The following is a 115,343-nucleotide window of genomic DNA, read 5'->3' as shown; positions in this document are numbered from 1 at the left end:
TCCGATCACCAAAGTCCAGCCCCAGCCCTTCGGTCTCGAATACCAGCTTGCCGGAACGATTCACATCGTCCATCTGCAGCTTGGCCTTGCCCTGCAGCTCGCGACGCTGGGAACGCTCCATCCGCATCGCCTCGAGGGCACGAACGCGCCCTTCGTTGCGGGTGCGGCGGGCCTTGATCCCTTGGCGAACCCACACCTCCTCCTGCGCCAGCTTGCGATCGAACTCGGCGTTTTTCAGCTCCTCGACCCGCAGCCACTCCTCTTTGCCCAGCAGGTATTGATCGTAGTTGCCAGGCCAGGAGGTGATCTCGCCGCGATCCAGATCGATGATCCGGGTCGCCAGCTTGTGGATGAACTCCCGGTCGTGAGAGATGAAGACGATGGCGCCACGGAAATCTTTCAGGAACTCTTCCAGCCAGTTGATGGCTTCGATATCCAGGTGGTTGGTCGGCTCATCCAGCAACAACAGATCGGGATCGCATGCCAGTGCCCGGGCCAGGGCGACTTTGCGCAGCCAGCCACCGGAGAGGCTATCCAGGGTCGCGTCGGGATCGAGGTTCAGCAGGGTCAGCACCTGGCTGATACGGGTCTCGAACTGCCAGCCATTCTGATAATCGAGCTGTTCTTGCAGCTCGCTCATGATGCGAATGTTGGCATCGCTCGGATCGTGGGCCAGCTCCATGGAGATATGGTGATACTGCTTGAGCAGCTCGCCGACGCCGGCCAGCCCCTCGGCCGTGTAGTCAAACACGGTCAGATCGCTGGAGGCGGGCGGATCCTGCTCGAGGCGAGTCACCTTCAGATCCTGCTGTTGCACCATGCGACCGTCATCGAGCGGCAGTTCGCCGGCGATGACCTTCATCAGGGTGGACTTGCCCGCCCCGTTGCGCCCGACCAGACAGAGACGCTCACCGCGCTCTATGCTGAGCTCGGCATTGTCGAGCAGCGGGAAATCACTGAACGACAAGCAAGCGCCGTGCAATGTTAAAAGAGCCATTTTTGTTCCTTATTTCATATGAAAAAACGGGCGACAGACTGGGTCTGCTCCCGTTTCATCGTCAAATCAGCATTCATCCTGACGTGCAACCCAGGCCTTCAACTCAACCAGCGTGAAGGGCCAGCCCAGTTCGCGGTCCGCCTCATCCCGCAGCACCGGAATGCGTACCCGGTAGGCGGCAAGCCACCCGGCATCGTCCATGATGTCGCATTGGCGAGTCTGGCCAGCCAGCCCGGCCTCCTCCACCAGCCCCCATGCCTGTTCGCACAGATGGCAGCCGTCGGTGTGAAACAGGGTCAGCATCACGCCTGCGCTGGCGCCTCGGCGTGGGTGATGATCCAGCAGTTGTGGATATGCTGGTTACGCTCGAAGTCCTTCGGTCGGGTCTGCTGGGTGATGTTGCGAGCCTTGAGACCCGCGGCCTCGAGCCCGGCCAGATCCATCTTGAAGTGGCGCTTGTTGTTGGAGAACACCAGGGTGCCGTCGGCCGCCAGCAGTCGCTTCAGGTGCTGCATCAGCAACAGGTGATCGCGCTGCACGTCGAAACTCTCGTCCATCCGCTTGGAGTTGGAGAAGGTGGGCGGATCGATGAAGATGAGGTCGTACTGATCGTCCGCTTCCGACAGCCACTTCAGGCAGTCGGCCTGCACAAACTTGTGCTGACGACCCACCAGCGAGTTGAGTCGCATGTTGTCCTGCGCCCAGTTCAGGTAGGTATGGGACATGTCGACCGTGGTGGTCTCGCTGGCGCCGCCAAGACCCGCGTGCACGGTGGCACTGCCGGTATAGGCGAACAGGTTCAGGAAGCGCTTGCCCCTGGCCATCTGACCCAGCATGCGGCGAGTCTGACGGTGGTCGAGGAACAGGCCGGTATCCAGGTAGTCGTAGAGGTTGACCCACAGACGGGCACCGTACTCCTGCACCTCCATCCGGTGCTGCTCTTCGGAAAGCTTCTGATACTGCTGTTTGCCCTCCTGGCGCTCGCGCACCTTCAGGATCACCTTCTCACCGTCCATGCCGGTCACCTTGATGGCGGCCTGAACCATGTCGAGCAGACGCTGACGGGTCTTCTGGGCGGGGATGTCCTTGGGCGCCGCGTACTCCTGCACCACCAGATAATCCTGATAGCGGTCGATGGCGGCGTTGTATTCCGGCAAGTCGGCATCGTAGAGGCGATAGCAGTCGATGCCCTCTTTGTTGGCCCACTTCTCCAGCGTCTTCAGATTCTTGCGCAGACGGTTTGCAAAGTCCTGTGCCACCTCTTTTTGGGAGGCCACCGAGTCGAGCGCTATCTGGTAGTTGCGCAGCTGGCACTCGAGGGCGCCGTTGAACAGGCGATATTGCTTGTCGGCGCGCAGGCGCAGACAGCTGAGCAGTTCAGGCGAGGCAGAGAGAATGGAGACTCTCCAGCCCTGGAAGCTGCGACGCAGGGCATCACCGAGAGCCTGATGCACCTCAAGCAGCGCCGGGAATTCGCCAAGACGCTCGCCATAGGGCGGGTTGGAGATAAGCATGCCGACTTGGCGGGCCTCCCCTTGACCTTCTTCCCCTTCAACAGGGGCCGGCATCGGCAACGGGTTTTCCAACGCGGTGACATCGGCCTGCTTGAAGGTGATGAGGTGGGCCACACCGGCCGCCTTGGCGTTGTCGCGGGCCTTCAGCAGCACACGGGGGTCGGCATCGCAGCCAAACAGCTTAACCTCGCAGCGCTGCATGCCACGCTTGGCGCGCACCTGGGCTTCCATCATCAGGCTCTGCCACAGCTCGCCATCGTGCTGCAGCCAGCGATCGAAGCCGAAGCGTTCGCGGCGCAGGGCCGGCGCCATGTCGGCGGCGATGAAGGCCGCTTCAATCAGCAAGGTACCGGAGCCACACATGGGGTCCATCATGGGCTCACAGGCCCAGCCGCTACGGGCAATCATGGCGCAGGCCAGATTCTCCTTGAGCGGCGCCTCGCCTGTGCCCTGACGATAGAAACGCTGGTGCAGCGCCGGGCCTGACAAGTCCAGCGTGATATTGGCCTTGCCTTTGCCCAGGTGCGCCATGATGCGAATATCCGGCGATTTCTTGTCCACATCCGGGCGCACGTGACCGCGCTTGGTGAAGCGATCGACGATGGCATCCTTGATCTTCAACGCGCCGTACTGGGTATTGCGAATGGCGGGGTTGGTACCGGTAAAGTCCACCGCTATGGTGGAGGTACCGGAGAAATGCTCTTCCCAGGGGATGGTGTGGGCACCGAGATAGAGATCCAGATCGTCGTTCATCTGGAATTCGGACAGCACCAGCACGATGCGGGAGGCAAAACGGCTCCACAGGCAGGCCTTGTAGCCAATGGCCAATTCGCCTTTGAAATGGACACCAGCGACCGTCTCACGGACCTGCTCTGCGCCCAGGGTGGTCAGCTCGTCGGCCAACAGGTTTTCCAGCCCCTTGGGGCAGGTTGCAAAAAATTCTTTCATCACGCTCACGGGGATGCCATAAAAATAGTGCCGCATTATACCTTAAGAGCCGATCCTGAGCAGCAAAAGCTTGGTGATGACGCCAGAAACAGGGCGTTTCTCTATATGTTGGCCGGCTCACCTCCCCGCCCATTCTGCCATTCCCCTTGATACCAGGATGGGCGAGCCAGGCATTCGATGATGCCTGGCGCCAACTCACCTGATGGGGTGACAGGGTATCACCGTAAAATAGCGACAATCTGAACCGGGTTATATCTCCCTCGTCAGCAGGCTGAACATATTCCACATCCGTGGCGCAGCGGATATCAACACATCATGATTGCCATATCTGACAGGCGTCAAACAAGGCTCATTGAGTTATTATCCTTCCGACAGAGCATGTCCTTTCGTTACCCCGTGTTTTTGCCCTCCCGTTATCGTCCGAAAACAGGAGGGCTATTTTTTTACTTGCCGTGCCCCGCTATTCCATCAACTGTCAGACTGTCATATCTATCAGGTTTCAGGCGCAACCATACGTCTTAAAATAGCCGGGTGGCTGGAACAACAGCTTATTCCTCCTGTAGTGTGTGTTTGCCGCCCTCTCATCCTCTTGATGCGAGGGCATTTTTTTGAGCGTTAAAAGAGGATGAGAATGGAGCAATAGACATGAGTGAAATGAAGAGACAGAAAATATCGGACGAGCCAGAGCAGGCTAAATATTGTACCAAAAAACTTGAGAATATCACCCCACCTGACGGTATTGTGTCTGGGTCGACACCCTGGCGCTCATGCGATTGTTCATTACCTTGATCACCCCGAAACGGGGCAGGATCTTGCTGGCGGTCAAAATAAGATCATCCGTCAGATTCAGACAGACGCTGGCCTGTTCACCCGCCTCGATCACCATGAACGCCCCCTTGCCATGAGGGGTATTCATGCACACCAGAGCGCCGGTCTCAGGAATAATGAAGGGATGAACTTCACCAAAGAACCAGCTTTGCGGCATCAGGGGTTTATAAAAGCGACTGACGGCGATGGCATTGAGTACCAACTGAACCTGATGGGGAGTGCTCCAGTCGAGTTCGGCAGCCTTGTCCATCAATTGATAATAAAGGGCGGCATCGTCCACGCAAAAAGGCTGGGTGGTGAAGGAACAGGGGACAAGCTGTCGCCCTTTATATTCGGTCGCGAATATCATGCGATCGGATAAATCCAGCATCAGACGATCATCATGAGCATCATAATGCCACTGCCAATTGTCATTGGGTTGGATACACATGGGGGTGCCCTTACTGGAAGTCGTTACTCGACTTTATTCCATGTCGAGAATTTCAGCAACTTTAAATAAAGGGCACCCATTTATTTCTTAAATATGGGTCACAATCTCTTTGACCAGGCTCGGGCCTTTATAAATAAAGCCGCTGTAAATCTGGACCAGACTGGCACCCGCTGCCAGCTTCTCCCGCGCCGCCATGGCGCTGTCTATGCCCCCTACCCCTATGATGGGCAGGGCGCCGTCCAGTGCCTTGGCCAGCTGGCGGATCACCTCTGTGCTCTTGTGCTGCAAGGGACGCCCACTGAGGCCACCCGCTTCACCTGCGTGGGGCATGTCATAGATCATGTCACGCGCCAGGGTGGTATTGGTGGCAATCACGCCATCGATCCCGTTTTTGATCAAGGACGCAGCTACCTGATTAATTTCATCCAGACTCAAGTCCGGTGCAATTTTAACGGCGAGCGGCACGTACTTCTTATATTGGGCAGCCAGCTCCTGCTGACGAACCTTGAGCGCGGCTAGCAACTCATCGAGTGCGTCACCGTATTGCAGCTGCCGCAGACCCGGGGTATTGGGGGAAGAAATATTGACGGCAATATAACCGGCATGATCATAAACCTTGTCCATGCAGATCAGATAATCATCCTTGCCCTGCTCTATGGGGGTGTCCTTGTTCTTGCCGATATTGATGCCGATGACGCCCTGGTATTTGGCTTTCTTGACCTGGGCAACCAGATGGTCAACACCCTTGTTGTTGAATCCCATCCGGTTGATGATCCCCTCTGCCGGAATAACCCGGAACAGACGAGGCTTGTCATTGCCGCTCTGGGGCTTGGGGGTCACTGTACCTACTTCAATAAAGCCAAACCCCATGGCACCAAATGCATCGATGCACTCCCCGTCCTTATCCAGACCCGCTGCCAGTCCAACCGGATTGGCAAAATAAAGCCCCATGACAGTGACGGGGCGTTTGGGCAGTGAGTGGCGGAAGAAACAATCAAGTGGCGTACCGAGAAGGCGGGGCAAATATTTGATGGAGAGATCGTGTGCCTGTTCAGGATTGAGCTTGAACAAGAAATGCCTGGCGAGGGGGTACAACATTTTTGCTCCTTAAAAAAGCCCCGGCAACTGGCCGGGGCTTTAGGGGTTATGCCGAGGTTCGGCAATTCAACTGGAGCAGGTTCAACTCTCGCAAGGCCACCGAGAACTTGGCGAACTCGTGGGTGCTCGTGGTCTTGAAGTCGGCCAACATATGGGTCCAACGGGACAAGAGTTGCTCATGCTCCGAAATCCAGTCGGCCAGTATGGTAGCGCATTCTCCCTGCTCTTTGCACCCTTCCAGTACCACAGATGTGAGGCTGCGCTGCTGCCAGTCCAGATCTTCACGGAAGGAGGCCCGTGCCATCGCCTGCCAGTGGTTGCCCACCGGTTGATGGTTGATCTGATCGAGGAACCAGTGCAGATCCAGCTTGGCGCCGAGGCGATAGTAGACATTGGCGGCGCGCACTATGTCGGTCTTGTGCTCCGCGGCAATCTGCGCCAGATCCAGACTGGAGAAGAGGCTGCTCATGTGGGCCACCTGGCGGGCGATGGCATCCGGCACCTGCTTGGCCACCAGCGCGGCTACTGCCTGCTGGTGCTCGGCCACCTCGCTCTCGTCCATCACCTCGTAGAGGTGGGTCCCCAGGGTCTCGAACGCCGGGCGGAAGAAGGCGATGTTCTCAGCGATGCTCCAGCTGCGATTGCGGGCACGCAGGAACCAGCGGGTGGCACGGCGTACTATGCGGCGGCTGTAGAACATCAGCTCGAGTTGGGTCTCTGCACCCACCAGGTTGTCGCATCCTTCGATGTCACGCCACAGGGCCCCTAAGCCAAACACCTCGCGGGCCATGGCGAAGCAGCAGGCCACTTCGGCCACGGAGGCACCTGTCTCGTCCTTCATCCGGCTGGCGAAGTTGAGCCCCATGTCGTTGACCAGCATGTTGGCCACCCGGGTCGCGATGATCTCGCCACGCAGCGGATGCTGGGCAAGCTGGGCACCGAACTGCTGCTGCAGCTTGGCCGGGAAGCTGGTGACCAGCATGTTGGCCAGGAAGGGCTCCTCGGTGATCTCCGGGCAGTTGAGCTGCTCCTTGAGCACCATCTTGCCGTAAGCCACCAGCACCGCCAGCTCGGGACGGGTCAAGCCCTGCCCTGCCGCCATCCGCTCGGACAGCTCCTCATCGGAGGGCAGGAACTCCAGCCCCCGATCCAGCTTGCCTTCGCGCTCCAGCCCCTGAATGAAGCGTTGCTGCTCCTTGAGCTGCTCGGTACCACGGAAACTGGTGACCGAGATGGACTGGGACTGACGGTAGGCGTTGGTGATGACGATCTGCGCCACGTCGTCCGTCATCTCGTACAGCATCTGGTTGCGCTGCTTGAGGGTCAGATCGCCGGCAGCCACCAGCTGGTTCAACAGGATCTTGATGTTGACCTCGTTGTCGGAGCAATCCACCCCGCCCACGTTGTCGGTGAAGTCGGTGTTGATGCGACCACCTTGACTGGCGTACTCCACCCGGCCGAGCTGGGTAAAGCCCAGGTTGCCACCCTCACCGACGATATGGGCACGCAGATCACGACCATTGACCCGCAGCACGTCGTTGCTGCGATCCCCCACTTCGGCATCGCTCTCGCGGGAGCTCTTCACATAGGTGCCGATACCGCCGTTCCACAGCAGGTCCACATTCAGGCAGAGCAGCGCCTTGATCAGTTCGTTCGGCGCCATGCTGGCCTTGTCGGTACCGAGCAGGGTCTGGATCTGCGGGCTCAGCTTGATGGACTTGGCCGAGCGCAGGAAGATGCCGCCCCCTGCCGAGATGAGGTCGCGGTTGTAGTCATCCCAGCTGGAACCCGGCAACTCGAACAGCCGCTTGCGCTCGACGAAACTCTTGGCCGCATGGGGCGTCGGGTCGATGAAGATGTGCATGTGGTTGAAGGCGCCCACCAGCTGGGTGTGCTCGGAGAGCAGCATGCCGTTGCCGAACACGTCGCCCGCCATGTCACCTATGCCCACGCAGGTGAAATCTGTGGTCTGGCAGTTGATGCCGATCTCGCGGAAGTGGCGCTTGACCGACTCCCAGGCGCCGCGCGCCGTGATGCCCATCTTCTTGTGGTCATAACCGACCGAGCCACCGGAGGCGAACGCATCGCCGAGCCAATGGCCATATTCCTGGCTTATCTCGTTGGCGATGTCGGAGAAGGTCGCGGTGCCCTTGTCGGCCGCCACCACCAGGTAGTAGTCATCCTCGTCATGGCGTACCACGGATTTGGGCGGGATCACCTCTCCCTGGATGATGTTGTCTGTCACATCGAGCAGACCGCGGATGAACAGGCGATAGCAGGCCTTGCCCTCCTCCTGGATGACGGCGCGGGCCGCCCCCACCGGCATCTGTTTGCAATAGAAGCCGCCCTTGGCCCCCACCGGCACTATCACTGTGTTCTTCACCTGCTGCGCCTTGACCAGACCCAGCACCTCGGTGCGGAAATCTTCCTTGCGATCGGACCAGCGCAGACCGCCACGGGCCACCTTGCCCCAGCGCAGATGCACCCCTTCCACCCGCGGCGAGTAGACGAAGATCTCGAATTTCGGCAGCGGCAGCGGCATGTCGGTGATGCTGGAGGGCGCCAGCTTGAAGGAGACGTAAGGCTTGACCTGACCCTCCTTGTCCAGCTGGTAGTAGTTGGTGCGCAGGGTGGCGTCGATCATCTCCACGTAGCGACGGATGATGCGATCGTCATCCAGGTTCGCTACCTGATCCAGCTTGGCGGCCAGTTGCTCGTGCAGCTTGGCCTGTACCTTGGCATCCTGTTTGCCCGCCGGGTCGAGGCGCTGCTCGAACAGGGTGAACAGCAGCTGGGCGATGTCGGGATAACGGGTAAGTGTCTCTTCGATGTAAGACTGACTGAAGGAGACGCCGGTCTGGCGCATGTACTTGGCGTAGGCACGCAGCACCGAGACCTGACGGCCGGTGAGGCTGGCACCCAGTACCAGACGGTTGAAGCCGTCATCCTCCAACTCCCGGTTCCAGACGGCCGCAAACGCCTGCTGGAAGCGCTGCTGGCTCTGTTCCAGATCAAACGGCTGATCGCCACGCAGCAGCATGGAGAAGTCGAGGATCCAGAACACATCCCCCGAGGGGGTACGGACCTGATACGGGGTCTCGCCTATCACCCGCAGCCCCATGTTTTCCAGCATGGGCAACACATCTGAGAGGTGAATGGGTTCGGTACGGTGGAACAGCTTGAGGCGGACCCGGCGATCGTTCTCCTCCTCCTGGGCACGGTAGAACAGCATGCCAAGGGGATGGGTTTCGCTCAGATTGTCCAGCTCCATGATGTCGGCCACGGCGGAGCCCGGCAGCACATCTTCCTTGTAGGCACGGGGGAAGGCGGTGCTGAAACGACGGCGCAGGGCATTGCCACGGGCTTCGCCATAGTGCGTCAGCAGCACTGAGTCGAGCCGGTCGTCCCAGCTGCGGGCCGCTTCAATCAGGTTGTTCTGTACTTCGTTCACGTCCACATCCACGTTGTTATTGTTGACCCGCACTATGTAGTGGGTCCGCGCCAGCACGCCTTCGGAGAAGTAGACGTTGAACTCCACCTCTTCGCTGCTGCCGAAATATTTCTGCAGTATCTGCTGGGTCTTGACCCGCAGCGCCGTGTTGTAGCGCTCCTTGGTGACATAAACCATGCAGGAGAAGAAACGGCCGTAAACGTCGCGGCGCACGAACAGGCGCAGCATGTCCCGCTCCTGCATCTCCAGCACGCCGAGACCCGTGGCCAGCAACTCCTCTTCGCGAGCCTGGATCAGCTCGTCGCGGGGATAGGTTTCCAGCACGTTGAGCAGGGCCTTATAGGCGTGGGAGCCCTTCTCATGACCGGACGAGGCCATGATGCGCTCGAGGCGATGGCTGATGAGCGGGATCTGGGTCGCACTGGTGTTGTAGATGGAAGAAGCGTAGAGACCGATGAAGCGATCCTCCCCCACTACCTTGCCGTGCTCGTCGAAACGCTTGATGCCGATGTAATCCACATAGGCCGGGCGGTGGACCCGGGACTTGCTGTTGGACTTGGTGAGGATCAGCAGGTCGGAGCTCAGGGCCGCATGACGGGCACTGGCCGGCATGTTGCCAAGGCGCTGCCCCTCATCCTTGATGGAGTTCTTCATCAACCCCAGGCTGGAGTCCGGCAGTGGCAGGATCTCGTGATCCCCCTCCACCGCCTTGACGTCGTAGCGGCGATAGCCCATCAGGGTGAAGTTGTGGGCGGCCACCCACTTGAGGAAGGCGACACAGGAGGCGACCTCCTCCTTGCTGACCGGGTTCTTGCGCTTGGGCAGCTCGTCGATGATCTCGTTCAGACGGCCCAGCATGGGCTGCCAGTCACCCACCGCCAGCGCCACTTCACCGGCGACCGAGTGGAGCTCGGCGGCCAGCGCCTCCATCTGATCGTCACCGGTCAGGTGATCGATCTCGATGAGGAAGGCGGTTTCGACCGAGGTCTGCCCGGCCGTGTTGTCGAGATCCAGAATGGCGCTGATCTTGCCTTCGTTGCCGCGAATGAGGTGCAGCGGCTGATGCAGCATCATGTGAGCCGTGATGTTGAGACGCTTGAGCGTCATGCGGATGGAGTCCACCAGGAAGGGAGAATCCTGCAGTATGATCTCGACTATGGTATGGGGAGACTGCCAGCCGTGCCGGGTCAGCTCGGGATTGTAGACCCGGATGTAGGGTTCCGTGCTGGTACGCTGGTTGAGCGCATTCCACAGGCTGAGTGCGGCGCCGTAGAGATCGCTGTCATTGCGATCATGCAGATCTGTGCTGGCCATGTTGCCGTAGAACTTGGCAACGAAGCACTCGACCAGGGAGGCACTCTTCTTGGGCAACTTCTGATGGATCAGGCTGAGAACGTTTTCGAGCAGAACTGAGGTAGGGGCGTCTTTCAATGCCATTGCTATATTCCTTATCGGACGACATTAACCACCGACGGAAAGACATCCACCCTGGATGCCCACCGGTACAGAGTTGCTGCGAAGTGTAATGTCTTGGATCAAGGAAGGCGAGCAAAGGTGCTAACGAGATGTTAAAAACAAGGGGCAGATCACGGCTTGAGCTGTGAAAAATTTTGCCAATTTGGCAAAAAACAGAAAATCCCACTGGATGATTGCGGATTTACCGGATAGATAGTGACTGAAAGCAGATAATTACTCGGGATCCTGTTCAGATTTTGTTAATTTATGCGTTCCAGGCTGATAAAGCGATAATCGTCCTGGGTTTTCAGCCGGAAATAGCCGTATACACCATTGATAGCGACAAATGGCCGGATTTTTTCCAAGGCCAGCTCTATGGTCAGGCCCTGCTCGGTACGCACCACCAGCCGTCTGGCATGGCCCTGATACATCAGCATGATCTCGTCGCTGTTGAGCGACAGCCGGAAAGTAAACTGCTTCACTGTGACTCCTGATAAAAGGCAGCTTGTGGTAAAGGTAACGCCGGTGCCTTGACCTCGTGCTCGATAAAACAGGGCAGGAGAGCCGGCTCCCCTGCCCTGCACCACTCTTAATTACTGCTGCAACGCCTTGCTTATCTTCTCGAACAGATCCCGCGCCAGCCCGTCCAGGTTGAACAGCCGGAGCAGCTCTGCGCGGATCAGCGCCTTGCGCGCCTCATCCAGTCGCTTGAACTGGATCAGCGGTGTGATGAGGCGAGAAGCCACCTGAGGATTGACCTCGTTGAGCTCGATCAGCAGATCGGTCAGGAAGCGGTAACCACTGCCATCGACGGCGTGGAACTGCACCTGGTTGTTCATGGCAAAACTAGCTACCAGAGCGCGCAGCCGGTTCGGGTTGCGAATGCTGAAGGTGGGGTGGGCCATCGCCTGGCGCACCTCAACCAGTACATCGCTCGCCGGCTTGGCACCGACCAGCCGTAGCCAGTTGTCCAGCACCAGTCCATCCCTGGCCCACTTGCCTTCGAAGTCCGCCAGCAGGGCGGCACGGCATGGCAGCAGATAGCCGTTGGCTACCTGCAGCGCCGCCAGGGTGTCGGTCATATTGTCGGCTCCCTGATACTGTTCCCGCACCAGGGCATCGGCATGCTCGGCATTCAGTGCCGCCAGATAACCCAGCACCACCCCTTTGAGGGCCCGCTTGGCCATGTCGGCATGAACCACCTGATAACCTTGCAAGCGCAGGCTCTCGTAAGTGGCCGTCAGCCGGGCACCGAACGCCTGCGCCAGCGAGGCATGAATGATATCCCGCACCTGATGGATGGCATCGATATCGGCCACCTCGAACAGCTCGGCCAGGGTAGCCTCCCCCGGCAGCGCCAGGATCTCCGCCTTGAGGGCAGGATCGAGTGCTGCATCGTCCAGAATGGCGACAAAGGCCGCCAGCAGGGTCTGGGAGAGCTCAACCCCCTGACCATGCTGCACCCGTGCCACCCCGTCGATGACCGCCTTGTTGATCAGCATCTGCGCCGCATCCCACCGGGCAAACTCGTTGCGCGCAAAGCGCATCAGGAAGGCCAGCGCCTCCTCGCTGTAGTCATAGTGCAGCTTGACCGGCGCGGAGAAGTCCCGCAGCAGGGAAGGAACCGGCTTGACCGGCACCCGATCGAACACGAAGGTCTGCTGCGCTTCCAGCACGTCGAGCACGTTGCCGATCGGCTTGCCCTGATATTGAAGCGCGACGGCGGCGCCGTTCTCGTCATACAACTCGATGTCGAGGGGAATATGCAGCGGCAGCTTCTGGGGCTGATCCTGGGTCGGCGGCGTGTGCTGGCTCACGTGCAGGCGATAGACGCCGCTTTCGGCATCGTACTCGTCGGTCACAGTGAGCTCGGGGGTGCCGGACTGGCTGTACCAGCGGCGGAAACGACCGAGATCCACCCCGGAGGCATCTTCCATCGCCTGCACGAAGTCGTCACAGGTGACGGCCTGACCGTCAAAGCGCTCGAAATAGAGGCGCATGCCGGCCTGGAAGGCGGTCTCACCCAACAGGGTATGCAGCATGCGGATCACTTCCGAGCCCTTCTCGTAGACGGTCAGGGTGTAGAAGTTGTTCATCTCTATCACCACATCCGGGCGGATGGGGTGTGCCATGGGGCCGGCGTCTTCGGCAAACTGCGGGCCACGCACGGTGCGCACGTTGTTGATGCGATTGACGCCGCGCGAACCCAGATCGGAGGAGAACTCCTGATCCCGGAACACGGTCAGCCCCTCTTTGAGGCTAAGCTGGAACCAGTCGCGGCAGGTGACGCGGTTGCCGGTCCAGTTGTGGAAGTATTCGTGGCCGATCACCCGCTCGATGCCGTGGTAGTCGCCATCGGTGGCGGTAGCCGGGTTGGCCAGCACAAACTTGGAGTTGAAGATATTGAGCCCCTTGTTCTCCATGGCGCCCATGTTGAAGAAGTCCACCGCCACGATCATATAGATGTCGAGGTCATACTCGAGGCCGAAGCGCTGCTCGTCCCAGCGCATGGAGTTGACGAGGCTCTCCATGGCAAAGCCGGCGCGGTCCAGATTGCCCTTGTCGACGAAGATCTCGAGAGCCACCTTGCGGCCGCTCTTGGTGACGTAATGGCTGCGTTCCACGTCGAAGTTCCCGGCCACCAGTGCAAACAGGTAGCTGGGTTTGGGGAAGGGATCCTGCCACTGCACGAAGTGACGGCCGCCATCCAGCTCGCCGCTGTCGACCTTGTTGCCGTTGGAGAGCAGGAAAGGGAACTGGGATTTATCGGCTGTGATGCGGGTGCTGTAGCGGGCCAGGATGTCGGGCCTGTCCAGGTAATAGGTGATGCGGCGAAAACCCTCGGCTTCACACTGGGTGCAATAGGCATCGCCGGACTTGTAGAGCCCCTCCAGCGCCGTGTTGGCGGCAGGATCCAGCAGGGTGACAACGGTCAGCACGCACTCGGCCGGCAGGTTGAACAGGGTCAGGCTGCTCTCCCCCTGCTCGTACTGGGCAAAGGGCACGCCATCCACGCTGACGCTGTGCAGGGAGAGGCCTTCTCCATCCAGCACCAAGGGTTCATTGTGTTCGCCATTGCGCCGCAGACGGGAGATGGCGGTGACCTGGGTCAGCGGCTCCTGCAATTGAAAATCGAGATCGATGCTGTCGATCCAGTAGAGCGGAGCCTGATAATCCTGGCGATATTTGGCCGTCATGGCCTGGGAGTGATCGGTCATTATTGTTTGCTTCCACGCTTGTAATTGACGTGTCAGAGGCTGTCACAACCGGTTGGCAGGGTCAAATAGTTTGCATTCAGCCAAAAGAAAGGGCGACCTGAGTCGCCCTTGTATGCATGTTTGTTCACCAACCAGGGTCAGCCTTGTTTGCTGAGTCTGGCCAGATCCGCCGTGATGTTGGCAGCCTCGACCAGATACTCATCGGGGGCTTCAAAATCGGCCGGCAACTCGTCCAGGCTCTTCACCGCCGGCTTGCCAAGGCGAGCCAGACGCTCGTTGGTACGCGCCAGCGCCTTCTCGTCCTGTTTGGCCTGATCAGCCAGACGCTCCGCCTCGTTGAGGGAGACCGACTTCTTGTCCTTCTCCTCCTTGTAGTCGGCGATGTCCTGCATCACATAGGCAAACTCCGGATCCTTGTTGATCCGTGCCTCGTGGGCCGATTGCAGCTTGGGCAACAGGCTGGCGAAATTGCCGAGCTTGTCGTACTTGGCCGAGGCTATCTTGTCCCAGGGCAGCGCGTTGAACTCACGGCTCTCACCCGTCTCTTCCGGGGCGACCGCAGTGGGGAAGCCGATGTCGGGTGCAACCCCCTTGTTCTGGGTGCTGCCACCGTTGATCCGGTAGAACTTGGCGATGGTGTACTGCACGTGACCCAGCGGCTGCTCGTAGAAGTCATAGACCTTGGCGAGGCTGCGATGCTGTTGCACAGTGCCCTTGCCGAACGAGTTCTCACCCAGGATCAGGGCGCGACCATAGTCCTGCATGGCGGCGGCAAAGATCTCGGAGGCCGAGGCGCTGTAGCGGTCGATCATCACCGACATGGGGCCGCCGTAGTAGACGTTGCCATCGTCATCGCCATTGACCGTGATACGGCCCATGTGATCACGAATTTGCACCACGGGACCGCTGGCGAAGAAGAGGCCGCTCAGGGCAGAGGCTTCGGTCAGCGCACCGCCGCCGTTGCCGCGCAGATCGACGATCAGGCCTTCGATCTTCTGCTTGTTGAGGCTGGAGAGCTCCTTGATCACGTCGTCGTGCAGATTGACGTAGAAACTCGGGATCTCGAGCACCCCTATCTTCTTGCCTTCGGCGTTGATCACCTTGGACTTGGCGGCTCTGTCTTCCAGACGCACCTTGTCGCGGGTCAGCTCGATCTGCTCGGTCTTGGCGGTGGCGCCCTTGCCGCGCTGGATCTCCAGCTTCACCTTGCTGCCTTTTGGCCCCTTGATGAGTTCGACCACGTCATCGAGACGCCAGCCGATCACATCGACAATCTTGCCGTCGTCCTGCCCTACCCCGGTGATCTTGTCATCGGGCTTGAGGTGATTGGACTTGGCGGCCGGGCCACCCGGCACCAGGGAACGAATAACGGTGAAGTCATCTTCCGCCTGCAGCACGGCACCTATGCCTTCCAGCGAGAGGTTCATCTCGGTGTTGAAGCGATCGGCGCTGCGCGGGGAGAGATAACTGGTGTGCGGTTCGATGGCGCGGGCGAAGGAGTTCATGAAGAGCTGGAACACGTCCTCGCTCTCGGTCTGGGACATCCGCTTGATGGCGTTGTTGTAACGCTTGCCAAGCAGCTCCTTGATCTCGGGCCACTCCTTGCCGCTGAGCTTGAGGCTCAGGGCATCGAACTTGACCCGCTGACGCCACAACTCGTTGAGTTCTGCTTCGTCTTTGGGCCAAGCCGCCCCTTCCCGATCAAAGATGTAATTGTCGGGCTGGGTAAAATCGAAAGGAGTATCGAGCAGTTTGAGGGCGTATTCGAACCGCTCATAACGCCGCTGCTGACTCAGATTGAACATCTCGTAGGCAGGTGCCAGCCGTCCTCTTTCGAGGTCGGTGTCAAAGCCGTTACGGTACTTTTCAAAGCGGCTGATATCAGAGGCCAAAAACAGGTTTCTGCTGTAGTCCAGATTCTCCAGATACTTGTCGTAAATCACGGAGGAAAAGGCATCGTCCAGCTTGAACTGCTTGTAATGCGAGCGGGTAAACAGATTGGCAATTCGCTTGCTAGCCGTAGCATGTTGGCTCTCTTGAGCCAACACAGGCAAATCACTTTCCTTGAGCACCGGCTCGATGGCCTGTGCAAGCCCGGCAAGCGCCAGGCTACAGGCAACGAGGGAAAAACGAATTACGCCATGCTTCAACATTTGTCTCCTTAGAGAACCAGATGCTCAAATTTGACCCGCAGCATCATGCCGGTCTGCAGTTGGACCTGAACGTCATCCTTGGTCACTTCCTTGATGGTCGCCGGTACAGGAGACTTGCCCAGCACGACCCGAACGCCTTGATCCACTTTCAGATTGGCAGCATCGACCTTCACCAAGGGCGCATCAGCAACGGGTGCCTTGGGTGCGGCTTTGGGCTTGTCAGATTTGGCGGCAGCGTCAGCCTTGCGCGGGGCAGGACGACGGGGCTGCTTGGCCTTCTCTTCTTTAGTATTGGTACGACGGCTGGCAAAGACGCGCTCTTTGCTCTCTTTCAGGGCTTGCTTGGCGTGCTCGATGTGCTCTTCGGTGAGCAGCTCGCCCGGGTTACCGTCCAGATCGACACGGGCCTGACCGGCTTTGAGGCCATGCAGGTAACGCCAGCTGGAGGTGTATTGACGCAGTGCAGAGCGCAGCATGGTCTTGGAGACTCTGGCGTCGTCAGCAAGACGCTCGGCCAAATCCTGGAAGATGCCAATCTTGAGCGGCTTGGCCTCTCCTTCAGCGATGAAGCAGGCCGGGAATTTCTCGACCAGGTAGGCAACGATCTCTTTACTGTTCTTCAGCTTCTCAGTGTTTTCCATGTATAACCTTGGCTTTCATATAAACGCGCGGGCACGCCCGAGCACAACAAAGGCCCCATTATAGAGAGCTTGGGGCCTTTTGCGAACCATCAAGCAATGACTTAGAGCATGCTTTCCAAAATTTGCACCGTTTCTTCCAGCCCAATCCGGTCTTCTGCGTCAAAACGGTTAAAGATTGGACTATCGATATCCAGTACGCCAATGATCTCGCCACCACGGCGCACCGGGATCACGATTTCCGAATTGCTGGCGCCATCGCAGGCGATGTGACCTTCGAATTGGTGGACATCGTCAATGAGCTGGGTCTTGCCCTGTGCCACTGCCGTGCCACAGACCCCGCGGCCGACCGGAATGCGCACGCAGGCCGGCTTGCCCTGAAACGGACCGAGCACCAGGGTATCCCCCTGCAACAGGTAGAAACCCACCCAGTTGATGTCGGCAAGCTCCAGCGCCAACAAGGCGGAGAGGTTGGCCAGGTTGGCGATGAGATCCGGTTCCCCTTCCAGCAGGGCCTGTGCCTGCTGGTTGAGACCGCGATAAAATGCTTGTTTTTCAATCATGATTAAATGAACTTCACTCCCTGATAATCTGTGCAAGGTAACGCCCTGCCTGAAAATTTCAAATCTATTTTCACCTTACCCCCCATCCTTTTGTTCATAAAGGCAGGGATTCAACGGCTGACGGAGAGCGCCAATTGCTGGCGCTGGCCATTGCTCCACTCGATATTGAGCAGCCAGACCATCACAGCCGAGGTGCAGGAACCCACCAGAGTCGAGCCCTGCCAGCCGCGCTCTGCCGGCTCGAAACTGACCGGTATGGTGCCCATGAACATGTCCCGCCCCTCCAGCCAGGCTTTCACCGGTTTGAACGCGGGATCCCCCCCCTGAAGCAGTATCACTAAGTCATGTTCGGCCCGCACCGGCAAGGAGGCGACGCTGACGGTCATCGACTTGTCCCCCAGCAGCAGGCTGCAGGAGGTGCGGGACAGATCACAAATCTGATCTTTTTCTGCGCCCGCCACCGCCGCCTGGCCCCCGTCAAACCAGGTTCGATAGGCAACCAATCCGAGCAAAATGGCCAGGACGATCGCCAAGTGGACAATTTTGCGTGAAGTGAGTCTCTCTTTCATGAAAAAACAACCTTGTAAGATGCCTTGAAAATGACATTTTCGTGATCTCGCGCAAGGTAAATAATTGAGCAGGCGAGACCCAACGGAGCCAAATATATCACTGTTTATACTGTTATTTTACCTGTCAGTTCAGTATCATTCCCATTGAATTTTCATTTAGCTACTTTTTGCTTTTCCTTTTATTAACAGTTGTTAACAAGGGGTAAGGCAGTAGCCAATGATGTCGGTCCATGTCACTGGACAAAAAATCAAACAACAGCAGCATCGGAAGCGGAATACAACGATGAGCCATACAACTAACCATCCTGAGTACAACTACACCGTTGTTCGCCAGTTCACAGTCATGACGATTGTCTGGGGAATTGTCGGCATGTCGGTTGGCGTACTGATCGCAGCCCAGTTGATCTGGCCTGCCCTCAACTTTGATACTCCCTGGCTGACTTACAGTCGCCTTCGCCCTCTGCACACCAATGCGGTCATCTTCGCGTTTGGCTGTAGCGCCCTGATGGCGACCTCCTTCTATGTGGTGCAACGCACCTGTCAAACCCGACTGTTCGGTGGCAAGCTTGCCTCCTTCGTGTTCTGGGGCTGGCAGGCGATCATCCTGTCTGCCGCCATTTCGCTGCCGCTGGGATACACCACCTCCAAGGAGTACGCAGAGCTGGAATGGCCGATCGATATCGCCATCACCATCGTCTGGGTCGCCTACGCCGTCGTCTTCTTCGGCACCCTGGTCAAACGCACCACCTCCCACATCTATGTGGCGAACTGGTTCTTCGGTGCCTTCATCATCACGGTGGCCGTGCTGCACATCGTCAACAACATGGAAGTGCCGCTCTCCGGCATGAAGTCCTACTCCATGTATTCCGGTGCCATGGATGCCATGGTGCAGTGGTGGTATGGCCACAACGCGGTAGGCTTCCTGCTGACCGCCGGCTTCCTCGGCATGATGTATTACTTCGTGCCCAAGCAGGCGGGTCGTCCGGTTTACTCCTACCGCCTCTCCATCGTGCACTTCTGGGCGCTGATCTCCCTCTATATCTGGGCCGGTCCGCACCACCTGCACTATACCGCGCTGCCTGACTGGGCCCAGTCGCTGGGCATGGTGATGTCCCTGATCCTGTTCGTCCCCTCCTGGGGTGGCATGATCAACGGCATCATGACCCTCTCCGGCGCCTGGCACAAACTGCGTTATGACCCCATCTTGCGCTTCCTGATCGTGTCCCTGTCGTTCTACGGCATGTCCACCTTCGAAGGCCCCATGATGGCGATCAAGACGGTCAACGCCCTCTCCCACTACACCGACTGGACCATAGGTCATGTCCACTCAGGCGCACTGGGCTGGGTTGCCATGGTATCCATCGGCGCCGTGTATCACCTGATCCCGAACCTGTTCGACCAGGGCCGCATGTACAGCATCCGCCTGATCAACGTGCACTTCTGGCTGGCTACCGTGGGCACTGTGCTCTACATAGTCGCCATGTGGATTTCCGGCGTGATGCAGGGTCTGATGTGGCGTGCGGTCAACGATGACGGCACCCTGACCTACAGCTTCGTGGAAGCGCTGCAGGCCTCTTATCCCTTCTACTTCGTGCGCTTCCTGGGTGGCTGCTTCTTCGTCACCGGCATGTTGCTGATGGCCTACAACGCCTATCGCACCATCACTGCGCCCAAGGGTTCCCTGGAACCTGTCGCACAGCCAGCATGATTGAAGAGGTCAAAGCATGAGCAACAATAACCGTCACGAGATCTTTGAAAAGAGCGTACCCATGCTGGTGGTCGGCATCATATTTGCCATCAGCCTGGGGGGCCTGGTCGAAATCACCCCGCTGTTCTTCCAAAAGCAAACTACTGAGCCGGTCGAGGGCCTCAAGCCCTATACCGCCCTGCAGATGGAAGGCCGCGACATCTTCATCCGCGAAGGCTGCACCGTTTGTCACAGCCAGATGATCCGTCCGTTCCGCGCCGAAACCGAGCGCTATGGCCACTACTCGGTCGCCGGTGAGAGCGTGTGGGAGCACCCCTTCCTGTGGGGCTCCAAGCGTACCGGTCCGGATCTGGCCCGTGTGGGCGGTCGCTATTCAGACGACTGGCACCGCGCTCACCTGATCAATCCGCGCGATGTGGTGCCAGAGTCCAACATGCCGGCCTTCCCCTGGCTCGACACCAATGTCCTGACCGGTGAACTGACCGGCAAGAAACTGGCGCTGTTCCGGGATCACTTCGGCGTGCCTTACAGCGACGCTGACATCCAGGGTGCAGGTGAAGCCGTCAAGGGCAAAACCGAACTGGATGCGCTGGTAGCCTATCTGCAATCACTGGGTCATGCCCTGAAATAAAGGAGTCAGGATATGGATTACGGCACATTTCGCGGCCTTTATACCCTGCTGTTGATGGCCATCATGATCGGCATCATCGTCTGGGCATACAGCAAGCGCCGCAAGGCCTCTTTCGACGAGGCTGCCAACCTGGTTTTTGCCGACGACGAGCAACCCGGTGCTGATAACAAGAACGCAGGAGCGAAACAATAATGAGCACTTTGTTTAGCATTTTTGTGACCGTCATCAGCCTGGGAACCATACTCGGCTGCTTCTTGCTGCTGGTGTGGTGCCTGCGCGACAAGATGGGCGTGGAAGAGGGCAAGTCCATGGGGCACGCCTTCGACGGTATCGAAGAGATCAACAACCCGCTGCCGAAGTGGTGGACCTACATGTTCCTCTTCTTCATCGTCACCGGTCTGGTCTACCTGCTGGCCTTCCCGGGCCTGGGCAACTGGAAGGGTCTGCTGGGCTGGCAGAGCTCCAACCAGGACGTCCGCTCGCTGGCCGAGTCCAAGGCGGCGGTGGCCTCCGCCAAGGCCGAAGGCCGGGCGGTGGAGTACGACCGCGAACTGGTCAAGGCTGACGAGATCTACGGCGCCAAGTTCCGCGAGCTGGCCTATCAGGCCGATGGCAAGACCTATCGCGCCATCGAAGAGATCGCCGCCGATCCGGAAGCACGCAAGGTGGGTCAGCGTCTGTTCCTGCAGAACTGTTCCCAATGTCACGGTTCCGATGCCCGCGGCGGTCGCGGTTTCCCGAACCTGACCGACAGCGAATGGCAATGGGGCGGTCAGCCTGATCAGATCAAGACCACCATCATGGGCGGTCGTCAGGGCGTGATGGCGGCCTGGGGCGAGATCCTGGGTCAGGATGGGGTGAAAGAAGTCGCCTCCTACGTGCTGAGCCTGTCCGGTCGCAAGGTCGATCTGGTCGAGGCCAAGAAGGGCGAAGCGCGCTTCACCATCTGCGCCGCCTGTCATGGCCCGGATGCCAAGGGCGGTATCGCCTTCGGAGCACCTGACCTGACCAACAACACCTGGCTGTATGGCGGTTCCCGTCAGGTGGTCGAGCAGACCATCACCCACGGTCGTCACGGCGTCATGCCGGCCTGGAAGGATATTCTGGGTGAAGACAAGGTTCATCTGCTCGCCTCCTACGTTTATAGTTTGTCCCACAACAACAAGTAAAATAAGCAGTAACATGTGATAAGCACGTGATTACTCAGCAAAAAGCCTCGACTCTTCGAGGCTTTTTGTTATCTTGTGTTGGCTGAAAAGCCTCCATTCTGTTAATCATACGTTTCGGTAGCACTCATTATGTCCCAACCCTGGTATCGCCAATTTTGGCCCTGGTTCATCATCGCCCTCCCGGCCGCCGCCGTGATCGCCAGCATCGGCACGGCCATCATCGCCAGCAAGGATGGCGTCAATCTGGTCGCCGAGGACTATTACAAACAAGGCAAAGAGATCAATCAGGACTTGAGCAAGTTCGATCGATCCGAAGCCCTCAACATTCGCATAGCGCTGGAAGTGAATGGCCAGGAGCTGACCCTCAAGCCTCTGTCGGGAGATATCCCCCCCGGTCAGGCCCTCTACCTCTCCCTGTTCCACCCGACCCTGGCCGGCATGGACAGCGAACACATGGTGACGGCCGACGCCAGCGGCGTCTATCGTCTGCTGCTCGACAAACCATTGAACGGGAAATGGCATATCCGGGTCGATGCCTTCAATCACGAATGGCGTCTGCAAGAGACAGTCCAGCTCCCGACCAAGGCGCCCGTCGAACTCGATCCCAAAGGACGTTAAGCCATGACAGGCGGTTTTCACCCTGGCGAGCCGGTTCCCGCCAGCACGCCCCATGCCCCGCTCGTTTACTTTACCTCCCGGGGCAAGACGCCATGAAGGCTTGTTTCCATTGTGGTGAGCAGGTTCCCGCCGGCAGTCGTTATGCGCTCGAGATCAAGGGCATAGTGCAACCCATGTGCTGCCCCGGCTGTCAGGCCGTGGCAGAAACCATCATGGAGTGCGGCCTCTCCAGTTATTACGAGCACCGCACAGCGCCCGGCATCAAGGGGGAACTGGTCCCGGAAGAGCTGGCCGCCCTCACCCACTACGATCTGGCCGAGGTGCAGCAGGATTTTGTCACCGACAGCGGCACGGGCAGCCACAGGCAGCGCGAGATCCTGCTCAGCGTGGAAGGGCTGACCTGCGCCGCCTGCGCCTGGCTCATCGAGCGTCATCTGACCGGCCTTGCCGGCCTGCACTACATCAACGTCAATACCACCACTCACCGCGCCCGCATCAAGTGGGATCCGGACCGGCTTGCCTTGAGCGACATCCTCAAGGGGTTCGCCAAGATAGGCTATCGTGCCTACCCGTTCCAGACCCACAACCAGGAAGCTATCTACGCCAAAGAAGTGCGCAGCTACATGTTCCGGCTGGCACTGGCGGGCCTGGGGTCAATGCAGGTGATGATGTGCGCCGTGGCGCTCTACATGGATCTCTTCATCAGCGTCGAGGATGAGTTCATGGTCTACTTCAAGTGGATCAGCCTCTTGCTCTCGACCCCCATCATGATCTACTCGGCCCAGCCGTTTTACGTGGGCGCCTGGCGCAGCCTGAAACAGGGCCACCTCTCCATGGACGTGTCGGTATCGCTGGCACTGATCGGCGCCTTCGTCGCCTCCATGTGGGCCACCGTCTTCAATACCGGTGAGGTCTATTACGACTCCATCACCATGTTCGTCTTCTTCCTGCTGCTGGGGCGTTTTCTGGAGTTGCGGGCCAGACGCAAGGCCTCCGAGTCCAGCTCCAACCTGGCGCGGCTGGTGCCCATCATGGCCACGCGCATCGATGACGATGGCGAGCACGAAGTGGCAGCCAAGATGCTGCAGGTGGGAGACAGAATACGGGTATTGGCCGGTGCCACCCTGCCGGCCGATGGCCTCATCGTCGAGGGGCAGGCCAGCCTCAACGAATCCATGCTGACCGGCGAGCAGTTGCCGCTGCTCAAGCAGCTGGGTGACAGCGTCTATGCCGGTACCATCAACACGGACGCACCGCTCCAGATCCGGGTCAGCCACCGCATCGAGGAGTCGCGCATCGCCCAGATCATGCGGCTGCAGGATCATGCGCTTGACGACAAGCCGGCCATCGCCCAGATGGCGGACGTGCTCTCCCGCCACTTCATCCTGGTGCTGCTGATCATTGCCGCGGCTGTGTGGACCTTCTGGCACTTCCATCAGCCGGAGCAGGCCTTCTGGGTCACCCTGGCCGTGCTGGTTGCCACCTGTCCCTGCGCCCTGTCGCTGGCCACGCCGACCGCGCTCACCTCGGCCACCGCCCGCCTGACCCGATCCGGCATTCTGCTGCGCCGTGGCCATGTGCTGGACGTGCTGACCAAGGCCAACCGGATCGTGATGGACAAGACAGGCACCCTGACCACGGGCAACATCAGCCTGATCAGCACCACGGCGCTGGCCGAGCTGAGCGAGGCCCAGTGCCTCGCCATCGCCCGCGCGCTGGAAGCCTACTCGGAGCATCCCATCGCCCGCGCCTTTCGCAGCAAGGCAACAGACGATGCCCTGTTGCTGGCGGCAAGCGAGGTGACACCCGTCATAGGTCACGGCATTCAGGGCACGATCGCAGGCCGGCATTACCGCATCGGCAGCGCCCGCTGGCTGGCACTGCCCACCGGGCAGACGGCCAGCCAGGGCCTTGCCGTCTATCTGGCCGATGAGTCCAGGCTGCTGGCCCGCTTCATCCTGGCAGATACCTTGCGCCCGGATGCCGGGGCGCTGATCCAGGCCTTCAAGGCCGCCGGTCTCAAGACCACCATACTCACGGGTGACAGCTCGGCCCAGGCCGACGAGGTGGCTCGCGAGCTAGGAGTGGACGAACTGGTGAAAGGGGTCACGCCGGATGGCAAGCTGTCCTATCTCAAGGAACATGAGGCCCGCGGCGATATCAGCATCATGGTAGGGGATGGCATCAACGATGCCCCCGTGCTGGCCGGTGCCCACGCCTCCTTCGCCATGGCGGGCGGCACGGATCTGGCCAAGAACAGTGCCGATGCCATATTGCTGGCCGACGATCTCTCCCGTCTGCTGGAGGCGCGCACCCTGGCCATTCGTACCCGCAAGATCATCCAGGAGAACTTCGCCTGGTCCATCGGCTACAACCTGCTGGTGCTGCCGCTGGCGGCCAGCGGCTGGTTGCCACCCTATGTGGCGGCAGCGGGCATGTCTCTGAGTTCCCTCATAGTCGTCACCAACTCCATGCGGCTGAACCGCTGAGCCATGGCCGCATATACGCGCACGATAAAGGGAGCCCGCGTTTGCCGCGCTCCCCGCCCCACAGAATCGCCGGGCCCCTGGTCACCAACGGGTGTACCATGACCACTCTCATTGCAAGGCTTGCACCATGAACATCATCTTCGTCCTGATCCCCATCGCCATCCTGTTTGTCATCATCGCCGGCGCCGTCTTCTTCTGGGCCATTCGCTCCGAGCAGTTTGAAGATCTCGACCGCCAGGGCTCCAATATCCTGTTCGATGAGGACAAACCCGCCCAGAAACCCAGCGAGCATACCTCCGATGACCGCCAGCCTTGATCTGGTCGGGGCCCTGCTGGTGGGGCTCGCCGGCTCAGGCCACTGCATCGGCATGTGTGGCGGCGTCTCGGCCGCCCTCTCCATGGCCATTCCCCCCGAGAGGCAGCACTTCTGGGGCCGGCTCGGTTATCTGCTCAACTACAACCTGGGCCGGATCCTCAGCTACGTGGTAGCCGGTGCTCTGGTCGGGGGCCTGCTGGCCACCACCAGCGAGCTGGGCGCCGGCAAGCACGCCATCGCCGGCTTGCGGTTGATGGCGGCGCTCTTGATGATAGCGCTCGGTCTCTATCTCGCCGGCTGGTGGCAGGGCATATTGCTGCTCGAGCGCATCGGCGCCCGACTCTGGCCCCGCATCAAGCCGCTGGCGGGCAAGTTTCTCCCCTTCACCTCGGCCTGGCAGGCCCTTCCCTTTGGCATGGTGTGGGGCTGGCTGCCCTGCGGTCTGGTTTACTCCATGCTGACCTGGAGTGCGGCGGCCGGTTCCGCCGGAGGCGGTGCGCTCATCATGCTCAGTTTCGGCATAGGGACCCTGCCGACACTGTTTGCACTGGGAGGGCTGGCAGACCGCCTGCGTTACTGGCTGACCCTGCGCAGTTTGCGCCAGGGCGGGGCTGTCTTGCTCATCGCGTATGGGCTTCATACTCTCTGGATCGGGATAGCGTCCTTTTGAAACCCTATCCAAAACGGATGAGTTGATGGTAAACTTGTTTGATATAAATCAATTATTCGTATGAGCCTATGATCCCGGAAAAGAAACCTGGCAGACGTATTCAGAGCGGTGGCTGTGCAATTCATTGCCAGGATTGCAGCATCAGCCAGCTCTGCATTCCCTTCACCCTGAATGACAGCGAACTCGATCAGCTCGACAGCATCATCGAGCGAAAGAAGCCGATCCAGAAGGGTGAGGAGCTGTTCAAAGCCGGCGATGAGCTGAAATCGCTCTACGCGATCCGTTCCGGGACCATCAAGTCATACACCATCACGGAACAAGGGGATGAGCAGATCACCGCCTTCCACCTCGCCGGTGATCTGGTTGGTTTCGATGCCATTCACAAGCAGGCTCACCCCTCCTTCGCCCAGGCGCTGGAAACGGCCATGGTGTGCGAGATCCCGTTTGACGTGCTCGACGATCTCTCCGGCAAGATGCCCAAGCTGCGCCAGCAGATCATGCGACTGATGAGCAACGAAATCATGGGCGATCAGGAGATGATACTGCTGCTCTCCAAGAAGAATGCCGAAGAGCGCCTCGCCGCCTTCCTGCACAATCTGTCGGTGCGTTTCTCCGAACGCGGCTTCTCCGCCAAGGAGTTCCGCCTCTCCATGACCCGCGGTGACATCGGCAACTACCTCGGCCTCACCGTCGAGACCATCAGCCGCCTGCTTGGCCGCTTCCAGAAGTCCGAGCTCATCAGCGTCAAGGGCAAATACATCACAGTGCTGGATCACGTGGCCCTCGGCGTCATGGCTGGCGCGACCCGTCCTCCCTGCGGTTAATCCTCCTCTGTTGCCGGATCGGTTTACGCTGAAATTTGATCCGGCACACGTCTCCCCACCTCCTCCTGAGCTAAGCTGTAATGGCTAAAGGTCTGCCATCATTGGTATTTTTGCCAAGGAGGAGGAGAACATGGTCAAGTACCGAAAGATCCTGGTCGTTATCAACCCGGAAGAAGAGCGGCAAATTGCCCTCGAACGTGCGGTCAAGGTGGCTGAGCTGGATGAAGGCGCTCAACTGACCCTGTTGCTCACCATTTACGACTTCTCGTACGAGATGACCGCCATGCTGTCGGTGGACGAACGGGAAGAGATGCGCCACGGCGTGATCGCCCAGCGCCGTGAATGGCTCGACGATATTCTGAAACCCTACCGTGCCAAGGGACTGGACTGCGAGATCAAGGTGGTCTGGCACAATCGGCCCTTCGAATGCGTCATTCAGGAAGTGCTGGAAAACCGCCACGATCTGGTGGTCAAGGCAACTCACCATCACTCGTTTCTGCAAACCTTCATCTTCACCCCGACCGACTGGCACCTGCTGCGCAAGTGTCCCTGCCCCGTCCTGCTGGTCAAGGAGGGTCATTGGCAACGGGGCGGCAACATCATAGCCGCCATCAATTGTTCCAGCGACGACCAGGATCAGAAGCTGCTGAACGAGCGGATCACGGAAGAAGGGATTGCCATCGCCGAGCTGCTCGGTTCCAACCTCTACCTGGTCAACACCTATCCCGGCACCCCGGTCAACGTGGCCATCGAGCTGCCGGAGTTTGATCCCAACGCCTACAACGATGCCATTCGCAAACACCATGAGGGCCTGCTGCTGAGCCATGCCGACAAATTTGGCATCAGTCATCTGTGGACCCGGGTGGCGGAAGGCCTGCCGGAAGAGGTGCTGCCCGATCTGGCCGAAGACCTGCAAGCCACCCTGATGATCATGGGCTGCGTCGGTCGCACCGGCCTCTCCGCCGCCCTGCTCGGCAATACCGCCGAACACGTGGTGGACAGACTCGCCTGCGACATGCTGATCCTCAAACCCGCCGATTACAGCTGCCCGGTAGACAGCCGGCGCAGTCAATCATAAGACGGCTTTCATCCTGGCATCTTGCCCTCCCCCGGGACATGGCTATAATAACGCGCTTATTTGTGTCCCGGGTTTTACGAGCATGCTAGAAGAGCTGAACGCCAAAGATAAATACAGTTTCAACAAACTGCAGAAGCGCCTGCGGCGCAACGTAGGTCAGGCCATCGCCGACTTCAACATGATTGAAGAGGGCGACAAGATCATGGTGTGCCTGTCCGGTGGCAAGGACAGCTTCGCCATGCTCGACATCCTGATGAGCCTGAAGGCAAGCGCCCCCATCCATTTCGATCTGGTGGCCGTCAACCTGGATCAGAAGCAACCCGGTTTCCCCGAGCACGTGCTGCCGGAATACCTGGCCACCCTGGGAGTCGACTTCAAGATCGTCGAGGAAGACACCTACTCCATCGTCAAGGACAAGGTACCGGAAGGCAAGACCACCTGCGCCCTCTGCTCCCGTCTGCGCCGTGGCATTCTCTATCGCACCGCCCAGGAGCTGGGCTGCACCAAGATTGCCCTCGGTCATCACAGGGACGACATACTCGAGACCCTGTTCCTCAACATGTTCTACGGTGGCAAGCTCAAATCCATGCCGCCCAAGCTGGTGAGCGACGATGGCAAGAACGTGGTGATCCGCCCGCTGGCCTACTGCAAGGAGAAAGACCTGGTGCGCTATGCCGAGGTCAAGGCCTTCCCCATCATCCCGTGCAACCTGTGCGGTTCGCAGGAGAACCTGCAGCGTCAGGCCATCAAGCAGATGATGCAGGATTGGGATCGCCGCTTCCCGGGTCGTATCGAGACCATGTTCACCGCCATTCAGGACGTGATCCCGAGCCACCTGCTCGATCACAAGTTGTTTGACTTCAAGAGCATCAACCGCGACTCCGGCATCATAGATGGCGGTGACAAGGCATTTGATCCGCCTGAACTGCCCAAGGCGCCGCTGCTGGACATCGACGAGATGGACATGCTGGATGTGATTGAAGTGCGCTAAGCACGATAGACACAAGTCCACAGCAACAAAAAAGGAGCGCCAGGCGCTCCTTTTTTTATCTCACTGGCAAGCGGCTGGCTCACTCCTTGTGCAGCCAGGGGGTCAGTCGCAGTATCTCCCCCTGCAGTTGCAACTTGCCCACGGCGAAATCCGCCAGCTGGGCGTTGCTCAGCAGCAGTTGCCCTCCCTGCCAGGAGAGAGGTTGCTGGCGGGCACCATCGACCAGATAGGCGGTGCCCGTCGGTTGTACCAGGGTCACCCGCACGCCCGCCATCTCGGGCAGGAAATACTTGCCGACCATGCCGGCCAGCTTGCTCAGCAGGGCCTGCATATCCTGCTGACGCCCGGCCACATCGGCCACCTTGAGATCCCACTGGCTGCCTGACACCGGCTGCACATCGGCCATCACCTGCACCGACAGATCGCAGGCCGTGTGCGCTTCGGTCAAGCCCACCACCACGGTCGCCTTGTCCAGATTGAGATCATCGTCGTAGGGCAGCCGCAGTTCGCTGTCTACCGTCACCTCGGCGGCCACGTCCCGATCCAGGGTTGAGACCCGGGCTGAGGTGAGCAGGCAGCGCTGGCCATTTTGCGGATCGGTCAGGTAAAACCCCAGCCTGGCGTGACCAAACTCCCCCTTGGCGAAGGTCTTCATCTGGCTGTAGAAGGTACTGTACTGCAGATCCAGTGAAGGCTGCGCCAAGCCCAGGGTAGGCAACAGCAGCAAGCCTGCCGCCACGCCATGTCGAGTCCTCTTCATATGCCGTCCTTTTGCATCGCGCACTCGTCATGCGCTGAAATATGCCTGCGCCATCGTCTGGCCTCAGACTCGCTATGCGGTGAAATGTGCCTGTGCCATCACCTGGCATCACGCTAGCTATGCGCTGAAATGCGCCTGCGCCAGGCGTCTGGCTGCAAGCTTGTTATGCGTTGAAATGATTTGGGCCTTCGCTCACTTCCGTCACTTCGACCGCGACCCCGCACAGATCCCGATAGAGGATCCCCTTGCAGTTGAAGTAGAGGGGGGCCACCCAGACAAGGCCCAATCCCATGGGGATCAGCGCCAGGAAAAACAGCGCAAGCATGACGCCGTGCAGCAGCACTATGCTGGGCCAGCCACGGGCAAACAGCTTGAGCGACACCAGAATGGCTTGCACCGGCGACAGACCGCGCTCCAGCACCAGCGGCACCGAGAACACCAGTCCCATGCCAATCAATGCAGACGGGATGAAGGCCAGCACTACCGGCAGACCCACCAGTTCAAACAGGGGGCCGAACAGGCTGGTGAGCATGCTGCCCAGCAGACTCAGGCTGCCCAGACGCAGGAAGTGGCGAAAGAAATCGAATACCTGGCTCGGGCGGGCACGCACACCGACCGACTGCTGCAATCCCAGCATGTCGAGGGACGAGGTCATGGGTGACATCATGATGGTGATAAGCAGGCTCAGCACCAGGGCTATGTCCATTCCCCCCTCCTGATTGAGGTAGGGGGCCAGCAGGGTATTGCTCAGCAATATCCAGATGGCCGTGACACCGACGATGGCCAGCAACAGGCCGAAACCGGTGCGCCGCGTCTGTTGCCAACTCTCCTGCAATACCCCCTTGAGGTCGAGACGATATCCCTGACTCAGGGATTGTTCGAGGGAACCACCGATCCGCATTTTATTACTCAATTGACTATCCAACATCAGAAAAACCACTATTCAGGGAGCACATTATAGCGATTTGACCCGGCATGCGTAGCCGTTTTTCCTGTTATCTTCCGTTCAGAAACTCATTGATTTCACAGGGAGCCGTGGCGTTTTTCCGGACAAAGCCGGGTTCCCCGGCCCACTCGCCCACCTGACTCGCAATACCCGCTTGGTTCCCCTGACGCATGGGGTTAGGATGCCCAAGGTGCCGCCAGCTAGCTCATTGGGCGGCGGGTTTCATGCACCCTCGTTGGATAAAGGATATCGACCATGTCAGAACTGACCCTCTACCTCACCCCCGGCACCTGTGCCATGGCGGTTCGTATCGCCCTAGTGGAGGCTGGCGCGCCGCACCAAATAAGGCGCGTGGACTTCGCCAGCGGTGAGCAGCGCTCCCCCGCCTACCTCGCCATCAATCCCAAAGGCCGGGTGCCGGCTCTCGTCACCGAGCGCGGCGTGCTGACCGAAACCCCGGCCTTGCTGCTCTATGTGGCGCAGCGCTTCCCGGATGCCGAGCTCGCCCCCCTCAATGATCCTTTCCTGCTGGCCCGCATGCAGGAGGTGAACAGCTTCCTCGCCTCCACGGTGCATGTCTCCCATGCCCATAGCCGGCGTGCGGCCCGCTGGGCCGACGATGAGCAGGCCATCGCCGCCATGCAGGCCAAAGTGGCGCACAACATGCGCGATGGCTTCTCCCAAATAGAAAACCACTATCTCGCCGGTCCCTGGGTGCTGGGAGAGTGTTTCAGCCTGGCCGACATCTACCTATTCGTGGTGGCCAGCTGGCTCAAGAGTGACGGGATCGCCATCGACGAGTTCCCCAAGGTGGCCACCCACACAGCGCGGGTGCTGGCCCGTCCCGCCGTGCAACAGGCGCTGATCGTCTGATCCCCTGCGGGCCAGCGCTCTGCTGGCCCCATTTGTACTTCATGTTTGCCCCGCATTGAGATCGTTTTCACATTTCTGCCATCTCACTGTGGATCGCGCGGGCCTTAGGGCCTATCTTTCTCGCATGACGCAACCGGTTGCGTAACCGGTTGCCTAGATGAACATCAGATATGCGGACGCGAGTCTGCCGAGGTGCTGTATGAAACGAGGCAAGCTGCTCAATGCTCCCCTGAGTGCCCTGGTGGCACGGATGGGTCACACCGACGAGATCACCGTCTGCGATGCCGGGCTGCCCATTGCGGCGGGGCCGGAGCGCATCGATCTGGCGCTGATGCCGGGCACCCCCAGCCTTGCAACCGTGCTGACCGCCCTGCTCACCGATCTGGTGGTGGAGAAGGTGATCATGGCGAGCGAGATAAAACTGATCAGCCCCGCCGCCCATCAGGCGCTGGTCGATCAGCTGGAGGCGCACGCCGCTGCCCAAGGCAAGCCCATCACTATCGAATACTGCCTGCACGAGGCGTTCAAGACCCGCTCCCGCCAGAGCAAGGCGATCGTGCGCAGCGGCGAGGTCACCCCCTACGCCAACATTATTCTCTGCGCCGGTGTGGCGTTTTAAGCCTCTTCAAGGAAGCTGCAAATGAGCACAACCTCCTCCTTCTCGCCCATTCTGGAGCTCACCGGGATCGTCAAGACCTTCCCCGGTGTACGCGCCCTCGATGAGGCTGGCCTCAAGGTCTACCCGGGCCAGGTGATGGCCCTGCTCGGCGAAAATGGCGCCGGCAAGTCCACCCTGATGAAGGTGCTGACCGGCATCTATCAGGCCGATGCGGGCAGCGTCAGTTATCGCGGCCAGTCGGTCTATTTCAAGGGCCCCCGCGACTCCCAGGATCAGGGGATCAGCATCATCCACCAGGAGCTGAACCTGCTGCCTGAGTTGTCGATTGCCGCCAATATCTTCCTCGGCCGCGAACCGCGTACCCGTTTTGGCAGTATCGACCACAAACAGCTGCGCGAGCGCGCCAGCGGCCTCTTGGCCCGCCTCGGCGTCAAGCACGGGCCGGATACAAGGCTTGGGGATCTCTCCATTGGCGAACAGCAGATGGTGGAGATCGCCAAGGCACTGTCGTTCGATGCCAGCGTCATCATCATGGATGAACCCACGGATGCGCTGACCGACACCGAGACCGAGCAGCTGTTTGTGGTGATCCGTGAGCTGCGCCAGCAGGGCTGCGGCATCGTCTACATCTCCCACCGTCTCAAGGAGATCTTCCAGATCTGCGACCGGGTTACCGTACTGCGCGATGGCAAGTGGATCGGCGAGAAGGCGGTGAGCGAGCTCGATGAAGACAGGATCATCGAGATGATGGTGGGTCGGCGGCTGGAAGAGCAGTATCCCCGTCTGCAACGAGAGCTCGGCCCCGTCAGCCTGCAAGTGAAAGATCTGGCCGGCCCCGGCGTGCGCGGGGTGAGCTTCTCCCTGCGTCAGGGGGAAATTCTGGGCTTCAGCGGCCTGATGGGTTCCGGCCGTACCGAGCTGATGAAGCTTATCTACGGCGCCAGCCCCATCAGCGCAGGTGCGGTCGAAGTCGATGGCAAGGTCATGGTGCCGCGCAGCCCCGCCGATGGGCTGGCCGCCGGCATCGCCTACATCTCAGAGGATCGCAAGGGCGATGGCCTGGTGCTGGAGCTGTCGGTGCGCGAAAACATGAGTCTGTGCGCCCTCGGCGAGTTCATCCGCCACGGCAAGATTGACGGCAAGGCCGAACGTCAGGCGGTGAGCGACTATGTGCGGCTGTTCAACATCAAGACCCCGAGTCAGGATCAACTGATAAAACTGCTCTCCGGCGGCAACCAGCAGAAGGTCGCCATCGCCAAGGGACTGCTGACCCGGCCCAGGGTGTTGATCCTGGATGAGCCGACCCGCGGCGTCGACGTGGGGGCCAAGAAGGAGATCTACCAGCTCATCAACCAGTTCAAGAAGGAGGGGATGAGCATCATCCTGGTCTCCTCCGAGATGCCGGAAGTGCTCGGCATGAGCGATCGCATCATGGTGATGCACGAAGGGCGCATCAGCGCAGAATTCATGTCCGCGGACGCCAATCAGGAGAAACTGATGGCGGCGGCAGTCGGTAAACAGTGGCAATCAGAGCAAGAGGCCTCCCAATGACAACCCAAACCCTTTCCCGCCGCGGCATCATGAGCAAGGCCTGGTGGATCGAGAACAAATCCCTGGTCGCCCTCCTGGTGCTGATCGGCGTGGTCTCGGCCTTAAGCCCCAACTTCTTCACCGCCGACAACCTGCTCAACATACTGCGCCAGACCTCGGTCAACGCCATCATGGCGGTCGGCATGACGCTGGTCATCCTCACCGCCGGCATCGATCTGTCGGTCGGCTCCGTGCTGGCCCTGTGCGGCGCCCTGGCGGCGACCATGGTGGCCATGGAGCTGCCCATCTGGCTGGTGGTGCCCCTCACCCTGGGGGCCGGTGCCCTGCTCGGCGGCATCAGCGGTCTCATCATCGCCAAGGGCAAGGTACAGGCCTTCATCGCCACCCTGGTGACCATGACGGCCCTGCGCGGCGTGACCATGGTCTATACCGAGGGGCGTCCCATCTCCACCGGTTTCAGTGACGGCGCCGATCACTTCGCCTGGCTGGGTACCGGCTACCTGCTCGGCCTGCCTGTGCCCATCTGGCTGATGGCCATCGTCTTCCTGCTGGCCTGGTTCATGCTCAACCACACTCGCCTCGGCCGTTACATCTACGCCCTCGGCGGCAACGAGTCGGCCACCCGTCTCTCCGGCATCAATGTGGCCAGGGTGAAGCTGGCGGTGTATGGTCTGTGCGGCATGCTGTCGGCACTGGCCGGGCTCATCGTCACCTCCCGCCTCTCCTCGGCCCAGCCGACCGCCGGCATGGGGTACGAGCTGGATGCCATAGCCGCCGTGGTGCTGGGGGGTACCAGTCTGATGGGGGGCAAGGGCCGCATCATGGGCACCCTGATCGGGGCGCTCATCATCGGCTTCCTCAACAACGCCCTCAACCTGCTCGACGTCTCGTCCTATTACCAGATGATCGCCAAGGCCAGCGTGATCTTGCTCGCCGTGATGATCGATAACAAAAGCAAGTAAGCACACACAAGGAATGAAATGATGAAAAAGCTCAATACCCTGCTCGCTGCCGCCATCATGTCCGTGCTGGGCACCGCCCAGGCCGCCGATCACACTCTGGCCATGGTGGTCTCCACCCTCAACAACCCCTTCTTCGTCACCATGAAAGAGGGGGCCGAAGCCAAGGCCAAGGAGCTTGGCTACGAGCTGGTGGTGCTGGACTCCCAGAATGACCCGGCCAAGGAGCTCTCCAACATGGAAGATCTCACCGTGCGCAAGGTCAATGCCATCCTGATCAACCCGACCGACTCCGAGGCCGTGGGCAACGCCATCCGCCTGGCCAACAAGGCCAACATCCCAGTGCTGACCCTGGACCGCGGCGCGGCCCAGGGTGACGTCAAGGCCCACATCGCCTCCGACAACGTGGCCGGCGGCAAGCTGGCCGGTGACTTCATCACCCAGAAACTGGGGGCCGGTGCCAAGGTCATTCAGCTGGAAGGGATCGCCGGTACCTCGGCCGCCCGCGACCGTGGCGAAGGTTTCGCCCTGGCCGTGGCCGCCAACAAGCTGGAAGTGCTGGCCTCCCAGCCCGCCGACTTTGACCGCACCAAGGGTCTGAACGTCATGGAGAACCTGCTGGCCGCCCACCCGACCGTGCAGGCCGTGTTCGCCCAGAACGACGAGATGGCGCTGGGTGCCATCCGCGCCGTGCAAGCCGCCGGCAAAGAGGTGATGATCGTCGGTTTCGACGGCACTGACGATGGCAAGGCCGCCGTGGCCAAGGGTAAACTGGCCGCCACCGTGGCCCAGCAGCCGGCGCTGATCGGTGCCATCGGCGTGGAAACCGCCGACAAGGTGCTCAAGGGCCAGCCGGTGGAAAAATCCATTCCGGTCCCGCTGCAAGTGGTCAGCAAGTAAGCCGATGGGGGGAGGCGTGCCTCCCCCTTTGCCTCCCCTGTTTTCGATTAACCGTGCAGCTTGGCTTGGGCCCACTCAAGCCAAGATGTTCCAAATCAAGGGTGATAAGAATGAATCGTCTCGTTGTTCTGGGCAGTGTCAATGCAGACCATGTACTGCGCGTTCCCCACTTTCCTCGCCCCGGTGAAACCCTGACCGGTCACAGCTATCAAGTCGTCCCCGGTGGCAAAGGTGCCAATCAGGCGGTCGCCGCCGCGCGCCTCGGCGCTCCCGTCGCCTTTATCGCCCGCATCGGCAATGACGCCATCGGCCAGCAGATGCGTCAGGGCTTTGCCCAGGACGGCATAGACGTCAGCGCGGTGGAGCTCGACGACACTCTGCCTACCGGCATCGCCATCATCTATGTGAGCGACGAGGGGGAGAACAGCATAGGCATCTCCGCCGAAGCCAATGGCGCCCTCTCCCCTGCCATGGTCAAGCGCCATGAAACCCTGATTGCCGACGCCCACACCCTGCTGTTGCAGCTGGAAGTGCCGCTGGGGAGCGTGTTTGAAGCCGCCAGACTGGCTCGTGCCCACGGTACCCGGGTGGTGCTCAATCCGGCGCCCGCCCAACCGCTCTCTAGCGAGCTGCTGGCGCTGGTGGATCTCATCACCCCCAACCAGACCGAAGCCGAGCTGCTGACCGGCGTCAAGGTGACCGACGAGGCCAGCGCGGCTCAGGCGGCGGCCCGCTTCCACCAGATGGGGATCAGCGATGTGATGATCACCCTGGGCTCCCAAGGGGTCTATTGCAGCAACGCCCGGCAGCAACAACTGATCCCGGGTTTTCGGGTCGAGGCGGTGGACACCACGGCCGCAGGCGACACCTTCAACGGCGCCCTGCTGGCCGCCGAGCTGGCCGGCGCCGATTTCAAGGCCGCGGTGCGCTTTGCCCACGGTGCGGCTGCGCTCTCTGTCACCAAGTTCGGCGCTCAGAGCTCGATCCCGAGCAAGCAGGAGGTCGAGGCCTTCCTGCTCGCCCAGACTGCGCAGGGGCACTGATGGCCAATATCAAGGAGGTGGCGGCGCGGGCCCAGGTCTCTACCACCACAGTTTCCCACGTCATCAACGAGACCCGCTTCGTGGCCGAGGAGACCCGGGAGCGGGTCTTCGCCGCCATGCGCGATCTCAACTATGCCCCCAGCCTAGTGGCCCGCAGCCTCAAGGTGAAGGAGACCAACAGCATCGGCATGCTGGTCACCACCTCCAGCAACCCCTTCTTCGCCGAGGTGGTGCGCGGGGTGGAGCGCTACTGCTTCGAGCAGGGCTACAACCTGATGCTCGGCAACACGGAGGGGCAGGCCGAAACCGCTCTCTCCTACCTCAAGATGATGCTGCGCAAGCGGGTCGACGGCCTGCTGATCATGTGCAGCGAGGGGCAGCAGGAGGTGTTCAACCAGCTCGACTGGCTCAAGAGCCTGCCGGTGGTGGTGATGGACTGGGGCATGGAGAGCAAGGACGTGGATCTCATCGCCGACAACTCCCATCGCGGCGGCTACCTGGCCACCCGCCACCTGCTGGAGCTGGGTCACACCGACATAGGCTGCATCACGGGCCCCCACAGCCGCGCCCCCGCCAATCAGCGCCAGTCCGGCTTCGAGCAGGCGATGCAAGAAGCGGGGCTGACCATCAATCCGGCCTGGATCCAGGAGGGCGACTTTGACTGCGCCAGTGGTTTCAGTGCCATGCAGCGGCTGCTGGCCCAACCCAAACGTCCGAGCGCCCTCTTCATCTTCAACGACATGATGGCCATGGGGGCCATCAGCGCCGCCCATCAGGCGGGCTTGAACATACCGCAGGATCTCTCCATCGTCGGCTATGACAATGTGGCGCTGGCGCAATACCTGTCACCGCCGCTCACCACCATCAATCAGCCCAAGGAGGAGCTGGGTCGCCTCGCCGTCACCCGGCTGCTGGCGCGGATCAACGGGGTGGCGGTGGATAATCACCTGATCACGGTCGATCCTGACTTGGTGATCAGACAATCCTGCGCCCCCTTCCCCGCCCCCTGATTTTCTAAACGCCTCATGCAAAAAGGCGACCCCTGGGTCGCCCTTTTTATCGCAGCCAGTCAGGCCTGCTGCCGCTCAGCCTGCGCAACCTGGGCCAGGCGTATCACGCCCAGTCGCTGCGCCAGCGGCGCCAGCAGACCGGCGTGAGCCGACGCCACCGGCAGCCAATAACGCAGTGGCCAGCCCGCCGCCAGCAAGTCCGGCGTACTGCTGCCAATCTCGCGGAGCGCCAGGGTACAGGCGCACTGGTTCAGCTTGGCCAGCAGGGCGGCATCCTGCTGCAGGCTTGGCAGCAGCAGTATGGGTTCGACATGGGCCAGCGCGGGCAGATAGGCCAGCACATGGGCCAGCTGAGCCTGATGCGTGAGCGCGATCAGCAGCGGCTGCGGATCACCGCCGGCAGGCTGATCATGCTCTTGCAGCAGCCGTGCGATCACGGGCCCCAGTATGCCGCCCTCCTGCAACCAGCCCATCTCGCAGGGCGTCAGCGTCTCCTGCCAGCGCAGTGACAAACCTGTCACCGCGGCGCCGCTCTCGCTGCCGAACCGCTGGGTATCGATCACCAGAGGGGAAGGCGCCACGTTTGCCAGCCAGTCCCGCAACTGGTGCAGCTGGCGCTGGGTCAGTTGCAACTGCAGCTGCATCCCGGGCTCGAACCAGGCGAGATCCCCATCGGCATCGCGCTTGGCCTGATTGAGAGCCAAAATGGCCTGATCCAGCAGCCGCTTGGGATCTGGTTCCTCCTGCACCTGGGCAACCCCCAGCCGGCACGCCAGCTCGAAACTGCTCTCCCGGGTCACGAACTCGAAATGGAGCAGGCTCATCAACGCCTGGATCTGCGCCGCCATGCTCTGCCGCCCGGCGGTCAGGATCACCGCAAACTCATCCCCACCCAACCGGTAGGCATGACCGCCATGGGCGTGCTGCAGTTTGTCGGCTACCGTTTGCAGCAATCTGTCTCCCACCTGATAGCCGAGCAGATCGTTGACCTGTTTGAAGCGTTTCAGATCGAGCACCACCAGCGCCAGGGCATGGGAAGAGTCCAGCGAGCGTGCCAACTGTTCCTGCAAGGCGCGGCGATTGCCGAGCCGGGTCAGGGGATCGAGCAGGGAGAGGCGCCGGTTCTGCAAGTTGGCACGAATGAGGGCAAACACCAGCACACCACCGGTCACCAGCAGGATCAGTTGCCAGATCTGCAGCCAGAACAGGCTGCTGCGGATCTGGTTGACCGAAGCCTCCCGCTCCTGGCCGGAGAGGATCTGATCGCCAATCTGCTCAATTTGGCGAGTCTGTTCGGCAATCTGGCTCTGCAGTTGTTCGAGCTCGGCCCCTTCTCGCAGTTGCCCGGCCTGTATCTGGGGTTCGAGCCGCTTTATCTGTTCGAACAGCCCGGCCAACGCCTTGCCCAGCCCGTGACGCTCGCGCGCCTCGGCGGTTTCACTGCTGATGAGGAAGATATCCAGCCGGTTCCACAACAGATCGTAATTGAGGCTCAGGGTCTCCATCTCCAGTTGCCCGGTCCGATAGAGACGCAACTCATAGAGGAAACGCTGGGACTCCAGCATCACCTGGCTGATGTTCCAGTGGATGTTGCGATAGAAGGTATCGACCAGTTGCTCCTGGCGGTGTTGCAGATAGAGCCCGCAACCCGAGGAGAACAGAAACAGCAAGGTGATCGAGACCAGCAGCAGGTTATGGCGCTGACGACCCATCAGTCGATGATCTCGATGCGGGTCACCTGCCAGACCATGCAGTTATGAATGGGGGGAATGTCCAGCTTGGGGTGGCTGGAAAACGGGATCAGCAGCCAGAGCGGCCCCTTGTTGCGCCGGGTCAGCGGCTTGTTATCCTCGTGGCGCACCAGAGTCAGGGGCACACCGTCAAACAGGGCAAGATCCACCACCTGCTGATAGCCGTTGAGGGCCGAGACGGCAATCTTGCTGGCACTCAGAATTCCCTGCGCCGCGAGTACGGCCGCCAGGGTCGGACCACGATAATGGTGCGAGCCCTGAGTCCAGGGCGTGGTGGTGGTGAACTCGGTTTGTGGCAGAGCGGCCAGCGCCGCGTCATTGAGCATGAGCTGCTTGCCGTTGGGCAGCACCAGCGTCATCAGGGGGGGAGATGCCAATGTGCTGGCGCTGGCCAGCATCAGGAGGAAAAAAGCGATCCATTGCTTCACTGTGGTCATGATGATTTGCGCCAACTGCGTCCCATATTTGGGTTGCCAGTGTGGCGATTTCACCAGGTCATTGCAACTGTGACATGGCACGGTTGCTCAGGATCCGCGCATCTCCATCCAGTTGTGACCGTCTATCTGTTTCGGTTGATGCACACCGCAGCGTTGCAGCAACTCGTCAACGAAGGCGGGCACCAGCAGGGAGGCAGGCCCGTACCGTTTTTCATCAAACTGGCTGCCCACCTCGCTCGGTTCCAGATTGAGCTCTATGGTATGGGCACCGTTCAACCCGGCCTCATGCACGAAACCGGCGGCGGGATAGACGGCACCCGAGGTACCGATGGAGATGAAGAGGTCGCACTGGGCCAGTGCGCCGTAGATGCGATCCAGCCCCAGCGGCATCTCGCCAAACCAGACCACGTGCGGGCGCAATGGCTGGGGAAACTGGCAGCAGGAGCAGAGCTCATCCTGATGCAGATCGCCGCGCCACTCGATCACCTGGCCCGACTCGGGACAGCGGGCCTTGAGCAGTTCCCCGTGCATGTGGATGAGGTTCTTGCTGCCCGCACACTCGTGCAGGTTGTCGATATTCTGGGTCACCAGGGTGACTGTGCCCGGCAGCAGGCGTTCGAGGCGAGCCAGCGCATAGTGGGCCGGGTTGGGGTGGATCTGCGGCTGTTGCAGCTGATGGCGGCGCGAGTTGTAGAAGCCTTGCACCAGGGCGGGATCCCGCGCGTACCCTTCCGGGGTCGCCACATCCTCCACCCTGTGCTCTTCCCACAGACCGTCGCAGGCCCGGAAGGTCTTGATGCCGGATTCGGCAGAGATCCCGGCGCCGGTAAGGATGACGATGTGTTTAGCTGACTGCACCATGATGGATTCCCTCTGACCACATACAAGGCTGACCTTAGCACAGGGTGAAAAACAGGCCTATTCGCCCTTGGTCTTATTAGGATACCCCCGTCACAGGGTATCGAGCACGCTCAGATCGAGCCGGACAAACACCAGCTCCCGCCCCGTCACCAGGGTGAGCGGCAGCCCCAGCCCGCGCAGGAGTGCCAGCATGGGGCGATTCTGGGCCAGCACCTCGGCCGTCCACTCCCGAATGCCTTCGGCGCGCGCCAGCAGCGCCAGTGCCAGCAGGATACGCCGCCCCGCCCCCCTGTGCTGGAAGTGATCCGCTACCAGGCAGGAGAACTCGGCCCGATCCGGGTGCAGCCGCCGCCGGATGGACTGGGCCTGGGCCAGCGGCCGCCCCAGACCATCGGTGAGCAGCAAGCCTATCTGGGATGCTCTGGGGTAATCGAGAAAGAAGGCGAGCTGATCGGCGGTGGGGGACTGCTTGGCCCGCATGAAGCGCAAGTAAATGCTCTGCTCGCTCAACGCCTCATAAGCCGCCTTGATAGATTCGGGATCGGCCCCCGCCAGCTCTTGCAGCCGGCAGGGGACGCCCCCCACTTCCATCATCAGCGGCAAGGATGCCCGCGAGGTGGGGTGCAGCCAGCCGGCCAGGCTGCGGCGCAAGCGCGCCTCGTCGGGAGGCCAGCAGAGATAGCGAGGCACGGGTTACCAGCGCCCCGTCATGCCGCGATCGCGCCACAACTCGTTATCGAGCAGGTTGAAGGGATCATCCAGATAGAGGGCGATGCCAAGCTCCCTGGCCCGGTTGATGAAGCGCCCCAGCAGGGAGTCCGGCGTCATGGCCTCCAGCCCGGGCAGCAGGCTCTGCCCCAGCAGCAGGTGCTGCAAGGGCATCCGCTCCAGCAGATCGAACGGCATGTGCTGATCGCTGTCGAGCAGCAAGGCGAGCCTGGCGCCGGCCAGACTGGCCTGCAACACCAGGGCAAACCGCTCCGCCTGACTGAGCAGGTGGTCGCGGCGGTGAATGACCAGGGTCAGCTCGCCGGCGTCTCGTCCCTGCCTGCCCAACCACTCCCGCACCAGCTCCCAGCGTGGTGGCAAACCGGTCACCGCCAGCCAGACGGGCAGCTTGGAGGGGGGATCCGAGATAAGCCCCAGCAGTCCCTTCTCCTCCCCCTGCCAGGTACGAATGGTACGGCGCTGGCCACTGAGCCGCTGTTGCCGCTGGGGCCCCAGATAAAGCACCTTGAGCAAGCGCAGCAGATCGTCGGTCAACAGGGGCTTGGCCAGGGCCGCCACCACGTTGAAACCGGCGTCATGCAGCAGGCGCCGGGCACCGTCGATCAGGGTCTGATCGTGCGCTGACAGCAATATGATGGGCAGGCCGCTTTGCTGGTACTGGGGCTGGCTCATCAACAGGCTGATGGCATCCTGCTCCACCAGACTGAGATCGCTGATGAGCAGTGTGACCTTCCCCTCCGCCAGCGCCTGGATACAGGCATTGCCATCCTGCACCCATTGACAGGAGAGCCCCAATCCCTGGATCTCCTGCTGAATGTGGGCCCCCTGAAACGGATGGTCCTCCAGCAACAAGATCCGCATCCCGGCCAGCCAGTGTTGCCACTGCTGGTAACGGCCATGCACGCCAGCCAGCCAGTCATCCGAGAGCCGATAGATGCCCTCCCCCTGCGTCATCAGTTGCGGCAGATAGTCGGCGCCAGCGTGCGAGGCCGGATCAAACAGGGCAATGGCACCGGCGGCAAACAACCCCTCCCAGTGCCAGCAGGCATCGGGTTTGGTGCGACGCAGGGTCGCAAATTCGGGCAGGCTGACCGCCTGGGCCGCCCGATAGGCGACCCCATCCAGCGCATAGATGGTCACTGGGTAGAAGAAACGCTCTTGCGTCTCTTCCGGATCCAGCAACGCCAATAACTCTTCATCTGTGATGATCATGTCAGACTCTCTCACCCAATCGCCGGCACACTTCATCCAGAGCGTACCGCAGCGGGGATATCAGGGGTTGCCGTGGATCCCGTTGCCACTGCTCGATCACCTGGATAAGCGGGGTGGCCCCCACCATTTTGGCGGCCCCCTTCACCTTGTGTAAAGCCGCATCGAGCGCCATCTCATCCCCTTGTGTGATGCAGTGCTCAATGTCGGCCAGATCCTGGCGAGTGGCCTCCAGATAGAGGGTGACAAGCTCAGGACTCAGCAGCGGCAATGCCTGTTCCAGCCATGCCGGCGCCAGGTCCTCCTCTGGTGCCTTGGGCCACGGGGTGACTGCATCAGCTGAGGTCGGCAGGCTGCGCAGCAAGTTGGCCAGATCCTTAAGCAGCAGGGGCTTGTCCAGATGTCCCCGGCAACCGCAGCTGGCCAGTCGCTGCGCCGCCTGCTCGCTGAGATCGGCGGTGATCACGTAGGTCGGCAGATGTTGCCAGCGCGCCGAATCACGCAACTGCTGACACAGCTGGGCTCCATCCATCACCGGCATCTGCAGATCGGTCAACACCAGATCCACCGTCTCGTGCTGCAAGATGTCGAGCGCCAGCTGGCCATTGGCCGCACTCAGTACCTGAGCCCCCAGCTGGGTCAGCTGCATGCTGATCAACACCCGATTCACCTCGTGATCTTCGACCAGCAGCACCCGCATCCCCTGTCCCGGCAGGCTCATCGCCTCCTCGGCAGAGGACACCAGCCTGGGCTGCAACAGGCTGACCACAGCGCCTGGCACCCAGGGCTCGCCCTGCCAGTCCCAGTAACGCAGGCCCTGTTCATCTTCGGCGGCGCGCAGCAGGGGACCGGCGGGATCCTCCCTCAGGCCGAGCTCGCCAAGCCAGGGCATGAGATAGGCACGCTCCGTATCGTTCAACTGGATGTTGACGCTGGTCACTCTCGGTTGCCAGCGCGGCGCCTCGTGCAACAGCACCAATGGCAAGATGCAGGTGAAGCGGCTGCCCCCTAGGGGACGCGGCTCGACCCGGATCTCGCCGCCCATCTGCTCCATCAGCTGACGGCTGATGGCCAACCCCAGTCCTGTGCCTTGAGCCCTGGGCTGGCCCTCCTCTCCTCCCTGCTCGAAGGGCAGGAACAGGCGAGGCAGCAGATCGCTACTGATGCCGGGCCCTTCATCATCCACACCGCACAGCAGGCGGTTGCCTTCACGACGGGCCCACAACACCACCTCACCGGCGGGGCTGAACTTGATGGCGTTGGCGAGCAGGTTATGCAGCACCTGCTGCACCCTGTGGGGATCCAGCTCCACCTGTGCGGGCAGGCGATGATCGATATCCAGCCGCAGTTGCAACCGCTTGGAGCGGGCCTTGGACCAGTGCACCGCCGCCACATGCTCGCACAAATCCACCAGATCGGTCGGCTGGGGAGAGAGCGCCAGCTGCCGGTTCTCGTTGCGACTGAAATCGAGCACATCGTTGAGCAGGCCGAGCAGCTCGTCCCCCGCCTGCCTGACATGGGAGAGCGCAGAGCGCTGCTCCGCCGACAGTGGGGTGTGATCGAGCCACTCCAGCAGCCCCAGGATGGCATTCATGGGGGTACGGATCTCGTGGCTCACCGCCGCGAGAAAGCGCCCCTTGGCCAGCACGGCCTGCTCGGCCCGCTCATGGGAAGCCTGCAAGGCATGCTCCTGCTCGACTCGGGCGGTCACATCCTGCACCACACCGTAAACGCGCCACCCCCCTTCCGGCTGGCTGCGACCCCGACCATAGAACTGCAGCCACCGCGTCCCCTTGTCCGGGTGGGCATAGCGCAGCGCGTAAGAGAAGGGCTGCCCCGCCTGCAACATGGCCAGCATGGGCATCCGCATCTCGCATCTGTCCTGATGCAGCAGCCGGCTGAGTGCGCTGTCGGGATCGCGGCGGATCTGCTGGCTGGCCAGCCCCAGCAGCTCGTAACTGCCGCGGCTGATGAACTCGACCTGCGCTGTACCGCCCTGCTGCAGGATGAACTGAATGACGACCCCGGGCACCGTATTGGTGAGGGCACGCAGGCGACGCTCGGCCTGGCGCAGCAAGCGGGTGCGCTCGCGCAGGGCGCTGATATCGGACAGCGCGATCAGATCCCCGGCCTGTGTCTGCTTGCCCAGTTGCAGCGGGATCTGGGCGTAGGAGAACACCTGATCTCCGAGGGACAAGGTTCCTTCCGCCCCCTGCACCTGGGACGATGGCAGGCTGAGCTCGGCCAGATAACGGGCCTCCAGCCGTTTGGCCTGCTTGTTGCGCTTGATGATCTCCCCCTGATTGTCCCGCAGGAAGACAGGCACCGGCAGCGCCTGGAACAGAGACTCCCTGAACTGGCTCTCCAGCGCCAGTGTCTGCTCCATCTCCTGACGCTGACTCACCTCCCGCGCCAGCTGCTGGCGGGAGCGCCAGATCAGCCAGATGACGCCGGCGCTGATCAGCAGCGCCAGCAATACGGATCCCAGCCAGATACCGTAACTGACGCCGGCCTGCTGGGTCAGCACCAGCTGTCGCCAGCGCTGGTTGAGTTCATCGTTCTGCCTGCCGGTGAGGGTCATCAGACTCTGTTCCATCACCCCCGCCAGTCTGGGGCTGCGGGAGCCTATGGCAAAACCGAGCCCGAAGCGAATCGGCAATTCCTTGATGTCCAGGCCATCGAGCCGATTGTTGCGCAGCGGATACTGCAGCTGATACAACTCGGCCAGCATGGCATCGGCCTTGCCTGCCTGCACCTGTGCAATGCCCGACTCAAGCGTCTCGCTCTTGCGCCACGCATGCTGGCCGAAACGTGCCAGCATGTCGGGGTCATAGAGGCTGGCGGGCACCACCACCTCCCCCTTGAGCGCCTCCAGCCGATCGAATGAATGGGACTTGCGGCTGACCAGAGCGTAACGACTCACGACCATGATGCGGGTGAAGTCGAACTCGCGGGTCAGGGCCGGGGTCTCCAGCAGACCCGCCATCATGTCCGCCTCGCCACTGCGCAGCTTGGCCAGTGCCTCCTCCCTGTCCCGGGCGGGCACCACATGAAAGTTCAGTCCGGTCTGCAGGCTCACCCGGCGCAGCACATCGGCGCTCCAGCCCTTGAGCTGCCCCTTGCCGTCGATGCCGCTATAGGGCATAAGCGCAGGATCCACCACCAGCTTGATGGTGCGGGAGGTACCGACCAGCCAGGCCTGCTCCTCATCGGTGAAGTGCAGCGGGTTGATGTCCTGCTCTCCCTGTTCCAGATAGCGATCCAGATCCTTGTAGAGGCTGCCGGGGGGCATGTAGCGGATCGCAGTGTCGATCAGTTCCCTGAGCTCGGGCTTGTCCCGCATCATAATGCGGTAGCTGATCACCAGTTCATCGCTGCGCAGCCGGCGCAGCCGCAACCCCTCATCCGGGTATTCGCGCATCAGGTAACGCAGTTGCAGGTAATCACCGAGATAGGCAGTCCCCTTGCCAGCCACCAAAGCCGCATACCAGTTGTCGGCATCGGTCAGGGCCAGCTGGGTCGCATGGGGGTAGAGCGACTTGAGCGCCTCGCTCGCCTGCCAGACGGGCGACACCAGAAAGGTGGCGCGTTCCAGCTCGCCGCGATAGAGGATGGCGGATTCGGCCTCCAGCAGGGCGCGGCTCAGGGCCATGCCCGGCAATGCCTGCAGTGAGGGGCCGACATAGGGGATGAGATCGCAGCGCCCCGCCAGCAGCCCCTGCTGCACTGCGGACCAGTTTGGCAATTTTTCGTGCAGCAGTGGCACCGGCAGTTGCTCGGCCAGCCGCTCCAGCTGATCGATCAGCAAGCCCCCCGACTCTTCGAGATAGGGCGGCCGGATCAGGGCCGGATAGCAGATGGTCAGCGGTTTGAGCGCGTCGGCATAGGCCTGGGTGGCAGGCGACAGAGGCAGGGTCATGGCCTGCACCGGCATGGCCAGCAACAGTGTGAGCAAAAGGCGGGTTTTTATCATGCAAAAGTAAAAGCCAGGCGGTTGCCTGGCTTTTTGTCACTCGTTGGGTTCAACATTTTCTACCCTGGCCTTGAGTTTCTGGCCAGGCCGGAAGGTCACCACCCGACGGGCGCTGATAGGAATATCTTCGCCCGTCTTGGGATTACGTCCAGGACGCTGATTCTTCTCACGAAGGTCAAAGTTACCGAAGCCTGAAATCTTGACTTGTTCACCACGCTCAAGCGCCTGTCTGATTTCCTCAAAGAAGGCTTCCACCATATCTTTGGCTTCACGCTTGCTCATCCCCAGCTGGGTGAACAGGTGCTCTGCAATGTCGGCTTTGGTAAGCGCCATAGATCAATCCCTCAAGGATGCATTCAACTCTTCACCAAGGGCCCGCACGACATTGTCTACGGTCTCGGCAATCTCTTTCTCCTCCAGAGTGCGCTGGGTGTCTTGCAATACAAGACTGATGGCCAGGCTCTTCTTGTCCTCTGCCATACCAGCACCCTGGTATACGTCAAACAAGTTTATTCCAACTACCTGATTTCCGCCAACTTTTTTAATTACTGCGAGGACATCGCCGGCCAGAACCGCAACATCGACCACCACGGCAATGTCGCGACGGTTGGCAGGGAAGCGAGAAACCTCGGCTGCAACCGGCACCTTGGCAGGGGTCAGCTTGTCCAGCTCCAGTTCAAACATGACGGCGCGGCTCTTGAGGCCCAGCTTCTTCTCGAGGCTCGGGTGGATCACGCCGATGTGGCCGATGACCACGCCGTTGCGCAAAATGGCTGCGCTCTGGCCTGGGTGCAGGGCACTGTGCTCGGTACGCTCGAAGCTGAAGCTGGCCCCTTCGGCGGTCAGATCCAATACCGCTTCCAGATCCCCTTTCAAATCAAAGAAGTCGCTACCGCGGTTCTTGATGTCCCAGTGCTCATCGCTCTGGTTGCCGGTGATGATGCCAGCCAGCATGGGCTCCTGACGGATGCCGTTTTCGGCACTCTCGTCCTTGATGAAACGCAGGCCCTGCTCGAACAGACGCACCCGCGCCTGCTGACGGTTCTGGTTGTAGACCACCGCCTGCACCAGACCAGGGAACAGCGACACCCGCATGGCGGACATCTCGACCGAAATCGGGTTCGGCAGCACGATGGCATCGCTCTGCGGATAGAGCAGTTGCTGCGCCTTGGGATCCACGAAGCTGTAGGTGATCGCTTCCTGGAAGCCGCGGTCAACCAGCAGGTCGCGTACCCGCTTGAGGGTCACCTGCCCTTCTGCCTGCTCAACCATGGCCAGAGAGGCGGCCGGTTTCAGGTTCGGGATCTTGTTGTAGCCGTAGATGCGGGCCACTTCCTCAATGAGGTCTTCCTCGATGGCAATATCGAAACGCCAGGAGGGCGCCAGCGCGGTCCAGCCGTCAGCATCCACAGTGACCTGCATGCCGAGGCGGGTCAGGATCTCGACCACCTGGGCATCGCCTACGCTGATGCCGATCACCTTGTCGAGCTTGGTGCGACGCAGTTTGATGGGGGCAGCCTTGGGCAGATGGGCATCGGATTTGACCTCGATGACAGGACCCGCTTCGCCGCCGCAGATATCCAGCAGCAGACGGGTGGCTCTGTCCATCACCTTGGCTTGCAGCTCGGGATCCACCCCGCGCTCAAAGCGGTGGGAGGAGTCGGTGTGCAGACCATAGGCACGGGCACGACCCGTGATGGAGAGCGGCGCAAAGAAGGCGCACTCCAGCAGGATATCGGTGGTGGACTCGGACACGCCGGTGCGATCGCCACCGAAGATACCGGCCATGCAGGCAGGACCCTTGGCATCGGCGATGACGAGCGTGGTCTCTTTGAGCTTCACTTCGTTGCCGTCGAGCAGGGTCATGGGCTCATCGGCCTTGGCACGGCGCACCACCAGTTCCCCTTCCAGCTTGGCCAGGTCGAAGGCGTGCATCGGCTGACCGTATTCCAGCAGCAGGAAGTTGGTGATGTCGACGATGGCGTCGATGGAGCGGATGCCGCCACGGCGCAGCTTCTCCTGCATCCAGAGCGGGCTCATGGCTTGCAGGTTCAGCCCCTTGATGACGCGGCCCAGATAACGCGGGCAGTCGGCGCTTGCCTCGACCCGGATCGGGAAGGTCGCGTCTATGGTGGCAGCGGCAGGCGTCCAGCTCGGCTCGACCACGTCGACGCTGTTGAGCACGCCGATCTCGCGGGCAAGCCCTGCGATCCCGAGGCAATCGGCCCGGTTCGGGGTCAGATCCACGTCGATCGCCACGTCATTGAGATTGAGGTAGTCGCGAATGTCAGTGCCGATGGGGGCATCGGCCGGCAGCTCTATGATGCCGTCCGCTTCCACCTCGATACCCAGCTCGCTGAAGGAGCAGAGCATGCCGTGAGACGGTTGGCCACGCAGCTTGGCTTTCTTGATGGTGAAATCACCCGGCAGGGTCGCGCCCACTTTGGCCACGCACACTTTCAGGCCCTGGCGGCAGTTCGGCGCGCCACAGACGATGTCCAGCAGTTCGGCCTCGCCCACGTTGACCTTGGTCACTCGCAGCTTGTCGGCGTCCGGATGCTGGGCGCACTCGACCACTTCACCGACCACTACGTTGTTGAACTGGCCAGCCACCGCTTCCACGGCGTCCACTTCCAGGCCGGCCATGGTGATCTGCTCGGCTAGTGCGTTGTCACTCAACTCGGTGCGGACCCACTCCATCACCCAGGATTTACTGAATTTCATGTTCTCTCGCCCTTACTTGAACTGCTTGAGGAAGCGCAGATCGTTTTCGAAGAAGGCACGCAGGTCATTGACCCCGTAACGCAGCATGGTCAGGCGCTCAACGCCCATGCCGAAGGCAAAGCCGGAGTATTTTTCCGGATCGATGCCAACCGAACGCAGCACGTTCGGGTGCACCATGCCGCAGCCCAGCACTTCCAGCCACTTGCCGTTCTTGCCCATGACGTCCACTTCGGCGCTCGGCTCGGTGAACGGGAAGTAGGAAGGACGGAAACGTATGGTGAGATCTTCCTCGAAGTAGTTGCGCAGGAAGTCGTGCAGTATCCCTTTCAGCTCGGTAAAACTGGCATGCTCGTCAACCAGCAGGCCTTCAACCTGATGGAACATAGGCGTGTGGGTCATGTCGTAGTCGTTACGATAGACGCGGCCCGGCGCTATGATGCGAATTGGCGGCTGTTGCTGCTGCATGGTGCGGATCTGCACACCCGAGGTGTGAGTACGCAGCATCAGATCGGGATTGAAGTAGAAGGTATCGTGATCGGTACGCGCCGGGTGATGAGCCGGAATATTCAGCGCATCGAAGTTGTGGAAGCCATCTTCAATCTCGGGACCGCGTTCCACTTTGAAACCCATCTCGCCAAACAGCCGCTCGATGCGCTCGACGGTGCGAGTCACGGGGTGCAGACCACCGTTCTCGATACGACGGCCCGGCAGGCTGATGTCGATGGTCTCGGCAGCCAGCTTCTGGTTCAGCTCCTGCTCCACCAGTGCATCACGGCGTGCGTTCAGGGCATCCTGAACCTGCTGCTTGGCCTGGTTGATCACGGCGCCCGCAGCGGGACGCTCTTCGGCGGACAAGGCGCCCAATGTCTTCATCTGCTCGGTAAAAAAGCCTTTTTTACCCAGATATTTGACCCGGATCTCGTCGAGGGTCGCAACGTCATTGACGCCCTCAATCTCGGCCTTGGCCTGGCCGACTACTTCTTCAAGCTGTTGCATGTCTTCCTCGTCACCACTCCCGAAACAGGAGCCTGTTAGGCTAAATAAGGTCAAGAGGGGAATAATACAAAAAAAGCCCCTTGGCTGACCATAGTTATGGCGGGCTTTTCTCCCTAGAAATCATTTTGTTATCAGGCAAGCAGCCTGCCCTGCCCTCTACGTTCATCAAATATGGGTAAAGAATGCTGGTTTGTTGGCATATGAAGGCGGCATGTTGCAGGGATGAAGAGCAATGGGTGAGCGCAATAACAGGATGTAAAAATGACGGGCAGCAAAAGACGGACAACAAAAAAGGAGGCCTGAGCCTCCTTTTATCTTTCATAACAGAACCGGATTAAACCAGCGCTGCTTTAGCCTTTTCAACCAGGGCGGTGAAAGCCAACTTGTCGTGAACGGCGATATCGGACAGGATCTTGCGATCGATCTCGATAGAAGCCTTCTTCAGACCGTTGATCAGACGGCTGTAGGACAGACCGTTCTGACGGGCTGCAGCGTTGATACGCGCAATCCACAGCTGACGGAACTGACGCTTTTTCTGGCGACGGTCACGGTAGGCATACTGACCAGCTTTAGTTACCGCTTGTACCGCTACGCGGTAAACTCGGGAACGGGCGCCGTAGTAACCTTTGGCGGCTTTCATTACTTTCTTGTGACGAGCGCGAGCAGTCACACCACGTTTAACTCTTGGCATTTTTCACATCCCCCTTATGCGTACGGCAGACAAGCGACAACACGTTTGTGGTCGGCAGCAGAAACCATGAACTTCGGCCCCAGCTTGCGCTTACGCTTGCTGCTCTTCTTGGTCAGGATGTGACGCAGGTGGTTGTGCTTGCACTTGAAGCGACCCGAGCCAGTTTTCTTGAAGCGCTTTGCAGCACCCCGGTTGGTTTTCATCTTCGGCATTTCATACTCCGCATTGTGAGTGACAACAAAATCGCAAGGCGAACCGACTCATGGGGCGAACCCATGAGTCAATTTCTTGTGGGCCTTAAGATTTCTTCTTAGGTGCGAGGACCATCACTGCTTGACGGCCTTCGACTTTCGGGAACGACTCTACTACGGCCAACTCTTCCAAATCGTTCTTGACACGCTCCAGAACCTTGATACCAAGATCCTGGTGGGCCATTTCACGACCACGGAAGCGCAGGGTGACCTTAGCCTTGTCCCCGTCTTCCAGAAAGCGAACCAGGTTGCGTAGTTTTACCTGATAGTCGCCTTCGTCAGTGCCAGGACGGAATTTGATTTCCTTGACCTGGACGACTTTCTGCTTTTTCTTCTGTTCTTTGGTTGTTTTGCTCTTTTCGTAGAGGAATTTGCCGTAATCCATGATCCGGCAAACGGGCGGTTCAGCGTTAGGGCTGATCTCGACCAGATCCACTCCAGCTTCAACGGCTAAGTTCAATGCATCTTGGATAGCAACGACGCCCAAAGGCTCTCCGTCAATACCAGTCAGACGAACTTCTTTCAGACGAATCTCGGTATTGATCCGGTGAGCGCGGGCTTGCGGTTGCTTGCCCAGTTTTTTTCCGCCTTTTATAGCTTATTCCTCCACTTTCTTTTGTCCGCGGGTCTGAACTTCCTGGGTCAACAGAGCAACTAGCTCTTCAACAGGATAAGTGCCCAGGTCAGCCCCTTTACGAGTCCGTACTGCAATCTTACCGGCTTCAACTTCTTTATCGCCGCAGACCAGCATGAAAGGTACTCGCTTCAAAGTATGCTCGCGGATTTTAAAGCCAATCTTCTCATTTCTCAAGTCCGCTTTTGCGCGAAGACCCGCATCATTCAATGCTTTGGCTACTTTTACCGCATAATCGGCCTGATTATCTGTGATATTCATGACCACAGCCTGAGTCGGAGCCAACCAAGTCGGGAACAATCCGGCGTACTCTTCGGTCAGAATACCGATGAAACGCTCGAGTGAACCCAGAATGGCCCGGTGGATCATCACCGGTACGTGGCGTTCGTTGTCTTCACCCACATAAGTGGCACCCAGACGTCCAGGCAGGGCGAAGTCGAGCTGCACGGTACCACACTGCCAAGCACGATCAAGGCAATCATGCAGGGTAAATTCGATCTTGGGACCGTAGAAGGCGCCCTCACCCGGCTGCAGATCGTACTTCAGGCCGTTCAGCACCAGGGCTTCGGCCAGAGCCGCCTCGGCGCGATCCCAGGCCTCGTCGGAGCCGATGCGCTGCTCGGGACGAGTCGAGAGCTTGACCACGATATTTTCGAAGCCAAAGGTGCCGTAGACGTCATAGACCATACGGATACAGGCGGACACCTCTTCCATGATCTGCTCTTCGGTACAGAAGATGTGAGCGTCATCCTGGGTAAAACCACGCACCCGCATCAGACCGTGCAGGGAACCGGACGGCTCGTTGCGGTGGCAGGAGCCGAACTCGGCCATGCGCAGCGGCAGATCGCGGTAGGACTTCAGACCCTGATTGAAGATCTGCACGTGACCCGGGCAGTTCATCGGCTTGATGGCGTACTCGCGGTTTTCGGACTGGGTGGTGAACATGGCCTGGGCATACTTCTCCCAGTGGCCAGAACGCTCCCACAGCACGCGATCCATCATGAAGGGACCCTTCACTTCCTGATAGTCGTACTCTTTGAGCTTGCCACGGATGAAGGTTTCCAGCTCACGGAAGATGGTCCAGCCATCGTTGTGCCAGAACACCATGCCAGGGGCTTCTTCCTGCATGTGATACAGGTCGAGCTGCTTGCCTATCTTGCGGTGGTCGCGCTTGGACGCCTCTTCCAGACGCTGCAGGTAGCCTTTGAGCTGCTTCTTGTCAGCCCAGGCAGTGCCGTAGATGCGCTGCAGCATCTTGTTGTTGGAATCGCCACGCCAGTAGGCGCCGGACATCTTCTGCAACTTGAAGTGGTGGCAGTGACGCATGTTGGGCACGTGCGGGCCGCGACACATGTCGACGTACTCTTCGTGATGATACAGACCAGGCTGGTCATCACGGGCAATATTCTGATCCAGGATCTCGACCTTGTAAGTCTCGCCACGGGCTTCGAACACGTCGCGTGCTTCCTGCCAGGAGACTCTCTTCTTGATGACGTCGTAATCCTTGGCGGCCAGCGCCAGCATGCGCTCTTCCAGGGCAGCCAGATCCTCGTCAGTCAGGGTACGATCCAGATCGATGTCGTAGTAGAAACCGTTGTCGATGACGGGACCTATGGCCATCTTGGTCTGGGGCCAGAGTTGCTTGATGGCATGACCCAGCAGGTGAGCGCAGGAGTGGCGCAGTATGTCCAGACCTTCTTCGTCTTTGGCGGTGATGATGGCCAGGGAGGCATCGGCTTCGATCAGCTCGCAGGCATCCACCAGTTCACCGTTTACCCGACCGGCAATGCACGCCTTGGCGAGACCCGGACCTATGTCCGCGGCCACGTCCATGACGGAAACGGAGTGGGCAAATTGACGTTGGCTGCCGTCAGGCAGAGTAATGATTGGCATTGTGTGTTTCCTTGTACAGTGGTGCCCCCTACCAAAGGGCACATGCGGGATGGAAAAAATCATTCAAAAAAGGGTGATGTTCTGGCTCTCCACAGCACTTTGCGAAGACACCCAGTGCCGCAAACAGCTTGCGTGACGGCACAAGGCAAACCAAAAACCGGACCATGCTACCAGAAGTAGGCGGGGCTGTATCGGGTTTGATGAGATTTTCTACAACCAAATGAGGTGCTTGCCGCTTAGTCACCCAACAGGGGTTGCCAGTTGAAATCGAAGGTACTGCTCCCCTCCTCGGCCAGTGCGAGCTCCTCCAACACCTTCAATGCAAGCTTGTTGCCCTTTTGCGAGGCCTGATAGAGCCACTGCTTGGCCTGAGCCAGATCGACCCGGCCACTCACCCCCATCAGGTGCAGCACGCCGACTTTCAGCATGGCGGGCACGTCACCGTTGCGGGCCGCCAGCTCCATCCAGTGAAATGCCTCCCGCAGATCCCGTTTCACCCCGGCGCCGCGCAGATAGACCTCCGCCAGCCGGTACTGGCCGAAGGCATCGCCCGCCTGCGCCGACTGGCGATAGAGAGTGATGGCCCGGCTGATATCCTGCTCGCTCCCCTGCCCCACTTCATGGCTCCAGCCCATCAGCGCCTGGGCCCGTGGCTGGCCCTGTTCGGCCAGTGGCGACCAGATCCGTGTCGCCTCATCGAAGTGACCGGTACGCCAGGCGCGATTGGCCGATGCCAGCTCCTGCTCGGTCGAGAGCGGGATCAGCCGCCAGATGACCAGACCAAGCACTCCGATAAACAGCCAGCGGCAGGTGATGGGTTTCATGATGATTTCCGTGATCCAGTTCGCATTTTGTCTATGTAAACGAAATGTAGCGCCGTGATCAAGCAGGAGATCCCGTTGACATGCTTTTTATGGCGGTATGAGTTGGCAGAGCTTGCATTTGGCAATGAGGGTCAGCATGATAACTGTATATATAAACAGTATCAGTGCGAGACGATGGCAGGACGAGGCAGCACCCACAATATCGAGCATCGTTTCAGCGGCCCGCTGGTCGAGGCTGTCGACGATGGCTGGGCCCAAACCGAGTGGGAGGCAGCATTTGCCGCCACTGCTCCCCGCACCGAGGTGAAGGAGATAACGGCACGCAGCATCATCAGCTACAACCGCTCACCGGATGTGCCCTTTGGTCGCTCCATCAACCCCTATCAGGGCTGCGAACATGGCTGCATCTACTGCTATGCCAGACCCAGTCACGCCTACCTGGAGCTATCTCCCGGCCTCGACTTCGAGACCAGGCTGTTTGCCAAGCTCAATGCCGCCGAGCTGTTGCGCCGGGAGTTTGCCAAGCCAACCTATCAGCCAGAGACCATAGTGCTCGGCGCCAATACCGACCCCTATCAGCCCATCGAGCATCACTATCGCCTCACCCGCGCCTTGCTGGAGGTGATGCTGGCCCACCGTCACCCGGTGGGCATCATCACCAAGAGCGCCATGATATTGCGCGACCTCGATCTGCTCGCCGAGCTGGCCCGGGAGGGTCTCTGCCAGGTGATGGTGTCGGTGACGACCTTGAATGAAACCCTGCGGCGACAGCTGGAGCCCAGAGCCAGCACAGGTTCGGGTCGGCTCAAGGTGGTCGAGAAGCTGGCACAGGCTGGTGTGCCGGTCGGCGTGCTGGCGGCCCCCATGATCCCGCGCCTCAACGAACCTGAGCTCGAGCAGATCATCAAGGCGGCGGCCGAGGCCGGTGCCCACTGCGCCGACTACATACTGCTGCGATTGCCCCACGAGCTGACCACCCTGTTCAGCGACTGGCTGGAGGAACACTACCCCGGCCAGAAGGAGGCCATCCTGAACCAGCTGCGGGCCAGTCGGGATGGCGGGCTCAACAGCCCCGCCTTTGGCACCCGCATGCAAGGTGAAGGCCAGTTTGCCGACTTGCTCGCCCAGCGCTTTCGGCTCATCAGCAAGCGCCTGGGCTTGGGCAAGCGCCATCTTCAGCTGCGGCGGGACGGCTTCATTCGCCCGGGCGAACAACTGCGGCTGTTCTGAGCGCCCCGACAGCGTCAACCGCGCTCACAACGCCTCCCCTTCGCCGGTACACCACAAACCATGCTGACGAGCAGGGCCTCACCCCCTTGGCCGAGGCGAGTGCGTGGCCTTGCCCTGGGCGATCAATTCGGCGGGCAGTCGTGCCGGCTCATGGGCCACTTCGTCCTCATGCTCCCCTGCCAGCGACGCTGGTTGATGTTCGCCCCATACCCGGCTCCACCAGATCTCCCACATTACCCAGCTAGTCATAAGGTGCTCCTGTTTGATGGCTGCGCGTCGCAGTCTGTTGAGTGCGACAGGGGCAAGCTTGGCCGCATCCCATGACAGGGGGATGACGCAGGCATGATGAATTGAGGACAAGGAAACAAGGAGGAGTGCAGTCATGCTCGCGGTGCGCGTGATCAGCGACGCGTGCGGCAACAGGATCAGGCTGACCCATCAGACTGGGGGCGCGCGGCCAGAGACAAACGGCAGCAACAAAAAGAGCGACCCTGGGGTCGCTCTTTTTCATGGAGGCAGACGCGCGATTATTCGTCGCTCGCTGCACCCTCTTCAGTGGACCCTGCATCGGCAGAGCCGGCATCTGGCGCGGTATCTGTGCCTTCGGACACCTCACCGTCAACGGCCACGATGTCGTTCTCTTCCTCGTCACTCTCGGCGATACGCTGCAGGCCGACCACTGTCTCGTCTTCACCGGTCCGGATCAGACGCACACCGCCGGTGTTACGGCCTATGACGCTCACCTCGGCGACGCGAGTACGGACCAGGGTGCCGCCATTGGTGATCAGCATGATCTGGTCGGTATCTTCGACCTGGATCGCATCGATCACCTTGCCGTTACGCTCGTCCACCTTGATGGAGCGAACGCCCTGGGTACCACGGCTCTTGGTCGGGTACTCGGTCAGCGCGGTACGCTTGCCGTAACCGTTCTCGGTCGCGGTCAGGATGGCACCCTCGCCACGGGGGACGATCAGGGAAACCACCTTGTCACCGTTGAGCAGGCGGATACCACGAACCCCACCGGCGGTACGGCCCATGGGACGTACGCCCTTGAAGGTACCCTTGCTTTCGGTGCCTTCGCCGTTGTCGCTGCCATCGTCGTCGTTGCCGGCGTCAATGACACTCTCGTCATCCCCGTCGACATCATCGCTGGCATCGGCATCGGCTGCATCGGCGCGGCCGCTGCCTTCATTGAAGCGAACCACCTTGCCCGCATCGGAGAACAGCATGATCTCGTTGCTGCCATCTGTGATATCCACCCCGATCAGCTCATCACCCTCTTTGAGGTTGATGGCACGAATGCCGGAGGAGAGCGGACGGCTGAACGCAGACAGGCTGGTTTTCTTCACGGTACCGTCGGCGGTGGCGAAGAAGACATACTTGTCGTCGGCATACTCTTTGACCGGCAGGATGGCGGTGATGCGCTCACCCTCTTCCAGCGGCAGCAAGTTGATGATCGGACGACCACGGGCGCCACGGGACGCCTCCGGCAGCTGATACACCTTGAGCCAGTAAACCTTGCCACGGGTGGAGAAGCACAGAATGGTGTCGTGGGTGTTGGCCACCAGCAGACGTTCCACAAAGTCCTCTTCCTTGATCCGGGTGGCCGACTTGCCACGACCACCGCGGCGCTGGGCCTCGTAGTCGGTCAGCGGCTGGTACTTCACATAACCCTGGTGAGACAGGGTCACGACCACGTCTTCCGGGGTGATCAGATCTTCGATGTTGATCTCGGCGCTGGAGGCGCTGATCTCGGTGCGACGCGCGTCGCCATACTGCTCGCGCACGGCCAGCAGCTCATCGCGGATCACTTCCATCAGCCGTTCCGGGCTTGCCAGGATGAACAGCAGCTCGGCGATCAGATCCAGCAGAGATTGGTACTCTTCCAGGATCTTCTCGTGCTCGAGGCCGGTCAGCTTGTGCAGACGCAGATCCAGGATGGCCTGGGCCTGCTGTTCGGTCAGGAAGTATTGACCTTCACGGATGCCGAACTCCGGCTCCAGCCACTCGGGGCGGGCCGCGTCGTCGCCTGCCTTTTCCAGCATGCCGGCCACGTTGCCGAGTTCCCAACCGCGGGCAACCAGCTTGGCCTTGGCGTCAGCCGGGGTATCGGAGTGACGGATCAGCTCTATGATGGGGTCTATGTTGGCCAGCGCCACCGCCAGACCTTCCAGGATGTGGGCCCGATCCCGCGCCTTGCGCAGTTCGAACACGGTCCGGCGGGTCACTACCTCACGGCGGTGCAGCAGGAACGCATCCAGAATGTCTTTAAGGTTCATCACCTTGGGCTGGTTGTTATCGAGCGCCACCATGTTGATGCCGAACGTGGTCTGCAGCTGGGTGTGCTTGTAGAGATTGTTCAGCACAATCTCGCCAGACTCGCCACGTTTGATCTCGATAACGATGCGCATGCCGTCCTTGTCGGACTCATCGCGCAGGGCACTGATGCCCTCGACTTTCTTCTCTTTGACCAGCTCGGCGATCTTCTCGATCAGCCGCGCCTTGTTCACCTGATAAGGCAGCTCGTGAACCAGAATGGTCTCGCGACCCGTCTTGTCGTCCACTTCCACTTCGGCCTTGGCGCGCACATAGACGGAGCCGCGACCGGTGCGGTAAGCCTGCACTATGCCGGCGCGACCGTTGATGATGGCGCCAGTGGGGAAATCAGGCCCTGTGATATAGGTCATCAACTCATCGATGGTGAGATCGCTATTTTCGATCAGCGCCAGACAGCCGTTGACTATCTCGGTGAGGTTGTGAGGAGGAATGTTGGTCGCCATGCCCACCGCGATACCGGATGAGCCGTTGACCAGCAGGTTGGGCACCTTGGTGGGCATGACAGCCGGGATCATCTCGGTACCGTCGTAGTTCGGTACCCAGTCCACTGTCTCTTTGTCCAGATCGGCCAGCAGCTCGTGGGAGATGCGGGCCATCCGCACTTCGGTGTAACGCATGGCGGCGGCGCTGTCGCCGTCGACCGAACCGAAGTTGCCCTGACCGTCGACCAGCATGTAGCGCATGGAGAAATCCTGCGCCAAGCGGACGATGGTGTCATACACGGCACTGTCGCCGTGAGGGTGGTATTTACCAATTACGTCACCGACCACACGGGCCGATTTTTTATAGGGCTTGTTCCAGTCGTTCCCCAACTCGTTCATAGCAAACAGAACGCGGCGGTGAACCGGTTTCAAGCCATCACGCACATCCGGCAGAGCTCGTCCTACGATCACGCTCATGGCGTAATCAAGATAGGAACTCTTGAGCTCTTCTTCGATGTTGATCGGCGTGATCTCTCTGGCCAGATCGCTCATAGAAAGCCTTAATCCCTAATTAGTTGTTCTTTGGCTTAAACAGCGCGCCATGGTAACACACTGAGCCAAATACCTTAAGCCACAAATCCGGGTAACAAGTCGGGCTGGTGTGACAAAGTGTGTCCGTTATAATGCCCGCCAGGACAATAGATTGCGCCCAAGTCTTGCTACCTGCGCGCCCTGCCACAGGATCATCAAAACATGAATAGTGATGCCAATGTCGATCTGACAGAAATCGCCAAATTTGAAGCCATCGCCTCCCGCTGGTGGGACATGGAGGGCGAATTCAAGCCACTGCATCAAATCAATCCGGTGCGCCTTGACTGGATCACCGACAAGAGCGGCGGCCTGTTTGGCAAGCACATCCTCGACATCGGCTGCGGGGGCGGCATTCTCTCCGAGAGCATGGCCCGGCGCGGTGCCCGCGTCACCGGCATCGACATGGGCAAGGAGCCCCTCGGCGTCGCCCGCCTGCACGCCCTCGAGCAGGGGGTGGAGCTCCAGTACCAGCAGATGACGGCGGAGGAGCACGCCGGCCAGGCCCCTGGCCAGTATGACGTGGTCACCTGCATGGAGATGCTGGAGCATGTGCCGGATCCGGCTTCTGTGCTGCGCGCCATCGCCACCCTGGTGCGCCCGGGCGGACGAGCGTTCGTCTCCACCATCAACCGCAACCCGAAAGCCTACCTGATGATGATCCTGGGGGCCGAATACCTGATGAAGATGGTCCCCAAGGGTACCCATGATCACAAGAAGTTCATCACCCCAGCCGAACTGTGTCGCATGGGTGAAGCGGCGGGCCTGCTGGTGCGGGACATGAGCGGCGTGCACTATTCGCCGCTGACCGGCCAGTTCAAGCTCGGCAAGAACGTCGACGTCAACTACATGGTGGAGTTCATCCGCCCGGAGCAAGGCTGATGAGCGACTCTCACCCGGCGCCGCTGCGCTGCGTGCTGTTCGATCTCGACGGCACATTGCTCGACACGGCTCCCGATCTGGGCGCCGCCGTCAACCATGTGCTGGTGAGCGAAGGCTTTGCCCCGCTCTCCGAGGCCATCATTCGCCAGACCACCTCCCACGGCGCGCTCGGGCTGCTCAGGGCCGGGCTTGGCGATGAGCTGCTCGAGGAGCTGGGCGCCACGCGCCTGCGCACCGCCCTGCTCGACTACTACGCCGCCCACCTGTGCGTCGGCACCCGCCCCTATGAGGGCATGGTGGATCTCATCGAGTGGCTGGACGAACGGGCCCTGCCCTGGGGCATAGTCACCAACAAGCCCGGCTTTCTGACCGAGCCGTTGCTGGCGGCCCTGCCCGAGCTTGCCAGTTGCGGCGTCACCGTCAGTGCCGATACCCTGCCGGTGCGCAAGCCAGACCCTGCCCCCATGTACTTTGCCTGCGAGCAACTGGGCGTCGACGCCGCCCATTGCCTCTACGTGGGGGATCACGTGCGTGACATAGAGGCCGGCCGCAATGCGGGCATGCGCACTGCCGTCGCGGGTTGGGGTTATCTGAGCGATGACGAGGATCCCGCCGACTGGGGCGCGGATCTGCACTTCGATACCGTGCAGGCTCTGCACCACTGGCTGCGTTACGAGGTAGCCTGACCCCATGATCCACCGGGTCACAGGCATTGATGGATCATAAAGGCAGCTTTGTTGCCAAACGGTGCCCATATGAACACCAACATATGGATGTTCGTGGGTACGCCAGGATGCGATGGGAGATCAGGAGTGATCTCCCGTTTTTGCCGTTTGACAACCGCTAACACACTGGGACAGGACACCTTTTGACCCTTGCTGCACAAGGGATAACCAGACTGAATTTGCTAGTAAAAACACCCCGTTTTCGCAAGCAAAAAAAGTTATTTAAATTTTCCATGTTCGATCATCAGACTTGCATTTACCGGATCGGACGCATGAAAACCCACTCACTGTGAGCATCCACTAACCTGGGTCGCGACACCCACAATTTATCCACAGCTAATGCCTTATCCACAGATTGCAAAGCCGGGTAGACCTCACTATCTTGTAGCTCGAACTTAAAATAACACTATATCTTGTGATTCATCGCACAATACGTCCCCACCTCCCGCAGCCGATCACGGCCAGGAGGTCAAGGCCGTGCGATGGTTTTTCGGGAATCAACTAAAGGTCATCAGCCAATGAACTTGTTTGTGACGAAGCGTAACGGCCACAAAGAACCCATCGATCTGGATAAAATTCACCGCGTGCTGGATTGGGCCGCCGAGGGACTCGACAACGTGTCTGTCTCCCAGGTGGAACTCAAGTCCCACATCCAGTTCTATGACGGCATCCGTACCGCCGATATCCACGAAACCGTCATCAAGGCCGCTGCTGACCTGATCTCCGAGCAAAGCCCGGATTACCAGTACATGGCCGCCCGTTTGGCCATCTTCCACCTGCGCAAGAAAGCCTACGGCCAGTTCGAGCCGCCCCACCTTTACCAGCACGTCGCCCGTCTGGTAGACATGGGCAAGTACGACAAGCACCTGCTGACCGACTACACCCAGGCCGAATTCGAGGAACTCAACGAGCACCTGGATCACTGGCGTGACATGGACTTCTCCTACGCCGCCGTCAAGCAGCTGGAAGGCAAGTACCTGGTGCAGAACCGCGTCACCGGCGAGATCTACGAGAGCCCGCAGTTCCTCTATATCCTGGTGGCGGCCTGCCTCTTCTCCAAGTATCCGAAAGATACCCGTCTGGACTACATCAAGCGTTTCTACGATGCGGTCTCGACCTTCAAGATCTCCCTGCCGACGCCTATCATGAGCGGCGTGCGCACCCCGACTCGCCAGTTCAGCTCCTGCGTGCTGATCGAGTGCGATGACAGCCTAGATTCCATCAATGCCACCGCCAGCGCCATCGTGCGCTACGTCTCCCAGCGCGCCGGCATCGGCATCAACGCCGGGCGCATCCGTGGTCTGGGCAGCCCCATTCGTGGCGGTGAAGCCTTCCACACCGGCTGCATCCCCTTCTACAAGTACTTCCAGACCGCGGTCAAGTGCTGCTCCCAGGGCGGCGTGCGCGGCGGTGCGGCCACCCTGTTCTACCCGCTGTGGCACACAGAAGTGGAAAGCCTGCTGGTCCTGAAAAACAACCGCGGCGTGGAAGAGAACCGGGTCCGTCACATGGACTACGGCGTTCAGATCAACAAGCTGATGTACCAGCGCCTGATCAAGGGCGGCGACATCACCCTGTTCTCCCCGTCCGATGCCCCCGGCCTGTACGACGCCTTCTTCGCGGATCAGGACAAGTTCGAGCAGCTCTACGTCAAGTACGAGCAGGATCCATCCATCCGCAAGAAGACCCTCAAGGCGGTCGATCTCTTCTCCCTGATGATGCAGGAGCGCGCCGGCACCGGTCGCATCTACATCCAGAACGTGGATCACTGCAACACCCACAGCCCGTTCGATCCGAGCGTGGCGCCGGTACGCCAGTCCAACCTCTGCCTCGAAATCGCGCTGCCGACCAAGCCGCTCAACAACGTGGATGACGAAGAGGGCGAGATTGCCCTGTGCACCCTGTCTGCCTTCAACCTGGGTGCCATCGAGAAGCTGGAAGATCTGGAAGAGATGGCGGATCTCGCCGTGCGCGCCCTGGATGCCCTGCTCGACTATCAGGACTACCCGCTCAAGGCCGCCCAGAAAGGCAGCATGAACCGTCGCACTTTGGGGATCGGCGTCATCAACTACGCCTACTACCTGGCCAAGAACGGCGCCCGTTATTCCGACGGTTCCGGTCTGGCGCTGACCCACCGCACCTTCGAGGCGATCCAGTTCTACCTGCTGAAAGCCTCCGTGCAGCTGGCCCGCGAGTTCGGCCCCTGCCCGGCCTTCAACGAGACCACCTATGCCCAGGGCATTCTGCCCATCGATACCTATAAAAAGGATCTCGACAACCTGTGCAACGAGCCGCTGCACCTGGACTGGGAAACCTTGCGTGAAGAGATAAAGACTGTGGGTCTGCGCAACTCCACCCTGACCGCCCTGATGCCGAGCGAGACCTCCAGCCAGATCTCCAACGCCACCAACGGCATAGAGCCGCCGCGCGGCCTGGTATCGGTCAAGGCCTCCAAGGACGGCATTCTCAAACAGGTGGTGCCCGAGTATCATCGCCTGAAAGATCAATACGAACTGCTCTGGAAGCAACCGAGCGTCGATGGCTATCTGCAGCTGGTCGGTATCATGCAGAAGTTTGTGGATCAGGCGATCTCCGCCAACACCAACTACGACCCCGCCCGTTTCGAAGGCAACAAGGTACCGATGAAGCAGTTGCTCAAGGATCTGCTGACCGCTTACAAATACGGCCTCAAGACCCTCTACTATCACAACACCCGTGATGGTGCGGATGACGCACAAGCCGATATGCTGGATGACGGTTGTGCCGGTGGCGCCTGCAAGATCTGATTAACCGGGCGGGAGCGACAAGCTCCCGCTCTCCTGTTTTATCCATTCAATACATTCTGGTAACCATGGCCTATTCAACTTTCTGCCAAACCCAAAACGACCAGCTCAAAGAGCCGATGTTTTTTGGCCAATCGGTCAATGTGGCCCGTTATGATCAACAAAAACACGAAGTCTTTGAACGGCTGATCGAGAAACAGCTCTCCTTCTTCTGGCGCCCGGAAGAGGTGGATGTCTCCCACGACCGCATCGACTATCAGGCGCTGCCGCCCCACGAGCAGCACATCTTCATCTCCAACCTGAAGTACCAGACCCTGCTGGATTCCATCCAGGGTCGCAGCCCGAACGTGGCGCTGCTGCCGCTGGTCTCCATCCCGGAGCTGGAGACCTGGATCGAGACCTGGGCCTTCTCGGAGACCATCCACTCTCGCTCCTACACCCACATCATTCGCAATATCGTCAACACCCCGGCCCAGGTGTTCGACGATATCGTGACCAACGAACAGATCTTGAAGCGCGCCGGCTCCATCAGCTGCTTCTACGACGATCTGATTGAAGCGACCGCGCTCTACAACCTGCACGGTGAAGGGACTCACAGCGTCGCCGGACAGATGCGCACCATCACACTGCGCGAGCTGAAGAAGAAGCTCTACCTGTGCCTGATGAGCGTCAATGCGCTGGAGGCGATCCGCTTCTACGTCAGCTTCGCCTGCTCCTTCGCCTTCGCCGAGCGCGAGCTGATGGAAGGCAACGCCAAGATCATCAAGATGATCGCCCGCGACGAAGCGCTGCACCTGACCGGCACCCAGCATATGCTGAACCTGATGCGCACCGGCCAGGACGACCCCGAGATGGCCGAGATTGCCGCCGAGTGCGAGCAGGCCTGCTTCGAGATCTTCAAGGAAGCCGCCATTCAGGAGAAGGAGTGGGCCGAGTACCTGTTCCAGGACGGCTCCATGATAGGCCTGAACAAGGACATCCTCTGCCAGTACGTGGAATACATCACCAACCTGCGCATGAACGCGGTCGGTCTGCAGCCAGCCTTTGCCGGCGCCAAGCAAAACCCGATCCCCTGGATCAACACCTGGCTATCGTCCGACAACGTGCAGGTCGCCCCCCAGGAAGTGGAAGTCAGCTCCTACCTGGTCGGCCAGATCGACAGTGAAGTGCACGCAGATGACTTGGGTGATTTCGAGCTGTGATGAGGCGATGTGCCCGTGCGGCGGTATTGCACCGTGAGTGATGGGACCAAGACGCTGGCCCCTGCCCCGCAGCCTGCAACACGGCAGGAGGCCCCACAGGCGCCGCTCGTGCATACCCGCGACGGCGCCCTGCTCGCCCATCCCGGCGAGAGCCTGCTGGAGACCCTGGAGCGCCACGGCCATCATCTGGAGTTCCAGTGCCGCAGCGGCTATTGCGGCGCCTGCCGCACGCCCTTGCTGGCAGGCTCGGTGCACTACCCCAATGTGCCGCTGGCATTCGTCTCCCCAGGGGAGTGCCTGCCCTGCTGCTGCAAACCGGTCGGTGCCATCCGGCTGGACATCAAGAAAGGCTGACGCAGCAAGCACCACACACTTCGCCAAACAAAAAGCCGCCGGATTGCTCCGGCGGCTTTTTTATCGCTCGTCTTTTTATCGCTCGTCTCTGGCTTGGGGCCCTGACCCGTCAGAGCCCCTTGATTGACTTCAAAGCCAGGGCGCTGCGGTCGGTCCCTGGTGCAGGCCCAGCTTCCAGACCCGACCAAAGTGCTTGTAGTGACCGGCGGCCACGCCAGCCTTCTCACCCATGCCATGGTAGAGATCCAGGTGCCCCTTCTTCACGGCGCCCCCCACATCCAGCGCGATCAAGAGCCGCAGCTGGTGTTTGCCGGTCCAGTTGCCCGCCTTGTCGAGCAGGGGCACTTCCGCCAGGATGGGGGTGCCCATCGGCAGCAGTGTCTTGTCTGCCGCCACGGCCGCCAGCGGCAGCAACGGAATGCCGGCGGCGCCGATCACGTCATTGGTGGGGCGACGCTCGAAGAAGACATAGGAGGGATTCTGCTCCACCAGCTCCTTGACGCTCTCCTCCGGTTTGCTATTGGCCCAATCCTTGATGGCCTTCATGGACATCTGCTCCTTGGGCACTTCGCCGCGATCGATCAGCACACGGCCGATACTCACGTAGCCGTGACCGTTCTTGCCGCTGTAACCCAGGTATTGCAGCCGATCGTCATCCCCGTAGTGGACAAAGCCCGAGCCCTGTACGTCCATCAGGAAGTTGTCGATGAGTGATTTGCTGTAACCCAGCTCCAGCCCCCGGTTGGCCAGCGCCCCCTGGTGGATCTCGGCCCGGCTCGGGCAGCGGCCACCGCACTTGGGCATGGCATAGATGGGGTACTTGTACTTGGCATCCGGGCGATGACGCACCTCCAGTACCGGCGAGTAGTAACCGGTAAACAGCACGTTGCCCATGCGATCGGCACCGCCCAGCTGGGCCAGGCTGATGCCGTACCGGGTGATCTGGGCCGGGTTGCCGCCATTGGCGACCCAGCGGGAGAGCTGGCGATAGAGCTCGCCATAGCGGCGGGTCATCTTGCCGGAGCGCTCCAGCACCAGCCGGCTCTGGGGACCAAACTTGCTGTAGTCGGCGCGCTGGCGGCTGTTGACGCGTTCTACCCGCACCAGATCATCCGGCAGGGGGCCGTCCAGATACTGCTTGCCCAGATTCTCCGGCACCTCGCAGTTGAGAAAACATCTGGCCTCGGGTTTCTTCTTGGGCACCTGTGCTTGATCAGAGTTGCCCGCACAACCGGCCAGCCCAAGCACTGCGGCGGTCAGCCAGTACGCGTGTTTATTCATATGTCCTCATATAACACCAAGCCTCATGCTTGGCGGGGAAGATGCCAAATTTGCAGGGGGAAAGCAAACGCCATCAGCCCCCTGGCAGTGGATTTCTCCAAAGGGGATCTTCTGGGTTATAACAAGGTAACAAGGTGTGAGAGGCCATGGATGGAACAGCTCGAGATCTTCCCGCTGCAGAGCCCCTGCATAGGGGTATGCGAAGTGAACAACAAGGGCTACTGCAAGGGCTGCCTGCGCAATCGGGAGGAGCGCTTCAACTGGCTCACCATGACCCCCGCCGAGCAGCAGGAGGTGATGCGCCTGTGCCGCAACCGCAAGGCCCGGGTCGACGCCGCCCGCCGCAAGGCGCAAGAAGCCATCCAGGCCAGTGAGCAAGCGCAGGCCGGCTGGGATTTTTGAATCCCCCTATCACCCCCCTCTTTTATCCCTTTCTCATCAGCCATAAAAAAAGCGGCCCGCAGGCCGCCTTGTCACTCATGGTTGTGAGCTTGTCACGCCGTTGCCAGCTTGGCCTGCGCTTCGCCGCGCTTGAGCATGGCGTAGCCAACCCCGGTCACCAGGGAGCCTGCCGCTATGGCCAGTATGTACATGAACACATGGCTGATGGCATTCGGGATGAAGAGCACGAACAGACCACCGTGAGGGGCAACCAGCTCGCAGCCGAACAGCATGGAGAGAGCCCCCGTCAGGGCGCCCCCCGCCATGCAGGCCGGGATGACGCGCATCGGATCCTTGGCGGCAAACGGAATCGCCCCCTCGGAGATGAAGCACAGACCCAGCACGAAGGAGGCCTTGCCAGCTTCCTGCTCAGCCTTGATGAACTTGGCGCGGGCCAGGAAGGTGGCGATCCCCATTCCCAGTGCCGGCACCATGCCGGCGGCCATCACGGCAGCCATGGGAGCGTAGGTTTTGGAGGCCAGCAGGCCTACCCCGAAGGCGTAAGCGGCCTTGTTGACCGGGCCACCCATGTCGAAGCACATCATGGCACCGATAATGACCCCCAGCAGCACGGCGTTGGCAGAGCCCATGTTGTTGAGGAAGGTGGTCATGGCACTCATGATGCCCGCCACCGGACCGCCCACCACGTAGATCATCACCAGACCGGTAAACAGGCTGGCAACCAGCGGAATGATGAGGATGGGCTTGAGCGCTTCCAGGGTCACCGGCAGGCGCACCTTGTCACTCAGGTACTTGGCAGAGTAACCGGCCAGGAAACCGGCGACGATACCGCCGAGGAAGCCGGCGCCAAGAGAACTTGCCAGCATACCGCCTATCATGCCGGGCGCCAGACCCGGACGGTCGGCGATGGAGTAGGCAATGTAACCGGCCAGTACCGGGATCATCAGGGCGAAGGCCGAGCCACCGCCAATCTTCATTAGAGCGGCAGCTAGGGTCCCTTCAACCTTGAACGCCTCGATCCCGAAGATGAAGGAGATGGCGATGATGAGGCCACCGGCCACCACCATGGGCAGCATGAAGGAGACACCGGTCAGCAGGTGCTTGTAAGGGCCTGCCTTCTCCTCTTTCTTCGGCTGGCTGGCGCCGCTGTGACGATAGGTTTTCGCCTCGTTCCATGCCTTGTCGAGCTCGGCACGGGTCTTCTTGAGCGCAGCGCCCGTGCTGGTGCGATAGACGGGCTTGCCATCGAAGCGGGCCATGTCCACTTCGATGTCGGTGGCGAGGAACACCAGATCGGCGGCGGCAATCTCATCCGCGGTCAGGGCATTCTGGGCACCGACCGAGCCTTGGGTCTCGACGCGGATCTGGTGGCCCAGCTGCTTGGCCATGGTCTCGAGCGCTTCCGCCGACATGAAGGTGTGTGCCACCCCGGTCGGACAGGCGGTGACGGCAACGATGCGCTTGGCACCCGCCGGTTTGGCGGCGACGACCGGCGCCGCCTGATGACGATAGACGCTGGCACCGCTGGTGGCGGCGTCAAGCACGGCGGCCGGATCCTGCAGCGCCAGATCCATGCTCCCCTGATAGACCCGCTTGCCGTCATAGGCGGCGAGATCCACCGGGGAGCTTGCTACCACCAGCACCAGGTCTGCGGCGGCAATCTGCTCCTTGCTCGGCACCTGACGAGGTTGCACGCTGGAGCCGACATCGAGGGTGAGCTCCCAGCCCGCCAGTTTGGCCTGCTGTTCTATCCGTTTTGCAGCGAGAAAGCTGGTGGCAATGCCCGCCGGGCAAGCCGTAACCAGAATTGCTTTCATTGGGCATCTCCTGAGTTTTCCATTGAGGGGGTATTGAGTCGGGTCGGGGCAAGGTCATCCAGACGTTGCACACGCACCTGCTCGAGTAAGGGTGTCAGCACATCGATATCACTAAAACCGACCGCGATCTGACTGACCGCCAGCGCCGAGACGGCGGTGGCCAGACGCAGGGTCTGCTCCGGCGCCCAGCCGAGGCTAAGGCCGTGGGCCAGTCCCGCCACCAGGGAGTCGCCGGCACCGACTGTGCTGACGACCTGCATCCGCGGCGGTATGGCCTGCCAGACGGCATCCGGACCAAACCAGACCAGGCCGTCGGCGCCGTTGGAGATCACCACATGGGCTATCCCCTGGGCCTGCAACGCGCGGGCACACTCGGCCTGCTCGCTCAGGGTCTTGATGGGACGACCGGCCCACTGCTCAAGCTCTTCCAGATTGGGTTTGATCAGGGTCGGCACGGCCTTGATGCCTTCGCTCAGGGCCAAGCCGCTGCAATCGAAGATTACCTGCTTGCCCTTGGCCTTGAGCAGGCGAATGAGGCGGGCACAGTAATCGGGGGCAACCCCCTTGGGCAGACTGCCGGCCAGCACAAACCAGTCGGCCTGCGGCGCCAGCTCGTCGATAGCCGCCTCAAGGGCCGCCACTTCACCCTCATGGATGGTGAGCCCAGGCAGGTTGAGATCCGTGACCCGGCCCGATTGCTCGGAGATCTTGACGTTGATGCGGGTGCTGCCCGCCACGCGCACGAAGTGATCGGCCAGGGCCCGCTCGACAAACAGGGTGACGAAGCTCTGCTGGTTGTCCGCGCCGAGCCAACCGGTCAGTCCCACGTCACGGCCCAAGTCTTTGAGCACCATGGCGACGTTGATCCCCTTGCCCGCGGCGCGCAAATTGGCGTCGCTCACCAGATTCACCTCGCCCAGGGTCATGGCCTCGAGGCGGGCGGTGAGATCCAGCGCTGGGTTGAGGGTGATGGTCACTATGTCCATCAGTGCGCCCCCTCGCCCAGCCCGGCAGCGATGGCCGCGCCTATGCCCTTGAGGGCCGCTTCGGCATCCGCCCCTTCGGCGCGAAACGCCAGGCGATGGCCGCACTTGACGCCCAGGCCAATCACCTTCATCAGGCTCTTGGCGGAGACGGCTTCACCGCTGCCATCCAGATTCGCCACCCGGATGTCGGACTCGAACTCCTTGGCCACCTTGACCAGCATGGCGCCCGGACGGGCATGCAGGCCATGGGGGTTGATGATGGTGAAGGTCTCGGAAAGACCGCTCGCCGGCCCTGCCTGCAGCATGGCCAGCCCTTCGCTGCCAGTCAGGGTGGCAAGCTGGCCTGCGGCGGCCAGTTTGGCCAGATTCTCCAGCTGCGGCAGATGACTCGCATCGGCGGCGCACAGCAGCAGCAGGGCGCTGACCGGTTGATCCCCTGCACTCAGCGCGCTGCTCGGGGTCGCCACGACCCAGCCGGTCTGGGCCGCGGGTGTACGGGCCAGCCAGACGCCATCGCCCAGATAGGCGGGCTCGCTTGCCAGCAGGGAAGTGACCATGGCGGCCTCCCCCCAACCGGCGGATTTGGCGCGGGCGGCGGCGCCCAGCAGCAGCTGGTCGCGATCATCGGCCGGGAAGTCGGCCAGGGTCAGGAACTGCACCTCTTTCGGAGCCGTTGCCCCGGTCAGGATATTGATGATGGTGTCGGCATCGGTGGCATTTTTAAGGGCCTCGGCCGCCTGCTCGTCGCCCAGCACGTGGGTGAGCTGGCGCAAGATGCCCAGATGCTCATCGGATTTGGCGGCGATGCCGATGGCCACATAGGCAATCTGCCCCTGGTCCCACTCGATGCCCTGAGGGAATTGGGCCACCATGACGCCGGTGCTTTTCACCAGATGACGGGTGTCCGTGGTGCCGTGGGGAATGGCGATGCCGCTGCCGAGGTAGGTGGCGTGCTGCGCTTCCCGCGCCAGCATGCCGTCCACATAACCTGCTTCCACCAGACCGGCTTCGGTCAGTTTGTCTGCCAGCAGGGCGATGGCATCCGCCTTGGTCGCCACCGATTGCCCCAGCAAGATCTGCTGCTGCGCCAACTTCAACATAGAGATTCTCCATCAGGTTCCGGGCTGGCCGTACGGCTCGCCGGATCAACACCATTAAAAAATGTGGATCATTCGCCTGCTGACAATAGACCGGATTGCATCCCTTCGGGAGCCGCCGGGGTTTTCATCCCCGGTCATCGATTGTCTGCTGACAAGCTGAATCGTTTCACTTACACTCAGACTGAATCGTTTCAGCCAATTGATCAAGTACCCACAAAGAGTGCTTTTCAATGATATGATCCCGCGCACACTTTTCGGTGCCCTCACCTGGCAGTGACCGTGGGCCTTGCAACTCAAACAGAGCCAATATGATGAAACTGGATGAAATCGCCGCCCTCGCCGGTGTCTCACGCACCACGGCCAGCTATGTGATCAATGGCAAGGCCGATCAGTACCGCATCAGTCAGGCAACCCGTGACAAGGTGATGGCCGTGGTCACGGCCCACAACTACCAGCCGGACAGCCGCGCCGCCTCCCTGCGCGGCGGCCAGACCAGGACCCTCGGCTTCATCCTGCCCGACCTTGAGAACGCCAGTTACGCCAAGCTCGCCAAGCGCCTCGAACAAGGCGCCCGGGCCCAGGGCTATCAGCTGCTGATCGTCTGCTCGGAAGATGAACCGGCCACCGAGAAGGAGCTGGCCGAGATGCTGGCCAGCCGTCATGTAGATGCCCTGCTGGTGGCCAGCTGCCTGCCACCGGACGATCCCTTCTATCCGCGCCAGCAGGCTCGCGGCATCCATGTGCTGGCCATCGACCGGGCCATGGCCGCCGACAAGTTCGTGACCGTCGCCAGTGAAAACCAGAAGGCGAGCTTTGATCTCACCGCCTCCCTGCTCACCCCGGCGCTCAAGCACATCGCATTGATCACGGCGCTGCCGGCGCTCACGATCAGCCAGGAGCGAAAAGCGGGCTTCGAGCAGGCCGTCGCCAGCCACAGCGCCACGCGTCATCTGTGCGAGGGTGCCCACTTCTCCCGTGCCGAGGGCTATCGCCTGATCAAGGAGTTGCACCAGCGACTCGGCCAGCTGCCCGAGGCACTGGTCGCCACCTCCTACATATTGATGGAAGGGGTGCTGGACTACCTGCTGGAGCAGGAGACCGACATGAGCCGGCTCGCCATGGCCACCTTCGGGGACGATCGCCTGCTCGACTTCCTCCCCTTTGGTATCAACTCCCTGCCCCAGCAGCACGATGCCCTGGCCAGCCAGGCACTGGAGCTCGCCCTCAAGGCGATCAACGGCGAATACCTGTGCGGGCTGCACTACGTGAGCCGGACCCTCAAGCGTCGCCGCTGACATCTCCCTTCACGCGCCGGCACTCTCCACGCCGGCGCGTTTTTCCACCAGTTAACACCCCTTTCTGTCATCTTTTATTTCCACCTATTGCCACCTTTCAGTACAAAATCCGCCTTTACAGGCTTGTTTCCACTATTTTGATCCGTTAACGTGGCAACCATCTTTTACAATCCATGGGTTTTTCGTAACGATGCGTCCACTCCGATATCGCTAGCCTCCGGTCCCGACCCCGGAGGCGCCTTGCCAGCACAGCCACTGGCACTCTTTTTTGAATACGCAGTTTCTCGATCTGGATGGACACCATGAACACCAAGACCCTGGGTTGTACCCTGTTGATTGCCGGCACCACCATAGGCGCCGGCATGCTGGCCCTGCCGCTGGCTTCTTCTTCCCTCGGCGGACCCGCCACCCTGCTGCTGATGGTCGGACTCTGGGCCCTGATGGCCTTCACCGCCATGTTGCAGGTAGAGGCCAGCCTCAACACCGGCAAGTGGTACCTGCACCAGCTGGCGGATCACCTGCTCGGCCCCTGGGGCAAGCGCATCGCCTCCTTCTGCATCCTGATGCTGTTCTATTCGCTGGCCTCCGCCTACATCAGCGGCGGCAGCAGCCTGCTGGCCCAGGCTCTGGCCGATGCGGGCATGACCCTCAGCCAGGAGCAGGCCGCCTGGGCCTTTACCCTGCTGTTTGGCGGCATGGTCTGCGTCGGCACCAAGCAGGTGGATTACCTCAACCGGCTGATGTTCACCGTGAAACTGGTGATCATGGTGGGGGTGCTGGCGCTGCTGCTGCCGCGCGCCGAGGGGCAACACCTGCTCTCCATGCCGCTCGGCCAGGGTTTGCTGCTGGCAGGCTTGCCGGTGATCTTCACCTCATTTGGCTTCCACGGCTCCATCCCGAGCGTCATGCTCTACCTGGGCGATTGCCCCAAGCGGCTGCGCCGGGTGTTCGTGTGGGGCTCGGCCCTGCCGCTCATCCTCTACGTGCTGTGGCAGGTGGCCATCCTGGGGCTGCTCGGTCAACAGACGCTGATCCAGACCGGCGGCGCGCTCGACAGCCTCTTGGCCAGCGTCGGCAATCTGGTCAGCTGGCCCGCCTTCAATCAGGCGATGCACCTGTTCGCCGATCTGGCGCTCGCCACCTCCTTCCTCGGGGTGACGCTGGGGCTGTTTGACTTCATGGCCAAGGTGACCCGCCGCAAGGACAACTGGCAGGGCCGCAGCCAGACCGGCCTCATCACCTTCGTGCCGCCCCTGCTGTTCGCCCTCTACTTCCCGCAGGGCTTCATCATGGCGCTGGGTTACGCGGCCATCGCGCTGGCGGTGCTGGCGGTGCTGCTGCCGGTGACCCTGGTGTGGCAAAGCCGCAAACGGGCCGAGGCGCACCACTACCGCGCCCCGGGCGGCGTGCTGGCGCTGGGTCTGGCCGGTGCCATGGGGGTGCTGATCGTGGGCGTGCAGGTCAGTGTCAGCCTGGGATACTTGCCCGCGCTGTAAGCGTCCCGCGCCTCTCATACCAATGAAAAGCCCTGCCAATCTGGCAGGGCTTCTTCATTGGGCACGATAGCAGAGCATCTCCGAGCCATTGGCCTGGGGCTGCTCTGCTACTGCGACTTAACGAACCGAGACTGTAATGCTGGCCAGATCGATCAGGTTGACCGCTCCGCCCTGCCCACCGGCATCATTGTAGGTAGCGTTCGCCTTCAGATAGCTCATGTTATAGAAGTCGCTCACCAGGATGTCGTACTGCCCCGCCGGCACAGCAGCAATGACAGGGGTCGAGTCCCGTAGCGGTTTGAGGTCACCATCCTGCATCACATGGGGCATCAGCACCATGCCGCTCGCGACTACCTTGCCATTGCTGAGCACGGACACCCGCTTCACCCCGTTGGTCACCCCCAGGTTGATGGCGTGCTGAGCATTGCTGTATTGCAGGCGAATGGCACGTTTGCCATCCAGGGTGACGCCCCGCACCAGCAGGGTATCTTCCGGGCGGCCCCAATCCTTCAGATAGGGCACGGGAATGGCCGTATCAGCTGCCGTGAGGGTGCCGGTATGCGAGACCGCGTCGGCATCGACCGCGATGCGCTGGAGCTCGGGCTGGTAGCACACCGGCTTGGCGTGATGGGAGCGGTTGCCAGACTCGGGGTAGATGGCCTCCGCGCTGTAGCAATAGGCCATGCCCGGTTGCGGTGCCAGATCGTCGACCCAATCCCTCGCCGCATCGAGCCCGGCGGCCACCAGCTTGCCATCCCGATAGATGTTGTAGCTGAGCGTCCCTTTATTGACGCTGTCGTGCAACCCGACAACCAGCTTGCCCCCTTGCTCGGTGACCCCCAGCAGGGTGGGCTCGGTCGGTGCGAACACCTCGCGGTTTTCCACATCCAGCGGCGCCACGTCCTCGATCAGGCGGATCCCTTGTTCATCGGCCACCCCGGCGCCCAGCTGAACCTCGATCAGATTGCTGACCGCCAGCATATCCTCGGTGATCAGCTCACCCACGGGGGCACCATTGAGCGCTATGCCCCGCACCGGGTAGTAGCTGCCCTCCTCCCCGGCTTCGGGGAGCAGCAACTTGATCTCGATCTGCTTGCCGCGGTAGTTCAGCCCCTTGAGCGCCGCTTCCGGCTTGGCCCCCATCAGCTTGTGCAGGTGGGCGGTGACAAAGGGTGAAACTCGGATCCCCTGCTCTTCCACCTTGTAGCCAAAGAGGGTGCTGGTCACCATGCCGAGATAGCCGCCAACGGACCAGAGCTGGCGCTGTGAGTTGATAACCGGGCCCGTCAGGTCAGGATGAGTCAGATCCATCAGCGAGGGCTGACCGGAGAGCCACTCCAGGTTCTCCATGTTGGAGAGGTTGAGCGCGGCCCCGCGCATCAGGGAGTCGACATGGCGATCGGCCACGGCCACGTTTTGCACCCTGGCGGCGGCTTTCAGCCCATAGGCGGAGACAAAGGGCCAGATGGCGCGGTTATGGTAGACCGGCATGTCGGGTTGCTGCGGGAAATAAACAGGGGCGCCATAAGGCCCCATGGGGTAACGACTGACGATCTCCCTGGCCTGGCTCTCATCGGCAATGCCCGCCAGGATGGCAAGGGATTCCCCGAGCAGGTCGAACTTGTAGGCCGGGCTCGGATCCGTGCTGGTGTTGATCAGGCTGGCATACATCTTCTCATCCGTCAGCCAGAAGCCGTGATTGATGGCCTGCTTGAGCGCGCTGGCCCACCGGCTGTAGCGGGTCGCCAGCTCATCCTGGCCCAGCTCGGTGGCCAGACGCGCCGCCAGCCTCAACCCCTGATAATGGAGCACGTTGGTGGAGAGGGATTTGCTCATGCCGATGTGGGCGATGTCTGCGGTGATCCACTTGGCATAGGTCTGATCACGCCAATCTAGGAAGGATTGCTCCCCGCCATAGAGGCCATCGCCCTCGTCGAAGGCCGCCAGACGATCGCTCTCAATGGTATTGCGCAACCCCTCGAACGCCTCGGGCAGGAAGGCACTGCGCTCCCCGGCAGGCAAGGCCGCCAGCACCTGCTCGGCCGCCAGCGCCCAGCCCATGCGGTCTGTGCTGATGGGCCAGCTGCCCCCCGTCCCCGTATCCTGGATGATCTGGCGTCCCTGCGGGATCAGGCCGTCGAGGCCCTGCTTCAGCTCGGCTCTGAAATCGGAGAGCTTGAACTGCAAGGAGTTTCGCGCCCGTTGCGGATCCAGAATACCCAGCCCCAGATCGGTGGCGTAGGAGAGATCCCGCGTCCAGACATAATGCCACTTGGCACCGGTTTCGAAGCAGTCACAGGGGATCGCCTGACCGCCGCCGTAACTGCCATCCTTGACTTGGGCCACGCTGTTTTGCCGCATCTCGTGTGTCGCCAGCGCAAACAGGGCATCAAACACCATGTTTCCCGAGCGCAACAGGGGCAGATCGGCCTGCTCCTGATACGTGGTGAAGCTATCCCCCGGATCCCGCAGCTCCTGAGTCGTCGACTGGGCATAGCCGCGATAGTCGGCACCGGCCTGCTTGACCGAGAAGGTGGCGATTTCCTTGACCCCGGCTTTGTGGGTCTGGTACTCCAGCTTCTCGATAAGCTCGTGCCCTTCATGGGGGTTGATCATGCCAAGATCCTCGTCCGTTGCCACGCTGGCCCGCAACCAGGGGGCCTGCTCATCCTGACTCGCATCGAGGACAAACTTGTAATACCCCGCCTGCGACACCGACAGGGACGCCAGCTGGCAGCTGCTGTCACAGCGCTGCATCCTGACGCTTTCATTTAATGAAATGGCGCCGCTGGAACCAAAGCCGATCCCATCCTGCGCGGATGCCATCTTTATCTTGTGCTCCCCCGGGGCCAGCTTGGCGACCACCACATAGCGCTTGTCACCCTGGTAGACCATCTGCAAGAGAGGTTCGAGATTGCCATCTACACCCTTCAGATAGAGGCTCTCGCCGTAATTGGGGTCATCGCGCACCATGGCAAATTCGATGACGGGCGCCGCCAGATCGGCGTTGGTCACCTTGACCTGAATATCGAGCAACCCTTTTTCGGTCACAACCAGACGGTTGTTCTGGCCATTATTCTGGTAATACATGGGGTAGCGCTGATCCGGGAAAATACTGGTCTCTTTGCGGCTGTCGGCAGAAAAATCAGGATATTTTGTCCACTCCGGGCCCCCTACCTTGAAGGGCGACATGCCTGAATTCATCTTCAGGTTATCCAACCGATAGACCCCGTCCTTGAAAACCAGCTTGAATTTGTCTGCGCGATCCCAGCCGCTGAATTCCCCGACCAGATAGAGATCGAAATCCCAAGGGGCCTTCACCTCTGGTTTGACCGTATTGTCATTATCGAAAGATGAGCCATTATCGTTACAACCGGACAAGATGACGCCGCCGCATAATAATGCCACGGATAAAGCCAATGGATGGATTTTCATATATTCCCTTCGTTACTTTATTTTTTGTTATTTGAATGACAACAATAAAAATTGTTTTCACAGCTTACACCCGCATGTCTGGAAGGAAACATAGATGAGCTGACTGGCGAGATAGATGTGCTCTATAACGGCATGAAATTGCGTGATCGCACGCACTAAAATGGCGCTATTGCTGGCCAAAACGAATGGAAAACAACGTGAAGAGACACACATAAAAACCATTTCTGGCGATACGGTGGCGATTGACAGTCTCGCATGCTTGCACTAGCGTTGCGCTCCGCCTGACCCTGAACGGACGCCGTTTTCCGTGGACAAACATCTAAGACAATTCATCGAGGTCGCGACCCACAAGAGTGTGAGTCTGGCAGCCAGACATATGGGGCTGAGCCAACCGACGCTGACCCACAACATGAAGAAACTCGAAGAGAGCCTGGACACGACCCTGCTGATCAGGCACGCCGGCGGCGTGACGCTGACCGCCGCCGGGGAGCTGCTGCTGACACAAGCCCGCGTGATGCAGCGGATCTATGATGATACCCTCAGGCGGCTCGCGATTCTTCGCGAGCGAGCGGCCCTGCCACTGAGAGTGGGTACCGGCCATGCCTGGTGGCAGCATGTGCTGCAACCTGTCACTCTGCACTATCGAGCAGCCAATCCATCCTGTGCCATCAATATCGAGGTCGGCAATCACCTACGGCTATTGGATCTGCTCCTTGGCAATCATATCGACCTGTTTCTGGGACATGAGATCCATGGTCTGGATAAACATTACAGCCTGATATTCATCCCGTTATTTACCTCCAGCGATGCCATATTTGTCAGGGCCGGGCATCCCCTCCTGGGGAAAGTATGCAGCAAGCAGGATCTGGTAAATTACCCCAGCCTGTTGATCACCACGGATGAGCCGCAATATCTTCATCTGGTCGAGGACCTGGCAAGAAAGAAACAAGATCAGGCAGCTATGCAGCTCAATGACAAAATAATTTATACCTGCAATTCGCTGATGGCTGGCATTGACATGGCAAAGACCAGCAATGCCGTCATGCCCTATCCAGGCAGCATGGCGAGTTATTTCGCCCAATTCGGCATAGTCCCGCTCGACATGGATGAGGAATATAACAAAGGGGTTATCGGCATCTATATTTCTCGTGAGAAAATGGATGAGCCCCATATTCACACCCTGTGCCAACAGATCCAGACGCAAGTCAGCAAGCATGACTACTTGATTGCCAGCTGCTGAAGCCAGGATGGGCTCCCTCTACTCTGGGCGGCAACCCCAGCCACCGGGGATGGCGGTGAACGACAGACGCAAAAAAGCCCTGCCAATCTGGCAGGGCTTTTTATATCAACCTGTGACGCTGGGAGGTGTTACCTCACTCGCTTACTGGTTGTGGGTAGCGCGACGGGGGCGGCGAGCCTGGGCCGGTTTGCCGGCGCCATCGGCCGGACGCTGTCCGCCCTGCGGCTTGGGCTTGCCACCGTTACCGGTGCGGGCACCGCCGGCGTTGCCGCCATTGGCGGAGCGACCGGCGCCCTGACGCTGGCCCTGACCCTGAGGACGCGGCGCAACACGGCGCTGCTCGCTCGGATCACGGGGCTCTTTGCGCAGCGGCGCGCCTATACCACGGGCGATGTTGTCCAGGGTTTCGCGGGAGGCTTCGAAGCCGGCCACCTGCTCGCACGGGATGTTCTGCTTGGTCAGACGCTCGATGGCTTTGATAAGTTTGCCTTCATCAGCCGCGACCAGGGAGATGGCGTGACCGGCGGCACCGGCACGACCGGTACGACCGATACGGTGTACATAGTCTTCCGCCACGTTGGGCAGCTCGAAGTTGACCACTTGCGGCAACTTGTCGATGTCCAGACCACGGGCGGCGATGTCGGTCGCAACCAGCACCTTGACGCTACCTTCCTTGAAACCGGCCAGAGCACGGGTTCGGGCACCCTGGCTCTTGTTGCCGTGGATGGCGGCGGCGCTGACGCCGTTCTTGTCGAGGGTCTCGGCAACACGGTTGGCCATGTGCTTGGTACGGGTGAACACCAGTACCTGCTGCCAGTCGTTGCTGGTGACCAGATGGCTCAGCAGACCGATCTTGTTGGCCTTGTCGCACGGGTGAACCAGCTGCTCGATGCGCTCGGCCGTGCTGTTGCGCGGCGCCACTTCGATCACGGCCGGGTTGTTGAGCAGGCCGGTGGCCAGCTCGCGGATCTCGTCGGCGAAGGTCGCGGAGAAGAGCAGGTTCTGACGCTGCTTGGGCATCAGGGCCAGGATCTTGCGGATGTCGCGGATGAAGCCCATGTCGAGCATGCGATCCGCTTCGTCCAGCACCAGGATCTCGACTTCGTCGAACTTGACGGCGTTCTGGTTGTAGAGGTCCATCAGGCGGCCCGGGCAGGCAACCAGCACGTCCAGACCACGGCGAGTCGCCATCATCTGCGGGTTGATGCTGACACCGCCGAAGACCACGTGGCTGCGCATCGGCAGATGTTTGCCGTAGTTGCGCACGCTCTCGCCCACCTGGGCGGCCAGCTCACGAGTCGGGGTCAGTACCAGGGCGCGGATCCGGTTGGGAGAAACTTTACGCTTGCTCTCCATCAGACGCTGCAGCATCGGCAGGGTAAAGCCTGCGGTCTTGCCGGTCCCTGTTTGGGCCGCCGCCATCAGGTCGCGACCAGCCAGAACGGCGGGGATCGCTTGCAGCTGAATGGGAGACGGGGTGTCGTAGCCTTGCTCGGCAACGGCACGCAACAAGGGTTCGGCCAGACCGAGGGAAGAAAAACTCATAATTACCTGCTAGGGATAGTGGCGCCGGGGATTTGTGGTGGGGCTCCTCTGCTGAGCCGATGCCATCTCACAAGTTCTGGGCCTATTGAGAAAACAACGATTTCCCCGGGGAGCAGAGCAAAGGGGAAAGAATAGAGGCGCAGTCTAACGGAGTTGCCGTGGATAAACGAGAGAAATGTGATGTTCATCCCAGCGCGAACCGAAAAAGTGGGTCACCTTCCCGCTCGCAGATCCTGCCTCAGAACTCATTCGAATCAGGCTATGCTTGATGCCAGCAACAGACGACCATCATTTCAGTCCCCGAACAAGGAGGTTCAGGCTCATGGCTGCACATATCACAAGCAAGTGTCGTCGCTGGCGTCAGGCAGGCCTGCTGCTGCTGGCACTGGGCCTGAGCCTGCCGCTCGGGGCCAAGACCAGGCTGTCGGTGGCCTGGGGCCACTGGCCGCCCTTTAGCTACATCAACCCTCAAGGATCGCTGGATGGGCTGGATGTGACCCTGACCCGCCAGATCCTGAGCCAGGCCGGGCTGGAGGCGCGCTTTCGCAACCTGCCCTGGGCCCGGGCCCTGCACCTGATCAAGCAGCAACAGCTGGATCTGGCCATGGGAGCGCTCGATACCCCGGATCGGCGCGAGTTCGCCCGCTTCTCGGCCCCCTACCGGCGCAGTACCTTCGTGCTGCTGAGCCACAACCCCATTCCGGGCCATGCCGATCCCTGGCAAGGCATCCAGAGCCTCCCCGCCCTGTGCCAGCAGACGCAACTGCATCTGGGCAAGCTGCGTGGCACCCGCCCCACCCAGCGGATGGAGCACTGCCCGGCCCTCAAGGGCGCCAACGACTACAACACCGACGACAGGTTGATCGAGCTGCTGCTGGCTCGTCGCCTGGATGGGGTCATCATGGAGTGGCAATACGCGCGTTATCGGCTGCAACAGCTGGGGGCGGATGGCTTCATCCGCTGCCAGTTGTTGCTGCACCATCAGCCGGTCAGCCTGATGTTTGCCAAAGAGGCGGTGAGCGAGGCAGAGCTCGCCCGGGTCAATGACGCCATCGCCGCCCTTCCCTCGCCCGGCAGCGGCTTTGCCCCGCCTCCATGCCGGTTTGACAATCCAGAGAGTGAGGAAGCCGCGCCCAGACCAGACACGGCCCAGGCCCGTCAGCCCTAGGCGGCGAGATCCATAAAAAAGGCGACCCTGGGGTCGCCTTTTTGCGCTGCCTGTGACTGCGTCATTGCGTATTTTTCTGCGCCACCGTTCGATCAGTTGGCGGGGTAGGCAGGCCGATCAGCGCAGTTGGGGCGTATGGGTCAGCACACCCTGATTCTGGGCTCGATGGCGCAGCAGGTGATCCATCAACACCAGCGCCAGCATGGCTTCGGCGATGGGCACGGCGCGGATGCCGACACAAGGATCGTGACGACCCTTGGTGATCATCTCGATAGCCTCGCCCTCGGTATTGATGGTCTTGCCCGGCACTGTGATGCTGGAGGTGGGTTTGAGCGCCATGCTCACCACAATATCCTGACCGGACGAAATCCCGCCCAGAATACCGCCCGCATGGTTGCTGGCAAAGCCGGCCGGGGTCATCTCGTCGCGATGTTCGGAGCCTTTTTGCTCCACCACGGCAAAGCCGTCGCCTATCTCCACCCCTTTCACGGCATTGATGCCCATCATGGCGTGGGCTATGTCGGCATCGAGCCGGTCGAACACCGGCTCGCCCAGGCCCACCGGCACCTTGCTGGCAATGACCTGTACCTTGGCACCGACACTGTTGCCCTCTTTTTTCAGGTCACGCATGTACTGATCGAGCGCCTCCAGCTTGCCCGCATCGGGGAAGAAGAAGGGGTTCTGCTCAATCTGCGCCGCATCGAACGCCTCGGCCTTGATGGGGCCGAGCTGGGAAAGGAAGCCGGTGATCTCGATGCCGTGCATCTGCTTGAGATACTTCTTGGCGATGGCCCCCGCCGCCACCCGCATGGCGGTCTCACGGGCGGAGGAGCGACCGCCGCCCCGATAATCCCGCTGACCATATTTCTGGTGGTAGGTGTAATCGGCATGGCCCGGGCGGAACACATCCTTGATGTCGGAGTAGTCCTTGGAGCGCTGATCGGTATTTTCGATGAGCAGCCCGATGGAGGTGCCCGTGGTCTTGCCCTCGAACACTCCGGAGAGGATCTTCACCTCATCCGGTTCACGGCGTGGCGTGGTGTAACGGGAGGTGCCGGGCTTGCGCCGATCCAGATCTCCCTGCAGATCCGCTTCGCTTATCTCGAGCCCGGGCGGGCAGCCGTCGACCACGGCGCCCAGCGCCAGGCCGTGGCTCTCGCCAAAAGTGGTGACCCGAAAGAGTTGGCCAAAACTGTTCCCTGCCATGGGTGCTCCTTGCTGCTTAGCTCTTGTAAATCGCGAAATGGTCCCGGTATTGCTCCAGCTCGGCCCTGGTCATCACGAACACGCCGTGACCACCGTTCTCGAACTCGACCCAGGTAAAGGGCACTTCCGGGAACTGGGCTTCCAGGTGGATCATGCTGTTGCCCACCTCGACCACCAGCACGCCATCATCCTTGAGGAAGTCGGCGGCATTGGCCAACAGGCGCTTGGTGAGCTTGAGGCCATCCGAGCCGGAGGCCAGCGCGAGTTCCGGCTCGTGACGAAACTCCTCCGGCAGATCCGACATATCTTCGGAATCTACATAGGGCGGGTTGGAGACGATGAGATCGTACTTGTCACCGGCGGGCAGATCGCGCATCAGATCGGAGCGGATCGGAATGACCTGCTGCTCCAGACCGTGATCGGTGATGTTGCGCTCGGCCACGTTCAGCGCATCCACGCTGATGTCGATGGCGTCCACTTCCGCATCCGGGAATTCGTGAGCCATGATGATGGCGATGCAACCGGAACCGGTACAGAGATCCATGATCCGGGTCGGCTCATGCTTGAGGAAGGGGGCGAAGCGGTTGGCCACCATCTCGGCGATGGGGGAGCGCGGGATCAGCACCCGCTCGTCCACGTAGAACTCCCAACCGGCATACCAGGCCTTGTTGGTCAGGTAGGCGGCCGGCACGCGCTCCTGCACGCGGCGAATGATGAGCTCGGCGATGCGATGACGCTCGCTGGTGGTCAGACGGGAGTGGCGCATGCCCGGATCCGCGTCCGGCGGCAGATGTAGCGCGGGCAGTACCAGCTGCACGGCCTCATCCCAGGCGTTGTCGGTACCATGTCCGTAGAAGATCCCGGCGTCGTTGAAACGACTCATGGCCCAGCGCAACATGTCCTGGATGGTGTGCATCTCGGCAACCACCTCATCGATAAATATCTTGTCCAAATCCACCTCCAAGTCGAGTAATATCCGGCCCGAGAAACCTATATAGCGAGCAAGACGAGTACCTGATGAAAAAAACGCCCTCACCGACGATCGAGGAAAGCCTGCTGTTTCGCGATGCTGTCAAAGGTACCCGGAAAATTAAGCAAGATACCATAAGGGCCGACCTGCGCCCGGTCAAGCAGAAACGCGAACTGCGTGAAAGCCGCGAAAAGCTTGGGGTTGGCCACTTTTTCAGCGACGAGTACCAGCCCCATCTGGACGAGGATGGCCCGACCCGTTACGTGCGTGACGATGTGTCAAAATTCGAGCTGAAGAAGCTCAAACGCGGCATCTATCCGCCGGAGATTTATCTGGATCTGCACGGCATGAACCAGAATCAGGCAAAACAGGAGCTGGCCGCCCTGCTCACCCTCTGCCAGAAAGAGAACATCCACGTCGCCTCCGTGATGCACGGCATCGGCAAACACATCCTCAAGCAGCGGATCCCGAGCTGGCTGGCCCAGCATCCCAATGTGCGCGCCTTTCATCAGGCCCCTCGTGAATGGGGCGGCGACAGCGCCATCCTGGTGCTGCTGGATATAGAAGAGTAAACGGCCACAGACAAAGGGTGACAACACCCCTGCCGATGACACCACCTTGATGCCCCTTGCCACCAGCGTCTGCCGCCTGCATCACACACCTGGGCTCATGTCCCAATAAAAAACCACCGCGCCCGCCGGTGGTTTTTTATTGGCCTGGCCGGATCTGCGTCAGCCCGCCGCCTCCACGTAGCGTTTGAAGTTGTTCAAAATGCCCTGCCAGCCCGCTTGCTGCTGTTCACGGCTATGCGCGGACTCGGCGTCAAAGTCCAGGCTCACCAGGGTGGCACCTTGCTCCTCGACGAAGCGCACATCCACAGCCCGTCCGTCATCCATCACATAGGCAAGCCGGGTCGGAGCCTCGACCAGGGTGAAGGTGCCCTCGAAATCGAAGGCGGCACTGCCATCCCTGGCCGCCATGTGATGACAGAAACGACCACCCACCACCAGATCGACCCGGCTGCGCGTGGTGTGCCACTCATCGGAGGCGGCATTCCATTTGACGACACAGTCCGGGTCATTCCAGGCCCACCAGACGGCGTCTATCTCCTGCTCGATACGCGCATCAATGCTGATCTTCATCCCTCTCTCCTTGCCTCGATTGACATCCCTTGCCAGCGCTGGCCTCGACACCGAGACCGCCTCTCCAAACACAGCTGGCGACGTGTGCGATATCCAAGTCAACTGAGTAAAGCCCAGCCACGCCCCCTGAGCCAGTCACCCCCGCCGCGGCTTGACTCACGCCATGGCGGATCCTGACGCATGGCATGATTGGTGGAAAAACGCCCACACTGTACTGAATATCAACGTGTTATTCGCAGTGGAGGTTGCATGTTCACACAGGGCTCCCATGCCGACATCAAGTCGTCTCCCGATGCCATCGGTGCCGCTTCGATGAGCTGGTGAAGCGCTCAATCTTGCAGGCTCGGGCGGCTGAAACGTATCAGTGGCCCGCTCGATGCGTGCACCACGACCAGACTGCCACCGTTCGGCAATTGCCAGTCGAAAAAATCGGAGAATCCCGCGGTCGTGAGGGCGCGGATCACTTTTGCCACCACCCCGTGCGCCACCAGCAAGACCCGCTCGCCCTGCGCCTCCTCGGCAAGCCTGGTCAACCCCAGTGACACCCGCGCAATCACGGCATCCAGCGACTCCCCTTCTGGCGGCGCTGCTGTCCAGCGCCGGGTAATATTGCGCGCCCACAGCGCGGGATAACGCTCCCTCGCCTCTGCCTGGGTCAGCCCTTCAAATACCCCCACATGACGTTCACGAAAGGCGGGCACTATCCGGGCAGGCAGCGCCAGCGTGCGCGAGACAAGTTCGGCACTCTGCCTTGCCCGCAGCAGAGGCGAGGTCAGCAACCGCTGAAACGGCGCCTCCGTCGCCGCGATCAGCTGCGCCAATCTGGTGACTTGCGCAACTCCCGTGTCGTTCAGCCCGACATCCAGCGCCCCCAGATAACGCCCCTCGGCATTGGCCTGGGTCTCACCATGGCGGATCACCACCAGTTCCATCATTTGTCCTTGTCTGTCAACGTCATCGCATCAGCACCTTTCTCATCAGGGCTTGGGCGCAAACTGCTCGAACACCTGCTGGCCGGTCAGGGTGGGCGTCTCGTTCTTCAACTCGTAGAAGTCTGGCTTCTCATCGATGAAGATCTGGCTCGCCAGCTGAAAATCGTCCCGCTGGAAGAGGCCGGCCGGCACTATGTATTCATCCGTCGGCAGCAGGTGATAGAAGAGGTGGGTGCCGCAGGTGGGGCAAAAGCCGCGCTCCGCCCATTCCGAGGAGCGATAGGCCACAGGCGCCATCCCGCTGAAACGCACGTCCTTGCCGCAGTGCACCGCAAACAGGGGACCGCCGGACCAGCGCCGGCAGGTGGTGCAGTGGCAGAGGTTGACCTCCTGATGATCCCCGCTCGACACCAGGATCCCGCCGCACAAACAATGTCCTTGCATAACGCCTCCCTGACAAAATGGATCCAAGCCGTTCTTCGGCCATATTTCGCATCAGATGAGTACCACGCCTGTCGCGCCCTCGCCATTAACTGCCTCACAAAACACGGCACTGATCCAGCCTGTGCACTGCATCTGGGGTGGTGCTGCCTCTCCCCAAAGAGGGACGCGTTCACCACAGCCTGCTCGTTACCCATCATCTCGCAAGCATTTTTTGAAACGCATCTCTCCCTCCTTCTGAATGCCATCCTCCATCCAGCCAAGGTGGCGATAAAAACCGTTGGCCCTGACCCGGAGATCCGCATCGGTCAGCAGCCACACCTCGGTGCACCCTTCGGCACTGAGCCAGCATTCGGCAGCCTGCATCAAGCGGCGCCCCAGCCCCCTGCCCTCATGACTCTGGCGCACAAACAGGGCAAATATGGTGGCGTCACCGGCCTCTGCCATCGCAAACGCCACCACCTGGTCCCCATCACAGGCCACCCAGCCTCGCCCGCTTCCGGTGAGCATGCCGGGCAAGGTGGCGGGGGTGATCCCCACTGCGGCCAGCTCCAGGAGGGACATCTGGTTCTCTCGCACACTGGTACGCACCTCGAACATCGCCGGGACATCCGCCGGGGTAGCAATACGTATCGTCATAACACCTGCTTGTCTGTGCCGAGCCGGACCCCGTTTGGCCTGCCCAGCATGAATGAATGTTTGCGTCAGCGTCTGGCCGTTTCCTGCAGGGCGATCCGGTTGCCCTCGGGATCCTGAAATTCAGCCACCCTGATGATGTCGCCAACCCGGGTAACGGGATACAGACTGTTGGCACCGGCCAACAAGGCGCTGGCCATCACCTGCTCGATATCGGTCACCACCAGATAAATCCGCGTGCCATCCAGACTCGGAACATATGTCTCTCCCCTGGCCAGGGCACCGGAACACCCCTCGCTCCCTTCCGAGAGCGGGAACAACGCCATCTCGTTGCCATCTATCTCCGCTCGCTCGAACGTGATGCCAAATACGCGGGAGTAAAACCCGATGGCTCGCGTCATATCCGTTACCGGAATTTCAAAATGCATGGCGATATTCATTGTGTGGCCCCTCCTTGTTTATCCCGATTCTGCCCGCGCATCATCAAGGCCCATGTCCGATATAGCCACCTGTTTCTCAATCCACAGAGTGAGAGGCTGGCACACGACAAGATCACGCCATTATGCCGCGCCATATAGTGCAATGGATATTGTTCCAGGCACATTCTGCCAAACGAAACAGCCATGAAAATAGGCTTGATGACGGTGGAGATAAATTTCCCTGCCCCAGGTTATCGAGTGTTGGTGCGCGATAACAAGAGGCCTGCATGATGGCTGCCAGTCATCGCATCACGCTGAATGAGCAGCCATTCGTCAATATTTATGGCATCCAACCCACATCGCCAGACCAGCAAACGGCCTTTCGCCCACATATATCGCCAACAGGGAGCACCATAAGATGCCGGATATGAACAGAGGATAAATAAACCGTCTTCTTCAGGGCGAAGTCATCTCTTGATAAGCGGGAGGTGCAAGCATGGCAATTCATCTTCTGCCTAGCTGAATAAATGGCCTCTATAAGATGCAAGGGGGAGGCAATAAGCCTCCCCCTTGCCGTTCAGCCAGATATATGAAGGATCCGTGGTACAAATCTCGTTAGCCCAGGTGATGGAGCCAAGCCCTCCTTACCTAGCTGGCACCAGCGCCCAGGGATCGCCCTTGCCGGGTTCATTGCCCTGAGTCCACCACTTTGCCTGATAAATGGCACTCTTGTAGCTGACCTTGGCCCCCGCCGTATAGACGGCGGTCGCGCTCCAGGCCGGCGCGTCCCCGATCGGCGGATCGACCGGATCCACGGGGGCCGGATCCAGCTTGGCCACCACCCGCACCTTGGGCCAGTTGGCATGGGAGCCGTAGAAGTTGGTCACACACTTCTCGTAATCCCCCGGCACCAGGGCCGAATAGGCGGTCTGAAACCCCACCAGCTCACATTCGAAGGAGTAACCGCCGGGTCTGTCCGGGTAGTACTTCCAGTTGCCATCCCAGTTGGTATAAAGCACATCGGTGGCGCCATTCAGATTCAGGCTGCCATAAGGGGTCTGCTGCCAGCAGGTGTTCTTCTCGTCGGCCTTGACGGGGATCTGGTAATGCTCGGCCAGCCCCTCCCAATAACGGATCCGGTTGACCGGTTGGCCCTTGTCCTTGTTCTGTTCACCACACTCTATGCCACCATTGATGACGTTGATGGTGGTGCCAAAGCCGTAGCCGATGCCCGCCGCTATCTCGCGCTGGGAAGGCACCCAGGTGCGGTCTATCACGTGCAGCATGGCAGGCTTGGGGGCCTGGGGGGTGAGGAAGAACCAGATGGCGGAGGCCAGGTTCAGCCAGGAGTCGGCGACCCGCCCCGGATCGCTCAGCAGCACCGAGGCATCACCCGCAAACATGGCCTCGGAGAAGGCGCCGTAGTTGAAGTGATAAGAGAGCTGCTTTGCGCCGCGCCCGAAATAGCCCTGCCCCGTGCTGCAGGGCCACTTCTTGTTCTGCCAGTCATTCTGGCCGCAACCCGTGGTGTACCCCGCCTGCCCCTCTGACCACCCCATCTCGCGCACATGCACCAGCGCCTGTTGCCACTCCTCCAGCGCCAGCGGATTGTCGGATATATTGTTCTTGCTGATATGCCCGCCCGTCTCCTGGGCAAAATGGGCGAAGGCCGTCACTATGGATTTTTTGCAGATGGCATCCGAATCCCGGCCATCGGTATATTCACCACAAAAAGCCGGGAATTTACCTATGGCCCGCAAGAAGCGTTCATAGGTATATTCAGGCGCCGCCATCTGGGTCAAATATTCCCAGTCCGATTCCGTGAATACCCGCTCGACCCGTTTGACGTTATCCGGGTTGCTGGCCGCTCTTGGTATGATGGCATCGACAATATTATTGGGCCGTGTCGCCAATGCTTTTGACCAGACCCCGTACATGGGATTGGCTGTCTTTGCTTTTTCAACTGCCGCCAGATCCGGTGCGGCAATCACATATCCACCGGCATTTTGTGGATCGGGCTGAATATTCATGGTGGCATAGCTTGGAAATGCGCAGGCAGCAGCAACCAGCCAGGCACATTGCGTGGGTTTGAACATGTGGCACAGTCCTTGTCTCGGAAAAGTTCATCCCGAGAATAGGCCTTTTCATAACTAAATTCTCATCAAAAATTAAGAAATAAAACGGATCTGTGAGCCATTTCACTCTCTGGGCGAAACACCATAAAATGCATAAAAAACAGATGTTCCGACTGATGCAAAGGGCACTGTGATATGCCTTGTAAAGGCCGATGAAAAATAATAGCAACCCGCATCTTGCCGTGGCCCATCCCATGATGGGCCACATCACACATCGATGGGGTCAATCACCCGGCAGTATGGGACGCTGCCCGGCTGGCAGCCGGGCATTCCAGAGGGATGTCACTCATGCCTGCGCAGAGCGCACGGCACGGATCAAGATATTGCGGGGGGTCATGGGTTTGTCGCAAAACTCGCCCACCTCCACCCGGTAGCCCTGCTCTTGCAGGAAGAGCGCCCGATCGAGCGCCAACCAGATCTCGAGCGGCCGGCGAAACAGATGACGCACCAGCTCCATGCGGGCGACATCGCCATAACGGGCCTCCCCCATGGTCAGAAAATCGGCAAGATCCATCCCCGCCGGCAGAGCTATTCCCTTGCGCTCGGCCGCCCATTCACAAAATGCCTCGAAGCTGCCGGTAAGCAGGCTTTTTTGCATATTGGGCACCGGCAGATATTCGTTCACCCCGCGCACCTGGCGCTGCAGGCAGTCAAACCCGAGCCGCCACACCACCTCCAGCTCGCGCAGGCGCGAGATGCGGGCCCCGGCGGTCACCGTCTCCTGCAGCGGCAGCCTCAGATCCGCCTTGGCCAGCTGCAGATCGCTGGCCCGGGCGGCGGTGGACAAGGGAGCATAGTGAGTGCCGCGGATCAGGTGATAGCAGCAAGGGGATATGGTCACCCCCTGGGCGCCGCGCTCTGCCACCAGCGCCAGCAGATGGGTGTGCAGCTCGCCGCAGGCGTGCAGCGCCATGGCATGGTGTTCGGTAGCGAGCAGCTGGCCGGCATCGGCCGCAAAGGCGTCCGCCTGCACAAACTGCATGCGGGCCCCGTCACGGGCCGCCAGCCGACGCCCCTCCTCACAGAGCGGACCTTGCAGCTCCAGACTCAGGATCTCTGCCCGGCGATGCAGGGAAACCAGCCGCCCCAGGTGTCCCTTGCCCGCGCACCACTCCAGATAGGGGCCTTGATGAGGTGGCAGGCAGCCGGTAAAGGCCTCTATCTGCGCCTGCTTGCGACCCGGCATGTGCATCGCCATCTCCTTGGCGCACTGGATGGGCTCGGGGCTAAATAGCGCGAGCTCACTCAGGGCATGCAGCATCTCCCCCGCCGGGATCCAGGGGGCGAGCAGGTCGCACAGCGCCCCCATGTCACCATCGAGCCGATTGATCTGTTCAAGGGGCATGGCGTTGAGCTGTGCGGCCAGCGCGGGGGCCTCGTCGGCGAAGGCCAGGTTCAGGTGATGATAGGGTTGGTATTGCCACCAGCGCCGGGTCTCGGTCAGCAATCTATCCAGTTGTTGAAAACGTTGAGCCAGCACGCTTGCCCCTGCCTTGCAGTCAAAAAAGAGGCTTATTCTAGCGATCCCTCCCCAAAAAGCACTCGCCAATGCGGGGCATTTGCCACGAAGCTGGGCTTGGGCCTGACCGGCGGCTTGACCCCGACAAGCCGCCGTGAGCGCAAGTGTCAAGCTGGCAAACGACCCGGAGCCCGGGCGTTGGCCTGACAAAGATAGGGGTTTTATGCTATATTCCGCCCCCTCTTTACCCTGGTTCGCTCAAGGCGGGCCATTTTACCAACATGAATGGAACCAAAACATGACCATCAATGCCATCCTGCAAGCGCGCGCGGGCGCCAAGTGTGAACTGTGCGGCGCCGAACAGGCACTGACTGCCTTCGCTGTGCCCCACTCACCGGCCAGCGATGATGATCACAGCCTTGCCCTGTGTGACACCTGCCGTGGCCAGCTGGAGCAGCCGGACACCACAGTGGTCAATCACTGGCGTTGCCTGGGCGACAGCATGTGGAGCCAGGTTCCCGCCGTGCAGGTCATGGCGTGGCGTCAGCTGAAAGCCCTGTCCGGCCAGGGCGAAGTGTGGGCTCAGGACATGCTGGACATGATGTACATGGAAGACGAGACCAAGGCCTGGGCCGAAGCCGGCCAGGCTGGCGACGACGACGACAGCGTACCTACTATGGATTCCAACGGCGCCGTGCTGGTCGAAGGCGACTCGGTCACCTTGATCAAGGACCTGGACGTCAAGGGCGGCGGCTTCACCGCCAAGCGAGGCACCCTGGTCAAGGGCATCCGCCTGACCAACAACCCGCTGCACATCGAAGGCAAGGTCAACGGCGTGCAGATAGTGCTGGTCGCCGCCTACCTGAAAAAAGCCTGATAGAGTCCGGTTTGCAAGTGATACCAAGAGCGTCCCAAGGGGCGCTTTTTGGTGGCCGCGATATGCCGCACAAGCTCGCCCAACCTTGTTTGATGCCTACTGCAACCGAGCTCACTCGTAGCTAGCCCCCCTGTTTTTCCTCGGCACCCCGGTTGAAATGTGCTGTTTTCTTCGACAGAGGCTTGGCTCAGACGGCAACCTTGTGGCACTCTGGGACGTCGATGGACAGACTCACGGACACTCGAGGTGTCCCCACTGCAAAAGGAGCAACACAGATGGCCAAAGCCAGCAAGAAAGATATCAAGAAGAAGATCGCCGCACGCCTTGAGAAAATTGCCAAGCACGAAGGCAAGATCAAGAAGCTGAAAAAAGCCCTGAAATAAGGGCCGGCATGATAAAAAAACCGCCATCAGGCGGTTTTTTTATCACTCCATTAGTCGCAAGCCACCCCCAATGGCCATGACTGCCAACGTCTGGCCAGCACCAGCACCTCTTGCTCCAGCCACAACCCGTGTGCGATCAGATGCGTGAGTGCCTCTGCCAGCAGATCCCCTGGCCTGCCTGCCGTGGGAGCGGCGCCCCAGGGGATCTTGCCTCTGCTGGCCTGTTGCCCCTCAAGCTGACGGGTCAGAGGACGGGCATAGTGATGGATATACGCCATCAGCGTCTCGGGCAACCAGAGTGCCAGGGGCCGATGAATGGCCCCGGCCAGCTCGGTGGCAATGTCCAATCCCCGCTGATCCAGATCGCCAAAATGAGCCCAGGGCACAGCCGCCGGCAACAGCGGGATCACTTGCCGTGCCAGCCTGGTATTGCGGCCGGGTACATAGAGCAGCAGGTCCCCCGCTTGCAATGGGTAATCTACGAAGGCGCCCTTGTTCTCCACCGTGACTATCTGCCGCCCTTGCCACTCGATGCCCTGCAACCTGGCCAGGCTGCGCTCCGGCAAGGCCAGCTCTCCCAAGAGTGCCATCGGCGCCCTCATCTCGTGGCGCTGGCCATCCTGATCGATGAGTGACAACGGGCTCAGGGTACGCAGTCGGATCACCTCATCCTGCGTCAATGCTATGTCCATGGCAGCTTGATCCGGGTCTGTGTCACTGCGTGGATGCTTGCTGTCCCCATGCCAGAGGGCATGAAAACTGGCCTGATTGAGGCGCGAAGGCAAACTCACCCCAAGAGCCTGCACACTGCCGCGCATATCCGGCATCTGAGGTGTTGTGTGTGCCAGCTGCTTGGCAAGATAGTCGTGCCCAGCGGGGGTCAAGGTATGGCGAGCGCTGCGCCCCACCGGCTTGACGCCGCTCACCGCCTGCAACAGGGCAAGCAGCTCGCGGCCATGCTTGCTATCGAGTGAATACCCCTTCTCATCGGTGCCCTCCAGCAAACGGGCACAGAGATCCTGTACCCTGCGCTCATCAAACAGTGACATCTTCGCCTCCCTATTACGGTGCCATATGACCAAGTAGAGAGGATTTTGCTGCCCGTTACCGTGACCCGCCTCGCGCCAGAGGAAACGCACTCCCGCGGCACCCCGTGCAGCAAGGGGCCCTGCCCCGCAGGATCTGCCAGCGGCTTCACTGGTAAACCCGAGGCAAACACGGCAAGCTGGATGAGTCTGTGCCAGCCAGCACGCACCCAGTGGGTGCAAGCCTGCTTGCTGACACCATCTCCCTGAGGGCGACCCCATGACCCAGTCGACAGAGCAGCAGCCGCATCTTTCCGATATCCGCGAGCTGGCCCGCTTGCTCACCCAGGCCCTGCCTGCTGCCGTGCAGATCACCGAGGCCGTCCATCAGGCGGTATTGAGTGGCATGGGGATCAGGGGCAAGGCCCAGGGTCAGACCCGGGGGATCACGGGTCTGGTCTACCAGGGAGTGCACGGCGCCGCCCGTACCCTGAGCGGTGGCATCCATGCCCTGCTCACCCGCTTGCCACCGACGCCTCCCTTGCACCAGATCCCCGAGACGCCCAGGCGCGCCGCCCTGCTCGCCACCCTCAATGGTGTGATGGGGGACAAGCTGGTCGAGAGCCACAATGCCCTCGCCACGCCCATGACACTGCGCCATGGCGGCCAGCCGCTGGACTGGCACGCCATGCCGTCGAGTCTGCCCGCCGGGGGGCGGGTGCTGCTGATGGTGCATGGTCTGTGCATGAACGATCTGCAGTGGCAGACCCAAACCAGGGGGAAGGACAAAGAAAAAACGCTCAACCATGGGGAGATGCTGGCCGGCGAGCTGGGCTATGTGCCCGTCTATGTACGCTACAACTCAGGCCTGCCCGTTGCGCAAAACGGGCGGGAGCTGGCCCGTCAGCTGGAACGACTGGCAACCCACTGGCCCGGTGGCATCGACGAGATCAGCGTGCTGGCCTACAGCATGGGCGGCTTGGTGATCCGCAGCGCCTGTCATCATGCCGGCCAGAGTGAGATGGGCTGGCCCGGCGTCCTGAAAAACATGGTGTTTCTCGGCACGCCCCATCATGGCGCCCCCCTTGAACACGCCGGTCACTGGCTGGAACAGCTGCTGCCTGCCACCGCCTATACCCAGCCCTTAGTCAGGCTGGCACAGCTGCGCAGCGCCGGCATCAAGGATCTGCGCCACGGCAAGGTGATGGACTCGCCGTCCCCGCAGGGCGAACCGCACGCCTTGCCCGATCCTCGCCCCCCCTTGCCCCTGCCCGCCGAAGTGGCCTGCTTCACCATAGCGGCCACCACGGCGGCCAAGCGCGGTCTGCTGGCTGATTGGCTGATTGGCGATGGACTTGTGCCCCTGCGCAGCGCCCTCGGCCAGCATGACGAGGCGCGCCACCAGCTGGCATTCCCCCCTTCCCACTGCTGGATTGCCTACCGTACCAGCCATATGGCCCTGCTCGGCAGCCCGCAGGTAAGTCGTCAACTGCTGCACTGGCTTACCGCTCACAAGGAGCAGAACCCGTCTGGGGAGCATGGCCAGAGCGCATAGTGGGCGCAATATGCCGAGAAACGCGCTTGAGTTCGCTCCTGCACAAAGGAAAAAACCGCCAGTTGGCGGTTTTTTCCTTGCGTGTCGCTCACATCAGGCGGGCCCGGCCGAACACCCTGATTGAGCTGCCGGGTGCGGCCGGGATCTCGGCGTGCAGGTGTGACGCCATCCCCATGTCCTCCCCCTGAAAGAGATCTATGATGCCGCCGTGGGGCCAATGGATATCGCGCAGGTAACCGGCAAAGGCAGCGGTGGCCGCGCCTGTGGCGGGATCCTCATAGACGCCGCCATAGGCGAAGGGGTTGCGGGTATGAAACAGCTGATCCCGGGCGGCATGAGCCAACAGTATGGTGACCAGCCCTTCCCTTTGCATCAGGGTTCGCCCCTTCGCCAGTTCGTAGTGCATGGCCGAGAGCGCAGCCCGACTGTTCAGGGCCAGCACCAGATGATCGGCGCCGCCATGGATAAGTGCCGGCGGAATGCGGGGATCCAGATCTGCTGACGTGTAACCAAACAGCGTCAGCGCGGCACTCACCAACTCGGCCGGGGCCGGCTTGCTGCGGGTCGGCGGCGATTGCAGCGCCGCCTGCCACTGCCCCTCCTCATCCTGCCAGCCCGATACCTTGATCTCGGTCTGATTGAGGTGCAATGCATACTCCCCTTCTCCAAAGCGCCGCGCCAGCGCCACACCCAGGGCGATTGTGGCATGGCCGCAGAAGGGCACCTCAGCCTCGGGGGAGAAGTAACGCACCCGCCACTCCCCAGACTCGGCGGTTTGCCGGGCGGTCGCAGCCCCCCGGGGTGAGCTTGGTGGCCCGAGTGGCGACAAGGGCGCGGCGAAGGCCGTTTCCGAAAATCCCACCTGAGCAGCGATGCGTTGCATCTCCTCTGCCGCGGGCAAGCCAGACCCCAGCCAGACACCGGCAGGATTCCCGCCTTGCTGCCCGTCAGAAAACGCGGCAATCCGCACCAACTCAGGCTCCAACGGGGAGGCTAGCTCCTTCATGACCACTCCTTGCTTGCGTGCTGAAAACCACTCTGGCGCCTGTTATGGGGCCCCAAGCGAGGGACACTGGCAAATGCAGGCCATGCCCCCATATAAGATAAGCAGACCCAGCTTACCCGTTAAATTAAATGCCGCACAGGTGCCGCTTGGGCGCCGCGGATACGGACGATGGCAACTAGCCTTGTGATGCGTGTCTGTATACGGTCCTGCTGTGGAGAACCCTATGTATTCGTACACCCTCACCTTCAAGGAGGAGGTCGACAAGTTGACCGCCCCCGAACAGGAGATCAGCCTGCAGAGCCCCGCCCAGGCAGGCGACTTTATTATCCTCTCCGACGGCAGCCGCCATCAGGTGATGTTTGTCACCCACCGCGCCCACTACAGCAGCCTCTACCTCGATAAAGGGGTTCGAGTGCCGCAGGGCTAGCGAATACAGTCAGCCGTTGCAGACAACAAAAGCGCGGCACCTGGCCGCTCTTTGAACGTTTCGGGCAGATTAAGGGATATCAGAGCACTTTGATCACCGGCTGGTGCATGATGGCAACCTCGTTTTGATAGACGACTAGCTCACCGGTTGGTGCGCCCTGCTCACCCAGCACTGTCACGACACACTCGTAGCGGTAGGGGCCGCTGGTGAATTGATAGGTATGGTTGCCCCCCGTCCCCTCCACCCTGATGATGCCATTTTTCAGCACCAAGTCCGGCTTGTCGCTGAGCGCCTTGCCCTTCGCCCAGGAGGCATAGCGATAATGGCCATCCCCCAGCTCGTCGATGCGAATGGTAAATTTCTCGGTCTGCCACATCAGTTCGGGGCTTTTGTACTCCCGCAGGCCGGGATAAAGATCGCTTTTCTGTTTGGTGACAAGCTCGGCCTTCAGTTTTGCTGCCTGCGCCGTCTGATGATTGATAGCTATCACCTTGCCATCGAAATCCAGCCACATCTCGCCACTGCCGAGCATGATGCCGCGCCAGCCCATGGTCTGCCAATCCTGCCCGACCCGAGAGGTGGCGATACTCTTGAGAATGGCGTCATCAAACACCTCGTCGAAACGGGCCACCATCTCGGACGAGTTCTTGATGACCGGGATGGGGTACTCCTGCTTGAAGGGGTACTTCATCTGACGGGCAAGGGCCTGCGGATCCCGCGCCCTGGCGGCATCGATCACCTTCTGTACCAGAGGGTGATACTCGGCGCCGAGCTGCGACTCCTCGGCCTGGGTTGGCGCCGTGGCCAGCAGCGACATCAGCACAAGCATCGCCCATCTGCGCGCACTCTTTGACGACCGAGCGACGTTCAAGGGAACCCACCACTGCATCTTGCTCATGCCACCTCCTCAATCAGCTTGGCCATCATATATTCATCGACATATGCCCCATCGACTCTCATCGTATTGCGTTTGACACCTTCCACCTCGAATCCGCAGGCGTGGTATAGCGCACAAGCCCGGGCATTGTGGCACATGACGCCCAACTCCATACGGGTAAAGCCGTGCGCCCTGGCCCAGGCCTCCAGCGCAGACATCATTTTTTTGCCAAAGCCCTGTCCAGCTGCTGAGTGTTGAATACCGATAACGCAATACAGTACATGTTTGTTGCGATTTGCCGGTTGACCGATGCCGACAATAAAACCTGTAATCTCGCCATGTACCGACAGTACCAACATGACTTTGTTGTTTGCATCGACAAACGAGGCCAGTATTTGAGCTTGCTCGACCTCTGTTGTGGTGCGCTCACCCGGCTCATAGAGCATAAAAGTTGTTTCATTGTCGAGTCTGTTCATCAGGGCCAGTACGCTATCTGCATCCGATACCCGGACTTGTCTCACTTCCATATATTTTCCCCCTCCATGGGACTTTTTTTCCCCCCGTTCAAATACGGCTACTGATTACGTCGGATCCGGCAACCAATATTCATAGAAGTCTGTCTCGGCATGCTTGGGGTTTGGCCCCAGATATTGCCACCCGCAGCGCCGATAGAAACGTAGCGCCCGCTGATTGAGACGGCTGACCGACAACACAACCCGCCGGCAACCGGCCTGCCGCAGTGTGCGACCAATATACCGGAGCAGTAATTCGGCCATGCCTTGACCACATGCCTGTGGCGTCAAATAGATCAGGTATATGTAGCCGGTATCCGGTTCGGCTGAGAAAGTGCAAAACTCCAGCTGCCCCACTATCTCACCAGCCTGCCATACATGCAGATAATGCCACTCCTTGCTGGCCAGCCTGACCGCCATCCGCTCATGATACCCGGTCAGAAAGCGCTCAAACCCCTCATGGCGATGGAAGCTGCAAACATAGGCGTCCCGGCGGGCCGCCACACAAAACCCATAGTCACGCGCCAGGTTTATTTTTTTGAACTCGAGATTCATCGCCATCCTTGTCACCTTGCCGCAGCCAACCGACAGGTGTTCAAGCCGGGTCTATGTGTCAAAACAGGTTCTTCAGCGCACTGAAATCCGCATATAAAACGCCTTATGTCATGGCAACATTCGCTGCAGATCTTAATCCCCCCCACCTCGATATAAACGGATGGCTCAGCGCATTGGCATTGGCATTGGCATTGGCATTGGCAAACAGGTTGCCGGCCATTTTCATCTGGTGTCAGCAAGCTGCAAACCAGCACTCAACCGACAGACAATAGGTGGTGAACATCCGCCCGGAGAACCGCGTCTTCTCTACCCGGCTCGCCTTGCTGGCCAACGCCACATAGGCGGGACGACTGTCCAACAGATGAAAGCGGACCTCGGAATGCCCCATCTCCCGCGCCCAGCACATCATCTCCCTGAATATGGCTATGCCGGCTCCCCAGTGGGCCTGATCGATGACAATGGCCAGCTCGACGCCATCCTCATCCGGCTGTATTCCGCACCACCCTGCCAGCTGCCCATGGATCAACACGGCTCGAACACGACACCCCGGCTGCTGGTTGATCCGCATTTTGTCATCCATCCAGCACCCTACCTCGGGCAGATCAAAGCGGGGATGATCAATCAGGTGTTTTCTGATCGTCGCGTCGTTGAGCAGCGGCAGAAAATCCGGAGCCAGCACATCGTCAAAATGCTTGAATTGCACTGTCATATATCAGTCCCAGCCTTGATTGCGTGAATGAAACAAGACCCAACGGCAGAGGTTTTCAACATCACATAGGCCATGACGACCTCGTCACCGGCCGGGACAAGGAGACAAACACCTCATCCCCCTCCACCACCTTGTAACCGAGCCGAAGGTAAAACCGCACCGCCCTCTGGTTGTCTGTGAAGCTGGACAAGGTCACCCGACTTTTACCCTCACGCTCCGCCTCGCGATACAGCCGGTCCATGACGGCCGAGCCCAACTGCCGACCCTGATACTGCGGGAAGATGATCAGCAGATGAATGTGCAGCGCATCGTCGTATGGCTTGCAGCAGAGCAGACCGACTCGCTCGCCCCCTGCAGGATCCACGAAAACCACTGCGGTTGGTATTCACTGCTCAACCGCTCGCGCTGAAAGTCGTCATCCCAGCCAAAGACCGCCTCAACATAGGGAAAAATCCCCTGTTTGACGGCAGCAAAGCGCTGTTCGAACTCACTGTCCGGCACATCCGCCAACGCGATCTCCATCTCGTCCCCCCGTTAAAGCCATATCGGCCCTCCTGGATAGCCAGTCGTGTCGTTAAGCAGACATGGCCTGCCACGGTTTTTATCTAGAGCACTAGGCTTAGCGCAAATTTGATTTTCATTTGGATATCTTACCGACCAGCGGGGAGATGAAAAGGCTATTGGGCAGAAATAGGAGAAACCTGTGCAATGCAACATCCCTAACGGGTGTCGTGAAGATGCAAGCTGGCGGATCATCGACACCAAGGAATAGCGGGAAAGCGTCTGGGCTGGACACTTGGCATATGGGGGAAAATTGGGCCAGCAGCAGGCCCAATTCGCTTATGGATGGCTCACCTCCGCCATAAAAATCAGCCGCAGCGGCTCTGCCAACAATGTATCGGTCTGATTGGCGAAGGCCTGAAAATAGTCGGTCGCACAATGGGCATCCAGCGCAGCCTGACTGACAAAGGCTTCGCGCATATAGAAGGTGCCCGGTTCGTCGCGCAATTCAAACAGTACGTAATCCAGATTGCCCGGCTCTCGCCGCGTCGGCGCAATGAGTTTGAGCAACTCACGGCGCAGCGGATCTCTCATGCCGGCGCGGGCTTTCAGTACGGCGATGGACACCCGTTTCTCTTCACTCATCTTTATCTGCTCCATTTTCAGGGATAGGCAAAGGGGCTCCGGTCTGGGAGCCACCTTTGAGCGAAGGAGCAGTGTAAAAGGGAGTACCCGGCGGGATATAGCCGGGCAGATTGGACACTCTGTTCGTGCCATTGAACGAGTCGGCGACTAGAGCACCTCTATCTTCACCTTGATAAGGCCGGATCTTGTGCTGCCAATGCTGCTAAAAGCCGATTTGGAGAGATCTATAATACGCCCGTTTTTAAAGGCGCCGCGGTCATTGACCCTGACCACCACGCTCTTGCCGTTGGCGAGGTTGGTGACCCGCACCATAGCGCCGAAGGGCAACTCCATGTGGGCGGCGCTATTGAGGTTGTTGCGATAGCGCTCGCCGCTGGCGGTCTTTTTGCCGTGATAGCGGTCGGCATAATAGGAGGCGAGCCCGGTGTCGGTATAACCGCGCCAACTGCCGCCGTGGCTGTCGTCATATCGGCTGCTGCAAGCTGCCAGCAGCAGACAAAGCGATAACAGCAGCCCTTTTTGTACGTCTTGCATCTTTCCCTTCATGTCAGCCATGGGCTTTGTCCTTGCTCCCCTTGCCGGGATAAGCGGTTCTGTCGTGCCGTAAAATGACCACCTAGGGATGACCAATCGCGCGTTCCATGCCGCATCACGTCTTTCAAGCAACGAGACCGGAGCACCCATTTTCCCATATTTTCCATATAAAACGGGAGGCCTCAGCCTCCCGTTTGTGTGTTCACCCGTCAACCTGTGTCAGGCGATCAGTTTGTCATCGGCGAAGCCAAAGCCCCGCAGACCCACCACGTGCACGTGTTCATGCTTGCCCTGCACCTTGCGGATCAGCTTGTAGGTGGTGCCCTTCTCAGGGCTGATGTTCTCGGGCGCCGCGATCAAGAGCTGCATATCTTGCCGTTCGCACAGCTCGAACAGGGTGGCGATGGATTTGCCATCCAGGCGCGCCGCTTCGTCGAGGAACAACAGGCGGCAGGGGGCTATGTCCTTGCCGCGCAGACGGCGGGACTCCTCCTCCCAGCTGATCAGCACCATCAGCAAGATGGCCTGACCGGTACCGATCGCCTCGCCGGTGGAGAGCGCACCGCTCTCGGCCCGCAGCCAGCCATCGGCGCCACGCTGCACCTCGATCTCCAGCTCCAGGTAGTTGCGATAGTCGAGCAGCACGTCGCCCATCACCTGATAGCTGCGATCCCCCTGCTCGGTTTGTGGGTTGAGACGCTGGAACAGCTTGGCCATGGCCTCGGAGAAGCTGAGCTCCTTGTCGGCGAACAGATCGTTGTGCATGGCACTCTGGTCCGCCAGCGCGGTCAGCAGACGAGTGTGAGCCTCGCGGATATTGACGTTGAGGCGCACCCCGCGCACCAGACCGAAGGCGATGTTCTGCAAGCCCTGGTTGAGCACCCGGATGCGGTTCTGCTCGCGGCGAATGATGTTGGTGATCTTGGCCGCCACCTCATGAGAGGAGAGCGACAGGTGATTTTCACGCTGCTTGAGCTCGTCGGCCAGGCGCGCCAGCTCGATCTCCATCTCCTCGATCGCCTCCACCGGATCATCGGAGCGGATGATGTCGTTGCGGATGCGATCTTTGAGGTAACGGTAGACCTGCACGTAGAAGGCGACCTTCTGCTCGGTGCTGCGGTTGCCTTCAGACAGACGCAGCGCATCACGCAGGGCCTCGTCGTGAGCCACGGCAACCCGCAGGGCGCCGAGCGCCTTGTCCGACATGGATCTCAGCTCGTCGCTGTCGAGGTACGCCAGCTCGCGCTTGTTGAGGCGCTTCTCGACATCTGTGTCCCGTGCGAGGCGCACCACCCGCGACCAGCTCGCCTTGTGGCCCACCAGGGATTTACGGGCGCTGTAGTAATCCTTGCCTTCCAGCTTGAGGCGCCCTCCCAAGGATTCAATCTCGCGCTTGGTCACCTGCAACTGGGCCTCGGCGCTGGTGCGACGGGAACGGGTGCGGATGAGCAGCTCTTCGATCTCTTTCTTGTGGGCGCGGGATTTCTCTTCCATGTCGTCCGACAGTGTCAGTCCCATGGCCGCCAGCTCCTGCTCGAACTCGGTCAGAGTCTGGCGCTTGGCCGAGGCGCTGGAATCGAGCGCGGTGCGCAGTTGCAACGCCTCTGTGTGGCGCTGGGCAATCTGCTTGTGCTGCTCCCCTGCGGTGCGGGCGGCCAGCTCGGCTGTTTTAAGCTTCTCTTTGAGCCGCTCGCTCATCTCGGACGCTTTGCCAAGCAGGTCTTGTGCGTCCTGATAGGCGAAGTGCGGCAGACGGGCCACCAGCTGATCGAGGGCATAGCAGCGGCGCTTCTGCTCGGCCAGCAACTCGCTCGTCTCGTCGAACGCCGCCTGCAGGGCGGCGAGATCCTGGGGATCCTGGCGCAGCACCTGCACCAGGGTCTCGAGTTTCTCGAGCGCCTTGCCGTGCTGGGCGATAAAGGCTTCGGCTGTTTTAAGTGCCTCGACGTCGGCGTGGGCCGCCTCGAGACGGGCGGCCAAGTCAGCCTCCGCAAACAGATGGGCAAAGGGCAGCATCCCCTGCACCAGCTGGATATATCGGGTCAGCTGGGCAGCAATGGCCTTGGATTCCCCAAGCTGCTTGTCGCACTCGGCTATGGCCCCCTGCAAGGTGCGCAGTTCGGCCTGCTTAGCCTGCACCTCGGCTTCGGGGTCGGGGCGGAAGGCGATATCCAGATGTTGGCCGATAAAGTCGCGAAAATGTCCGTAGAGACGGTGGAACTTCTGCTGCTCGAAGGCGGCCTTGGCGTAGCCCTCGATCAGATTTTCCCGCTCGAGATCGAGCTGCTCGATCCGTTTTTCCCGGGCGGCGCGACCAAACAGCGGCAGCTCGGGGTAGCGGGAGAAGCGCACCTGACGCTTGCTGGTGCGCACCAGCACGGCGTCCCCCAGCTCGTCCGCTTCCACCAGATCCTCGTCAAAGGAGTCGGGGTTGCCCTGAATGAGGTAGATATCTTCCGGGCAATCTTCCAGTTTTTTCAGCCGCTCTATGGCGCCCTCAAGGTCGAGCACCACAAGGGCACTGCGAGCCGGACCGTACAGCGCGGAGTAGTAAGGGGCATCGTCGATGGAGATGTCGTCATAGACATCGGAGAGCAGCACGCCCCCCACCTGCTCGGCGATGCGGGCCAGACGCGGATCCGCCTCGCCAGCACCCAGCTGCAGGTTGCGAATTTGCAGCTCCAGCGCCTGCTTCTGCGCCGCGATGCGATTGCTCTCCTGCTCGAACTCGCGCTCCTTGTCGAGCACGGTCTGCATGCCGGCCGAAAGCGCCTCGGCGGTAGCGAGCGGCAGTCCGCTCTGCTCGCGCAGCTGCTCGAGCTTTTCAAAGGATTTGAGCCAGCGCGGGGCCAGCTTGGTGAGTTCGCCGATATCACGGCCCAGCTGGGCACCCTGATGCTCCAGGCTGGCGCGACGCTGGTTCAGATCGCTCTGCTGATCGGCCAGCTCTTCCTGACGGGTACGCTGGGCTTCGAGGAAGAGCTCGAGCTCGTCCTGGCTCGCGATCTGCTGGCCACAGGCTTGATGCAGCTCGTCACGCAACTTGAACAAGGCCTTCTGGCTCTCGCTCTCTTTTTCGAGGCGAGTCAGGGCTGCGCGCAGCCCCTGCCCCTGCGCAATGCGGGCTTTGTCTTCGATATGGCGCTTGAGCAGCGCCTGCGCCGTGGGCCAGGCGGCCTCACGGGCAGTTTCGGGAGCGATAGTCAACAGCAGCGTCAGCGCGGCCTGATGTTCGGCTACCGCCGCCTTGGCCAGTGCCAGCTGCTGCTCGGCCCCCAGCATCCGGCTGGTGAGGCTCTGTTCGGCGGCGCGGAACTGATGCAGGGTCTCGCTCGCCTGTTCGGCGCTCAATCCCGGCAGTTCGCACTGCGCACGGGCATTTTCCAGCGCCTGCACCGCCTGACGGTACTGGATGGCGCGGGTCTGCTGAATGTCCAGCGCCTGCTGATAGTCGGCCAGCTGGGTCTTGAGGCTGTCTACCTCTGCCTGGGCCAGCTCCTTGCGCTCTTCCGCTTCCAGCAGCTGACCGTGGATCTCCTCCACGATCGCCTGCTGTTGCTCCAGCTTGTCGACCAGCTCCGCCAGATCGGCGCGATACATCTCTATCTTCTTTTGCAGAGCAACGGCGGCCATCACCTTGGCCAGGTGCTCTGCAGCGGACTCCAGCTCGTCAGTCAGCAATTTTTCGCGGTTGGTGAGCTGCTCCACCTCGTCGGCCAGATAGATGGCGCGCTGGCGCTCTTCGGCCAGAATGCGGCGCTTGTCCGCCAGCTCCTGACGGGTTTTGAGGGCCAGCTCGGAGAGACGGTTCTTCTCGGCGGCGTTGCGCACATAGTCGGCCGCCACATAGTGGGTGGTCTCGGTGATCAGGTTCTTGAACAGATCCCGCTGACCTTGCGTCTCCTTGATCGCTTCCAGGGTGCGACGGTTCTCGTAGATGGCCGCCTCCATGTCCTGGAATGCCTTGCGCACGCCCGAGTTCTCCGGCAGCAGGTATTCACGCAGGGAGCGGCTGATCGAAGAAGAGATGCCGCCGTAGAGGGAGGCTTCGATCAGGCGATAGAACTTGCCGCGATCTTTTTGATCACGCAGCTTTTTCGGGGTGATGCCGAACTCGAACATGAAGTTGTGATAGTCGGTCACCGTATTGAACTTGGCGACCTTCAGCGCCCCCAGCTCGGCGGCGGCCCCTTTCAGATCGGCAAAGGCACGAATGCGGCCCTTGCCGCCCTCGAGTTTCTCCAGCAGCAGATCCGTGGGCGACAGGTTTTCTGGCACATCCACCAGCGCAAACGGGGTGATGTTGACCTTGTTGTCACGGTTCTGGATCTGCTCCAGGTGCACGCCGACCCAGATCCGCTGCTCGCGGCTGTTCATCACCTCCAGCACTGAGTAACAGGAACCCCGTTGCAGCTTGCCGTAGAGCCCCTTGTCGCGCGACGCACTGGAGGAACCCGCTTCCGTGGTGTTGCGAAAATGCAGCAGGGACTGATCCGGGATCAGGGCCGCGATAAAGGCCGCCATTGTGGTGGACTTGCCCGCCCCGTTGCCGCCGGACAATGTGGTGACCAGCTGGTCGAGATCGAAGGTCCGGGCGAAGAAGCCGTTCCAGTTGACCATGGTCAGGGATTTGAATTTGCCTCTCACGCCGCACTCTCCATCAAATCGGCCGACTCCATCTGTGCCAGAACATTAACGTTGCAGATCATCTTCCACCTCCAGCTCCAGCTGCTCTTCATCCAAATCTCCCTCGATGTCGTCAAACAGCGAATCGCTGCTCGGCATCTCGTCGTCGTGGAAGATGGCCTCGCCCTCCTGGATCATCCGCAGCTGCACGGCACGCGGATCTTCATCGGAGCGCACGTCGGCGGCAAAGCGGAACACGGATTCGTTGACCCGGAATTTGTCGCTGTTGCCAAGGGCCGTGATCATGCCCAGACGCCGCAGGCGGCGCATGGAGGTGCGGATCTTCTCCAGCAGCTTCTTCTTGTCCAGATCGGTGCCGCCGGAGCGGCTGTTGACCATGCGCAGCAGCTGCTTCTCGTCGGCCAGGCTCAACACCTCCTCCTGCAGCTCACCCATGGCGAACACCCCTTCCGAGGCAAGCCTGTCCGGGCTCAAGTAGAGGTAACAGAGCACCTTGCCCACCAGCATGTCGAGCTCGGAGAGCACGGTCGTGCCGATGTCGGCGCTGGGGCGCGGACGCAGGTAGAAGAAGCCTTCCGGCGCCTTGATGAGTTCCACCTGATAGCGGCCGTAGAAGATCTCCAGCTCGTTGTGATACTCCACCAGCGCCGAATGCTGTTCGAAATCGTCGGCACTGATGTGACGGCCCGAGCGCAAGGCGGTGTCGATGCGCGGAAACAAGGGGTTGGCAATGGCCTCTGCGAGCCGCAGCGGCAAGGGAAACTCAGTATTGATCAATGACATAGGCCTGAACCTTGGATCCAGCTTGGTTAATGGGTTTCCATGCGGGTTGGTGGTGCAGCTCGCGCTCACCGCTGGCATGGCCCAGGCGCACGGCCTGGTCGATCAGGAGACGCGCCACATCGAAATGGGCGTGAGCCGGGTAATCCAGCAGGTATTCCCGCAGCACATCGGCCACATCCAGCTGATGGCCCTGCTCTGGGTAGCGGGCCAGGTAGCGCTCGATGCGCTCAGCCAGCTCCTGGTTGATGTCCACCATCTCCATGTACTCCATCTCGAGGGGCACCTCGCCGGTGACCTCTTCATCGTGGATGGCGATGGTTTCATCCCGCAGCTCCAGCAGACGGGGCTCCTCGGCCACCCTCAGCAAGAAATTGTGCTGCTCGAAATTGCGGATGGAGTCGCGCAGCCGCTGGCTGAAGGCGCGGTTCTTGTCCATGTCGATGGCGTTGCGGATAAATTTGTGGACGTGCCGATCGTAACGAGACCAGAGCTCGATGCACTGCTGGCCCCAGCTGGTGATCACATCGAGCCGCCCCTGCAGGGCGTGGGTCAGCTCCTCGACATGGAACAGATCGTCGCGCCCCTGGGCCACTTCCTGAATGTTGAGCAGCCCCGCCTGCAGGCGGTGGCCGGCGGCGTCCAGGGTGTCTTGCAGCTCGCGCAGGGTCTGGCCTGTCTCGTGCAGCAGTTTTTCGCAGCTGTGGATGGCATCGACCCAGTTCTGGGTCAGCAGGGCCGCTATCTCGCTCTTGACCTGATTCTGCTGCTCGTCCATGGCGCGCTGGGTCAGATCGATGCGCCCCAGCGTCTCTTCCAGCGAGAAGGTGAGCCGTGGCAGCACCTCTGCATCCCACTGCTCGCGAGTGTTGGTCTCAAGCGCCGCCTTGCGGGCGGTGTCGAGCTCGGCCGCCAGGTGTTCAAGCAGGATGGAGAGCTTGATGGAGTCGACCTGGCGCTGATCCATGAAGAAGTCGACGATCCCCATCCCCAGCCGCGACAGGCGATAGAGGCTCTCCCCCGCCACCATATCGGTGGTGAAGCGCGACAGCAGCTGCTGTCGAATGAGATCGTTGATGGCGTTGTTGGCGCGACCTGTGAGGGTCTCGTCCATCTGGCCAAAGGCGTTGCTGACATAGCCGAAGGCATCGTGCAGCGCCGCTTCCGACAGGTCCGACTCATCTTCGGACAGGGTCTTGATTGCAATTAGAAAGGCCAGCCGGTCGGTCGGCAGGCTCAGCGCCAACCCCTCCTGCCTGACCCATCCCACCATCTCGGGCAGGGTACGGGATGTACTCATCATGACGTTGTCATCTCGTTGTTGTAATTGAGCGCGAAAGCTCGCGCACGGCTACATCCGGTAGCATCAGAAAAATCACGTTATCCCGAGCATCAGCGGGCGGATTGCGCCGCCATCAGCTGGCCGGCTTTTGTGCCATCACATGGATGCATTGACCCAGGGACGGCAAAGAGCACCGAAGGGATCATCCCCCAGTCGACCCACTCTCCGACCCATCAGCTGACTGGCTTTTGCGCCATCACATGGATATAGCGACCCAGGGAGATAAAGGGTTCCTGGCGGCAATATTGCTGCTCCATGGCCAGCAGATCATCGAACTTCTCGACCTGATCCTGCTTGTGGCGCATGTAGTCGTGGATGACGCGCACCCCTGTCTTGCCGATGATCTTGAGCCCCCCTCGCCCAATCCAGTCGTATACCTGCTCCGGCAACTGCGGATTGGTGGGGGTCAAGGCGGTCTGGCGCTTCTTGCGCAGGCCGAGGCGCACATAGTCAAAATTGCCTACCACCAGGCTCTGAAACAGCAGGCCATGACGGTTGTAAAAAAGCAGCGACAGTATGCCCCCTGCCTTGACGAAAGGGAACAGACCGAGCAAGGTCTGGCGCGGCTCGGCGAGCCATTCCAGCACGGCGTGGCAGAGCACCAAATCAAAGGTGCCGGTCACCTGGCTCTTGAGATCCTGAATGGGGCACTGGATGAGACGAATTCTGTCTTCCAGCCCCTTTTCGGCGATCTGGACCCGTGCAAGTTCAAGCATTTCGGCGGAAAGATCGCACAGTTCCACCTGATGACCCATGGCCGCCAGCTTCTGGGCAAAGTAGCCAAATCCGCCCCCCGCATCCAGGATGCGCAGGGGTCGGTTGCCAAGGCGCGCCAGGCAGGCTTCTATGTCGCTCCACACCACTGTGGTGCGAATGCGCCCCTTGGTGGAGTCATAAATGTTGCGGGCGAACTTGTCGGCGCGCCCGTCAAAACTCTGATCTTGCTTCAAGACACACTCAACTTTTGGCCGCAGGGTTGGGCCTGACGAAAAAAGAGGGGTATTCTGTCACATCCCGAATTTGCTGAAAACTCAAGGACGACATCCCAGTGTTTGAGCTCAACCTGTTTGCCGCCAACTTGTTTGTTATCAAGAAATGGCTAGGCCAATTGCTGATGCCGCTGCCCTTCTCTCTCTCCCTGTTGCTGCTGGCGCTCTTGCTGCTCTGGTTCACCCGTTTTCAAAAAACCGGCAAGCTGCTGGCGACCCTCTCCTTGCTGGTCGTCACCCTGATGGGTATGCGACCGATAAGCTACGAGCTGGCCCGCCCGCTGGAGCAGACCTTTCCGCCCTTTGAGATAAGCCAGCACCCGGATATAGCGGCCATAGTAGTGCTGGGCAACGGCCATGTGAGCGATCCGGCCGTGCCCGAGCGAGCCTGGCAGAACAACATTTCGCTCGCTAGAACGCTGGAGGGGGTGCGCCTCGCCCAGGCTTACCCACAAGCAGAGCTCATCTTCTCCGGTTATGTGTCAGGGGATCCCCTCTCCAACGCCGAGGTCAATGCCCACATGGCGGCAAGCCTCGGCATACCTCGCTCGCGGATGACGTTGTTTGAAAACAACAAAGACACCCATGACGAGGCCGTCAGCATCAGCCGTTATCTCAAGGGCAAGCGAGTGGCGCTGGTCAGTTCGGCCACCCACCTGCCGCGGGCCATGGCGCTCTATCAGGGACAGGGACTCAATGCGGTGCCGGCCCCCACCGACTACACAGCCAAGCAGAGCCAGGTGGCGCAACCCCTCTACAGCTACCTGCCGAAGGGGCGGTATCTGATGTATTCCGAGGCTGCCATTCACGAATGGATTGGGGTATGGTGGGCCCGTTTGCGAGGGCAGGTTAACGATTGAGCAATCGAGCCTTGCATTCCTGATTTGGATCAGGAAAGCGAAAAAAAATTACGTCATTTGCCGCCGGGTCAGCTATCTTGGGCTCGGTTCAATTCATATAATGTCGCGCAATCAAATGCCTAGGAGAGTTACAAGATGAGACAGCACCTGGTAATGGGTAACTGGAAACTGAACGGCACCAAAGCTTCTGTCGAAGCTCTGATCAAAGGACTGACCCCGGCTGCTGCCGCTCATCCTTCTGTGCAAGTCGCCGTCTGCCCGCCGGTTATCTTTTTGGGTCTGGTTGAGCAGCTGACCGCTGGCAGCAAGATCGCCTACGGCGCCCAGAATGCCGACCTTCACGAATCCGGCGCCTTCACCGGTGAAAACGCCCCCTCCATGCTCAAAGCCTTCGGTTGCACCTACTCCCTGGTCGGTCACAGCGAGCGTCGTACCCTGCACGCAGAGAGCGACGACGTGGTTGCCGCCAAGTACGAAGTCATCCAGAAAGCTGGCCTGGTGCCGGTACTGTGCATCGGTGAGACGCTGGAACAGTTCGAAGCCGGCGTGACCAAGAACGTGGTTGAAACCCAGCTGAAAGCCGTCATCGACCGTTGTGGCATCGCCTCCTTCAGCAACGCCGTGGTTGCCTATGAGCCGGTATGGGCCATCGGCACCGGCAAGACTGCTACCCCGGAAATCGCCCAGTCCGTCCACGCTCACATCCGTCAGTACCTGGCCGGGTTTGACGGCGCCGTGGCTGCCAAGGTACAGATCCTGTACGGCGGATCTGTCACTGGCGCGACCGCAGCCGATCTGTTCGGTCAGCCGGACATCGACGGTGGCCTGGTGGGTGGCGCGTCCCTGAAAGTGGACGACTTCTCCCAGATCATCGCTGGCGCAGCCAAGTAAGCTGTTGCCCAGGAGGGGGCGCTTGCCCCCTCCTGCATATCGCTTTTCCTATGGCGGCCCCCGCATCCCATACGAAAGCCGATATAGTCAATGTGGCTTATCTCATTTTCAAAACTTCGTATTAGACAACTCAGATCCAGAGGCACTCATGACCAAACAAATCAAACGTATTGGTGTTTTGACCAGTGGTGGTGACGCACCGGGTATGAACGCAGCCATCCGCGCCGTGGTGCGCGCCGGTCTGCATCATGGCCTGGAAGTTTACGGCATCTATGATGGCTACCTCGGTCTGCATCAGGACAGGATCGTCAAGCTGGAGCGTCACAGCGTCTCCGACGTGGTCAACCGCGGCGGCACCTTCCTGGGTTCCGCCCGTTTCCCCGCCTTCAAAGACCCGAAAGTGCGCGCCGAAGCGATCGAAAATCTGAAAAAACACGGTATCGATGCCCTGGTGGTGATCGGTGGTGACGGCTCCTACATGGGTGCCAAGAAGCTGACCGAGGAGGGTTTCCCCTGCATCGGCCTGCCGGGCACCATAGACAACGACATCGCAGGTACCGACTTTACCATCGGCTTTGATACCGCCCTGAACGTGGTGGTTGACGCCATCGACCGTCTGCGCGACACCTGCAGCTCCCACCACCGTATCTCCGTGGTCGAGATCATGGGCCGCCACTGCGGCGATCTGGCCATGTCTGCCGCCGTTGCCGGTGGTGCCGAGTACGTTATCGTGCCGGAAGTGACCTTCGACAAGGACAAGCTGCTGCAACAGATCAAGGAAGGCGAAGCCAAGGGCAAGAAGCACGCCATCATCACCATCTGTGAGCACGTCACCGACGTGAATGCCCTAGCCAAGGACATCGAAGCCATGACAGGCCGCGAGACCCGCGCCACCATTCTGGGCCACATCCAGCGTGGCGGCTCGCCCACCGCGCGCGATCGCATCATGTCCAGCCGCATGGGTGCCTTCGCCGTTGAACAACTGCTGGCCGGTCAGGGTGGCCGCTGCGTCGGGATCCAGGGCAACGAGATGGTGCACCACGACATCATCGACTGCATCGAGAACCTCAAGCGCCCGTTCGATCAGGAGCTGTACGATCTCTCCACCACCCTGTTCTAAGCGCCTGTCGCTTGCTCAGCCTGTTGTGACAAAAAACCCTCCGCTGGAGGGTTTTTTCATGCACGTCGTGTGCCCCGCAACGGGCGGAACCGGCAGCCGTGCAGGCGCCCTCTCTCTTGCCACGCCATCTGCTGCGCTGTTTTCCAAATCTTGCCCCATGCCCGCCATACCGGCGAGCGGATCGCCTCCCTGGCCCCTGGATAGTCAGCGACAGCCCTCTCGCCATAGACGAATGGGCGCGGCTTCCTTGCCAAGGTTTGGCGGCTCACGACATCCAGGGTATGCCGGCTGGCGGGATTGCCTTTTCTGCATCGGACGCAGGATCAGCCCCCATATCTCCTCCCATCACCACAGGCCGCCGGTGGCGTCGGCCAAACTCATCGCTAGCACAGAGCCCTGTATCGTCATCCGGGGGTGCTGAGAGCCTCTCGGCCCACTCAATGCCGTCGCACCGGGGCACGCAGACGCATGGCATAAGAAAAAGGTGAGCCCAGCGCAGGAGCCGTCATTCGTGCCCCCGCAATGGCAAGCCCCCCATCATGTTCGCCATTTTTTGCGTACTAACTGAGAAGCGGGTACCGCGCCTGCTCTCTGAAAGAGGCGCCCTGTCAGGCTTCAAGGTTCAAGATGCGACAAAAAATGGATGCACTCTTCAAATTCAGCCAAGGGACAAGCCAACTGGCTTTCGACGACATTTTCAGACGCCACAGAGGGGCTTGAAAGCGGATAAAATTTCAAAAAAACCAGAAAAGCCCCATACAAAACCCACTGAGAAATTGACACGAACAAAACATAACATAATGAATTTTATAAATTTATACCACATACACAGAGTGCGCATCGGCATCACAAAGAAGGCCAGATGATAAAACAGACGCTAAAATGCAAAAACAAGGCTTTAGATGCTTAAAGCCAATAAATTGCCACATAAATACATTTTACTATTGTTTTACCGCACAATTGTGGTATCTTGGTCCCATCAACAGTCAGCCAAGGGAGACAAAATATGAAAGAGTTTGTTGTTACTGCCGTTTTTACCGTGTTTTTCACTCTGGTTGCCGTCTCTCTGCCGTCGCTGTCACAGCTTTGAGCCGGTTAGTCATCCAGAATTGTGTATTGCTGAATGACAGCCATAGCCCAGGCGCTGACTAATTCACCACTCTCTGTCTTTTTTGGCTATTTCACCCAGCGTGATACCGAAAGCCTTATTTAGAACTGGTTGATGCACACTATATAAGCTGCATGTCACTGCCACCGTCCACAAGGGGAGCCTCATCGCTCCCCTTGTTGCATTTGTGCTCCGGGATTTACTCTTGCTCCCCTGCCCGTCACAATATCCGCTGGACTCGCCATGCAGGAATTACCATGACCCAAGATGCTCTACGCCAGTGGCGTCGTGATCTTCATCGTCTGCCCGAAGCGGCCTGGTGTGAATTTCGCACCAGCTCCCTCATCGCTCACCACCTCTCAAAACTCGGATTTGAAGTCATGCTGGGGGACAAGCTGCTGGCCAGCAACCTCATCATGGGACGGGAGGTAGACGTACAAGCCCAGAAGGAGCGCGCCCTGCGTCAGGGTGCACATCCCGACTGGCTGGCCCGCATCGAAGAGATAACGGGTGTGATGGGCGTGTGGGACAGCGGTCGTCCCGGCCCGACCCTGGCCTTTCGCTTCGATATCGATGCGGTGGAAGTCGATGAGAGCCAGGATGAGCTGCATCCCCCCAGTCAGGAGGGGTGGCAGTCTCGCAATGCCGGCTGGATGCACGCCTGTGCCCACGACGGACATACCGCCATCGGGCTGGTACTGGCCGAGCGGATCGCAGCCCTCGCCGATCGGTTGAACGGCCGTATCAAGTTGTTCTTCCAGCCCGCCGAAGAGGGCTGCCGTGGCGGCAAGGCACTGGCGGCGGGCGGTCAGCTCGACGATGTGGATGCCCTGCTGGCGCTGCACATCGGCATTCATGCCAACAGTGGCGAGCTGGTGGTCAATCCCACCGAGTTTCTCTGTTCCACCAAGTTCGATGTGGAGTTTCTGGGGCGCGCCGCCCACGCGGGGCTTGAGCCCAACGCGGGCAGCAATGCGCTGGCGGCAGCCTGCACGGCGACCACCGCCATGCTCGGCATTGCCCGTCATCGCGATGGCATGACCCGCATCAACGTGGGCCAGCTCAGCGGTGGCAGCGGTCGCAACGTGATCCCGGGCCATGCCCGCCTGCAGGGGGAAACCCGTGGCGCCACCCCGGCGCTTAACGACTACATGTTCGGCCAGGTGCAGCAGATAGTGGAAGGGGCCGCCATGATGCAAGGCGCCACCTACCTCATTCGCAAGCAGGGGGAAGCCATCGGTATCGAGAACAGCCCGGCCCTGCTCGAGGAGATAGTGCCGCTTGCAAAGGCGCTCAAGCTTGAGACCATCCACACTCGCCGCTTCGGCGCCAGCGAGGATGCCGGCTTTCTCATCGAGCGGGTGCAGCGAAACGGCGGTCAGGCCGCCTATCTGATCCTGGGGGCCAATCTGGCGGCGCCTCATCACCATCCTGAATTCGACTTCGACGAAACCGTGCTGGAGCACGGGGTCGCCCTGCTCGAATCCTGGCTGCTCAGTCGCCTGGGTACCTGATAGATGACAAGATGACAAAAGGCAGCCCAAGGGCTGCCTTTTTTGTTGCTGGCGAGCGGCTCGCCGCTTGGCTTACTGCCCCAGCACTATGGTGGAGAGGTGGGCAAAGTGGTGGATCTCGTGGGTCGCCTCGCACTCGGTGTCGTGGCGGTCCGGGTTGTACCAGCAGGTAGCCAGCCCCTGCGCCGCGGCACCGGCGATGTCGGTCTTGGGGTTGTCCCCCACCATCAACACCCGCGCCGGGCTCGGCTGCCCCATCAAGGCCAGGGTATGCTGGAAAATGGCGGCGGCCGGCTTGGTCACCCGTACCTCGTCCGAGATGACCAGCGGCTCGAACCAGTCGCTCCAGCCCAGCTTGCTGAGGCGACCCCGTTGCGGCAGGCTGAAGCCATTGGTGATGATCCCCATCCGCACCCGGCCTTTGAGAGCCTGCAGTGTCTCCAGCACCCCCTCCAGCGGCACGCTCAGGGCGATGATCTGCTGCAAGAAGGTGTCGTTCATCGCCATGGGTGCTACGTCCACCTGCTCGGCAAACAGGGAAAAACGGGTCTGCTGCAGGTGGGTCGCATCTATCTCGCCCGAGTTGTACTGCTGCCACAGACTGTGGTTCAGAGCATGATATTCCGCCATCTTGGGGGGCGTCGGCGTCACGCCGTAGAGCTGCAGAGTCTGCTCCAAGGCCTGGGCGACCGGGAAATCGAGCAGAGTTTCGTCCAGATCGAACAACACCCAGTCATAACTTGGTACTTTCACGGGATCCCTTACTGTTCTTGTTCATCGAGTTCATGGCGGCGGCCCAGCGGGCTGGCGAGCAAGTCCAGCGTCAGCCTGACCCCGAATCCGGTCACTTCACTGCTGACCACGCCATTACCCCCCTTGCTGCGAAAACCGCTCAAATCGAGGTGCAGCCAGGGGGTCTGGGCAGGCACGAAGCGGTTGAGAAAACGGGCAGCATCTATGTGATCCGGCGATGCGCCCGGCGCACACTGTAACAGATCGGCCCACTCGCTATCGAGGTTGTCGTCATAGTCCTCATCCAGCGGGAAGGGCCAGACTCGCTCACCGCTGCGCTGGCCCAGGGTTATCAGCTCGCCGAACCACTGGGGCCGGTTGGTAAAGGCGCCGCTGTAACGGCTGCCCAGTGCCCGCTTGCAGGCCCCCGTCAGGGTGGCGTAATCGATCAGCAGATCCGGATTATCCTGCACCGCCATGCAGAGGGTATCCGCCAGCACCATGCGCCCCTCGGCATCGGTATCCACCACCTCTATGGTGGTGCCGTTGAGCGCCGTCACCACCTCCCCCGGCCGATAAGCGAGCGGGCCTATGTGGTTCTCGGCGATGGCGAGCCAGCAGTGCACCTCGTAGGGCAGGCGGGCCCGGCTGATCGCATAGAGGGCGCCCAGTGCCACTGCGCTGCCACCCATGTCCAGGTGCATGCCATACATGCTGCCGGCGACCTTGAGGTTGTAACCGCCCGAGTCGTGACAGATCCCCTTGCCCACCAGGGCGACCCGGCGCACCGGATTCGGCGGGCAGTAACTGAGCTTGACCATGGCGGCCTGGTTGTCTTCCGAGCCTCTCGCCACCGCGATGAAGGCGCCGGCTCCCCGTTCGGCCAGTTGGGCCTGATCGTACTCGTGCCACTGCCAGCCTTCGACCTGGGCCAGCTGACGAGCCCACTCCCGATAGCTGCGGGCGGTGAGATCGGAGGCCGGCGATACCGCCAGATGCCGCGCCATGCCATTGCCTTCGGCCTCGGCGTAGATCCGCGCCAGATCCAGCACGCAGCGAGGCGACACAGCAATCTGCTGATAGCGCCACTCATCCTCGGCGCTATGCTTGTGGCTCGGCAGCGGCACATTGGCCGCCAACAGGCAGGCAAGCGTCAGCTCGGCCAGCTGCGCCCTGTCCCCCTCGTCAAACCCTTCCAGATGCAGCCCCATCCGCTCGATCTTGAGTCCGGCCAGCGGGGCTATCCAGGATCTGGCCTGCTTGTAGAGGGCGTGATCCCGGGTGGGACGGGCTCCGATGAAGATCACCAGTTGCAGGCTGTTGTGTTGCACCAGGCTGTAGGGCGCCTTCTGCCCCAGCGCTATCTGGGTTGCCACGGCGGCAAACTCAGGTCTGGCCAGAACAGAGTCGCGCAGATCTTCGGCGACAAGCAGCAGGTTGGCCGAGAGCCCGTTGCCCATGGCCTGGCTCAGGGTGGCATCATGAATGTCGATCTGGGGGGGGAGATAAGTGAACTGTTGCATCATTGGGCAGAGGCCTCGTCCATGAAGAGATATCACTGATGATACCCAACAAAGCGCGGTGGCGGCCAGATTTGCACTTGAAAATCAATATCAAGCGTGATTATGCGTACATATGATGAGCAACCGGAAACGGTGCGAAACATAACGAGGGGAAAACAAGAGGAAAAACGAAATGGAGAAACAGAAGAAAGTTGGTTGCGGGGGCCGGATTTGAACCGACGACCTTCGGGTTATGAGCCCGACGAGCTACCGAGCTGCTCCACCCCGCGTCCGAATTGTACTGCCTTCATCACCACACACTACCGAGCAGAAGTAGCGTGCTGTCTTTACGTTCATCGCTTGGCATCACCCTCGCCATGAGCACAAATAGTTGGTTGCGGGGGCCAGATTTGAACTGACGACCTTCGGGTTATGAGCCCGACGAGCTACCGAGCTGCTCCACCCCGCGTCCGAATTGTACTGCCTTCATCACCACACACTACCGAGCAAAAGTAGCGTGCTGTCTTTACGTTCACCGCTTGGCATCAGCCTAGCCATGAGCACAAATAGTTGGTTGCGGGGGCCAGATTTGAACTGACGACCTTCGGGTTATGAGCCCGACGAGCTACCGAGC

96 protein-coding genes, 2 tRNA genes and 1 pseudogene (1 of these 99 running past the window's edge) are annotated in these 115,343 nt (G+C 60.4%); 37 read left to right on the top strand and 62 right to left on the bottom strand.

Annotated features, from left to right (window positions below):
• The 12 genes from ACM3N8_RS00495 to ACM3N8_RS00440 form a co-directional block, all read right to left on the bottom strand.
• Positions 1 to 997, bottom strand: partial view of an ABC transporter ATP-binding protein gene (locus tag ACM3N8_RS00495; protein WP_290018112.1) — the 5' portion only. Its footprint begins 914 nt before the window's first position; 997 of the gene's 1,911 nt are visible here — the first part of the coding sequence; it begins with the start codon at positions 995 to 997; its stop codon lies beyond the left edge, outside the window.
• Between the two features lie 66 nt (positions 998 to 1,063).
• On the bottom strand, positions 1,064 to 1,300 hold the full coding sequence (locus ACM3N8_RS00490) for a glutaredoxin family protein (RefSeq protein WP_098984036.1): 237 nt from the start codon (positions 1,298 to 1,300) through the stop codon (positions 1,064 to 1,066).
• Positions 1,300 to 3,495: a bifunctional 23S rRNA (guanine(2069)-N(7))-methyltransferase RlmK/23S rRNA (guanine(2445)-N(2))-methyltransferase RlmL gene (rlmKL, locus tag ACM3N8_RS00485; protein WP_274454375.1), complete on the bottom strand. Its 2,196-nt coding sequence runs from the start codon at positions 3,493 to 3,495 to the stop codon at positions 1,300 to 1,302. The genes ACM3N8_RS00490 and rlmKL overlap by 1 nt, the downstream gene beginning before the upstream one ends.
• A gap of 685 nt (positions 3,496 to 4,180) precedes the next feature.
• Complete coding sequence (locus ACM3N8_RS00480; protein WP_290018111.1) at positions 4,181 to 4,717, bottom strand: cell division protein ZapC; 537 nt, start codon at positions 4,715 to 4,717, stop codon at positions 4,181 to 4,183.
• 87 nt (positions 4,718 to 4,804) lie between these two features.
• On the bottom strand, positions 4,805 to 5,815 hold the full coding sequence (gene pyrD, locus ACM3N8_RS00475; RefSeq protein ID WP_098984034.1) for a quinone-dependent dihydroorotate dehydrogenase: 1,011 nt from the start codon (positions 5,813 to 5,815) through the stop codon (positions 4,805 to 4,807).
• Between the two features lie 46 nt (positions 5,816 to 5,861).
• The gene (locus ACM3N8_RS00470) at positions 5,862 to 10,703 is read right to left on the bottom strand and encodes an NAD-glutamate dehydrogenase (protein WP_290018108.1); all 4,842 of its coding nucleotides are present in this window, start codon (positions 10,701 to 10,703) and stop codon (positions 5,862 to 5,864) included.
• Between the two features lie 278 nt (positions 10,704 to 10,981).
• Positions 10,982 to 11,203: a DUF2835 family protein gene (locus tag ACM3N8_RS00465; RefSeq protein WP_043555777.1), complete on the bottom strand. Its 222-nt coding sequence runs from the start codon at positions 11,201 to 11,203 to the stop codon at positions 10,982 to 10,984.
• 111 nt (positions 11,204 to 11,314) lie between these two features.
• Entirely contained in the window at positions 11,315 to 13,939 is a 2,625-nt protein-coding gene (gene pepN, locus ACM3N8_RS00460) for an aminopeptidase N (protein WP_378082195.1), read from the bottom strand.
• A gap of 137 nt (positions 13,940 to 14,076) precedes the next feature.
• Complete coding sequence (prc, locus tag ACM3N8_RS00455) at positions 14,077 to 16,092, bottom strand: carboxy terminal-processing peptidase (RefSeq protein ID WP_042866428.1); 2,016 nt, start codon at positions 16,090 to 16,092, stop codon at positions 14,077 to 14,079.
• An 8-nt stretch (positions 16,093 to 16,100) separates the two neighbouring features.
• The gene (proQ, locus tag ACM3N8_RS00450) at positions 16,101 to 16,733 is read right to left on the bottom strand and encodes an RNA chaperone ProQ (RefSeq protein ID WP_043135353.1); all 633 of its coding nucleotides are present in this window, start codon (positions 16,731 to 16,733) and stop codon (positions 16,101 to 16,103) included.
• A gap of 101 nt (positions 16,734 to 16,834) precedes the next feature.
• Positions 16,835 to 17,293, bottom strand: a complete 459-nt coding sequence (locus tag ACM3N8_RS00445; RefSeq protein WP_098984030.1) for a GAF domain-containing protein — start codon at positions 17,291 to 17,293, stop codon at positions 16,835 to 16,837.
• 110 nt (positions 17,294 to 17,403) lie between these two features.
• Positions 17,404 to 17,862, bottom strand: a complete 459-nt coding sequence (locus tag ACM3N8_RS00440; protein ID WP_290018103.1) for a hypothetical protein — start codon at positions 17,860 to 17,862, stop codon at positions 17,404 to 17,406.
• A gap of 283 nt (positions 17,863 to 18,145) precedes the next feature.
• Between ACM3N8_RS00440 and ccoN the strand changes: the two genes are divergently transcribed.
• From ccoN to ttcA, 11 genes are all read left to right on the top strand, one after another.
• Positions 18,146 to 19,570 carry a cytochrome-c oxidase, cbb3-type subunit I gene (gene ccoN, locus ACM3N8_RS00435; protein ID WP_043135357.1) on the top strand — a complete coding sequence of 475 codons (1,425 nt, stop codon included), beginning with the start codon at positions 18,146 to 18,148 and terminating at the stop codon, positions 19,568 to 19,570.
• Between the two features lie 16 nt (positions 19,571 to 19,586).
• A complete protein-coding gene (gene ccoO / locus ACM3N8_RS00430) occupies positions 19,587 to 20,201 on the top strand; it encodes a cytochrome-c oxidase, cbb3-type subunit II (RefSeq protein WP_042866433.1) in 615 nt (204 codons plus the stop codon).
• A 12-nt stretch (positions 20,202 to 20,213) separates the two neighbouring features.
• On the top strand, positions 20,214 to 20,393 hold the full coding sequence (locus tag ACM3N8_RS00425; RefSeq protein WP_005315611.1) for a CcoQ/FixQ family Cbb3-type cytochrome c oxidase assembly chaperone: 180 nt from the start codon (positions 20,214 to 20,216) through the stop codon (positions 20,391 to 20,393).
• Positions 20,393 to 21,370 carry a cytochrome-c oxidase, cbb3-type subunit III gene (gene ccoP, locus ACM3N8_RS00420; RefSeq protein ID WP_043135358.1) on the top strand — a complete coding sequence of 326 codons (978 nt, stop codon included), beginning with the start codon at positions 20,393 to 20,395 and terminating at the stop codon, positions 21,368 to 21,370. Before ACM3N8_RS00425 ends, ccoP begins: the two co-directional genes overlap by 1 nt.
• A 129-nt stretch (positions 21,371 to 21,499) precedes the next feature.
• Positions 21,500 to 21,988 carry a FixH family protein gene (locus ACM3N8_RS00415; protein WP_098984028.1) on the top strand — a complete coding sequence of 163 codons (489 nt, stop codon included), beginning with the start codon at positions 21,500 to 21,502 and terminating at the stop codon, positions 21,986 to 21,988.
• 92 nt (positions 21,989 to 22,080) lie between these two features.
• Positions 22,081 to 24,477, top strand: a complete 2,397-nt coding sequence (locus ACM3N8_RS00410; protein WP_290018099.1) for a heavy metal translocating P-type ATPase — start codon at positions 22,081 to 22,083, stop codon at positions 24,475 to 24,477.
• A 127-nt stretch (positions 24,478 to 24,604) separates the two neighbouring features.
• Positions 24,605 to 24,793 (top strand): cbb3-type cytochrome oxidase assembly protein CcoS, encoded by a 189-nt coding sequence (gene ccoS, locus ACM3N8_RS00405; RefSeq protein WP_043135361.1) that lies wholly within the window; start codon positions 24,605 to 24,607, stop codon positions 24,791 to 24,793.
• Positions 24,777 to 25,463: a sulfite exporter TauE/SafE family protein gene (locus tag ACM3N8_RS00400; protein ID WP_290018097.1), complete on the top strand. Its 687-nt coding sequence runs from the start codon at positions 24,777 to 24,779 to the stop codon at positions 25,461 to 25,463. Before ccoS ends, ACM3N8_RS00400 begins: the two co-directional genes overlap by 17 nt.
• A 68-nt stretch (positions 25,464 to 25,531) precedes the next feature.
• Positions 25,532 to 26,287 carry an FNR family transcription factor gene (locus tag ACM3N8_RS00395; RefSeq protein ID WP_042866440.1) on the top strand — a complete coding sequence of 252 codons (756 nt, stop codon included), beginning with the start codon at positions 25,532 to 25,534 and terminating at the stop codon, positions 26,285 to 26,287.
• Positions 26,288 to 26,417: 130 nt separating this feature from the next.
• Positions 26,418 to 27,365, top strand: coding sequence for a universal stress protein UspE (gene uspE / locus ACM3N8_RS00390; protein WP_043135363.1), 948 nt, complete (start codon positions 26,418 to 26,420; stop codon positions 27,363 to 27,365).
• Positions 27,366 to 27,447: 82 nt separating this feature from the next.
• Positions 27,448 to 28,356 carry a tRNA 2-thiocytidine(32) synthetase TtcA gene (ttcA, locus tag ACM3N8_RS00385; RefSeq protein ID WP_042037821.1) on the top strand — a complete coding sequence of 303 codons (909 nt, stop codon included), beginning with the start codon at positions 27,448 to 27,450 and terminating at the stop codon, positions 28,354 to 28,356.
• A 79-nt stretch (positions 28,357 to 28,435) separates the two neighbouring features.
• On the opposite strand, the gene ACM3N8_RS00380 is transcribed toward ttcA, so the two are convergent.
• Together ACM3N8_RS00380 and ACM3N8_RS00375 are read right to left on the bottom strand one after the other, a co-directional pair.
• Positions 28,436 to 29,116 carry a DUF2987 domain-containing protein gene (locus ACM3N8_RS00380; RefSeq protein WP_290018094.1) on the bottom strand — a complete coding sequence of 227 codons (681 nt, stop codon included), beginning with the start codon at positions 29,114 to 29,116 and terminating at the stop codon, positions 28,436 to 28,438.
• A 163-nt stretch (positions 29,117 to 29,279) separates the two neighbouring features.
• The gene (locus ACM3N8_RS00375; RefSeq protein WP_052159041.1) at positions 29,280 to 30,017 is read right to left on the bottom strand and encodes a hypothetical protein; all 738 of its coding nucleotides are present in this window, start codon (positions 30,015 to 30,017) and stop codon (positions 29,280 to 29,282) included.
• Positions 30,018 to 30,317: 300 nt separating this feature from the next.
• Here ACM3N8_RS00375 and ACM3N8_RS00370 point away from each other — a divergent pair, with 300 nt between their 5' ends.
• The 7 genes from ACM3N8_RS00370 (at position 30,318) to ACM3N8_RS00340 (ending at position 37,017) form a co-directional block, all read left to right on the top strand.
• Entirely contained in the window at positions 30,318 to 30,935 is a 618-nt protein-coding gene (locus ACM3N8_RS00370) for a glutathione S-transferase family protein (protein ID WP_290018093.1), read from the top strand.
• Between the two features lie 199 nt (positions 30,936 to 31,134).
• Positions 31,135 to 31,554, top strand: coding sequence for a D-ribose pyranase (gene rbsD, locus ACM3N8_RS00365; protein WP_290018092.1), 420 nt, complete (start codon positions 31,135 to 31,137; stop codon positions 31,552 to 31,554).
• Between the two features lie 21 nt (positions 31,555 to 31,575).
• The gene (gene rbsA / locus ACM3N8_RS00360; RefSeq protein WP_290018090.1) at positions 31,576 to 33,105 is read left to right on the top strand and encodes a ribose ABC transporter ATP-binding protein RbsA; all 1,530 of its coding nucleotides are present in this window, start codon (positions 31,576 to 31,578) and stop codon (positions 33,103 to 33,105) included.
• Positions 33,102 to 34,067 carry a ribose ABC transporter permease gene (rbsC, locus tag ACM3N8_RS00355; RefSeq protein ID WP_290018088.1) on the top strand — a complete coding sequence of 322 codons (966 nt, stop codon included), beginning with the start codon at positions 33,102 to 33,104 and terminating at the stop codon, positions 34,065 to 34,067. The genes rbsA and rbsC overlap by 4 nt, the downstream gene beginning before the upstream one ends.
• Positions 34,068 to 34,088: 21 nt before the next feature.
• Positions 34,089 to 34,964 carry a ribose ABC transporter substrate-binding protein RbsB gene (gene rbsB / locus ACM3N8_RS00350; protein ID WP_043555794.1) on the top strand — a complete coding sequence of 292 codons (876 nt, stop codon included), beginning with the start codon at positions 34,089 to 34,091 and terminating at the stop codon, positions 34,962 to 34,964.
• 110 nt (positions 34,965 to 35,074) lie between these two features.
• Positions 35,075 to 36,007, top strand: coding sequence for a ribokinase (gene rbsK, locus ACM3N8_RS00345; RefSeq protein ID WP_290018085.1), 933 nt, complete (start codon positions 35,075 to 35,077; stop codon positions 36,005 to 36,007).
• Entirely contained in the window at positions 36,007 to 37,017 is a 1,011-nt protein-coding gene (locus ACM3N8_RS00340; RefSeq protein ID WP_290018083.1) for a substrate-binding domain-containing protein, read from the top strand. Before rbsK ends, ACM3N8_RS00340 begins: the two co-directional genes overlap by 1 nt.
• 59 nt (positions 37,018 to 37,076) lie before the next feature.
• Here the strand turns inward: ACM3N8_RS00340 and ACM3N8_RS00335 are convergent, their stop codons facing one another.
• From ACM3N8_RS00335 to ACM3N8_RS00270, 14 genes are all read right to left on the bottom strand, one after another.
• Positions 37,077 to 38,729: a sensor domain-containing diguanylate cyclase gene (locus tag ACM3N8_RS00335; RefSeq protein WP_290018081.1), complete on the bottom strand. Its 1,653-nt coding sequence runs from the start codon at positions 38,727 to 38,729 to the stop codon at positions 37,077 to 37,079.
• Positions 38,729 to 39,205: a hypothetical protein gene (locus tag ACM3N8_RS00330; protein WP_290018080.1), complete on the bottom strand. Its 477-nt coding sequence runs from the start codon at positions 39,203 to 39,205 to the stop codon at positions 38,729 to 38,731. The genes ACM3N8_RS00335 and ACM3N8_RS00330 overlap by 1 nt, the downstream gene beginning before the upstream one ends.
• A gap of 87 nt (positions 39,206 to 39,292) precedes the next feature.
• On the bottom strand, positions 39,293 to 40,066 hold the full coding sequence (gene cobB, locus ACM3N8_RS00325) for a Sir2 family NAD+-dependent deacetylase (protein ID WP_043135373.1): 774 nt from the start codon (positions 40,064 to 40,066) through the stop codon (positions 39,293 to 39,295).
• A 90-nt stretch (positions 40,067 to 40,156) separates the two neighbouring features.
• A complete protein-coding gene (locus ACM3N8_RS00320) occupies positions 40,157 to 40,756 on the bottom strand; it encodes a GNAT family N-acetyltransferase (protein WP_274454290.1) in 600 nt (199 codons plus the stop codon).
• A 3-nt stretch (positions 40,757 to 40,759) separates the two neighbouring features.
• On the bottom strand, positions 40,760 to 42,007 hold the full coding sequence (locus tag ACM3N8_RS00315; protein ID WP_290018079.1) for a response regulator: 1,248 nt from the start codon (positions 42,005 to 42,007) through the stop codon (positions 40,760 to 40,762).
• Position 42,008: 1 nt separating this feature from the next.
• Positions 42,009 to 45,959, bottom strand: a complete 3,951-nt coding sequence (locus tag ACM3N8_RS00310) for an ATP-binding protein (protein ID WP_416015291.1) — start codon at positions 45,957 to 45,959, stop codon at positions 42,009 to 42,011.
• Positions 45,960 to 46,013: 54 nt separating this feature from the next.
• A complete protein-coding gene (ihfA, locus tag ACM3N8_RS00305) occupies positions 46,014 to 46,310 on the bottom strand; it encodes an integration host factor subunit alpha (protein ID WP_005300715.1) in 297 nt (98 codons plus the stop codon).
• Positions 46,311 to 46,313: 3 nt separating this feature from the next.
• Positions 46,314 to 48,701 carry a phenylalanine--tRNA ligase subunit beta gene (gene pheT, locus ACM3N8_RS00300; RefSeq protein ID WP_416015290.1) on the bottom strand — a complete coding sequence of 796 codons (2,388 nt, stop codon included), beginning with the start codon at positions 48,699 to 48,701 and terminating at the stop codon, positions 46,314 to 46,316.
• A gap of 12 nt (positions 48,702 to 48,713) precedes the next feature.
• On the bottom strand, positions 48,714 to 49,697 hold the full coding sequence (pheS, locus tag ACM3N8_RS00295; RefSeq protein ID WP_042866463.1) for a phenylalanine--tRNA ligase subunit alpha: 984 nt from the start codon (positions 49,695 to 49,697) through the stop codon (positions 48,714 to 48,716).
• Positions 49,698 to 50,031: 334 nt separating this feature from the next.
• A complete protein-coding gene (gene rplT / locus ACM3N8_RS00290) occupies positions 50,032 to 50,388 on the bottom strand; it encodes a 50S ribosomal protein L20 (RefSeq protein ID WP_005300683.1) in 357 nt (118 codons plus the stop codon).
• A 14-nt stretch (positions 50,389 to 50,402) separates the two neighbouring features.
• Positions 50,403 to 50,600 carry a 50S ribosomal protein L35 gene (gene rpmI / locus ACM3N8_RS00285; protein WP_005315535.1) on the bottom strand — a complete coding sequence of 66 codons (198 nt, stop codon included), beginning with the start codon at positions 50,598 to 50,600 and terminating at the stop codon, positions 50,403 to 50,405.
• Between the two features lie 85 nt (positions 50,601 to 50,685).
• Positions 50,686 to 51,216 (bottom strand): translation initiation factor IF-3, encoded by a 531-nt coding sequence (gene infC, locus ACM3N8_RS00280; protein ID WP_274454371.1) that lies wholly within the window; start codon positions 51,214 to 51,216, stop codon positions 50,686 to 50,688.
• A 21-nt stretch (positions 51,217 to 51,237) separates the two neighbouring features.
• Positions 51,238 to 53,166, bottom strand: coding sequence for a threonine--tRNA ligase (gene thrS, locus ACM3N8_RS00275; RefSeq protein WP_043135382.1), 1,929 nt, complete (start codon positions 53,164 to 53,166; stop codon positions 51,238 to 51,240).
• Positions 53,167 to 53,402: 236 nt separating this feature from the next.
• Complete coding sequence (locus tag ACM3N8_RS00270; protein ID WP_290018075.1) at positions 53,403 to 53,990, bottom strand: tetratricopeptide repeat protein; 588 nt, start codon at positions 53,988 to 53,990, stop codon at positions 53,403 to 53,405.
• 174 nt (positions 53,991 to 54,164) lie between these two features.
• On the opposite strand from ACM3N8_RS00270, the gene ACM3N8_RS00265 reads away from it, so the two are divergent.
• Entirely contained in the window at positions 54,165 to 55,220 is a 1,056-nt protein-coding gene (locus ACM3N8_RS00265) for a PA0069 family radical SAM protein (protein WP_290018073.1), read from the top strand.
• 78 nt (positions 55,221 to 55,298) lie between these two features.
• Here ACM3N8_RS00265 and ACM3N8_RS00260 read toward each other — a convergent pair whose 3' ends face one another.
• Together ACM3N8_RS00260 and gyrA are read right to left on the bottom strand one after the other, a co-directional pair.
• Positions 55,299 to 55,469 carry a hypothetical protein gene (locus tag ACM3N8_RS00260; RefSeq protein WP_167336105.1) on the bottom strand — a complete coding sequence of 57 codons (171 nt, stop codon included), beginning with the start codon at positions 55,467 to 55,469 and terminating at the stop codon, positions 55,299 to 55,301.
• Positions 55,470 to 55,747: 278 nt separating this feature from the next.
• Entirely contained in the window at positions 55,748 to 58,531 is a 2,784-nt protein-coding gene (gene gyrA / locus ACM3N8_RS00255; protein WP_290018070.1) for a DNA topoisomerase (ATP-hydrolyzing) subunit A, read from the bottom strand.
• Between the two features lie 201 nt (positions 58,532 to 58,732).
• Between gyrA and ubiG the strand changes: the two genes are divergently transcribed.
• The 5 genes from ubiG to yfaE all read left to right on the top strand — a co-directional run bounded on the left by ubiG (position 58,733) and on the right by yfaE (position 64,513).
• Positions 58,733 to 59,449 (top strand): bifunctional 2-polyprenyl-6-hydroxyphenol methylase/3-demethylubiquinol 3-O-methyltransferase UbiG, encoded by a 717-nt coding sequence (gene ubiG, locus ACM3N8_RS00250; RefSeq protein WP_098984011.1) that lies wholly within the window; start codon positions 58,733 to 58,735, stop codon positions 59,447 to 59,449.
• Positions 59,449 to 60,135, top strand: a complete 687-nt coding sequence (locus ACM3N8_RS00245; RefSeq protein ID WP_290018069.1) for an HAD family hydrolase — start codon at positions 59,449 to 59,451, stop codon at positions 60,133 to 60,135. The genes ubiG and ACM3N8_RS00245 overlap by 1 nt, the downstream gene beginning before the upstream one ends.
• A gap of 557 nt (positions 60,136 to 60,692) precedes the next feature.
• Positions 60,693 to 62,960: a class 1a ribonucleoside-diphosphate reductase subunit alpha gene (gene nrdA, locus ACM3N8_RS00240; RefSeq protein ID WP_043135398.1), complete on the top strand. Its 2,268-nt coding sequence runs from the start codon at positions 60,693 to 60,695 to the stop codon at positions 62,958 to 62,960.
• A gap of 65 nt (positions 62,961 to 63,025) precedes the next feature.
• Positions 63,026 to 64,159: a class Ia ribonucleoside-diphosphate reductase subunit beta gene (gene nrdB, locus ACM3N8_RS00235; RefSeq protein WP_043135401.1), complete on the top strand. Its 1,134-nt coding sequence runs from the start codon at positions 63,026 to 63,028 to the stop codon at positions 64,157 to 64,159.
• A gap of 33 nt (positions 64,160 to 64,192) precedes the next feature.
• A complete protein-coding gene (yfaE, locus tag ACM3N8_RS00230; RefSeq protein ID WP_172955342.1) occupies positions 64,193 to 64,513 on the top strand; it encodes a class I ribonucleotide reductase maintenance protein YfaE in 321 nt (106 codons plus the stop codon).
• A gap of 129 nt (positions 64,514 to 64,642) precedes the next feature.
• Here the strand turns inward: yfaE and mltA are convergent, their stop codons facing one another.
• A complete protein-coding gene (gene mltA, locus ACM3N8_RS00225) occupies positions 64,643 to 65,794 on the bottom strand; it encodes a murein transglycosylase A (protein ID WP_098984008.1) in 1,152 nt (383 codons plus the stop codon).
• 150 nt (positions 65,795 to 65,944) lie between these two features.
• On the opposite strand from mltA, the gene ACM3N8_RS00220 reads away from it, so the two are divergent.
• Positions 65,945 to 66,196 carry a DUF1289 domain-containing protein gene (locus tag ACM3N8_RS00220; protein WP_098984007.1) on the top strand — a complete coding sequence of 84 codons (252 nt, stop codon included), beginning with the start codon at positions 65,945 to 65,947 and terminating at the stop codon, positions 66,194 to 66,196.
• Between the two features lie 92 nt (positions 66,197 to 66,288).
• Here the strand turns inward: ACM3N8_RS00220 and fruA are convergent, their stop codons facing one another.
• Genes fruA through fruB form a run of 3 tightly spaced genes read right to left on the bottom strand, consistent with a single transcriptional unit; the run spans position 66,289 to position 70,099 of the window.
• On the bottom strand, positions 66,289 to 68,013 hold the full coding sequence (gene fruA / locus ACM3N8_RS00215; RefSeq protein ID WP_290018068.1) for a PTS fructose transporter subunit IIBC: 1,725 nt from the start codon (positions 68,011 to 68,013) through the stop codon (positions 66,289 to 66,291).
• Positions 68,010 to 68,999, bottom strand: coding sequence for a 1-phosphofructokinase (gene pfkB, locus ACM3N8_RS00210; protein WP_290018067.1), 990 nt, complete (start codon positions 68,997 to 68,999; stop codon positions 68,010 to 68,012). The genes fruA and pfkB overlap by 4 nt, the downstream gene beginning before the upstream one ends.
• A complete protein-coding gene (gene fruB, locus ACM3N8_RS00205; protein ID WP_290018065.1) occupies positions 68,999 to 70,099 on the bottom strand; it encodes a fused PTS fructose transporter subunit IIA/HPr protein in 1,101 nt (366 codons plus the stop codon). Before fruB ends, pfkB begins: the two co-directional genes overlap by 1 nt.
• A 308-nt stretch (positions 70,100 to 70,407) precedes the next feature.
• On the opposite strand from fruB, the gene cra reads away from it, so the two are divergent.
• Positions 70,408 to 71,394: a catabolite repressor/activator gene (gene cra, locus ACM3N8_RS00200; RefSeq protein WP_172955341.1), complete on the top strand. Its 987-nt coding sequence runs from the start codon at positions 70,408 to 70,410 to the stop codon at positions 71,392 to 71,394.
• Between the two features lie 302 nt (positions 71,395 to 71,696).
• Positions 71,697 to 72,890 (top strand): aromatic amino acid transport family protein, encoded by a 1,194-nt coding sequence (locus ACM3N8_RS00195; RefSeq protein ID WP_098984003.1) that lies wholly within the window; start codon positions 71,697 to 71,699, stop codon positions 72,888 to 72,890.
• Between the two features lie 117 nt (positions 72,891 to 73,007).
• Here the strand turns inward: ACM3N8_RS00195 and ACM3N8_RS00190 are convergent, their stop codons facing one another.
• Positions 73,008 to 76,109 carry an MGH1-like glycoside hydrolase domain-containing protein gene (locus ACM3N8_RS00190; protein ID WP_353851969.1) on the bottom strand — a complete coding sequence of 1,034 codons (3,102 nt, stop codon included), beginning with the start codon at positions 76,107 to 76,109 and terminating at the stop codon, positions 73,008 to 73,010.
• Positions 76,110 to 76,632: 523 nt separating this feature from the next.
• Between ACM3N8_RS00190 and ACM3N8_RS00185 the strand changes: the two genes are divergently transcribed.
• Complete coding sequence (locus tag ACM3N8_RS00185) at positions 76,633 to 77,565, top strand: LysR family transcriptional regulator (RefSeq protein ID WP_241278694.1); 933 nt, start codon at positions 76,633 to 76,635, stop codon at positions 77,563 to 77,565.
• Positions 77,566 to 77,706: 141 nt separating this feature from the next.
• Here the strand turns inward: ACM3N8_RS00185 and ACM3N8_RS00180 are convergent, their stop codons facing one another.
• Positions 77,707 to 79,110: a DEAD/DEAH box helicase gene (locus ACM3N8_RS00180; RefSeq protein ID WP_043555822.1), complete on the bottom strand. Its 1,404-nt coding sequence runs from the start codon at positions 79,108 to 79,110 to the stop codon at positions 77,707 to 77,709.
• 322 nt (positions 79,111 to 79,432) lie between these two features.
• Between ACM3N8_RS00180 and ACM3N8_RS00175 the strand changes: the two genes are divergently transcribed.
• Complete coding sequence (locus ACM3N8_RS00175; protein ID WP_241278693.1) at positions 79,433 to 80,278, top strand: substrate-binding periplasmic protein; 846 nt, start codon at positions 79,433 to 79,435, stop codon at positions 80,276 to 80,278.
• Between the two features lie 117 nt (positions 80,279 to 80,395).
• On the opposite strand, the gene aroC is transcribed toward ACM3N8_RS00175, so the two are convergent.
• Positions 80,396 to 81,484 carry a chorismate synthase gene (gene aroC / locus ACM3N8_RS00170; RefSeq protein ID WP_043555824.1) on the bottom strand — a complete coding sequence of 363 codons (1,089 nt, stop codon included), beginning with the start codon at positions 81,482 to 81,484 and terminating at the stop codon, positions 80,396 to 80,398.
• A gap of 16 nt (positions 81,485 to 81,500) precedes the next feature.
• Positions 81,501 to 82,436 carry a 50S ribosomal protein L3 N(5)-glutamine methyltransferase gene (gene prmB / locus ACM3N8_RS00165; RefSeq protein WP_043142017.1) on the bottom strand — a complete coding sequence of 312 codons (936 nt, stop codon included), beginning with the start codon at positions 82,434 to 82,436 and terminating at the stop codon, positions 81,501 to 81,503.
• A 65-nt stretch (positions 82,437 to 82,501) separates the two neighbouring features.
• Between prmB and smrB the strand changes: the two genes are divergently transcribed.
• Positions 82,502 to 83,026, top strand: coding sequence for an endonuclease SmrB (gene smrB, locus ACM3N8_RS00160; RefSeq protein WP_005315464.1), 525 nt, complete (start codon positions 82,502 to 82,504; stop codon positions 83,024 to 83,026).
• 159 nt (positions 83,027 to 83,185) lie between these two features.
• Here the strand turns inward: smrB and ACM3N8_RS00155 are convergent, their stop codons facing one another.
• The 7 genes from ACM3N8_RS00155 to ACM3N8_RS00125 form a co-directional block, all read right to left on the bottom strand.
• Positions 83,186 to 83,596: an SRPBCC domain-containing protein gene (locus ACM3N8_RS00155; RefSeq protein ID WP_043141921.1), complete on the bottom strand. Its 411-nt coding sequence runs from the start codon at positions 83,594 to 83,596 to the stop codon at positions 83,186 to 83,188.
• A 329-nt stretch (positions 83,597 to 83,925) separates the two neighbouring features.
• Positions 83,926 to 84,528 (bottom strand): histidine phosphatase family protein, encoded by a 603-nt coding sequence (locus ACM3N8_RS00150; RefSeq protein WP_416015289.1) that lies wholly within the window; start codon positions 84,526 to 84,528, stop codon positions 83,926 to 83,928.
• Between the two features lie 45 nt (positions 84,529 to 84,573).
• A complete protein-coding gene (locus tag ACM3N8_RS00145) occupies positions 84,574 to 84,972 on the bottom strand; it encodes a GFA family protein (RefSeq protein WP_241278690.1) in 399 nt (132 codons plus the stop codon).
• Between the two features lie 186 nt (positions 84,973 to 85,158).
• Positions 85,159 to 85,608 carry a GNAT family N-acetyltransferase gene (locus ACM3N8_RS00140; protein WP_241278689.1) on the bottom strand — a complete coding sequence of 150 codons (450 nt, stop codon included), beginning with the start codon at positions 85,606 to 85,608 and terminating at the stop codon, positions 85,159 to 85,161.
• A 65-nt stretch (positions 85,609 to 85,673) separates the two neighbouring features.
• Entirely contained in the window at positions 85,674 to 86,045 is a 372-nt protein-coding gene (locus ACM3N8_RS00135) for a VOC family protein (RefSeq protein ID WP_241278688.1), read from the bottom strand.
• Positions 86,046 to 86,668: 623 nt separating this feature from the next.
• Positions 86,669 to 88,120, bottom strand: a complete 1,452-nt coding sequence (locus ACM3N8_RS00130; protein ID WP_416015288.1) for a chitinase — start codon at positions 88,118 to 88,120, stop codon at positions 86,669 to 86,671.
• A gap of 325 nt (positions 88,121 to 88,445) precedes the next feature.
• Positions 88,446 to 89,675 (bottom strand): methyltransferase, encoded by a 1,230-nt coding sequence (locus tag ACM3N8_RS00125; protein ID WP_416015867.1) that lies wholly within the window; start codon positions 89,673 to 89,675, stop codon positions 88,446 to 88,448.
• Positions 89,676 to 89,916: 241 nt separating this feature from the next.
• Between ACM3N8_RS00125 and ACM3N8_RS00120 the strand changes: the two genes are divergently transcribed.
• Complete coding sequence (locus ACM3N8_RS00120) at positions 89,917 to 90,495, top strand: PhnA domain-containing protein (RefSeq protein ID WP_241326677.1); 579 nt, start codon at positions 89,917 to 89,919, stop codon at positions 90,493 to 90,495.
• A gap of 433 nt (positions 90,496 to 90,928) precedes the next feature.
• Here the strand turns inward: ACM3N8_RS00120 and ACM3N8_RS00115 are convergent, their stop codons facing one another.
• Positions 90,929 to 91,927 (bottom strand): Wadjet anti-phage system protein JetD domain-containing protein, encoded by a 999-nt coding sequence (locus ACM3N8_RS00115; RefSeq protein ID WP_241326676.1) that lies wholly within the window; start codon positions 91,925 to 91,927, stop codon positions 90,929 to 90,931.
• Between the two features lie 256 nt (positions 91,928 to 92,183).
• Between ACM3N8_RS00115 and ACM3N8_RS00110 the strand changes: the two genes are divergently transcribed.
• The gene (locus tag ACM3N8_RS00110) at positions 92,184 to 93,458 is read left to right on the top strand and encodes an esterase/lipase family protein (protein ID WP_416015287.1); all 1,275 of its coding nucleotides are present in this window, start codon (positions 92,184 to 92,186) and stop codon (positions 93,456 to 93,458) included.
• An 88-nt stretch (positions 93,459 to 93,546) separates the two neighbouring features.
• On the opposite strand, the gene ACM3N8_RS00105 is transcribed toward ACM3N8_RS00110, so the two are convergent.
• On the bottom strand, positions 93,547 to 94,464 hold the full coding sequence (locus tag ACM3N8_RS00105; RefSeq protein WP_416015286.1) for a PhzF family phenazine biosynthesis protein: 918 nt from the start codon (positions 94,462 to 94,464) through the stop codon (positions 93,547 to 93,549).
• A gap of 223 nt (positions 94,465 to 94,687) precedes the next feature.
• Here ACM3N8_RS00105 and ACM3N8_RS00100 point away from each other — a divergent pair, with 223 nt between their 5' ends.
• Positions 94,688 to 94,891 carry a hypothetical protein gene (locus ACM3N8_RS00100; protein WP_042867481.1) on the top strand — a complete coding sequence of 68 codons (204 nt, stop codon included), beginning with the start codon at positions 94,688 to 94,690 and terminating at the stop codon, positions 94,889 to 94,891.
• 79 nt (positions 94,892 to 94,970) lie between these two features.
• On the opposite strand, the gene ACM3N8_RS00095 is transcribed toward ACM3N8_RS00100, so the two are convergent.
• The 11 genes and pseudogenes from ACM3N8_RS00095 to cmoM all read right to left on the bottom strand — a co-directional run bounded on the left by ACM3N8_RS00095 (position 94,971) and on the right by cmoM (position 106,943).
• Complete coding sequence (locus ACM3N8_RS00095; protein WP_416015285.1) at positions 94,971 to 95,789, bottom strand: hypothetical protein; 819 nt, start codon at positions 95,787 to 95,789, stop codon at positions 94,971 to 94,973.
• Entirely contained in the window at positions 95,786 to 96,295 is a 510-nt protein-coding gene (locus ACM3N8_RS00090) for a GNAT family protein (protein WP_348686341.1), read from the bottom strand. The genes ACM3N8_RS00095 and ACM3N8_RS00090 overlap by 4 nt, the downstream gene beginning before the upstream one ends.
• 54 nt (positions 96,296 to 96,349) lie before the next feature.
• A complete protein-coding gene (locus ACM3N8_RS00085) occupies positions 96,350 to 96,835 on the bottom strand; it encodes a GNAT family N-acetyltransferase (RefSeq protein WP_348686354.1) in 486 nt (161 codons plus the stop codon).
• 232 nt (positions 96,836 to 97,067) lie between these two features.
• Positions 97,068 to 97,544 carry an N-acetyltransferase gene (locus tag ACM3N8_RS00080; protein WP_348686342.1) on the bottom strand — a complete coding sequence of 159 codons (477 nt, stop codon included), beginning with the start codon at positions 97,542 to 97,544 and terminating at the stop codon, positions 97,068 to 97,070.
• Between the two features lie 61 nt (positions 97,545 to 97,605).
• Positions 97,606 to 98,066: pseudogene (locus ACM3N8_RS00075) on the bottom strand (GNAT family N-acetyltransferase).
• 318 nt (positions 98,067 to 98,384) lie between these two features.
• Positions 98,385 to 98,690, bottom strand: coding sequence for a putative quinol monooxygenase (locus tag ACM3N8_RS00070; RefSeq protein ID WP_416015284.1), 306 nt, complete (start codon positions 98,688 to 98,690; stop codon positions 98,385 to 98,387).
• 147 nt (positions 98,691 to 98,837) lie between these two features.
• On the bottom strand, positions 98,838 to 99,224 hold the full coding sequence (locus ACM3N8_RS00065; protein ID WP_098985123.1) for a septal ring lytic transglycosylase RlpA family protein: 387 nt from the start codon (positions 99,222 to 99,224) through the stop codon (positions 98,838 to 98,840).
• A gap of 219 nt (positions 99,225 to 99,443) precedes the next feature.
• On the bottom strand, positions 99,444 to 103,871 hold the full coding sequence (mukB, locus tag ACM3N8_RS00060; protein WP_290018039.1) for a chromosome partition protein MukB: 4,428 nt from the start codon (positions 103,869 to 103,871) through the stop codon (positions 99,444 to 99,446).
• A gap of 45 nt (positions 103,872 to 103,916) precedes the next feature.
• On the bottom strand, positions 103,917 to 104,654 hold the full coding sequence (mukE, locus tag ACM3N8_RS00055; RefSeq protein ID WP_290018038.1) for a chromosome partition protein MukE: 738 nt from the start codon (positions 104,652 to 104,654) through the stop codon (positions 103,917 to 103,919).
• Entirely contained in the window at positions 104,635 to 105,954 is a 1,320-nt protein-coding gene (gene mukF, locus ACM3N8_RS00050; protein ID WP_098983984.1) for a chromosome partition protein MukF, read from the bottom strand. Before mukF ends, mukE begins: the two co-directional genes overlap by 20 nt.
• A 212-nt stretch (positions 105,955 to 106,166) precedes the next feature.
• Positions 106,167 to 106,943: a tRNA uridine 5-oxyacetic acid(34) methyltransferase CmoM gene (cmoM, locus tag ACM3N8_RS00045; protein WP_043141973.1), complete on the bottom strand. Its 777-nt coding sequence runs from the start codon at positions 106,941 to 106,943 to the stop codon at positions 106,167 to 106,169.
• Positions 106,944 to 107,071: 128 nt separating this feature from the next.
• Between cmoM and elyC the strand changes: the two genes are divergently transcribed.
• The 4 genes from elyC (at position 107,072) to ACM3N8_RS00025 (ending at position 112,475) form a co-directional block, all read left to right on the top strand.
• Positions 107,072 to 107,842 carry an envelope biogenesis factor ElyC gene (elyC, locus tag ACM3N8_RS00040; protein ID WP_290018366.1) on the top strand — a complete coding sequence of 257 codons (771 nt, stop codon included), beginning with the start codon at positions 107,072 to 107,074 and terminating at the stop codon, positions 107,840 to 107,842.
• Between the two features lie 135 nt (positions 107,843 to 107,977).
• Positions 107,978 to 108,733, top strand: coding sequence for a triose-phosphate isomerase (gene tpiA, locus ACM3N8_RS00035; RefSeq protein ID WP_043141977.1), 756 nt, complete (start codon positions 107,978 to 107,980; stop codon positions 108,731 to 108,733).
• A gap of 148 nt (positions 108,734 to 108,881) precedes the next feature.
• Positions 108,882 to 109,853, top strand: coding sequence for a 6-phosphofructokinase (pfkA, locus tag ACM3N8_RS00030; RefSeq protein WP_042652255.1), 972 nt, complete (start codon positions 108,882 to 108,884; stop codon positions 109,851 to 109,853).
• A gap of 1,365 nt (positions 109,854 to 111,218) precedes the next feature.
• The gene (locus ACM3N8_RS00025; protein WP_103470694.1) at positions 111,219 to 112,475 is read left to right on the top strand and encodes an amidohydrolase; all 1,257 of its coding nucleotides are present in this window, start codon (positions 111,219 to 111,221) and stop codon (positions 112,473 to 112,475) included.
• A gap of 72 nt (positions 112,476 to 112,547) precedes the next feature.
• Here the strand turns inward: ACM3N8_RS00025 and yjjG are convergent, their stop codons facing one another.
• The 4 genes from yjjG to ACM3N8_RS00005 form a co-directional block, all read right to left on the bottom strand.
• Positions 112,548 to 113,228: a pyrimidine 5'-nucleotidase gene (yjjG, locus tag ACM3N8_RS00020; protein WP_290018035.1), complete on the bottom strand. Its 681-nt coding sequence runs from the start codon at positions 113,226 to 113,228 to the stop codon at positions 112,548 to 112,550.
• 8 nt (positions 113,229 to 113,236) lie between these two features.
• Positions 113,237 to 114,733, bottom strand: a complete 1,497-nt coding sequence (locus tag ACM3N8_RS00015; protein ID WP_416015283.1) for a M17 family metallopeptidase — start codon at positions 114,731 to 114,733, stop codon at positions 113,237 to 113,239.
• Between the two features lie 189 nt (positions 114,734 to 114,922).
• A tRNA-Met gene (locus ACM3N8_RS00010) sits at positions 114,923 to 114,999 on the bottom strand.
• Between the two features lie 102 nt (positions 115,000 to 115,101).
• A tRNA-Met gene (locus ACM3N8_RS00005) sits at positions 115,102 to 115,178 on the bottom strand.
• Between the last annotated feature and the right edge of the window lie 165 nt (positions 115,179 to 115,343).

Source organism: Aeromonas sp. A04 (assembly GCF_047780465.1).
GTDB lineage: Bacteria > Pseudomonadota > Gammaproteobacteria > Enterobacterales > Aeromonadaceae > Aeromonas > Aeromonas bestiarum.
The sequence above is the reverse complement of the archived record's forward strand: the minus strand, read 5'-3'. Positions and strand labels throughout refer to the sequence as shown.

Excerpts from the sequence above, each read along its gene's own strand:
- ACM3N8_RS00490 (WP_098984036.1), bottom strand. The coding sequence starts at position 1,300 with ATGCTGACCCTGTTTCACACCGACGGCTGCCATCTGTGCGAACAGGCA.
- rlmKL (WP_274454375.1), bottom strand. The coding sequence starts at position 3,495 with ATGCGGCACTATTTTTATGGCATCCCCGTGAGCGTGATGAAAGAATTT.
- ACM3N8_RS00480 (WP_290018111.1), bottom strand. The coding sequence starts at position 4,717 with ATGTGTATCCAACCCAATGACAATTGGCAGTGGCATTATGATGCTCAT.
- pyrD (WP_098984034.1), bottom strand. The coding sequence starts at position 5,815 with ATGTTGTACCCCCTCGCCAGGCATTTCTTGTTCAAGCTCAATCCTGAA.
- ACM3N8_RS00470 (WP_290018108.1), bottom strand. The coding sequence starts at position 10,703 with ATGGCATTGAAAGACGCCCCTACCTCAGTTCTGCTCGAAAACGTTCTC.
- pepN (WP_378082195.1), bottom strand. The coding sequence starts at position 13,939 with ATGACCGATCACTCCCAGGCCATGACGGCCAAATATCGCCAGGATTAT.
- prc (WP_042866428.1), bottom strand. The coding sequence starts at position 16,092 with ATGTTGAAGCATGGCGTAATTCGTTTTTCCCTCGTTGCCTGTAGCCTG.
- proQ (WP_043135353.1), bottom strand. The coding sequence starts at position 16,733 with ATGGAAAACACTGAGAAGCTGAAGAACAGTAAAGAGATCGTTGCCTAC.
- ACM3N8_RS00445 (WP_098984030.1), bottom strand. The coding sequence starts at position 17,293 with ATGATTGAAAAACAAGCATTTTATCGCGGTCTCAACCAGCAGGCACAG.
- ACM3N8_RS00440 (WP_290018103.1), bottom strand. The coding sequence starts at position 17,862 with ATGAAAGAGAGACTCACTTCACGCAAAATTGTCCACTTGGCGATCGTC.
- ccoN (WP_043135357.1), top strand. The coding sequence starts at position 18,146 with ATGAGCCATACAACTAACCATCCTGAGTACAACTACACCGTTGTTCGC.
- ccoO (WP_042866433.1), top strand. The coding sequence starts at position 19,587 with ATGAGCAACAATAACCGTCACGAGATCTTTGAAAAGAGCGTACCCATG.
- ACM3N8_RS00425 (WP_005315611.1), top strand. The coding sequence starts at position 20,214 with ATGGATTACGGCACATTTCGCGGCCTTTATACCCTGCTGTTGATGGCC.
- ccoP (WP_043135358.1), top strand. The coding sequence starts at position 20,393 with ATGAGCACTTTGTTTAGCATTTTTGTGACCGTCATCAGCCTGGGAACC.
- ACM3N8_RS00415 (WP_098984028.1), top strand. The coding sequence starts at position 21,500 with ATGTCCCAACCCTGGTATCGCCAATTTTGGCCCTGGTTCATCATCGCC.
- ACM3N8_RS00410 (WP_290018099.1), top strand. The coding sequence starts at position 22,081 with ATGAAGGCTTGTTTCCATTGTGGTGAGCAGGTTCCCGCCGGCAGTCGT.
- ccoS (WP_043135361.1), top strand. The coding sequence starts at position 24,605 with ATGAACATCATCTTCGTCCTGATCCCCATCGCCATCCTGTTTGTCATC.
- ACM3N8_RS00400 (WP_290018097.1), top strand. The coding sequence starts at position 24,777 with ATGACCGCCAGCCTTGATCTGGTCGGGGCCCTGCTGGTGGGGCTCGCC.
- ACM3N8_RS00395 (WP_042866440.1), top strand. The coding sequence starts at position 25,532 with ATGATCCCGGAAAAGAAACCTGGCAGACGTATTCAGAGCGGTGGCTGT.
- uspE (WP_043135363.1), top strand. The coding sequence starts at position 26,418 with ATGGTCAAGTACCGAAAGATCCTGGTCGTTATCAACCCGGAAGAAGAG.
- ttcA (WP_042037821.1), top strand. The coding sequence starts at position 27,448 with ATGCTAGAAGAGCTGAACGCCAAAGATAAATACAGTTTCAACAAACTG.
- ACM3N8_RS00380 (WP_290018094.1), bottom strand. The coding sequence starts at position 29,116 with ATGAAGAGGACTCGACATGGCGTGGCGGCAGGCTTGCTGCTGTTGCCT.
- ACM3N8_RS00375 (WP_052159041.1), bottom strand. The coding sequence starts at position 30,017 with ATGCGGATCGGTGGTTCCCTCGAACAATCCCTGAGTCAGGGATATCGT.
- ACM3N8_RS00370 (WP_290018093.1), top strand. The coding sequence starts at position 30,318 with ATGTCAGAACTGACCCTCTACCTCACCCCCGGCACCTGTGCCATGGCG.
- rbsD (WP_290018092.1), top strand. The coding sequence starts at position 31,135 with ATGAAACGAGGCAAGCTGCTCAATGCTCCCCTGAGTGCCCTGGTGGCA.
- rbsA (WP_290018090.1), top strand. The coding sequence starts at position 31,576 with ATGAGCACAACCTCCTCCTTCTCGCCCATTCTGGAGCTCACCGGGATC.
- rbsC (WP_290018088.1), top strand. The coding sequence starts at position 33,102 with ATGACAACCCAAACCCTTTCCCGCCGCGGCATCATGAGCAAGGCCTGG.
- rbsB (WP_043555794.1), top strand. The coding sequence starts at position 34,089 with ATGAAAAAGCTCAATACCCTGCTCGCTGCCGCCATCATGTCCGTGCTG.
- rbsK (WP_290018085.1), top strand. The coding sequence starts at position 35,075 with ATGAATCGTCTCGTTGTTCTGGGCAGTGTCAATGCAGACCATGTACTG.
- ACM3N8_RS00340 (WP_290018083.1), top strand. The coding sequence starts at position 36,007 with ATGGCCAATATCAAGGAGGTGGCGGCGCGGGCCCAGGTCTCTACCACC.
- ACM3N8_RS00335 (WP_290018081.1), bottom strand. The coding sequence starts at position 38,729 with ATGGGTCGTCAGCGCCATAACCTGCTGCTGGTCTCGATCACCTTGCTG.
- ACM3N8_RS00330 (WP_290018080.1), bottom strand. The coding sequence starts at position 39,205 with ATGACCACAGTGAAGCAATGGATCGCTTTTTTCCTCCTGATGCTGGCC.
- cobB (WP_043135373.1), bottom strand. The coding sequence starts at position 40,066 with ATGGTGCAGTCAGCTAAACACATCGTCATCCTTACCGGCGCCGGGATC.
- ACM3N8_RS00315 (WP_290018079.1), bottom strand. The coding sequence starts at position 42,007 with ATGATCATCACAGATGAAGAGTTATTGGCGTTGCTGGATCCGGAAGAG.
- ihfA (WP_005300715.1), bottom strand. The coding sequence starts at position 46,310 with ATGGCGCTTACCAAAGCCGACATTGCAGAGCACCTGTTCACCCAGCTG.
- pheT (WP_416015290.1), bottom strand. The coding sequence starts at position 48,701 with ATGAAATTCAGTAAATCCTGGGTGATGGAGTGGGTCCGCACCGAGTTG.
- pheS (WP_042866463.1), bottom strand. The coding sequence starts at position 49,697 with ATGCAACAGCTTGAAGAAGTAGTCGGCCAGGCCAAGGCCGAGATTGAG.
- rplT (WP_005300683.1), bottom strand. The coding sequence starts at position 50,388 with ATGCCAAGAGTTAAACGTGGTGTGACTGCTCGCGCTCGTCACAAGAAA.
- rpmI (WP_005315535.1), bottom strand. The coding sequence starts at position 50,600 with ATGCCGAAGATGAAAACCAACCGGGGTGCTGCAAAGCGCTTCAAGAAA.
- thrS (WP_043135382.1), bottom strand. The coding sequence starts at position 53,166 with ATGCCAATCATTACTCTGCCTGACGGCAGCCAACGTCAATTTGCCCAC.
- ACM3N8_RS00270 (WP_290018075.1), bottom strand. The coding sequence starts at position 53,990 with ATGAAACCCATCACCTGCCGCTGGCTGTTTATCGGAGTGCTTGGTCTG.
- ACM3N8_RS00265 (WP_290018073.1), top strand. The coding sequence starts at position 54,165 with ATGGCAGGACGAGGCAGCACCCACAATATCGAGCATCGTTTCAGCGGC.
- ACM3N8_RS00260 (WP_167336105.1), bottom strand. The coding sequence starts at position 55,469 with ATGACTAGCTGGGTAATGTGGGAGATCTGGTGGAGCCGGGTATGGGGC.
- gyrA (WP_290018070.1), bottom strand. The coding sequence starts at position 58,531 with ATGAGCGATCTGGCCAGAGAGATCACGCCGATCAACATCGAAGAAGAG.
- ubiG (WP_098984011.1), top strand. The coding sequence starts at position 58,733 with ATGAATAGTGATGCCAATGTCGATCTGACAGAAATCGCCAAATTTGAA.
- ACM3N8_RS00245 (WP_290018069.1), top strand. The coding sequence starts at position 59,449 with ATGAGCGACTCTCACCCGGCGCCGCTGCGCTGCGTGCTGTTCGATCTC.
- nrdA (WP_043135398.1), top strand. The coding sequence starts at position 60,693 with ATGAACTTGTTTGTGACGAAGCGTAACGGCCACAAAGAACCCATCGAT.
- nrdB (WP_043135401.1), top strand. The coding sequence starts at position 63,026 with ATGGCCTATTCAACTTTCTGCCAAACCCAAAACGACCAGCTCAAAGAG.
- mltA (WP_098984008.1), bottom strand. The coding sequence starts at position 65,794 with ATGAATAAACACGCGTACTGGCTGACCGCCGCAGTGCTTGGGCTGGCC.
- ACM3N8_RS00220 (WP_098984007.1), top strand. The coding sequence starts at position 65,945 with ATGGAACAGCTCGAGATCTTCCCGCTGCAGAGCCCCTGCATAGGGGTA.
- fruA (WP_290018068.1), bottom strand. The coding sequence starts at position 68,013 with ATGAAAGCAATTCTGGTTACGGCTTGCCCGGCGGGCATTGCCACCAGC.
- pfkB (WP_290018067.1), bottom strand. The coding sequence starts at position 68,999 with ATGGACATAGTGACCATCACCCTCAACCCAGCGCTGGATCTCACCGCC.
- fruB (WP_290018065.1), bottom strand. The coding sequence starts at position 70,099 with ATGTTGAAGTTGGCGCAGCAGCAGATCTTGCTGGGGCAATCGGTGGCG.
- cra (WP_172955341.1), top strand. The coding sequence starts at position 70,408 with ATGATGAAACTGGATGAAATCGCCGCCCTCGCCGGTGTCTCACGCACC.
- ACM3N8_RS00195 (WP_098984003.1), top strand. The coding sequence starts at position 71,697 with ATGAACACCAAGACCCTGGGTTGTACCCTGTTGATTGCCGGCACCACC.
- ACM3N8_RS00180 (WP_043555822.1), bottom strand. The coding sequence starts at position 79,110 with ATGAGTTTTTCTTCCCTCGGTCTGGCCGAACCCTTGTTGCGTGCCGTT.
- ACM3N8_RS00175 (WP_241278693.1), top strand. The coding sequence starts at position 79,433 with ATGGCTGCACATATCACAAGCAAGTGTCGTCGCTGGCGTCAGGCAGGC.
- aroC (WP_043555824.1), bottom strand. The coding sequence starts at position 81,484 with ATGGCAGGGAACAGTTTTGGCCAACTCTTTCGGGTCACCACTTTTGGC.
- smrB (WP_005315464.1), top strand. The coding sequence starts at position 82,502 with ATGAAAAAAACGCCCTCACCGACGATCGAGGAAAGCCTGCTGTTTCGC.
- ACM3N8_RS00155 (WP_043141921.1), bottom strand. The coding sequence starts at position 83,596 with ATGAAGATCAGCATTGATGCGCGTATCGAGCAGGAGATAGACGCCGTC.
- ACM3N8_RS00150 (WP_416015289.1), bottom strand. The coding sequence starts at position 84,528 with ATGGAACTGGTGGTGATCCGCCATGGTGAGACCCAGGCCAATGCCGAG.
- ACM3N8_RS00145 (WP_241278690.1), bottom strand. The coding sequence starts at position 84,972 with ATGCAAGGACATTGTTTGTGCGGCGGGATCCTGGTGTCGAGCGGGGAT.
- ACM3N8_RS00140 (WP_241278689.1), bottom strand. The coding sequence starts at position 85,608 with ATGACGATACGTATTGCTACCCCGGCGGATGTCCCGGCGATGTTCGAG.
- ACM3N8_RS00135 (WP_241278688.1), bottom strand. The coding sequence starts at position 86,045 with ATGAATATCGCCATGCATTTTGAAATTCCGGTAACGGATATGACGCGA.
- ACM3N8_RS00130 (WP_416015288.1), bottom strand. The coding sequence starts at position 88,120 with ATGTTCAAACCCACGCAATGTGCCTGGCTGGTTGCTGCTGCCTGCGCA.
- ACM3N8_RS00120 (WP_241326677.1), top strand. The coding sequence starts at position 89,917 with ATGACCATCAATGCCATCCTGCAAGCGCGCGCGGGCGCCAAGTGTGAA.
- ACM3N8_RS00115 (WP_241326676.1), bottom strand. The coding sequence starts at position 91,927 with ATGTCACTGTTTGATGAGCGCAGGGTACAGGATCTCTGTGCCCGTTTG.
- ACM3N8_RS00110 (WP_416015287.1), top strand. The coding sequence starts at position 92,184 with ATGACCCAGTCGACAGAGCAGCAGCCGCATCTTTCCGATATCCGCGAG.
- ACM3N8_RS00105 (WP_416015286.1), bottom strand. The coding sequence starts at position 94,464 with ATGAAGGAGCTAGCCTCCCCGTTGGAGCCTGAGTTGGTGCGGATTGCC.
- ACM3N8_RS00100 (WP_042867481.1), top strand. The coding sequence starts at position 94,688 with ATGTATTCGTACACCCTCACCTTCAAGGAGGAGGTCGACAAGTTGACC.
- ACM3N8_RS00095 (WP_416015285.1), bottom strand. The coding sequence starts at position 95,789 with ATGAGCAAGATGCAGTGGTGGGTTCCCTTGAACGTCGCTCGGTCGTCA.
- ACM3N8_RS00090 (WP_348686341.1), bottom strand. The coding sequence starts at position 96,295 with ATGGAAGTGAGACAAGTCCGGGTATCGGATGCAGATAGCGTACTGGCC.
- ACM3N8_RS00085 (WP_348686354.1), bottom strand. The coding sequence starts at position 96,835 with ATGAATCTCGAGTTCAAAAAAATAAACCTGGCGCGTGACTATGGGTTT.
- ACM3N8_RS00080 (WP_348686342.1), bottom strand. The coding sequence starts at position 97,544 with ATGACAGTGCAATTCAAGCATTTTGACGATGTGCTGGCTCCGGATTTT.
- ACM3N8_RS00070 (WP_416015284.1), bottom strand. The coding sequence starts at position 98,690 with ATGAGTGAAGAGAAACGGGTGTCCATCGCCGTACTGAAAGCCCGCGCC.
- ACM3N8_RS00065 (WP_098985123.1), bottom strand. The coding sequence starts at position 99,224 with ATGCAAGACGTACAAAAAGGGCTGCTGTTATCGCTTTGTCTGCTGCTG.
- mukE (WP_290018038.1), bottom strand. The coding sequence starts at position 104,654 with ATGTCATTGATCAATACTGAGTTTCCCTTGCCGCTGCGGCTCGCAGAG.
- mukF (WP_098983984.1), bottom strand. The coding sequence starts at position 105,954 with ATGATGAGTACATCCCGTACCCTGCCCGAGATGGTGGGATGGGTCAGG.
- tpiA (WP_043141977.1), top strand. The coding sequence starts at position 107,978 with ATGAGACAGCACCTGGTAATGGGTAACTGGAAACTGAACGGCACCAAA.
- pfkA (WP_042652255.1), top strand. The coding sequence starts at position 108,882 with ATGACCAAACAAATCAAACGTATTGGTGTTTTGACCAGTGGTGGTGAC.
- ACM3N8_RS00025 (WP_103470694.1), top strand. The coding sequence starts at position 111,219 with ATGACCCAAGATGCTCTACGCCAGTGGCGTCGTGATCTTCATCGTCTG.
- ACM3N8_RS00015 (WP_416015283.1), bottom strand. The coding sequence starts at position 114,733 with ATGATGCAACAGTTCACTTATCTCCCCCCCCAGATCGACATTCATGAT.